The sequence below is a fragment of the Enterobacter sp. MGH85 genome, from assembly GCF_001037655.1.
GTDB classification, from domain to species: Bacteria; Pseudomonadota; Gammaproteobacteria; order Enterobacterales; family Enterobacteriaceae; genus Enterobacter; species Enterobacter intestinihominis.
Genome location: NZ_KQ089925.1, coordinates 3,142,924 through 3,258,266 on the forward strand (window position 1 = coordinate 3,142,924; position 115,343 = coordinate 3,258,266).

Genomic DNA, 115,343 nt, shown 5'->3' on the forward strand with positions numbered 1-115,343 from the left:
GGTTTGCGGCTACCGGTAAAAACCAGCATGCGAAAGTGTGTCGTGTATGGTACGGATTGCAGCGCCGAATGCCAGCACGATTTACAAATGAGCCCCTCAAAGAAGTTTGGTTAAGACTAACGGGTTGTCTACACTTACAGCTTACGCAGTAAAAACGGAGGTGAAAATGTCTGACCGTCCCGTTAATGGTGACCATCCTGATTATAATCCCAGCCCGGATAACCCGGAAAAGGATGGAAGAAAACCGAAAGATGATCCTGGCTCAGCGCCTGAATCAGGCGATAAAGATCCAGAGTAATGACCAGCCGCCTTTACGAAGGCGGTTTTAAAACCCATTACGGCCTCGCTATGCGCAACGCTATTCACGATATTCCGATACCCGCTCAGAACCCCCTGTTTTGCCGGACGAGAAGGTGAGATAAAGCACCGATCTCATCCCCGCGTTCCAGCACGTTTTACAGTTCTCCTGCTACGCTTTTGAGGGGGACAAGGGAGCGCTTCTATGAAAAATAAAGACGAACAGACAGGATTAGTTGGGCTGGCGATTGGTGCCGCCGTTATCGGGCTGGTTTCAGCGCAGAAGATCATCAACCGTGAAAGTATTGTCGATGAGCTGGTGAGGCTCGGCAGGCAGAAGGGGGATGGTGTCGAAGATGAGGTCTTTTTAAAAGCGGCTGAGTTAGTGAGAAAAGGGGTATAAGCGATGGCTGAAATTCGTCATGCACAGTGTCATTGTGGGGCGGTGAAATTTACTGTTGAGCTGACGGACGGCCTGAATACCGCACGGCGATGTAGCTGCTCGTTTTGCAGGATGCGCGGGGCAGTAGTGGTTTCCGCGCCGTTGACGGGTATTAAGGTGACGCAGGGCGCGGACACGCTCACAGAGTACCGTTTCAACACCGGCACGGCGCGCCATTTCTTCTGCTCGGTTTGCGGTATTTACACGTTCCATCAACGACGTTCCAATCCCAATGAATATGGTGTGAATGTCGCCTGTCTGGAAAATGTTACGCCATTCGACTTCCCGGAAGTGGCGGTAATGGATGGGATAAATCACCCTATGGATGGCGACAGCGGGGTAATTGGCTATCTCTCTTTTCGCAAAGAACAGGCGAAACAGAGATAAAATTAGCCCGCAGATCGCTGCGGGCTAACGGGATTAGAACTGGTAAACCAGACCTAACGCTACGATGTCATCCGTACCGATGCCATTGTTTTTGTAGAATGAATCATCTTCATCCAGCAGGTTGATTTTATAATCAACATAGGTGGACATGTTTTTGTTGAAATAGTAGGTAGCACCGACGTCAGCGTATTTCACCAGGTCTTTATCGTCCTGTCCATTGCCCAGATCTTTACCTTTGGACTGTAAATAGGAAACAGCCGGACGAAGGCCGAAGTCAAACTGATATTGTGCGGTCACTTCAAAGTTCTGGGTTTTATTTGCAACCGCATCTGCATTGTCGCCGTACGGCGTCATATTGCGGGTTTCGGAATACATTGCAGCCAGGTAAATGTTGTTGGCATCGTATTTGAGGCCTGCGGTCCATGCATCCGCAGTATCACCGCCCGCAGTAGTGTAATTTACCTGATCGTTAGTAGGGTCAGATGAAGCATATGCCGCGCCTGCGCTGAAGCCCATGCCGAAATCGTAGGTTGCGGAGATACCGTAACCGTCACCATTTTCATGACGTGTATCACGACCGTTGTTGGTCCCTTCATTGGTAGAGCAGAAATTCTCATCGCAGTTATTACCTTCATTATTACCCTGATACTGCACCGCGAAGTTCAGACCCTGCACCAGACCAAAGAAGTCGGTGTTACGGTAGGTCGCCACGCCGTTTGCACGACCGGTCATAAAGTTATCGGCATAAGTATAAGAGTCGCCACCAAATTCTGGCAGCATATCGGTCCAGCCTTCTACGTCGTACAGGACGCCATAGTTACGGCCGTAATCGAAGGATCCGTAGTCGCCTACCTTCACACCCGCGAAGGCCAGACGCGTCCAGGACTGATTGTCAGAGCCTTCGGTGTTGTTTGCCTGAATGTTGTATTCCCACTGCGCGTAACCGGTCATCATGTCGTTGATTTGGGTTTCACCTTTGAAACCCAGACGCATATAGGTTTGGTCGCCATCTTTTGACGCATCGTCAGAGAAATAATGCAGACCATCTACTTTGCCATACAGATCCAGTTTATTGCCGTCTTTATTATAAATTTCAGCTGCGTGAGCGGCTCCAGCCATTAACAAAGCGGGGATCATCAGTGCCAGTACTTTTCTTTGCATTTTGATTATTCCTTTGCAGTTATTTTTTTATTGCTTAGTGAACTTTCCGGGATGGAAAGCTGTCCCATGCTAAATCACACAGAGGGTTGATGAATAAAATATAATTGTTACGGGTTGAGTAAAATCTAAAGCAAATGATGCGTTTGAAATAACAATTGATGCCGTGAATTAATCGTTATAATCGATACAAAATAAAAATTATTAATTAAGTGGTAAAGAAGGTATTCTCCATGGCGTTATATGCCTTTAAGATTTTTTCATCCATAATTCACGTGAATATTGTTCAGAACATTGAGGCAATTTTCACCGAACATTTGGATTAGCCCGGTGCACGTGCATCGGGCTTTTTTATGGCAAAAAAATGCCCGGGCAAGCCGGGCATAACGGTTATTCGCTGGTTGATTTTTCCGCTTTCCCCGCCAGCTGTGCAAGGAAGTCATAACGCTTCTGAAGATCCGCTGCCGCGTCCCTCCATAGCTGCTCTGCTACTTCTGGTTGTTGAGCGTTCAGCCTGCGGAAACGCTGCTCCTGAAGTAAGGTTTCGGCAAGGGCGTCTGAAGGCGGACGGGAATCCAGCGCCAGCGGTAATTTTCCTTCATCGGCACGGCGCGGGTCAAAGCGGTACAGCGGCCAGAAGCCGGTTGCGGTAAGCTGACGCATCTGGTCGTGGCTAAGCGCCAGATCGTAGCCATGCTCCTCACACGGGCTGTAGGCGATGATCAGCGACGGGCCAGGATACGCTTCCGCTTCCTGAATGGCTTTCACCGTCTGGTTAAGCTGCGCGCCCAGCGAAATCTGCGCGACGTAGACGTGTCCATACATCATCATGCTGACGCCCAAATCTTTACGCGCCTTACGTTTGCCATGCTCACCAAATTTCGTGACCGCACCCAGTGGCGTTGCTTTCGAGGCCTGTCCGCCGGTGTTGGAATAACACTGAGTATCAAGCACCAGAATGTTAACGTTTTCGGTGAGGCTCAGGACGTGATCAAGACCACCGAAACCAATATCGTAGGCCCATCCGTCGCCACCGATCAGCCAGATAGATTTTTCAACCAGCGCGTCAGCATCGGTCAGCAGTTGTTCAGCCCCTTCAACACCCTGAAGCGCGTGGCGCAGTTCAGCAACCTGTGCGCGACGAACGTCAGGCGTGGCCTCCGCATGCAGGGCGTCATTCAGCTCTGCCGGGATTTTATCGGCAAACTGTTCCAGCAGACGCATTACGCGGGCGCGGTGCTGATCGACCGTCAGGCGGAATCCCAGACCAAATTCTGCGTTATCCTCAAATAGCGAGTTTGCCCAAGCCGGGCCGCGGCCATACGCGTCGGTGGTATAAGGCGTGGACGGCAAGTTCCCCCCATAGATTGACGAGCAGCCTGTCGCGTTGGCAATCAGCATCCGGTCGCCGTAAAGCTGGGTAAGCAGTTTGATGTACGGCGTTTCACCGCATCCGGAACACGCCCCGGAGTACTCGAAGAGGGGGGTGATGAGCTGCGAGGTACGAATGTCAATGCGTTCCAGCTTGTTGCGATCGATTTCGGGCAGGTCGAGGAAGAAGTCATAATTCACTTTCTCTTCTTCAACATGTTCCAGACGCGACATCATATTAATGGCTTTGATTGAGGGATCCTGACGATCTTTCGCCGGGCACACCTCGACGCACAGGTTACAGCCGGTACAGTCCTCTGGTGCCACCTGAAGAACATATTTCTGGCCACGCATATCACGGGATTTTACATCCAGCGAGTGCAGACTTTCCGGTGCGTCCGCCATCGCTTCTGGCGACACCACTTTGGCGCGAATGGCCGAGTGCGGGCAGGCCGCCACGCAGTGGTTGCACTGGGTGCACAGCTCTTCTTTCCAGATAGGGATCGCTTCGGCAATGTTGCGTTTTTCCCAGCGGGTCGTGCCCATCGGCCAGGTGCCATCAGGCGGAAGCGCAGAGACGGGAAGAGTGTCGCCCAACCCGGCAAGCATCGCCGCCGTAACGGTTTTGACGAAATCCGGGGCAGCGTCAGACACCACTGGCGGCCGGTTCGGGCTGCTGGTATTGACCGGCTGCAACGGCACCTCGAACAGCGACTCGCGGGCCAGCGCCAGCGCCTGCCAGTTGCGCTCAACCAGCTCCTGACCTTTGCTGCTGTAGCTTTTGGCTATCGCCCCCTGGAGCTCCATCAGCGCGCTGTCGCCCGGCAGAATATTGGTCAGGTGGAAGAACGCCATCTGCATAACCGTATTGATACGCGCGGCCAGGCCGCACTCGCGGGCGATCTTCGCGGCGTTAATGACATACAGGCGCGCCTGTTTCTGGTTTAGCACCGCCTGGACTTCCTGGGGCAGTCGTGCCCAGACCTCATCGGCGCTATACGGGGTGTTGATCAGGAAAATACCGCCGGGCTTCAGGCGCTCGGCCATCTGGTATTTATCGATAAACTGGAGCTGATGACAGCCAACAAAATCCGCCTGAGAAATCAGGTATGCCGAGCGGATTGGATGTTCGCTGACGCGCAGGTGCGAGACGGTCAACCCGCCCGCTTTTTTGGAATCGTAGACGAAATACCCTTGCGCATACCACGGCGTGGAGTTACCGATAATTTTGATGTTGTTCTTGGTCGCCGAGACGCTGCCGTCGCTGCCCAGACCGTAGAACAGCGCTTCCAGTTTCGCATTCGAGGGCAGGGTGTTTTCCGGCAAAGGGAGAGAAAGGTTAGTCACGTCATCATAAATGCCGACCGTAAAGCGCGGCTTCGGTTTTGCCTCGCGCAGTTCAGCAAATACGGCCAGGACGCACTCCGGCCCGAACTCTTTGGAAGACAAACCATAACGCCCGCCAATGACGCGCGGCAGCGTTTCGCGCTCACCGTGATTAAATGCCTCAGCCAGAGCGGTCATTACATCAAGGTAAAGGGGTTCAGCCTGCGCGCCAGGCTCTTTGGTGCGGTCAAGTACCGCCACGGCACGCGCGCTTTCCGGCAGGGCTGCGAGCAGATGTTTCGCAGAGAATGGACGGTAGAGGCGAACTTTTAGCACGCCAACTTTTTCACCACGCGTAAGAAGCTCATCGACCACCTCTTCGCAGGTGCCGATGGCGGAGCCCATCAGGACGATTACGCGCTCGGCCTGCGGATGACCGTAATATTCAAATGGCTTATATGCGCGACCCGTCGCAGCGGCAAAATCGTCCATCGCCTGTTCGACGTGCTCATATACCGCGTTGTACCACGGGTTTGTCGCCTCGCGGGACTGGAAATAGGTATCCGGGTTGGCAGAGGTACCCCGGATCACCGGATGTTCCGGATTGAGGGCCCGAGCGCGATGGGCATCAATGTCAGCCTGCGGCAGCAGGTTCAGTATGGTGTCATCCGGCAGCGGAACGATTTTATTGATCTCGTGAGAGGTGCGAAAACCATCGAAGAAATGAATAAATGGCACTCGACTTTTCAGCGTGGCGATATGCGAAATCAGCGCGAAGTCCTGTGCTTCCTGCACGCTGCTGGCGCAGAGCATAGCGCAGCCGGTCTGACGCACGGCCATCACGTCTGAGTGGTCGCCAAAAATAGAGAGCGCGTGTGTGGCTACAGTACGTGCGGCGACGTGCAGGACAAACGGCGTTAATTGTCCTGCCAGCTTGTAAAGCGTGGGGATCATCAACAGCAGCCCCTGAGACGAGGTGAACGAGGTCGACAGGGCACCGGTCTGCAACGCACCATGCACGGTGGCAATGGCGCCGGCTTCGGACTGCATCTCAACAACCCGCGGGACATCGCCCCAGACGTTTTTAACCCCATTACCAGCCCAGGCGTCAGCCTGTTCAGCCATCGTGGAGCTTGGGGTGATGGGGTAGATGGCGATAACTTCGCTGGTGCGAAACGCAACAGACGCGACTGCACCATTGCCGTCAATAGTTTGCATAGGACAACACCCTTACATTGCGCAAAAATGAAGGGCCTGTAAAACGATGACAGACCCTGAATATTATCTGTGTATTTTAGCAAAGCTCAGGTTTTACGATTTTCGCTTTTGTGTCCTTGGGATGCGCTGTATCAATGACTGGATGGCTATTCGCGATAAAAAATTGCGAGAAATTGTTACCAGAGCGCATAAATACGCACATCCACTCTCGACGATGCGGCGCGTGATGCCTATTATGCATAGGTTTCGCTTTAACTATGGGGAGGAAGGTATGCGTTCTGCATTTTGGGTCGGATGTGCCGCGTTACTGTTGTCGGCATGCAGCAATGAACCTGTACAGCAGGCGACAGCGGCACACGTTACGCCAGGTATGCGAGCGGCTATGTCCAGTTCAGGCCAGGCCAACTGCGCAATGATCGGAGGGTCACTCTCCGTTGCCCGTCAGCTCGACGGCTCCGCTATCGGCATGTGCGCGTTGCCAAACGGCAAACGCTGTAGTGAGCAGTCGCTTGCCGTAGGATCGTGCGGAAGTTACTGAGTTATTCAACTCGCTTAAACATTAAAGACTTATTGGCTGTCGCCAGCGTTAACTGGTCTTCGGTCAGGTCTACCTGAGCGCCTGTGCGTAGCATATCGGCGAGGGTCTGATCCAGTTCATTAAGCTGCGGCTCGGTGCAGAGTTTCCGCGTCATTGCCAGCGTTTTGACCGTCAACTCTCCTTCGGACAATTTTCCCTGGCCGTTGAAGCCGTTGCACATTGTGCCGGAGACGGCAATGTTGTTAATCAGGCTGATACTGGGCTGCGCGCTGAACCGAATTTCAGGCTGCGTTTTCAGGCCCTTAACCGCTTTGCCATCAACGTTTTCCAGCACGAAACGGTGATTCTCTAACTGATCGGTCTGAACGGAGGCTTTACCGGGATTAACGCATCCAGCCAGTGCGAGGCTGATTAAACTTACTGCCGCGAGCTTTTTCATTTTTCTTCTCAAACTATCAATGCTGTAAATATTTTTTCAGTGTAACCATACCCTCCAGGGTGTTAATGGGGTTTATCTGAAAGTGCGAGATAAGGACCGGGCGGCAACGCACCCGGTGAGTGTATTAGTGCGATTTAAATCCGGCTGCGGCCATCAGCATTTTAAAGAGCATACTTACGCAGGCCAGTGCCAGGACGCTGCCGCCCCAGATGATGGCAAGCCACATCAAACGTTTCCATACTGGTTGTTGCATCAGTGATAACCCTCCCCATGCTGTACTTTTCCGCGAAAAACGTAATAACTCCAGAAGGTGTAGACCAGAATCACAGGAATGATCAACAGTGCGCCCACCAGCATGAAGCCCTGGCTTTGGGCTGGCGCAGCGGCCTGCCAGAGGGTAATGTCCGGCGGGATGATATGCGGCCAGATGCTGATCCCAAGCCCGCTAAAGCCAAGAAAAACCAGCCCTAACGTCATGATAAACGGCAGAGTATGGCTCGCAGGATCGTTCAGGCAGCGCCACTGGCACAGACTCAGGATCGCAACCAGCGCAGGAACGGGCAGCAGATAAAACAGATTCGGCAGCGTAAACCAGCGCGCAGCAATGGCTGGTTGGGCGAGAGGGGTCCATATACTGATTACCGCAATGAATACCTGAAGCAGGAGCAGAAGCACTTTCGATACCTGACGCATCCGCTGTTGCAGGGCATTTTCACTTTTCATTACCAGCCACGTTGATCCTAACAGTGCGTAAGCCACCACAAGACCCGCACCGCAGAAAAGATTGAACGCGGTAAACCAGTCAAACGGACCACCGCTGTAAGCGCGACCGGTGACGCTGAATCCGTGGATGACCGCGCCGACGGTGATGCCCTGGCTGAAGGCCGCCACAATTGACCCGCCAATAAAAGCCTTATCCCAGAACGGGCGGTGCGCCGGAGTCGCTTTGAAGCGAAATTCGAAGGCGACGCCACGAAATATAAGCCCGATCAGCATTATTGTCAGTGGAATGGTTAGCGCGTCGATGATCACCGCATAGGCGAGAGGAAAGGCGCCAAACAGGGCCGCACCGCCAAGCACCAGCCAGGTTTCGTTGCCGTCCCAGACGGGAGCCACGCTGTTGACCATTACGTCGCGATCGTCCGCATTCGGCGTTACCGGAAACAGTATGCCTATCCCCAGATCAAAACCGTCCATCACGATATACATCAACGTGGCGAAAACGATAATCACGAACCAGATAATGGAAAGATCGATACCCATTACGGTTACTCCTTGAATTCAGTGGTGACGGCAGAAAGCGGACGAGCAGGGCGGCCATCGGATTCAGACGCGAAGGATTCATAAGGCTGCGGCCCTTTTTTAATCAGACGCACCATATAGCTGTAACCCACGCCGAACACCGCGGTATAAACCATGAAGAAGGCCAGCAAGCTGATGCTCATGTGCAGATCGCCATGTGCGGAAACCGCATCCTTCGTACGCTGTAGCCCATAGACGACCCAGGGCTGGCGGCCGACCTCCGTTGTTACCCATCCGGCGAGGATCGCGATCAGCCCGGACGGCCCCATCAGCAGGGCAAACCACAGGAAGGAACGTGAGGTGTAGAGGCGCTGTTTGTAACGCAGCCAGACCGCCACCATGCCCAGGAAGAGCATCAACATCCCTAAACCGGCCATGATTCGGAAAGACCAAAAGACAATGGTGGCGTTCGGGCGATCGTCTTTTGGGAACTCCTTCAATGCCGGAACCTGTTTATCGAAACTGTGGGTCAGGATAAGGCTGCCGAGAGCGGGAATTTCAAGGCTAAAACGGGTCCGTTCCTGATCCATATCCGGCCAGCCAAACAGCAGCAGTGGAGTAGGCTCACCCGGCGAATTCTCCCAGTGGCCTTCAATGGCGGCTATTTTCGCGGGCTGGTGTTTTAAGGTATTAAGCCCGTGCATATCACCCACCAGTGCCTGAACAGGGGCTACGATCAACGTCATCCACAACGCCATGGAGAACATGGTGCGAATGGCAGGCGTGTTGTTTCCGCGCAGCAAATGCCAGGCCGCGGAGGCTCCGACAAACAGTGCACTGCTGAGAAATGCCGCTATCGACATGTGCAGCAGGCGGTAAGGGAAGGAGGGGTTAATCACCACGGCAAACCAGTCCACCGGAACGACCTGACCGTTGATGATTTCATACCCTTGCGGTGTATGCATCCAGCTGTTTGACGAGAGGATCCAGAACGTAGACATGAGGGTCCCCAGTGCCACCATGCAGGTCGAAAAGAAGTGCAGCCCCGGCCCGACCTTATTCCAGCCAAACAACATTACCCCGAGGAACCCCGCCTCGAGGAAGAACGCGGTGAGCACTTCATAGGTCAGCAGAGGGCCGGTAATGCTGCCCGCAAACTGCGAAAACCCGCTCCAGTTGGTGCCAAACTGATAAGCCATCACCAGGCCGGAGACCACTCCCATCCCAAAGTTGACGGCGAAGATCTTCGACCAGAAATGGTACAGCGAACGCCAGACGGGGTTTTTTGTTTTCAGCCACAGCCCTTCCAGCACGGCGAGATAGCTCGCCAGGCCAATGGTTATTGCCGGAAAAATAATATGAAAGGATACGGTAAAGGCGAACTGTATTCGCGCAAGATGAAACGCATCTGGACCAAACATGCACTGCCTCAATGTTAAACGGTGTGCTGTTATGATAAAGAGGGGGAAAATGAGATATCAGAAGCAGAAATTGATAATTTATCTATAACAGTTGTGGGAAAAGGTGAACTTTATCTGGCTGATATAGCTAACAAGGAAGAATAAAAAATTTCTTTTTATGATTTTTACGCATTAAACAGCTTGCTTTGTCGCCAGCAACATGCGTTAATGGATTTCTGGTTTTGAATCCAAATAAATATCTGACGTAGTTTTATAAAGCAGTTCTCATCAAGTTGTGCCTCTCCGCAGCCTCTCTTGGGTCTTTATCTACATTCCGATTAGTTTTGTATCGAACCAACTTTTGCCTGATCGGCTCATGAGTAATTTACGTTTTTACGTTTACAGGAGAATCCTATGACTTCTTATATCCATTTCCGCTGCCCATGCTGTCATGGCTCGCAGTACCGCACCTCAGCTTTTGATGTGTCTGACAAAAATCCGTTCGGCGCAAAATGCATTTTCTGCAAATCGTCGATGATCACGCTCGACCACCTGGCCGCAGCGCGTTCTGCTCAGAATCACATTACTGAGTATCGCAAGTAATCTGCCACGTTTCCCATAACAGTTAGCAAATTCTTCTCTTTTTCTCCTGCTGATATACACTGTCAGCAATAAGGAGAATCTGATGAAAAAATACCAGCGTCTGGCGCAACAAATTATCTCGCAGATTGAGCTTGGCGTATGGTTGCCGGGCGATAAGCTGCCTTCTCTGCGAGAGCAGGTGGCAAGCAGCGGCATGAGTTTCATGACCGTGGGCCACGCGTATCAGATGCTGGAAAGTCAGGGGCGCATTGTTGCCAGACCGCAGTCAGGCTATTACGTTGCCGCCCGTCCGACCACACACCAGCCAGCACCGCCCGCGCAGGTGATGCGCGATGAAGTAGTTGACATCAACACCTATATCTTCGACGTGCTACAGGCCAGCCGCGACCCCTCCGTTGTCCCTTTTGCCTCGGCATTTCCCGATCCGCGCCTATTCCCGCTTCAGCAACTCAACCGCTCGCTGGCTAATGTCAGTAAAACGGCCACGGCCATGAGCGTGATTGAAAACCTGCCGCCGGGTAACGTCGACTTACGTCATGCCATTGCCCGTCGCTACGCTCAGCAGGGGATGAATATCTCCCCGGATGAAATTGTGATCACCGCGGGCGCGCTTGAGGCGCTCAACCTCAGTTTGCAGGCTGTGACTGAACCAGGGGACTGGGTTATCGTTGAAAATCCCTGTTTTTATGGCGCACTCCAGGCGCTTGAACGTCTGAAACTGAAAGCGCTGTCGGTTGCCACTGACGTGCGTGAGGGCATCGATCTCAGTGCCCTTGAGCAGGCGTTAAAAGATTATCCGGTGAAAGCCTGCTGGCTGATGACCAACAGTCAGAACCCGCTCGGCTTCACGCTGAGTGCAGAGAAGAAAGCTCAGCTGGTGGCCTTACTCACCCGGCATAACGTCACGCTGATTGAAGACGATGTTTACAGCGAACTCTACTTTGGCCGCGAAAAGCCGCTCCCGGCAAAGGCCTGGGATAAGCAGGATATGACGTTGCACTGCTCCTCATTCTCCAAGTGTCTGGTGGCCGGTTTCCGTATTGGCTGGGTGGCGGCGGGAAAACATGCGCGCCGTATTCAGCAGTTGCAGCTGATGAGTACGTTATCCACCAGCTCTCCCATGCAGCTGGCGCTGGTGGATTACCTGGCGACCAAACGTTACGACGCCCACCTTCGTCGCCTGCGACGCACGCTTGCTGAACGCAAACAGCAGGCCTGGCAATCGCTTTTGCGCCATATGCCTGCTGGTGTCAAAATCCATCACAACGACAGCGGCTATTTTTTATGGCTGGAACTGCCTGAACAGCTGGATGCGGGGCGGTTGAGTGAGAAGGCATTAACCCATCAAATCAGCATTGCGCCCGGTAAGATGTTTTCCACCTCCAATATCTGGACACCGTTTTTCCGTTTCAATACCTCATGGGGCTGGGGCGAGCGGGAGGAGCAGGCGGTCGTCCAGCTGGCGGGGTTAATCCGCGAAATGATGCTGCACCCAGTCACACCTTGATGAAAATTCCTGAAGCGACATGATGCGCGGTCTACCTTTAGTAAGGGAGTGCGGATTGGTAACGTGACGTTGTCACGTATCGGCCCGCCAGAACGTGTGCTGACAGCGAAAACAATGTCGATTTCAACAGGACGATGCTATGCAAAATCAATTGCTGATTAATGGTGAACTGGTGACCGGCGAAGGTGAGAAGCAGGCGGTTTATAATCCTGCCACGGGTGAAGTGCTGCTGGAGATGGCTGAAGCGTCGGCAGCACAGGTGGACGCTGCCGTCCAGGCTGCCGATCGCGCGTTCACAGAGTGGGGACAAACGACGCCGAAAACGCGCGCCGAATGTCTGTTGAAACTGGCTGATGTGATAGAAGCCAACGCTGACGCGTTCGCAAAACTGGAGTCCCTTAACTGCGGGAAACCGCTGCACTGCGTCCAGGGGGATGAGATCCCGGCCGTGGTCGATGTGTTTCGCTTCTTTGCAGGAGCCGCTCGCTGCCTGAACGGGCTGGCTGCCGGAGAATATCTCGAAGGACATACCTCGATGATCCGCCGCGACCCGGTTGGCGTTGTCGCCTCTATTGCCCCCTGGAACTATCCTCTGATGATGGCGGCGTGGAAGCTGGCGCCCGCGCTGGCGGCGGGAAACTGTGTCGTCATCAAGCCATCTGAAATTACCCCGTTGACGGCGCTGAAGCTGGCGGAACTGGCGAAAGATATCTTCCCGCCAGGCGTGCTGAACGTGCTGTTTGGTCGCGGCAAAACCGTAGGAGATCCGCTGACCGGTCACGAAAAAGTCCGTATGGTTTCTCTCACTGGCTCTATTGCCACCGGAGAACATATTATCGGGCATACCGCATCTTCAGTGAAACGTACCCATATGGAATTGGGCGGAAAAGCCCCGGTCATTGTCTTTGACGATGCAGATTTGGATGCCGTGGTTGAAGGCGTGCGCACGTTTGGTTTCTACAATGCCGGTCAGGATTGCACCGCAGCCTGTCGTATCTATGCCCAGAAGGGGATTTACCCCGCGCTGGTCGAAAAGCTGGGCGCAGCCGTTGCCAGCCTGAAAATGGGCGCGCCGGACGATGCGTCAACGGAGCTGGGACCGCTCAGCTCCGCAGCGCATCTTTCCCGCGTTAGTGCTGCCGTGGATGAAGCCAAAGCCCTCGGACATATCCGCGTCGTCACCGGTGGCAGTAAAAAAGAGGGGGCAGGATATTACTTCCAGCCAACGCTGCTGGCCGGGGCGAAGCAGGAAGATGCGATCGTCCAGCGAGAAGTGTTTGGCCCGGTGGTCAGCGTGACAGAATTTGAGGATGAAGCGCAGGTGCTGAACTGGGCTAACGATTCGCAATACGGCCTGGCCTCGTCCGTCTGGACAAAAGACGTCGGACGCGCCCATCGCCTCAGCGCACGGTTACAGTATGGCTGCACCTGGGTCAATACCCATTTTATGCTGGTGAGCGAAATGCCGCACGGCGGGATGAAGTTATCCGGTTACGGAAAAGATATGTCGGTCTACGGACTTGAGGATTACACGGTAGTCCGACATGTCATGTTTAAACACTAAACCCTCATGCCCGGCGCAGTGCCGGGCGATTCAGCTTACCAGCCACATACCTCGTGTTCATTTTCCGTATCGTAGGCGCGAACGGTGTTCACCAGATCCTTCACGACATCTGCCGCGACGTCCGGGATCAACAGCTCCATTGGCGCTTCTGTTTCATAATCCACTGACACGCCATTGCTGTTGTTGGTGACGGTCACGGTATAGGTAGCCTTACCCATTATTTACTCCTTATGCGTGTTGACCACTTTACCGATGCCCGCACCGCTGAGCGTGACGGCAGGATCCGCGAAAAAGTCGATATTAAAATAGGTGTCGTCGGTCAGAAGCTCAATGCGGTGCCATTTTTGCGGTGGGGAGATGCCAAAAGAACCGGCCTCAATAACCACTTCCAGATCGGGCTCGGTGGCGTCGCCATCGGCAAAGCCAAAGTAACGCACCGCACCCTGCATGACGGATAGCCGACCGTACACGCCGGCTTTGGTGTTGTGATGGGTAAAAAGCGCTTTTGGGGCGGTCTCTTTATTCCAGAACGGCGTCGAGCGGGTATGAACAAAGTTTTCAGGAATACGTAACATCATAGTTTCCTTCATGTTGGCGGGTGCTTAAAGGGATTTAAGCACCTCAGGTTCAACAAAGAATTCAATATTGAACAGGGTGTCGTCGGTCATCACCTCAATGTGGTGCCATCTCTCTGGCGGGAAAACGCCGAAACGACCCGCTTCAATGACGAGCTCGCTGTCAGGCTCAGGTATAAATTCATCAGCATAGCCCAGATAACGCACTGCGCCACGCATCACCGACAGGCGAGGGTAAACGCCCGGACGCGTGCCCGTATCAAGGTGACGTTTAAAAATGCCAGCTGGGGCCGTTTCTTTGTTCCAGAAAGGCGTGGAACGGGTGTGAATGCAACTCTGCGGAATGCGTAGCATGTTTCCTCCCTTAAAAGCCTGCTGTTATTAAACTGCTTTCTGAGGGGATGGATTTATCAAAAAGTGCATTTCATATGCATCTTATCAATAATAACCGTTTTGCTTTACCCGGCGTTGTTACACAAGGTACTCAGTTGTTATTATCCTTAGTATTTAAGTGGTTATGATGTAACGAAAAAACTTGATCTGTGTCAACATATGACGCATATTGCGTGCGGTTATTTTTCGGCTCAGGTAAACAGAATGACGTTGTATCAAAAGATGTTGGTGTTCTACGCAATCATGGCCTCCATCTGCGCATTAATCACCTGGTTCCTGTCTAAAGATCGTAAACGTATTCGCCTGTTGAGCGCATTCCTGGTGGGTTCCACCTGGCCGATGAGCTTTCCTGTTGCCCTGTTGATCTCTCTTTTCTGAAGCACGCTTCCAGAATCGGCATCCAGCCATAGCATTCCATACATTGAGGCTGTATAAATATACAGTCCGTTATACATGGAGTGCTTATGAACAGTTTCTATTCGCAGCAAGCAGGCTGCACTGTGCGCTGGCAGGATCTTCCCGGTTTCGGTGACCCGGTTGTGTTTATCCACGGGTTGGGCTGTGCATCGTCGTATGAATATCCTCGTATTGTCTGTGATACCCGTTTCGGGGGGCGCAGAGCCATTCTGATCGATCTCCCCGGTAGCGGTTACAGTGACAAACCTGACAACTACCGTTATCGCACAAGTGAACAGGCGCAGGTGGTGGTTGAACTGTTAGACCATCTCGGCCTGGATAGTCTTTGGCTCTATGGTCATAGCATGGGGGGGAGTATCGCGATCGAAACGGCAACGCTGCTAAAGTCACGCGTTAAAGGCCTGATAGTGTCTGAACCCAATTTTCATGCGGGTGGCGGGATGTTCAGCCGGGCAATTGCGGCCCAAACGGAACAACATTTTCTGGAACAGGGCTATGATGACATGCTGCGGGCGGAAACGACGGCGTGGTCTGGAAGCCTTCAAAGCAATGCCCCCTGGGCCGTCTGGCGCGGCGCAACGAGCTTGGTCAAGGGCGTTAAACCCGACTGGGAACACCTGTTTTTGTCATTGAGCTGCCCGGTCATGTTAGTTTTTGGTGAGTGGTCCCTGCCTGATGAAGATTTTAATCGCCTGCAACAAAAAGGCGTTGCTGTAAAAATTATCCCTGATGCGGGCCATTCAATGTCCTGGGAAAACCCGTCAGCGTTGGCTCAGGCTTTGTCTGGCTTCATAAACGGATCATGAAGGGGTAGCCCGCATTGCTGCGGGCTGCAATGATTAAGACAGCAAGGCAGACAAGGCTTTCCGCGCAGCAGGCTTAATGTCATACGGGCACTGATAATCCACATTCTCAATCGCGCGGGTGTAGAGCGCAACCAGCCAGTCATAAACATAGGCTGTCGCCGCGTGAACAGGCTGCTCGCCAAGTCGGGTAAGCCGGGGTGAAGCGCAGCTCACAACTGGCGTCACAAAAATTGGCTGACCTTTGCGGATCCGGCTTGCAGGCCGTTCAGAAACGGGCGTCAGTTCATAGCCAAGCCAGCTAACGAAATTGCCTGTCGCGGCATGCAGCTGCGCAGCACTGCTTTTATCTGTTTCTGCAATACGTTGCAGTTGCAGCGGCAGATCCAGCCGGTAGCTGGTAACGATCAGCACATCCGCAATTTGCTGCAATACCTCTGGGTCCAGGCCCAGACGGGCGGCGGCCGCGTCGTTGCGACTCCACTGACGAAGATGGTTAACCCACACGTTATGGGCCAGTCGCGCCTTGTCTTTGGTCTGCAACGTGCCTGGATATTCCGGCGTCTCTTCCGCAAACAGATCGATAACGTCGTTAAACAGGCCGTTGACCTGTTCCTCACGGGGCTGGTGAACCGTCAGCAGCGTCTCAAACGCATTTAACGGCGGGAGAAGTCCTTCAAGCAGTTCACCATGACGAGCGGCGCTGCCTTGCAGCGTTCGGACCATTTTTTCGGCCTCTGCCCGCCCTGCGCCTGGCTCCTGAGTGAGTGGGGCGACGTATGCGCGCATCAGCGTCGAAAGAGACTGTTGCAACAGCCTTTTCAGCGCGTGGAGACGCTTCTGGCGCTGTGCTGGAAGGGTAGCCTGCGACAGCCATTCAATTACCCGCTGCATGCTGTGGGTATCGAGCGCCTGGAGCGTGCCCCAGCGCAGACCCGGCTGGCCCAGCAACTGTTGCACCGCTTCGTCCAGATTCTGCTTTGTGGTAAACCGCGCATCGTGAGGGGTAATGGCCCAGACCAGGCCCGGCAACGCGGACTCTTCCACCGGCTGCGTCTCTTTGACCCAGTTTTGCAGGAGCCTGGCCGTTTTTGCCGTCTGCTGGTGGTGGGCCGTCGCATTGCAGATAACCAGGACATCCGGCTGTATGTGCTGACGATAATGCTCCAGCAGCCACAGGCATTTTGCCTGCGTCATCAGCGACGTGTTTTCCTCAGAAATGGCCGGAATATCAATAATATCTACGTTATCCAGAACGCAGTTTTCAACGGGCAGCACCACTTCGCGGGTCAGGCAGGCCAGCACATCGACGGGCAGGCTAATGGCATTAAGCAACTCGCCGTTATTTACCGGATGAAGCAATGTTTCCTGCGTTTCCGGCACGGTAAAGGCCCCGTGAGTAAGGAAACCTTCACACGGCAGACCAAAACTGTCCACAAGCAGACTCAACGGCGCCGCAAGCGCGCTGGCATGGCTGGTTTGATGCAGCACCTGGGCGAGTTTAAGCCACTGCTGGGTTAACTCCTGCTGCTCACCCCACAGCAGAGACCAGACGCTGGCGCGGGTGCTGAGATCAAGCGACGGAACCAGCAGGGCAAACTGGTGCCACAGGGCATCATCAATATGCTGCTTAGCGCCGGGTACTACGGTTTGCCAGAACCGGGCAACGGTCGCGACTTCCTGCGCCGTTATTCCCGGCACGCTGTGCGGCTGACGCAGCGTACGCCACTTCTCAAGCCGGGCTTCAATCACCGATTTATCCACCGCACGGATCTGCGGATCCAACGTGGTGCGGGCGATAAACAGCTGTACCAGCTCGGCCTCCGTTACCAGGCTCAGGCGCAGGGGAAACGCGTCGTCTGCGACCTCGCTGGTCGCTCTGGTGAAACGCACGGCCATATTGGTCGGCGCATGCCCGGGGTTAATATGCGAGAAGTAATCAAACGTGCGTTGACCCGGCGTAACGTTCAGCCGTTCGTCGTCGCTGCCGCACAGGGAGGCCAGCAGATGCGCTTTCGCGGCCTGCGAGTGGCCGTATAAGCCGATGCTGCCCTGGCAGACAAGGGCACGTTCGAGGGCCTCTTCACGCGCGCGCGCGGCGTTAAGGCGGGCAAGCAGGGCGTCGGCTTCGTTATCCAGCATCGGGGCGTGCTGTCGCGTCTCGTTGATCCACCCGATTAAGGCCTGAGTGGTGGCAGTCGTCGCAGTCATTTAAGGTATACGCTCCCGCTGTCGATCCAGTAGTGGCTGCCGCTGTGTCGGCGATCGGCCAGAGTATTCAGTTTAAAGGTCAGGGCGTCCGGCGGCACTGGCGTGCCGTCCTGTAGCCAGGCATCACTCAGCTCGAAAGATTCCGGGCCCTCCTGCTTATTGCCGCCACGCAGCTTCAGGCGCACGTTCAGTACGCCGTCGCCCGCAATGGCTTTCGCCAGCTCGGCAGAGTTGATGCTCAGGGTATAGAGCGGCGTCGCGGGCCAGCGGGCATTGGCCAGTTGCCGGAAGCCCAGCGTAACGTTGCCGCGCAGCGGGAAGTGCAGACGGGCGTCCAGTTTCGCGCCGGGCTTATCGAGGTCGATATCGTGATACCAGACGTTCTCGTCCCGCAGGGTATTGATAGTGTTATCCAGCACGCCCAGATAGCGCACCGTAGAGTACGCGCCAATATCTGCTGCTTTAAAGTTAAAGCGCGGCAGACGAAGATCCAGCGCCAGGCTACAGAGCATCGCTCCCACGGCGGCGGTGGATTTCGGGTTGCCGATTCGTCCCTGCTGGCTGAAAGGATACCATTCATGAACCTGGTATTTATCCAGCCAGACGATGCGGTTGACGGGCACCGGTTGCAGGTGGCGAATCAAGGCCTGAACGCCGGGCAGACAGCCTGGCCGTCCCGTGATCAGCAGAATATCGCAGCTGTAGTGAGAGATCGCCTCACATACTGCATGCAGCGGGGCGGCAAGCGTGAACTGACCCGCCAGCATCGCGTCCTGCATCTCGCGGAAACTGACGTGCAGCGGGACGCTGAACAGATCAAAGTGTTCTGAGCTGGCAGGCAACGCATGGTCGATCGCCTGCCGGAGATAGTTCATCACGTTGCGGGTCGGTTTTTGCGCAAGCAGATCGCCAAAGGTGGCATGCAGCCCGGCCAGCGGATCGTCAACATCGCTCGATTCCCACGCCGCCAGGATCGCGTGGCCGATCGGCATAAAAAGCTGAAGTGCCGTCTGCTGGCGCAGGACCGCCTGGGTATCGATCCGCCCGGAGTCGCCGAACAGGGATGCCATCAGCTGGGAAGCATCGGCTATGCCGGATTTCTGAAGCTGGGTTTGCAGTGCGGGCAGAACGTAGCGCTGGATCACGTCCAGCAGCGTGTCGTCGCCAGCGACCTTGAACCCTTCGCGAAACAGCAGTTGCGGGGTGATTTTGACATTATTACCGGTACCATCGTCTAGCTGATAGTGCGTGATGGCCATATCCGTCGTGCCGCCGCCGATATCAATCGAGGCCACGCGCAGAGCGCGCCCCGGCTGGACGCCAGGCTCAGGCGCGCGATCCGGACGGGCAAGGGAGGCGAAAAAGGCCTCGGTCTGGCCACCGAAGTGGGAAATGGCTTCGTTATACAGCCACACCAGCTGGCCGCAGCTGGCCTCGTCCCACTCCATCTGGATCTCAGGGACCGGCACCACGCTTTTTTCCTGCTGTTTACGGCTGGCAAAATCTTCATCCTGCGGATGCCAGCCCATCGCTTTCCAGACGATGGCGATGGCTTCGAACATGCGGCGCCGGAAAATCTCGCGCTCCTGTTTCGGCATCGCCGAAGGCAGGGTGAGGATCAGCGTTCGCAGCTGGCGGGGAGAGGCCGGGAAGCCGAGCCGCAATCGGGTGGCTACGCTGTTAATCTGGCCAAGCGCCTGAGCCAGCAGCTCGCAGAGCATGTGCGTCATCAGGGTGCTGCGGCTGTACTGCGGCGAGAACACCGGCAGGCGCTCATCCTGCGGCAGCGTAAAGAGCGGTTCCCCGTCGTCGTTCATCAGGTTCATCAGCGGAAACGCGGTTGCCAGCGGTTCGCGCTGAGTTTTGCTGTTCATCTGGCTAAAGCGCCAGTCCTGCACCACCGGCGTCTCGTCCCACAGATAGCGACGCGGGCTGGAGATACCGCTGTTGCCTTCCGTGCCCAGACGCTGCATCGCCAGCTTACGCGCTTCATCACCCACGCGGACAATGGATGGCCAGACGAACGCATCCTCCCGGCCGCTTTCCACCGAGAAGTGCTGCTTGCCAAAACGCGCTTCGGAAAATTCAAGACGGCTGGTAAACAGCGGCTCATTCAGAAACTGCGGCTCACTCAGGGAACGCACCTGGAGTTCAGCCGTCTGGCGCAGGCCGTCGTTGGCATCACCATGATCTTCAATAATCACGCCGCAGGTGTGGGTGTTGCCTACGTCAAGGATCAGATCGACAGGAATGGCAGGGGTGCTCAGGGTATGGGTGACAAACTTCACTTCCGGCACGGTGAGTTGTTCACCGAGCATGGAGAGCAGGTTGAGCCAGTGCGCCTGATATTCAAAGCTGCGCATGGCCTGATGCAGCTCGCGCTCGGCGCGTTTTTCAACCCCGTCAGCATATTGTGTGAAGGCTTCACGCAGCCAGCCGTCAATCCAGGTCTGGTCGAGGAAACTCTCAACCTCACTGTCGCGCCAGGCGAGGGCGAAACGCGTGCCGTTAAGAATGTCGTTTTCAACCGGCGACAGGGCAGACGTCGCATGCTCCGCAATCTGGCTGTCGAGCGCGACGGTGACCCGGTGCGTATTGCCAGCCGCGTCGGGCGTGGAAAGCTTCCGTACCTGGACGCGCGCCCAGTTATCCGGGCCATCAACAAACGTCCGCGGCGGGTTAAAGCGCAGGAAAGGAAGCGGCAGCCAGACACCGTCCAGCACGGTCAGGGAGTCATGCAGTGGAATGGTGCTTTCAGGCTTGACCACTTCCGGCTTCCCGCCATCGGTGGCAGGCAGCGTGTACCGGCCGTTGACCAGGTCAAAATCCAGGCGCAGCAGCGGGCCATTTGCCGTTTTACGCACGAAACGCCCGTTGCTGGCGGTGTCCTGCGGAGTCAGGCCAAAATCGAGAAACTGTACGCCGCTGTTAGCAATCAGCGTCACGCTCTGTTTATAGTCGCAAAGATTAACCAGCATAGGATCAGACACCTGCTTTCTTGAACGTCAGAGGAACGACGGTGTTGGCATCGTAACGTGCGGTGCATTCCGCCACGTCGCTGGCACCTGCCTTACAGGTCACTTCCGGCATCGGATAGCGTGAACCGTCGGTGCAACGAGCGTTTCCGCGCGTTTTGATCAACAGCTCGCCGTTGCTGTGTAATCCGGAAAAGACGTCTACCCGGCAGACAATGTTGTCGCCATGCACGACCCGGGCGAAACCTTTATTGTTCTGGATCTGGTAGCGCAGAGACGGCGGTTTGCCGGTGAGCGGATCCTGCACATCGAGAAACGCGCGCCAGGTGCCGTTCAGGAAGCGCGTTAACCCCGCTTTGACCTGGTTTGCCTCCATCACCATCGCATCTTTCGGTATCGCGGTAATGACCACCGGTTCGGCTGCCGGGGCAGGCGTCTTCACCTTAGGCTCTACCACTTCTGCCTGATGCAGTGGGAGTTTCAGCTCAAGCGGCTCAACCGTCTTCACGGGGGCCGGAGCAATGGCGACAGGTGCTGGCGCTGGTGAGGTAACTGGCGCTGCGGTCGGGGCCTGTTTTGGCCAGAGCAGCGGCGTGGCAATGGCTGCAATAATGACGGCGGCAACCGGCAGCAACCACAGGGGGGAACGACGTTTTTTCTGCACCACCGCTGGTGCGGGCTCTGACGGCACGGTGTTCATGCGCACCGGCTCTGGCTTATACAGCTCATCTTCGGTGATACGGACGGTAGCCACAGGCGTGATAAGCGGCGCGTCGGCCTGCTCGAAGGTCACCACCGGGGCCGGTTCTGGCTCAGGTTCAGGTTCAGGTTCGTTAATCATCACGGGTTCAGGTTCAGGGACCAACGATTCGCGCAGGCAGTCCAGCACGTCGTCGCGCGCGTTTTCGTTAAGACTGACGAAACCCCAGAAGCAGATCACCGGTTTGCCATCCACCAGGAAAACAAAGTTTTCACCGGGAAACTGGAAAGCTTTAGAGAGCAGAGATCCAAACAGTTGCTGCGCCGTTTTCGGTGACTGAAGGCATTTTTTACTCAGCGACTCCATGCTGGCGAGCGTGTTTTCCAGATAGCGCAGGGCGCGAAAACGCTCGTCTTCATCCGCCGCCTTCCAGCTGGAGACGGTTCCCTCAACCGGGGAGTACCAGTCAACGCGATCGCCGCCGTCATTGACCTGGGGAATGGCCAGGCAATCGACGATAGCCTGCTGTTTGCGCAACCGAAGCGCTTCGCGGATTTGCAGCGCTGATTCAAAAACGGCCTGTCCGCCGCCGCCAACGGCCTGAAAATCATCCAGATTACCGCTGCGTAAAAGTGTTTTTGCCACGATTTGGTCCTGTAGACTTCTTCACGCCATTACTTTAGCGAATCAGGTAAGCAAGCAAACGGCGGAGGAGACGACAAAAGGGACGATTTCTTGCGGCATTGATCGTGACGGTTGTGCTTGACGAATAATGGACCTTAAGGCAAATCGGTTTCTGCGGGCTGATGTTAAAACCAGCGAAATGTACGGCTTTAGAATAACCTGATAGTGATTCGTTATTTGTCAGGCCAAAACGTCTGTGCTGTTATTACTGTTCACTATAATAAAACCGAAAGGGTCATAACCATGTTTACAGGGAAAACCGTGCTCGCCCTCGCGCTGAGCGCGCTGCTACCGGCAAGCGCCGCATGGGCGGCAAACAAAGACACCATTATCTACTGCTCCGAGGCGTCGCCGGAGTCGTTTAACCCGCAGATCGCCAGCTCTGGCCCCTCGTTTGTTGCCAGCTCGCAAACGCTGTATAACCGTCTGATTAACTTCGACCCGGTAAAAAACACGCCGGTGCCTTCTCTTGCGGAGTCGTGGACCATTTCGCCAGACGGCAAAACATACACGTTTACCCTGCGTAAAGGGGTGAAATTCAACAGCAATAAATACTTCAAACCGACCCGTGATTTTAACGCTGATGACGTTATTTTCTCCGTTATGCGTCAGAAAGACCCTAAGCATCCCTATCACAATGTTTCCCAGGGTAATTACGAATACTTTAATGACGTGGGCCTCGACAAGCTCATTCAGGATGTGAAAAAGATCGACGATTATCACGTTCAGTTCACGCTGAGCGAACCCAACGCGGCTTTCCTGGCCGACTGGGGAATGGACTTCGCCTCGATCCTCTCTGCCGAGTACGCGGACGCGATGCTGAAAAAGGGCACGCCTGAAAATGTGGACACCTGGCCAATCGGCACCGGGCCGTATGTGCTTCAGCAGTACAAGGTGGATTCGCTTATCCGCTACGTCGCCAACCCGAACTACTGGGAGGGAGAGGTGCCGACCAAACACCTGATCTTCTCCATCACGCCAAACGTTGAGACGCGTCTGGCGAAGCTGCAAACGAACGAGTGTCAGATCATTCCTGCGCCGTCGCCGGTGCAGTTTGAAGCGATCAAGAAAAACAAAGACCTGACGCTGCACTCGGTGGATGCGCTGAATGTGGGGTACCTGGCGTTCAACACGGAGAAAAAACCGTTTGATAACGTGCTGGTGCGCCAGGCTCTGAATTACGCGACGGACAAAAAGGCCATTGTGAACGCGGTCTTTATGGGGTCTGGTACGGTCGCTAAATCGCCGATCCCGCCAAACATGCTCGGCTTTAATAAAGACCTGAAGGATTACGGCTACGATCCGGAAAAAGCAAAAGCGCTGCTGAAGCAGGCGGGTCTGGAGAAAGGCGCGGAAGTGACCCTCTGGTCCATGCCGGTTCAGCGTCCGTACAACCCGAACTCCCGACGCATTGCAGAGATGATCCAGGCTGACTGGGCGAAAGTGGGCGTGAAGGCGAAAATCGTCTCATATGAGTGGGGGGAATATCTCTCCGGCATGCGCAAAGGCGAGCATGATTCCGCGCTGTTCGGCTGGATGTCTGATAACGGCGATCCGGACAACTTCGCCGATGTGCTGCTGGGTTGTAACAGCATCAAAACCGGATCTAACGCCGCGCGCTGGTGTGATAAGGGGTATGATGAGCTGGTGCAAAAGGCCAAACTGACCAGCAACCCGGACGAACGTGCGAAGCTGTATGGCCAGGCACAGGAGATTTTCTACCAGCAGGCACCGTGGATTGCGTTAGCTAACGGTAAAACGTTCTACGCGACCCGCAGCAATGTGACCGGGTACAGCGTAAGCCTGATGGGCAGCGATTTCTCGAAAGCGAAGCTGAACTGATCGTATTTTGCCGGGTGGCGGCTATGCCTTACCCGGCCTACGGGTGTCAAATGTAGGCCCGGTAAGCGTAGCGCCACCGGGCACGTGAAAAGGAGTGACAATGTCACATTTAAATGATGTTATCGCCCGCGTCGATGCCACCATCGAAGAGAGCGTAATTACTCACATGAACGAACTGCTGATCGAATTAAGCGATGATGCAGAGCTCAGCCGTGAAGATCGCTATACCCAGCAGCAGCGCCTGCGCACCGCGATTGCGCATCATGGTAAGCAGCATAAAGAAGAGGCGGAGGCACGCCATGCCCACCTCACCCAAGGCGGGACTATCCTGTAAGGGTTAAAACTGGCGCCGCGCCACCAGCCAGGCACCGACCACCAGCATCACTGCGCCGCAGACCGGGCCAACCAGCGCGCGCAGGGGAACGCCGTTGCTCTTGAGGATGTCCATCACCAGGCCGCCAATCAGCTGGCTTGCCACCAGGACGGCAATGGTCGTTGCCGCGCCCACATTCTGATAGCCGCTAATACTGGCAAAGACAAAAAAAGACCCCAGCAGGCCGGGGATCAACGTCCACCAGCGCACCGTTGACGCCAGTTCGTTAAACCCCGCCAGGCCATTTTTCACCAGCAAAATGCTGACAAACAGCACAATCCCCACCAGCGAGTTCAGCAGCATGGCGATAAGAATGGTGGAGGAAGATTGCGTAATACGCACCATCAGGGTGTTTTGCACCACCAGCCCAATCCCGGCGGCTACCAGAAACGCTAACGTCAACGATTGATTCATGGCAGAGCATCCGGATCGCTGCGCTCATCAAGCTGGAGCTGCATAAAGGTTAAATCCAGCCAGCGACCGAATTTGGTTCCCACCTGCGGCATATTGCCGGTGGTAATAAAGCCCAGGGTTTCGTGCAGATGAATTGACGCCTGGTTCTGCGCCTCAATACCGGCAACCATCACGTGCTTACCGATCTGGCGGGCTTCCTTGATTAACTCCGTCATCAGCAGCCGGCCAATGCCTTTGCCCTGATGTTCGGGATGAACGTACACCGAGTGCTCCACCGTGTGGCGAAATCCGTCGAACGCTCTCCAGTCGCCAAATGAGGCGTATCCCGTCACCACTCCGTCTTCTTCACTGACCAGAACTGGATAACCCGACAGAGTACGCGCCTCAAACCATGCGATACGGTTATCGGTGTCGACAGTTTTATCATTCCAGATGGCGGCGGTGTGCAGCACCGCATGGTTATAAATTTCACCGATAGCGGCACAATCTTCTTTGCAGGCATGACGAACAATCATGGGTAACCTCTGGCTGTGTTGTTCACTATAGTAGTACGATTTACTCACAATATTACACAGTTCTTATATTGCATCGCTACGACAAAATCCCTATTTTTTTGTCACAAAACTGCCCCGAAAAACCATCCGTACACTATAGTATGACGTCATGAATACAATGACAGACAATATGAATCAACGCATTAGCGCCCGCATACGCCTTGAACGCGAGTCGCGGGGCTGGTCATTAAGCGAACTGGCCGAACGGGCAGGTATCTCACGCGCCATGATCCACAAGATTGAACGGGGAGACAGTAGCCCAACGGCGACGCTGCTTGCGCGGTTATCCGGTGCCTTCGGTATTAGCATGTCTACGCTTATTGCGCGCGCGGAAATGCAGGAGGGCAAACTGTTACGTCTGGCGAACCAGCCCGTCTGGCGCGATCCGCAAACCCACTATTTGCGTCGCCATGTGTCGCCGCGCAGCGATATGCCTATCGACCTCGTCCAGGTGGAGCTACCCGCAGGTAGCGATGTGCCGATGCCCGCCTCCTCTTATGCGCTGGCACGACAGCTGATTTGGTTGCAGGCAGGTGAACTGGTCTTTCTGGAGGGGGATACTCGCCATGAAATGAAGGCCGGAGATTGTCTGGAACTCGGGCCGCCGAACGACTGCCGGTTTATCAACGAAACGGATGAATCGTGCCTTTATCTGGTCGTGCGGCTTAATCAGTCCGGCTCATAATGCACAGGCGATCCGCAGGATAACGTGCCAGACTTGAATGACATTTTCAGCAGTAAGGAGCGATGAATGAGTCAATCTACTACGCAAAACCGACGCTGGGTACTGGCTTCCCGTCCACACGGCGCGCCGGTTGCCGATAATTTCCGCCTGGAAGAGCAGCCGATCCCCGCGCCCGCAGAGGGGCAGGTGTTATTACGCACCGTATGGCTCTCGCTTGATCCGTACATGCGAGGCCGTATGAGCGATGCGCCATCCTATTCACCTCCGGTCGAGATTGGCGCGGTGATGGTGGGCGGCACGGTAAGCCGCGTCGAGACCTCCCGTCATCCGGATTATAAAAAGGGTGAATGGGTTCTGGGTTACAGCGGCTGGCAGGAGTATGAACTATCCGACGGGCAGGGGCTGGTGAAGTTGGGTGAAAACCCGTCGCATCCTTCATGGGCACTCGGCGTGCTAGGGATGCCGGGCTTCACCGCGTATATGGGGCTGCTCGATATCGGCCAGCCTCAGGCAGGGGAAACCCTTGTCGTGGCGGCGGCCACGGGGCCGGTCGGCGCAACGGTGGGGCAGATCGGTAAAATCAAAGGATGCCGGGTCATCGGCGTGGCTGGCGGGGAGGAGAAATGCCGTCATGCGGTCGACGTGCTCGGTTTCGATGCCTGTCTGGATCACCATGCGGATGATTTTGACGAACAACTGGCTAAAGCCTGCCCGCAGGGCATTGATGTGTATTACGAAAACGTCGGCGGTAAAGTCTTTGACGCCGTGCTGCCGCTCTTGAATACCTCCGCGCGCGTGCCGGTTTGCGGACTGGTCAGCGGCTACAATGCGACCAACCTGCCGGAGGGTCCGGACCGCTTACCGCTACTGATGGGGACCATCCTGAAAAAACGCATCCGTATGCAGGGTTTTATTATCGCGCAGGACTATGGTCATCGTATTGACGAGTTCCAGCAGGAAATGGGCCGCTGGGTGCAGGAAGGCAAAATTCACTATCGCGAGCAGGTTACGGAAGGGCTGGACGCGGCGCCGGACGCCCTGATTGGCCTGCTTGAGGGGAAAAACTTCGGCAAGGTTGTGATCCGCGTGGCGGCCGACTAAACAGAGCATCGGTTATGGCGGGCAGTGTCCGCCATAATTATTTGTGAAGATACGATATATTGTCTTTAATTAATCCATAAGCTTTGCGCGCCTCGGCCCAGCTGAGCCAGAAGTGAAAAATGCAATATTATTTGAACGATTTTAATATTACGCGCGCCCCTCATACCAGGCATGACGATACAGGATATATCTAACCGGCGATGTTTTTTTAAACAGACGCTGAAAATGGCATTTTGTTTGGCTACGGGAATTAAACATGCTTGATTTGGAACATATGGAAAAAGCACAAAGAATCAGTCTGACTTTGCAAGTAGAGAACAGTTTAAAGGGAGCATTAATTACGGGCTCATTAAAACCTGGGGCTCGACTCGTTACAAAAGAGATTGCGGATAAATTGGGCACTAGTATCACACCGGTGCGCGAAGCCCTGCTGCGCCTGGTGTCGGCGGGGGCATTACAGGCCACGCCAGCGCAGGCGTTTTTGGTGCCAGAAGTGACGCTGGAACGCTATAACGAAATTAACGCCATCAGAAAGCAGCTTGAACCGATGGCCGTTGCGGCGGCGTGCCAGAATATGACCGAGACCAAACTGGATGCGTTACGCGCGCTGTCAGATAACTTCAGTGCCGCCATGCATCAGGGCGATGTACAGAAAGCGATCCATGCCAACCGCGTGTTCCGGTTCACGCTCTATCAGTATGCCGAGATGCCGACCCTTCACTCGCTGATTGAGCAGCTCTGGGTACGGATTGGTCCGTGCATTCACTATCTGCATGAAGAGTTAAGCGAGGTTCCCGCAGCGACCTATCATTATGACGATCTGCTTTCTGCGCTTGAGCAAAGGGATGTGACGGCCAGCCGGGAAGCGATCGACAAAGCCATTGATGAAGCCAATATTCTTCTGCAACGGCAATACTACAGTTAAGGATCCCTCTGGCGCACTTATTTGTTTATTTGTATCAAACGTCCTTGATTATATTCCCGGCGCATCAGGCAACCGGGAATGATGTTATTTTGCTTATTTTTTACCGGCAACGTGCGCTGCCGGAGAATGGTTTACTCAAAACGATAAGAGACCGACAGGCCCACGCCATAGTTACGACCAGGGGCAGGTTCGTAATAGCGGTTGTAGCCAGCGTTAACAATCTCTGAACCGGCGTACTCTTTATCGAACAGGTTATCGACGCGACCAAAGACGTCCATTCCCCATTTGCCGTAGTTGAGTTTATAGCCGGTATTCAGGCCCACAACGGTATAAGAGGGCGCTTTAGCGGTGTTGGTATCGTTGGCCATGACATCGCTCATGTAGCGGGCATCTGCCCCCGCGTACCAGCCTTCCTCAGGCTCCCAGCCAAACGACGCATAACCCATGTTACGGGCGATCCCCGGCATCCGGTTGCCGCTACAGTCTGCATTGCTACAGACGTTGGTGCGGTAGGTGGCATCAAGATAGGTCCACGCCATCTTCAGCTTCCAGTTCTCGGCAAACTGCTGGTCGAGCGCAATTTCCACACCCTGACGGCGCGTTTTTCCCGCGTTTTTATAAGTCGTGCGACCATCCTTGCTTTCGTCCACCACGATCTCGTTGTCGGTATCCGTGCGGAACAGCGCCGCCGTCAGGATGCCATTGCCGATGCGGGTTTTGCTGCCAATCTCATAGGTGTTGTTGGTGGACGGTTGCAGGTTCATATTGAGGCCACCTTTGCCATCAGAACGGTAGGAAAGTTCGTTGATGGTCGGCGTCTCAAATCCCCGTCCTGCCGCGACATACAGGTTCCATGCGTCGGTCACGGCGTATTTCACCGCACCTGCCGGGAGCCATTTGTGGTAGCTGGCGTCGCCGCTGTCATCACCGTTTTGCGGGGTAATGTAACGATCGTTGGAGTCAAACCAGACGGAGCTATAACGTACGCCCGCCTCTAAGGACAGTTTTTGCGTTAGCTGCCACTGGGTTTGCAGGTAGGGATCCAGGTTCCACATCAGATTGCGTTCGTCACGGCGTTTATTACCCTTCACGCCATAATCTGGCACGCCGTTGTCCATCACGAAGTTCTCATACCCGCGACGATTTTCGCTCATGTTTTCGTAGTTCAACCCGGTGGTAAATGTCACCGGAACCAGCAGCTCACCGCGGTGGGTCCAGCGCGTATCAATACCCTGATAGTGACGCTGCATATCAATCACACCGCCCGAATGCGCAGGATTCTCGCGCTGAGTGGACGCCGGAATGGACTGGTACTGAGTCATTTCACGCTCACCGGCATACATCATCACGCTGAGGTCGTCCTGTTCGCTCAGTTGACGGTCGTAGCGGATCCCGGCCTGGGTCTGCTTAATGGTCTTACGCGTGTTGTACTGATCGCCACGTGGTGACTGGCGCGGGTTATTCTGCCACTCCTGATAGCTCAGTCCGCCCGGATCGTTGGCTTTCATGTCCACGCTGTTAAAAATCAGCGTCAGCTTGCTGACATCATTAATGCGCACGCCCAGTTTCGCGTTGGCGAGGTTTTTGCGCGCGCCGCTGTGGTCGCGATAGCCATGTGTGGTAAAACGGGTAGTGGATACGGCGTAATCCACATCGCCCGCCTGAGTACCATCACCCACCGCCCCGGTGGCCTTCATGCCGTAACGCCAGGTGCCGTAGCTGCCGTAATAGCTGCTGGCTTCAATGGTGGCTGGCTGTTGTCCGGTCTGGGTGTTGATGTTGATCACGCCGCCGGAGGCATTACCGTACAGGGCAGAGAAGGGGCCGCGCAGCACGTCGACGCTCTCTATGCTGTTGAGGTCAATGTTTGATGTCTGCCCCTGGCCGTCGGGCATGGTTGCCGGAATGCCGTCCACGTACATACGGATCCCGCGTACGCCGAAGGTTGAGCGCGCGCCGAATCCGCGAACGGAAAGTTGCAGATCCTGAGCATAGTTCTGGCGGTTCTGGATTTGCAGGCCAGGTACGCTCCCAAGGGATTCAGAAAGGTTGATGCGCGGTGTGGCATGTCGCATATCCTCGCCGCTCACCACGCTGACTGCGGCCGGGGTGTCCAGTTCTGAGACGGTTTGCGGCGTGGCGCTGACGATCAGGGTCTGTTCATCCGCGGCCATCGCACTCAGCGGGCCAAAAATGACGGGAACGAACAACAGGGGTAGTGAGGCCTTATGGGCAGTAATAATTTTCATGGAGTAAGCCGGTTAAGAAAAAATTCGAACCAAATCAACTGGAACCTGTGTATATATGTTAAATCCTTTGTAAATGTTATGAAAACTATAACCGCACATTTCGTGAATGTAAGGTTTTGCAGGAAAGAAATACTCCACATTCAACTCATTAATGATTACTATTCTCATTAAAATAACGGCAAAGCGATGACTTTGCCCGCCGGAAGCGATGTCAGCGGTAAATCTCCTCATTTAAAAAGGAATTGTTATGTCTTTACGTCATCTGTGCTCGCCGCGCCTGCGTGGGTCTCTGCTGTTGGGCTCTTTACTGTTTGCCGGTACGTTCCAGGTTCATGCCGCTGAAGAGATGCTGCGCAAAGCGGTCGGCAAGGGCGCGTATGAAATGGCCGTCAGCCAGCAGGAAAACGCGCTGTGGGTTGCGACGTCACAAAGCCGCAAAACCGATAAGGGCGGCGTGGTCTATCGTCTGGATCCGGTCACGCTGGAAGTGACGCAGGCGATTCATAACGATCTCTAGCCGTTTGGCGCCACGATCGATAACGCCACCCAGACGCTGTGGTTCGGTAACACCGTCAACAGTGCCGTGACGGCGATTGACGCCAAAACGAGCGAGGTGAAAGGGCGCCTTGTGCTGGACGATCGCAAACGTAGCGACACGGTGAAGCCGTTTCAGCCGCGCCAGCTGGTGGCCGATGACACGACCAATACGGTATACATTACCGGCATCGGCAAGGAGAGCGTGATCTGGGTTGTTGATGGCGCAACGCTGAAGCTGAAGGACACCATCACGAACACCGGCACGTTCAGCACCGGACTGGCGCTGGATGCGAAGGCAAAACGCCTGTATACCACCAATGCGGACGGTGAGCTGGTGACCATTGATACCGCGACCAACAAAATCCTCAGCCGTAAGAAAGTACAGGAAGACGGAAAAGAGCACTTCTACCTGAACCTGAGCCTGGACACTGCCGGCCAGCGTGCGTTTGTGACGGATTCAAAACAGCCTGAAGTGCTGGTGGTGAATTTGAAAGATGGCAGCGTAATGCAGAAAATCGCCGCGCCAGAATCGCTGGCCGTACTGTTTAACCCGGCGCGTAACGAAGCCTATGTGACGCACCGCGAGGCGGGCAAGGTGAGCGTGATTGACGCCAAAACTTACAAAGTGACCAAAACCTTCGATACGCCGGTTTACCCGAACAGCCTGGCGCTGTCTGCGGACGGTAAAACGCTGTACGTGACGGTGAAACAGAAGTCTACCCGTCAGCAGGAAGCCACTCAGCCTGACGATGTGATTCGTATCGCGCTTTAAGGTGGGAATTGCCCGGTGGCGCTGCGCTTACCGGGCCTGGAAAACAATGAAATGCAGGCCGGGTAAGGCGTAGCCGCCACCCGGCTTTTTTATTAACGCGACGTCTTTTCCACCAGCGGACCATCCTGTTTATCATCTCCAGGATGAACCGGGGCGGTACTGTGGATTTCATTCACGCGTTTACGCACGCCAAACCAGCCAGCAATCAACAGCACCGCCAGCAGCGGGATTGTGGCGATGGTGTAAGTACCGTTCGGGTAGTCGAAGGCCATCAGCACCAGCACACTCAACAAGAACAGCAGGGTAAGCCAAGAGGTCACCGGCGCGCCCGGCAGCTTGAAGCTGACGTCAGCCGCTTTCCCTTCTTTAATTGCTTTGCGCAGACGCATCTGACACACCACGATAAAGGCCCAGGAGGCGATGATGCCCAGCGCAGCGACGTTCAGCACGATCTCAAACACCTGAGACGGCACGAGATAGTTCAGGAACACGCCAAAGATATACACCACCAGCGTAGCCAGAATACCCGCGTAAGGCACCTGCTGCTTGCTCATCTTCGACATAAACTTCGGCGCAGAGCCCCCCATCGACATGGAGCGCAGGATACGGCCCGTCGAATAGAGCCCGGAGTTCAGGCTGGAGAGCGCGGCAGTCAGTACCACGATGTTCATGATGCTGCCCACGTACGGCACGCCCAGCTTAGAGAAGAAGGTCACAAACGGACTTTGCCCCGCCTGGTATGCATTCCACGGCAGCAGCAGTACCAGCAATACCACGGAGCCCACATAGAACAGACCGATACGCCAGATCACGCTGTTGATGGCTTTTGGCACCATCGTCTGCGGATCTTTACATTCACCTGCCGCCGTACCGACCAGTTCGATGGAGGCAAAGGCGAATACCACGCCCTGGACCAGAACCAGCGCTGGCAGCAGGCCGTGCGGGAAGAAACCACCGTTATCGGTAATCAGGTGGAAGCCGGTGGCGTTGCCGTCCAGCGGTTTACCGGTGCCGAGGAATACGGTCCCGACCACCAGGAAGATCACAATGGCCAGCACCTTCACCAGCGCGAACCAGAACTCCATCTCGGCGAACCATTTCACGCCGATCATGTTCATGGTCCCGACGATTGCCAGCGCCCCGAGGGCGAACACCCACTGCGGCACATCGCCAAACGCGCCCCAGTAGTGCATGTACAGCGCAACGGCGGTGATATCGACGATACCGGTCATTGCCCAGTTAACGAAGTACATCCAGCCCGCGACATACGCGGCCTTTTCACCGAGAAATTCACGGGCGTAAGAGACAAAGCTGCCGCTGGAAGGGCGGTGGAGCACCAGCTCGCCGAGGGCGCGAAGAATGAAGAAAGAGAAGATACCGCACACCAGATAGACCAGGGCGAGAGCGGGTCCAGCCATTTGCAGACGTGCGCCTGCACCTAAAAAAAGACCTGTACCGATAGCGCCGCCGATGGCGATCATCTGAACCTGACGGTTGCCCATCGCCTTGTGATAGCCCTCTTCATGAGAGTTCAACCAGCGACGTTTAGCAGCATGATGATCGGCTGCGCTTTTATTGCTTGTTTTCATTGAGTTACCTGTTTGCCTGTCTGAACCATTAACGTGATAGTCCTGCCTGGCAGAAGCCGAAACAAACGATTGCTTCTGCGCAGACACATGCTGCCTTTCCAGTCATTCTGTGTATGGATAAGTCAAAACATGGCGAGGCATCCTACCCGCAATTGATAAGCGACGCAAAATATAACCGTGCCGAAAGTGATGCTCGTCGAAGGAAATCGTGTGGTCAGAGCAGACTGCGATCACAACGCGCTGAATCGTGACGATTTTTTAGGCAAAAAGGTCTGTGAATGCTGATTTAATCATCAGGTTTACTTAATAGTTACCTATAGGTAGAGCTTATGGATGCCGCAGAGCTGCGATAAGTAATGAAAACGCGGAAGTGTGCTGGCGGCGGCTCGGATAATAGAGATGATAACCGGCAAAAGCCGGACACCAGGCTTCAAGCACACGCACTAACCGGCCCTCAGCAAGGGCGTCCTGAACCGCATCTTCCGGGACGTACGCCAGCCCCAGACCGTTTTCGGCGGCATCAATGCGTTGCGGCAGGCTGTTGAGGATCAGTTGGCCCTCAACCCGCACACGCAGCTCACGTCCGTCCCGTTCAAATTCCCAGGCATATAATCCGCCGCGTGTGGGCAGGCGCATATTAATGCAGCGGTGCTGATCAAGCTGCTCCGGCGTTTCCGGTACCCCGAAACGATGCAAATAGTCTGCCGACCCGACGACCGCCATGAGCATGTCCGGGGCAATACGTATCGCAATCATATCTTTCGCCACCTGCTCACCCAGACGCACCCCCGCGTCAAAGCGGCCATCGACAATATCTGTCAGCCCATCGTCCACCGTGACTTCAACGTTGATGTCAGGATACTGCGCCATAAAGGGTTTAAGCACAGGCCACAGCACGGCAGACATGGCGTGCTCCCCGGCGGTTAGGCGAATATTCCCGGCAGGTCTGTCGCGGGTATCACGCAGCGCGGTAAGTTCCTGCTCGATCTCCAGCAGATGGGGGCTTAAGCGCATGAAGAGTTGCTCGCCGGCCTCGGTAGGGGCCACGCTGCGGGTGGTGCGGGTTAACAGACGGACTTCCAGCCTCGCTTCCAGATTGCGCATCGCGTGACTGAGCGCCGACTGAGATACCCCAAGCTGCGCCGCTGCGCGGGTAAAGCTGCGCTCCCGGGCGACAACCATAAAGGAGAGCAGATCGTTGAAGTTGTCTTTTAACATGGCGGCTTATCCTATTTATGAATTGAACTCATAGTTCCTTTCTGATTATGCAATCTAATGCTCCCCATGGCTTTACGCTACTGTTAACGCAATAGCAAACGAGGAGTAGATCATGAAAATTATCCGTAGCGGTTCGCTACCTTCCGTTCATGGGGCAGAGGCCTGGTTTACCGGCAGCGTGCGCATTGACGCACCTTTCCAGGCGACTGAACCGGCAAAAGTCGGCGGCGCGACCGTCACCTTTGAACCCGGCGCACGTACCGCCTGGCATACGCATCCTCTTGGACAAACGCTGATCGTGACGCAGGGGCGCGGCTGGTTACAGGAGTGGGGGAAAGAGGCGGAACCGCTGAATCAGGGTGATATCGCCTGGATCCCACCCGGCGTGAAGCACTGGCACGGTGCAAGCGTGCAGACGGCCATGACCCATATCGCCATCGCAGAAGCGGTCGACGGGAGTCCGGTGGCATGGCTGGAGAAGGTCAGCGACGAGCAGTATCCGAACGAGTAGCGGTAAGCTATAGCTGATTTCCGGCAATCCAAATGTAAATTAATTGTTTCTCAGAGGTGAAATCCGCCTTTAATAATGACGACATGTTAAGTCAAACGAGAACGCAACATGTCATGGCGAATCAGCATTCTGGATAAAAGCCCCGTCGCAGAACACGAAACAGCCGCCGATGCGCTGGCGCGAACCTTAGCACTGGCGCAACAGGCAGAAACGCTGGGTTATCACCGCTTCTGGATTGCCGAACACCACAATACCCCGCAGCTTGCCAGCCCCTCGCCGGAGCTGCTGATTGCCTGGATCCTCGGGCAAACAAAACGTATTCGCGTGGGCTCAGGCGGCGTCATGCTGCAACATTACAGCCCCTATAAAGTCGCCGAAAATTTTAACGTACTGGCCGCCATTGCGCCGGGCCGGGTTGATCTGGGCGTTGGCAAAGCGCCCGGCGGTCTGCCGCTTTCTACCCGCGCCTTGCAGTACGGCCTAAATCCGCAGGAAAAAGGCAGCTTTACTGAACAACTGACGCAGCTTGATCGCTGGATCCGCCCTGAAAATCAGTCAGCGGAGGAGGACGTTCGCGCCACGCCGCTGCCGCCGGTGCCTGCCCGGGGATTTCTGCTGGGCGCCAGTACCGAAAGCGCGCTACTGGCGGCCTCCCTCGACTGGCATTTTGTCTTTGCCGCCCATCTGAACGGTGATCCTGAGCTGCTGCGCGAGGTCGTCACAGCGTGGCGTCAACACAGCGTCCGGGAGGTGATTGTGGCCGTGCAGGTCATTGTTGCCCCAACCCAGGCTGAGGCCGATGCGCTGGCGCAGAAGGTTGAAGTGTGGGGCGTGGAGCTGGTAAACGGACAGCGCGTCACCGTGGCCAGCGAAGAACAGGCCTACGCCTTTGCGCGGCAGGCGGGGAGTGACCCGGTGCGCATCGCGCGTCGGGCGCAGTCTCTGCTGGCCGGAACGGCGGATTCGGTGCTTGAACAGCTCAACGCGCTGCATCAGCAGTGGGGAATTGACGAATTTATCATCGACACGCCGGTCGCTGATGGCGCAACGCGCGTGCAGTCACTGCGACTGCTGGCCGAGGCGCGATTTAACAGGGAGGTGACCGTATGAGCTTTAGCGAACAACTGATTGCCTGGCGCCGTGAGCTGCACCAGAACCCTGAACTCTCCGGTCAGGAGGTCGAAACAACGGCGCGTCTGCGCGAGTGGCTGACGGCGGCCGGGATTGCACCGCTGCCTTACGATCTCCAGACCGGGCTGGTTGCGGAGATCGGCACGGGCAACGCACTGGTTGCGCTGCGCGCCGATATCGACGCGTTACCCATCGACGAGCGCAGTGGGGTGCCGTTTAGCTCCCGGCGTGCGGGGGTGATGCATGCCTGTGGCCATGACATCCACACCAGCGTGATCCTCGGCGCTGCGTTAAAGCTAAAGGAGCGGGAAGCCTCGCTCAACGGTCGCGTGCGGATCCTGTTCCAGCCTGCGGAAGAGAATTTCGGCGGAGCAAAAAGTATGGTGCGGGCCGGGGCGTTACGTGACGTACGCGCGATTTTCGGAATGCATAACGAGCCTTCACTGCCGGTCGGCGAGTTTGCCACGCGCGGCGGCCCATTCTATGCGAACGTCGATCGCTTCGTTATTCATGTTACCGGCAAAGGCGCGCATGCCGCACGTCCCCATGAAGGCAACGACGCCATCGTGCTGGCAAGCCAGCTGGTGACCGCGCTGCAAAGCGTAGCCAGCCGTAACGTCAATACGCTGGATTCGGTCGTTCTGAGCGTGACGCGCATCGCCGGGGGGAATACCTGGAACGTGCTGCCGGAAAGCGTTGAGCTGGAGGGCACGCTGCGCACGCACCGCACGGAAGTGCAGCAGAACGTGAAAGCGCGCGTCGGTGAAATCGCCGCCGGATTTGCCAGCGCCTTTAGCGCGCAGATCAACATCACCTGGTACGCCGGGCCCACCGCGCTGGTGAACGATGAACACTGGGCCGGGTTTGCCACCTCGGTCGCGCGCGAAGCGGGATATGAAACCCGGCATGCGGAACTGCACATGGGCGGGGAGGATTTCGCGGTCTATCTGCAAAACATACCCGGCGCGTTTGTCAGCATTGGCAGCAACAGTCCGTTTGGGTTACATCACCCGGCATTTAACCCGGACGAAGCATTAATCGAACCCGCTGCCCGCTATTTTGCTCAGCTCGCGGAAAAAGCCCTGCAACACGTTTAATTAATTTGAGGTGAATATGTCTGCACATCGTCAATTGCGGCTGGGGACCATTTTGCATGGTGCATCCGGAAATATGTCTGCCTGGCGCCATCCTGCGGCGGTCGCGGATGCCAGCATTAATTTTGATTTCGTCAAAGAAACGGCTTTAAAAGCAGAAGAGGGCAAGCTCGACTTTATATTTGTGGCCGACGGTCTTTATATTAACGAGAAATCCATTCCGCATTTTTTAAACCGCTTTGAGCCTCTGACGGTGTTGTCCGCGCTGGCGAGTATCACCTCGCGCCTGGGGCTGGTCGGCACGTTATCCACCTCGTACAGCGAGCCTTTCACCGCTGCACGCCAGTTCGCCAGCCTCGATCACCTGAGCAACGGACGCGCGGGCTGGAACGTGGTGACGTCGCCGCTGGAAGGGTCAGCGAAGAACTTCTCCCGCGAAAAACACCCGGAGCATGCGCTGCGCTACCGCATTGCCGATGAGTATCTCGACGTGGTGAAAGGGCTGTGGGACTCCTGGGAAGGGGATGCCTTTATCCGCAATAAAGAGAGCGGACAGTTCTTTGATGCGTCGAAACTGCATACTCTGGATCACCACGGTGATTTCTTCCAGGTTTCCGGCCCGCTGAATATTGGCCGCACGCCGCAGGGACGTCCGATTGTCTTTCAGGCTGGTGCGTCCGACGACGGTAAAAAGCTGGCGGCAAAACACGCTGACGCCATCTTTACCCACCATGACACGCGGGAAGAAGCCCAGGCTTTTTACCGCGATGTTAAACAGCAGCTGGAAAGTCACGGCCGTCGCGCAGAGGATTTACATATATTCCAGGGCGTCAACGTGATTGTTGGAAACGACGCCGATGACGTAGAAAACCAGTATCAAACTACGGCGGCACTGGTCTCCATTAATGATGCGCTGAATTACCTCGGACGTTATTTCGAGCATCACGACTTCAGCCAGTATCCCCTCGACGCGCCGTTCCCGGATATTGGCGATTTGGGCAAAAACAGCTTCCGCAGCACCACCGATGAAATCAAGCGTAACGCCCGTGAGCGCAACTTAACTCTGCGTCAGGTCGCGCTGGAAGCCGCATCGCCGCGCCCGCGTTTTTCCGGCACACCGGAGCAGGTGGCCGATGGTTTACAGGCCTGGTTCGAAGAGAAGGCGGCGGATGGCTTCATCATTCAGGGCGGTACGCCGGACACCTTCCCGCGCTTTGTCGACCAGGTGGTCCCCCTTTTACAGGCGCGCGGCCTGTTCCGCACCGACTATCCCGGCACCACGCTGCGCGAAAGTCTGGGCTTAGACGAGCCCAAAAATCAGTTCACACAACAATAAAAGAGAAAAACGCTATGCAGAAATCATCGCTTATTCTGGCGCTTGCGCTGGCTTTTACCCCTGCCGTCTGGGCAGAGAACGTCAATATTAACGGCACCGGCGTGAGCATTGAGGCCAATAAAACGCCGATCAATACCGCCAAAAACAGCGATGCGATCGCGCAACTGCCGAAAGACTATCGCTTTGCCGTGCCGGGGAAATTTACCGTGGCGGTGGCGGGACTGAATCAACCGCCGCTGACGGTCTTTTCCGACGACAACAAGACCCTGCTGGGAAGTGAGGTCGACATTGCGCGTCTGGTGGCGGACAGCCTTGGGCTGGAGCTGAACGTGGTGCCCACCTCCTGGGAGGACTGGCCGCTGGGGGTGGCCTCCGGGAAATACGATGCGGCTATCAGCAACATCACCGTCACCAAAGCGCGCAAAGAGAAGTTCGACTTCGCCACCTATCGCAAGGATTCACTTGGCTTCTACGTGAAATCCACCAGTCCCATCAACTCGCTTGTGAAGGCAGAGGATATCGCCGGGCTGCGCATCATCGTGGGTTCCGGCACCAACCAGGAAGCCATTCTGCTGGCATGGAACGAAGAGAACCTCAAAAAAGGGCTTAAACCCTTTACGCCGATCTACACCAAAGACGACGCGGCCCAAACGCTGGCGCTTCAGTCCGGACGCGCGGACGCCTACTTTGGCCCGAACGTGATCGGCGCCTGGAAAGCGGCGCTCAACGGTAAAACCAAACTTGTCGGCAGCGTCGACGGCGGCTGGCCGAAGGCGGCGCATATCGCGGTGACGCTGAAAAAAGGCAGCGGCCTGGTCGAACCGGTACAAACCGCGCTGAACGGCGCGATCAAGAACGGAGATTACGACAAAGTGCTAAACCGCTGGGGGGAAGGCGTGGAGCGTATCTCCAGTTCCGAAGTTAACCCGGCGGGTCTGGGCGATTAAGGAGGCGCTATGCGCGAACAATTTCGTGACGTTTCGCCGGAAGATGTCGATCTTCAGCCCATTATCGCGGGGCTTTTCGGTGAGTACGCCGCTCGTTACGGCGACTACTTTTCAAAGGATGCGGAAGTCGAGCTGACAGAGTGGTACCTGGCGCCGCAGGGGCTGTTTATCGTCCTGGAGCGCGATGGCGAGATCATCGCCACCGGGGCGTACAAGCCCTTCGACGAACATACCGCAGAGATCAAACGTATCTGGACGAATAAAACGCTGCGCCAGCAGGGACTGGCCGCGCGCGTGGTACAGGAGCTGGAGCGCCGGGCGGTGCTGGCGGGTTACAGCCACATCTACCTGACTACGGGGTTTCGTCAGCCGGAGGCGGTGCGGCTCTATCTCAGTCAGGGGTATCAGCCGCAGTTCGATCTCAACCGCGACCCGGAAGAGTATAGCCAGCCGCCGTTCGACGGTCGGCTGCGTTTCACCAAGACGCTGATCCGCGAAGCGCTCAGCAAAACCGCATAAGGAGCGACGATGAGCAACGTTGAAACCATAAAAGTGGTCCCGGCACGTTATCCGCTGCGCGCTGCTGGCGCCGTGGTGGCGCTGTTTGTGCTGGCTGTCGTGATCCAGTCCGTGGCCTTTAATCCGCGCTGGGAGTGGGCGGTATTTGCCCGCTGGTTCTTTGACCCGGTGATCCTCGAAGGCGTCGGACAGACGCTGCTGCTGACGTTGATAAGTACCGTACTGAGCGTGGTGATTGGCGGCATGCTGGCGCTGGCTCGGCTCTCGTCATCATGGCTGTTGAACAGCCTGGCGTGGGGTTACATCTGGCTGTTCCGATCGCTGCCGCTGATCGTGGTACTGATTATCCTCTATAACTTCTCCTATCTCTACGACACGCTCTCTCTCGGCGTGCCTTTTACCGGCATTACCTGGGGCAGCTTTGAAACCATCAACGTTCTCGGGCAGTTTTCTACCGCCATCGTGGGGCTGACGCTGGTGCAGAGCGCCTATACGGCGGAGATCATTCGCGGGGGCTTCCTTGGGGTCGACCACGGTCAGTATGAGGCGGCCGCTGCGCTGGGTCTGCCGGCGTGGCGTCGCACCGTGCGCATAATTCTCCCCCAGGCGCTGCGCACCATCCTGCCGTCCGGGTTTAACGAAATCATCAGCCTCGCCAAAGGGACGGCGATGGTTTACGTGCTGGCGATGCCGGAACTGTTCTACACGATCCAGATGATCTACAACCGCACCCAGGAGGTGATCCCGCTGTTGATGGTGGGGGCCGTCTGGTATCTGGTGATCACCACCGTACTGTCTGCCATCCAGCATGTTATTGAGCGTGGACTCGCCCGCAGCGAGCGCCGCTCCGCCGTAAACCAGAGCCGGGCGACCAGCCGCGCGCGTTCCGTCACCACTTCGTCAGCACAGGAGCCCGTTCATGCAAGCCTCTCCTGAAGGACACATTTCCATAACCGGCGTCAGTAAGTTTTTTGGCCGACATAAAGCGCTCGATAACGTCACGCTTGAGATCCCACCGGGCTCCGTGACGGTGATCCTCGGACCCTCTGGATCGGGAAAATCGACGCTGCTGCGCACTATTAACCATCTGGAGCGCGTAGACGAAGGCTTTATCCAGATTGACGGGGATTACATCGGCTATCGCCGTCAGGGTGACAAACTTTACGAGCTCAAAGAGAAAGAGATCCTCAAACAGCGCGTCAACGTTGGGTACGTGTTTCAGAACTTCAATCTTTTTCCGCATCTCACGGTGCTGGAAAACCTGATTGAAGCACCCATCGCGCATAAAAAGTTCAGTAAAAAAGAGGCTGTTGAAAACGCCTACAGCCTTCTGGATGTGGTAGGTCTGCGCGATAAAGCCGATGCCTGGTCGCGTCACCTCTCCGGCGGCCAACAGCAGCGCATTGCCATTGCCCGCGCGCTGGCGCTGCGCCCGCGCGTGATGCTGTTTGATGAGCCAACTTCGGCGCTGGATCCGGAGCTGGTTGGCGAAGTGCTGGACGTGATTAAAAAGCTCGCCCGCTCCGGCACTACGCTGGTGGTGGTCACCCATGAGATCGGCTTTGCACGGGAAGTGGCGGACCAGGTGGTATTTATGGTCGACGGTAAAATTGTGGAGCAGGGCAGCAGCGACGACGTGTTAAACCGACCGTCGCATCCGCGAACGCGCCAGTTCCTCTCAAAAGTGCTGTAAGGAGCGCAGATGAAATATGGACTCCTGGCGGGGCTGGTCTTCACGACAGCGAGCCACGCCAGCATTGATTTAAAGGCCAACGAACAGCCGCTGCCAGTGACGGTTGATCAACAGGCAGTGGCGAAAATCCCGGCGAACTATAAATTTGTTGAGCCGGGTACCCTCACGGTGGCGATTTCAGCCCTGAATTCTCCGCCGCTGGCGCTGCTGGCCAGTGATAACCGCACCCGTATTGGCAGCGACCCGGATATCGCCCGGTTGCTGGCGGGCAGTCTGGGGCTGAAGCTGAAGCTGGTGCCAACGGCGTGGGAAGACTGGCCGCTGGGGATCACTTCCGGGCGCTATGACGTGGCGTTGGTGAATATCGCCGTCACCGAGCAACGTAAGGAGAAGTTCGATTTTGCAACCTATCGCGTCGATTCCCTGGCCTTCTCGGTGAAATCCACCAGCAACGTACAGTCGATCACCAGTGCGAAAGATCTGGCCGGTAAAAACGTGATTGTCGGGTCAGGCACCAATCAGGAACGTATTCTGCTGGGCTGGAACGAAGAGAATAAAAAGGCCGGACGCGAGCCTGCGTTGCCGGTTTATCTGACCGACGACGCCTCAGGCAATCTCTATATTCAGTCCGGCAGGGCGGATGTCTTCTTTGGACCGCAGTCCGTTTCGGCCTACAAAGCCGCGTTAACCGGCAAAACCCGCGTCGTGGGATTAGGCCCGAAGAAAGCCTATGTCGCCACCACAACCAAAAAAGGCAATGGGCTGGTGTATGCGTTGCAGGCTGCGCTGGACGGTGCGATTAAGCGCGGGGATTATCAAAAGGTGCTGGCGCGCTGGGGGGAAGCGGGCGAAGCGGTGACGTCTTCAGACGTTAATCCGCCCGGGATAACCTACTAATGGTGCTCTATACCCTAAATAATTCGAGTTGCAGGAAGGCGGCAAGGGAACGAATCCCCGGGAGCGTACATAAGTACATAAGTACGTGACTGGGGTGAGTGAATGCAGCCAACGCACCTGCAACTTGAAGTATGACGGGTATACACTTAGGGTTTTCATCCCTGAGGAGGCAACATGATCAAACTCTATGGCGTACCCGGCTGGGGATCGGCAATCAGTGAGGTGATGCTGACTCTGGCAGACATCCCGTATCAGTTCGTCAACGTGGATGGGTTTGACCAGCCCGGCCCGCAGCGCGAATTGCTGTTGAAACTGAACCCGCTGTGCCAGGTGCCGACGCTGGAGCTGGAAAATGGGGCGATCGTGACGGAAACCGCGGCGATCGCCCTGATGGTGCTCGACAGACGACCCGACCTCGCGCCGCCCGTTGGGCAGGCCGAGCGCCAGCAGTTTCAGCGCCTGCTCATCTGGTTTGTGGCGAACGTCTATCCCACCTTTACGTATGCAGATTACCCGGAACGCTGGGTGCCTGATGCCCCGGAACAGCTGAAGAAAAACTGTATTGAGTACCGGAAATCCCTCTATCTGTGGTTTGACAGCCAGCTCAGCGCCTCGCCTTATGCCTTTGGCCAACAGCTTACGCTGCTTGACGTCTATATTGCCGTCGTGCGTACCTGGGGGCCAGGTCATGAGTGGTTTACCACCAACGCACCTAATATCACCGCCATCGCGGATGCCGTCTGCGCGTTGCCAGAACTGCACAAGGTGCTAAAAGCTAACGACATAATCTGATAACGTGGAACGCTAACCTATAAAAGGAGCCCTGCCCATGCCTCACGTTGATATCAAATGTTTTCCACGCGATCTGACTGACGAACAAAAAACGGCCCTGGCGGCGGATATCGCCGAAACGATAGTCCGTCATCTGAACAGCAAAGATCGCTCAATCTCCGTGGCGCTTCACGAAGTCCAGGAAGCTGACTGGAAGGCGCAGGTCTGGGATACCGAGATTGGACCTAAACTGGATGAACTGATTAAGAAGCCCGGCTATTCGATGTAACTCGCCTGCCGGGTGGTGCAGTATCACCCGGCGATCCCCGCCTTTCATTCCTTTCGCAAAAATCGATAATAAACAGCACAACGTTTCCGCTACAATTCACTCCTCCGAACAATATTCGTTAAATCAGCAGGTAAGCACTACAACTGCACCAGATTAAGTACAGATAGTAAAAGGATAATTTTTTCATGACAAAATTACCTCGGTTTTCACTCGCCTTTATTCATCCTCGTTACTGGCTCAGTTGGGCAGGCATCGCCGCACTCTGGTGTACGGTCCAGCTCCCATATTCGCTTCTGTTAAAAGCAGGGCACGGACTCGGGCGTCTGGCCATGCGTCTGCTTCCACGCCGCGTGGAAATCGCCAGACGAAATCTTGAGCTTTGCTTTCCGGAGATGAAAGAGGGTGAGCGCGAGCGTTTGCTTGAGCGTAATTTTGAATCGGTTGGAATGGGCGTCATCGAAACGGGCATCGCGTGGTTCTGGCCTGACTGGCGCGTGCGCAAACACTTCAGCGTGACCGGCTACGAACATATGGAACAGGCACGGGCGCAAGGAAGGGGCGTGGTGCTCATTGGCATGCATTTTCTCACGCTGGAATTAGGCGCACGCATCTTTGGCATGCTCAACGCGGGTATTGGCGTCTATCGTCCCAACAACAATGCATTGCTCGACTGGCTACAGACGCGCGGTCGTCTGCGTTCCAATAAAACCATGCTCGACCGTTACGATTTGAAGGGCATGATCCGCGCGCTTAAGCAAAACGAGATCCTGTGGTATGCCCCGGATCACGACTATGGAAAAACGAATAGCGTGTTTGTGCCGTTTTTTGCCGTCCCGGACGCCGCGACAACTGCCGGGAGCTATATGCTGGTGAAAAGTGCCGGACCGGCCGTGATCCCGTTTGTACCACGCAGAAAAGCAGACGGCACAGGGTATGAGCTGATTATCCTGGACGATATTAGCGATACCTTGCAGGGAGGCGATAAAGTGGCCGTGGCTACGCAGATGAACAGGGCGATTGAGCGTGCGGTGATGATGGCACCCGAGCAATATATGTGGCTGCATCGTCGCTTCAAAACGCGTCCTGAAGGGCAACCGGACCGGTATGCGCGAAAAAAACAGGTCCAGTCCTCAGTCAGAACTTTCTCTGCCAGCGATATGTCGGATCGGTCGAGTATCCAGCAGTAGCACAGGGGGCGGATGCCGTTGCGCTCCGCCCTTTATAAAATCTGCGCCGCTGGATAGAATTACCGCATCCACCTTGTCGGGATGCAAAATATGACCGGAAGAGTCGACTATCACCTTGAAAAATATCTCCTCACCGAAGTCGCCGAGCCAGAACGTCTGACCCGCCAGTGGGCAGAAGTGATGCGCGAGTGTCGCGAGCAAAAATCCGGTGCGGAAGAGCGTTTGCGTCTCGCGCTGCTGAATGTGGATTATGTGACCAGCTTTGAGCTTCCCTTCCGGTTACTCCTCACCCGCGCCCCGCAGTTGATTGATGGGATCAGAAATGAGTTCCAGCTCAGTCAAAAAAATGTCCTGTTCAACGGCAAGCGGTTTGGCTGCGTTTACAGCCTTAAACAGGACCTGGAAGGCGTTCCTGATGAATTTACCTATCACCTGAAAACGCGGATCCAGCGAAGCGACAGCACTGGCGGAAGTGAAGTACCTTACCGGCAAATTGCACAGCAGGTGAAAGCGCCCAGGGAACGACTCAAACTGGCACTCGAAAATGGACTATCTGTAACGGCGCTCGACGGGCTTTTCTGGTTTGGCATTCAGCGCATCGCGGCCGATGTGCAGAGGCTAAGAAAAACGGGCACGAGGATTGTGACGTCAGAGACTGAGGTGTTTGATACGCTAACGATGACAACCCGGCGAATCCCCGTCTACAGCCTGACGCAGCCGGAATGAGCCTCGGTCGCTGAATCGTCGAGCGTCTCAGAGAAAACAAAAAAAGACGGTAAGCTCTTTCTCAGATATACCGTGCTTCAGCAACGCTTTCATTGACATTATGCCCCTTAGAAAGAGGGGCGTTTCACGCGATGGCATTGCTACTCAGCAAATGCCCGCAATGCCTCGCCATCAAGACGATAGCGTACCCATTCGGACTGCGGTACCGCGCCGATGCTCAGATAAAAATCAATTGCAGACTGGTTCCAGTCAAGCACGCTCCATTCCAGCCGGCCGCAGTGACGTTCCACTGCGCATTGCGCGATAGTTTTAAGCAGTGCTTTTCCCGCACCCTTGCTGCGGTATTCCGGGGAGACATACAAATCTTCCATATAGATGCCGTTGCGACCAAGCCAGGTGGAATAGCTGGTGAAAAAAACGGCATACCCCACAGCATGGCCTGCATATTCGGCAACCAGCGCTTCGGTTTTACTGTCTGCACCAAACAGCGTTTTACGGATTTCGTTTGGCGTGGTGACCACTTCTTCTGGCGCTTTTTCATAGACTGCGAGTTCGTAAATCATATCGTATATTGCCGCTGCATCTTCAGGTCGCGCCTGACGAATCGTAATGCTCATTCCTTTCCCTTTATCTTTGTTTGTAGTTGATGGGGATAAGCATAAAGGCTAATGTCAGAAGAATTAAGTGCAATGAAATCAATAAATGATGAATATTATGCATCCAGCCTTAAGGCGCCTTGATTTAAACCTTCTGCCGGTTTTTGACGCGATTTATCGCCACAGTTCCGTTCGACTTGCGGCAGATGAGCTGGCGATGAGCACCTCGGCGCTCAGCCATGCCCTGTCACGGCTGCGTGTTTCGCTCAACGACCCGCTGTTCTACCGGGAAGGACATCGAATGTGTCCCAGCGTCTATGCCACCCAGCTTGCGCCAGTTATTGCATCGGCCCTGAAATATCTCGACGAGGAGCTGTCGCCGCAGCCGGAATTTGATCCTGCTATTAGTACAGCGTGTTTGCAGATCGCGATAACGGACTTTACCGCGTTCTGCATATTCCCTGCGCTCATGAATACGCTTCAACATGCGGCGCCTGGCTTGCGTCTGGAATTACGATATTTGCCGCACAGCCCGGCGTTGACGGAATTACTGGCAGGCGAGGTGGATTTGGCCCTGGGATTCAGCACCATTGAGGATCGCCGGTACCCGGAGCTGGAAGAGATCAGCTGGTTCGAAGATGAATATGTGGTGATTAGCAATGCGAGCCGGAGCGCGCTCACGCTGGAGGATTATCTCGCCGCCCGGCATCTTGTGGTTACGCCGTGGAATGAGAAGCAGGGGGTGCTGGATTTGCAGCTGGAACGCATGGGTTATACCCGACACATTGCGATCAAAACCCCGTCTATGCTCAGCGCCCCGTTTGTTATTGCAGAAAGCGATCTGCTGATGGCGTTACCTCGATTCGCCGCTGAAAAGCTGCTGCCAGCTACCCGTATTAAAATTTTTGATTTACCGTTCCACATCAGTCCGTTTGAAGTAAAAATTTATTCGCACAAGCGCAGCGGGAAACGAGGCGTCACGAACTGGCTCAAAGCTACGCTGCGCGCGCTGGCCGAAAGGCAACAGTCAGTGCGCTTATGATTTCGACTGTAACAGGATCGCCATCAGCCCCGGAAAGCGGGCGTCCAGATCTTCTCTTCTCAGTGAAATCATATTCTCGCGCCCCTGCGGGCGCTGCCAGATCACGCCGCTGTCGCGCAGTACACGCCAGTGGTGAGTCATGGTTGATTTCACCACCTCGTCCGGGCGCAGCGCGTTGCAGCTCAGCTCACTGCCGTCGGCCAGCCGTCGAATAATCGCCAGCCGCAGCGGATTGCCGAGGGCGAACAGCACATTTTCCAGCAGTATTTGTTCAGGTTCCGGGTGGTTTGGGATCATCGTTTTCATGCGTCTCGCGTGAGATTGAGCTATATCAACAATAGGTCAACCGTTAAAAAATAGTTCGATAATACTCGTACAATAGGACTATTATAACAAACGAACAAACACGCGACTATCCTGGTCGTCACAAACCCGTCATGAAGACGTAAGGAAATATCATGCCCCGACCCATTCCACTCGAACGTTATCGCAACATCGGTATCTCCGCGCATATCGATGCGGGCAAAACAACCACCACTGAGCGCATCCTGTTTTACACCGGGATGAGCCACAAGCTGGGTGAAGTACACGATGGCGCGGCAACCACCGACTGGATGGCGCAGGAGCAGGAGCGCGGGATCACCATTACGTCGGCGGCGGTGAGCTGTTTTTGGCCCGGCATGGACAGAGGCTTTGAACCGCACCGCATCAATATTATCGACACCCCCGGGCATGTGGATTTCACCATTGAGGTGGAACGTTCCATGCGTGTGCTCGACGGCGCGGTGATGGTTTATGACTCCGTCGGCGGCGTGCAGCCGCAGTCGGAAACCGTCTGGCGTCAGGCGAATAAATATCACGTCCCGCGTCTGGCATTCGTCAACAAAATGGACCGCCCGGGTGCGGATTTCTTCCGCGTGGTGCGGATGATGCAGGAGCGGCTGAAAGCTAATCCGGTCCCGATTGTGATCCCCGTGGGCGCAGAGGAACACTTCACCGGCGTGGTTGATCTCATCAAGATGCGCACCATTCTTTGGGATGATGCGACCCAGGGCATGGCGTTCACCTACGCGCCGGTGCCCGACGATCTGCTGAGCACCGCGCAGACGTGGCGAGAAAAAATGGTCTCGTCTGCGGCAGAAGCCAGCGATGAGCTTATGGATAAGTACCTTGAGACGGGTGAACTGGATGAAGTGGAAATCATCAAAGGGTTACGGATCCGGACGATCTCCGGTGAAATACAGCCCATGCTGTGCGGCAGCGCTTTCAAGAACAAGGGTGTGCAGCGCATGCTCGACGCGGTGATTGAATTGATGCCGTCTCCACTGGACGTGCCCGCTATTGATGGGGTAGACGAAGATGGACAGCACGCCGAGCGCCACCCAAGCGATGATGAACCATTCTCTGCGCTGGCCTTCAAGCTGATGAGCGATCCGTACGTCGGACAGTTGACCTTTATTCGCGTCTATTCCGGCATACTGCGCAAAGGCGACGCGGTTTATAACCCGGTGAAGGGCAAAAAAGAGCGAATCGGGCGCATCGTGCTGATGCATGCCAACGACCGCCATGAGGTGGACGAGTTGCGCACAGGGGATATCGCAGCCTGTGTCGGGCTGAAAGACGTCACCACCGGTGACACGCTGACCGACCCGAATGCGGTGATCACCCTTGAACGGATGGAGTTCCCGGACCCGGTTATTTCGCTGGCGATTGAGCCGAAAACCAAGGCCGATCAGGAGAAAATGGGGATCGCCCTACAGCGCCTGGCGGCGGAGGATCCGTCTTTCCGTCTGCACACGGACGAAGAGTCCGGTCAGACCATTATCTCCGGGATGGGCGAACTGCATCTCGAAATCATCGTTGACCGCATGAAGCGTGAGTTTGGCGTTGAGGCAAACATTGGTCGTCCGCAGGTCACCTACCGTGAAACCCTGCGTAAAGCGGTGAAGGATATTGAAGGTAAATTTGTCCGACAGTCCGGCGGGAAAGGGCAGTACGGTCATGTGGTCCTGAGTCTGGAGCCGTTAGCAGCCGGAAGTGGTTTTGTGTTTGAAGATGCCACCAAAGGCGGGGTAGTGCCGCGGGAGTACATCCCGTCGGTGGAAAAAGGCTTGCGAGAAGCCATGAATACGGGTGTGCTGGCGGGCTATCCGGTTGTCGATGTGAAAGCGACCCTGACGTTTGGTTCCTACCATGACGTTGACTCCTCGGAGATGGCCTTCCGCATGGCGGCGATCCTCGGCTTCAAAGAGGGCGCGCGGCGGGCGGATCCGGTTATTCTTGAGCCGGTGATGCACGTTGAGGTGGAAACGCCGGAAGAGTATGCCGGGAACATTATGGGCGATCTCTCCTCCCGCCGCGGCATGGTGCAGGGGATGGCAGAGCAGTACGGCAGCCAGATTATTCGCGCTGACGTCCCGCTGGCTGAAATGTTTGGCTACGCCACCACGCTGCGCTCGATGTCCCAGGGGCGCGCGACGTATACGATGGAGTTCCATCATTTTGCGGAAGCTCCGCGGAATGTGGCGGATGAGATTATTGCGAAGCGCGTTAAGTAATAAAAAGCCCTCTTCCTCAGGAAGAGGGCTTTTCTTTTTTGAGATGCGTTAATCCAGCGCCTTCACCATCTTCCCACTCGTCACAAACGTCCCGGCCCCCAGATGATGCAGCGTATTCAGCTTATCCCCGTCAAACTGCCAGCGTCCGGCGACAAATGCGCGTTCATCTGCCGCGGCGGAAACCACTTCGCCAAACAGGGTGTCATATTTCTCGGCCGCAGAAGTGACAGGTAATAACCGACACTCCATCCACGCCAGACATTTCTCTTCTATAACCGGCAGACCAAGCTCAGGGCCATGAATAACCGGGATCCCGTAGCAGTTAAATTTATCCTCGTCGCGCCCGCTGACGCTGCCGACCGCCCAGGTCCAGTTGGCTGCCGCCACGCCGGGGATCACAATGCCGAATTTCCCGCTGCGTTCGATCAACTCCCGTGACCACGCGCTTTTGTCTACCACAATCGCGATACGCGGGGGTTCAAATTCCACCGGCATAGACCATGCGGCGGCCATGACGTTGCGACGATCGATGGTCTCATCCCGACTGGTGATGAGCACGGTTGGACCGTGATTCAGAAGACGGCTGGCATGACGTAATTCAACAGGACGAAAGTGGCTCATAGGATCTCCTCATGTACACGATGAGTATGCCGAAAAAGCACTTTTGCGCATATGCATAAGGGAAAATAGTTTATAAACAGGGGATATCACATCATGGAGCAAATCATGTCCCCATTTCTGAGTGCTTATTTTGCCCGCACGGGCTGGCAGCAGCCCGTACAGGTTAATATCGATACCCTGCGGGGGCTCCATTTACACCATAACTGCGCGATCCCTTTTGAAAATATTGACGTCGTTTTGCCGCGGGAAATTCATCTGGACGACGGGTGTCTGGTGGATAAACTGGTCACCGCGCGTCGGGGGGGATATTGCTTCGAGCAAAATGGCCTGTTTGAGCGGGTGTTGCGCGAAGTTGGGTTTACGGTACGCAGCGTGCTGGGGCGGGTTGTACTGGCGAATCCGTCGCAGATGCCGCCGCGCACGCACCGGTTGCTCCTGGTTGAGCTGAACGGCGAGCGCTGGATCGCCGATGTGGGATTTGGCGGACAAACGCTGACGGCGCCGATTCGTTTGATCGCCAACGAGGAGCAGAAAACCCCGCACGGGAGTTATCGTTTGCTGAGCGAGGGTAATGACTGGGTACTGCAATTCCGCCATCACGAGCACTGGCAGTCGATGTACCAATTTGACCTGGGGACGCAGTACTTCAACGATTACGTGATGGGTAACTTCTGGTCGGCGCACTGGCCTCAGTCCCATTTTCGTCATCACCTGCTGATGTGTCGCCACCTGCCGGACGGGGGCAAGCTGACGCTGACCAACTTTAATTTTACCCACTGGCAGAACGGTCATGTGGAGGAGCAGATCCATTTGCCGGATGCGGAGGCGCTATATAAGCTGATGCAGGAGCGGTTTGGCCTGGGCGTTGATGACCCGAAGCACGGCTTTACGCTGGCAGAGCTGACGGCCGTGATGGCGGGGTTTGATACGCATCCGCAGGCAGGGAAATAGCCCGGTGGCGGCTACGCCTTACCGGGCCTACGGGAGTGTACGTAGGTCGGGTAAGGCGTAGCCGCCACCCGACAAATCAACGGCGCGATCTCACCACCTGATACCGACGCGTGAAGTACTCAAACGGCGCGCTCCACACGTGCACCAGGCGGGTGAACGGGAAGATGAGGAAGATCGTCATCCCCAGCACCAGATGCACGCGGAAGATCGGCGCGACGCCGCTCAGCATTTCCGACGAGCCGCCCCTAAACGTGACGATCCCCTGCGCCCAGCCGACCAGCTTCATCATCTCGCTTCCGTCAGGGTACTGAGCGGAGAAAGGAATGGTCGACAGCCCAAGGATGCACTGAAGCAGCAGGATACTCATGATGATAATATCCGGCGTGGTGGACGTGGCGCGCACCCGCTGGTTGAACAGGCGTCGGATCAAAAGCATCGACCCACCGATCAGCGTCAGCACCCCGCAAATACCTCCCGCAATCATGGCTAACTGCTGTTTAACCGCGACGGGTAAAAACCAGGCGTACATCCAGTGCGGGGTTAACATGCCGAACAGGTGCCCGAAGAAGATCCCCAGAATCCCAATATGAAACAGGTTCGAAGCCCAGTTCATCCCGCGCTTGCTGAGCATCTGGCTTGATGACGCCCGCCAGGTGTACTGCCCATAGTCGTAGCGCAACCAACTGCCGAGGAAGAAGACGGTGGCGCAGATGTACGGATAAATGTCATAGAAAAACACGTTCAGGTAATGAGTCATTTTGGGCCTCCGGCGCTGACGTCCACGTACTGCGGCGCGACGTCCTGGCTAAAGCGTCGTTGATATTGCTGCATCGGCGAACTGTCGCACGATGTGGCGTTGTCTTCGATAAACTTGACCTGTTCCTCTTCCCACACGGCGTCCAGCGCCTGACGGGTATCATCACGTTTTTCACCGGATACCTGTTTCGCCACGCTGTCGCTGGAAAGCCGTGTTTCCGCCAGCGACAGCAGGGCGTCAAACAGCTTGTAATGCGCTACCTCGCGCTGTTTCAGGCGGCCTCCAATCAGCGCCAGTATAGGCGCGACGTTTTGCAGCCCTTCACGCGCCTCGTCGTCGCTGACGATACTGAGATATTCCAGATAGAGCGGCAGATAGTCCGGCAGCTCGCGGCAATCCAGCTCCAGCCCGGCTTTCTCATACTGGCTCATCAGGTCGACCATCGCCTGACCGCGATCGCGGGACTCGGCGTGAACGTGCTCGAACAGCAGTAGTGAAGTCGCGCGCCCCCGCTCGAAAACTTCACACCATTCGGCCTGCTTATCCAGCAGCGGGGCGCTCAGGTGCTGCTGCGCAAACGGCAGTAGCATGGGCGCATCCTGTTCCACCAGGGAAAGCGCTTCTTCACGGTTATCCCAAAGCAGCTCATCGGGATACTCAATCAGTAGCGCGATGATTTTAAGGATCTGCATTATTCTCCCTCCCCGTGATCGCGCACCTCGGTAATGTTGATCGCGTCGATGCGGCTGCTGTTGAAGAGGTTGAACCTGGTGTCGGAGCCGTGACAGCCGTCACCGAAGGTGAAGCCGCAGCCGTTTTTCTCCGGGAAGGCGTCGCGCGCCATTTCGCGGTGGCTGGTCGGGATCACGAAGCGGTCTTCGTAGTTAGCGATGGCCAGATAGCGGTACATCTCCTCAACCTGCGCTTCGGTCAGGCCCACTTCCTCAATGGCGCGGGTATCGGCCACGCCTTCCACGGTCTGGGAGCGTTTGTAGTGGCGCATCGCCATCATGCGCTTCAGAGCGCGCAGCACCGGGCCGGTATCGCCCGCGCTGAGCATATTTGCCAGGTATTGCACCGGGATGCGCAGGCTTTCGACCGCAGGCAGTACACCGTCGCTCTGCGGCAGGCCACCCGCGTCCGCGTAGGACTGAATCGGCGACAGCGGCGGCACATACCAGACCATCGGCAGGGTGCGGTATTCCGGATGCAGCGGCAGGGCGAGCTTCCAGTCCATCGCCATTTTGTAAACCAGGGAACGCTGCGCTGCGTCGATGACGTTCTGCGGGATGCCCTGCTTCAGGGCTTCTTCAATCACCGCCGGATCGTTCGGGTTAAGGAACACGTCGCACTGGCGCTCATACAGATCGGTTTCATGCTCGGTGCTGGCCGCCTCTTCAATACGGTCCGCGTCATACAACAGCACGCCAAGGTAGCGGATGCGTCCAACGCAGGTTTCTGAGCAGACGGTCGGCTGGCCGGACTCGATGCGCGGATAGCAGAAGATGCACTTCTCTGACTTGCCGCTTTTCCAGTTGAAGTAGATTTTCTTGTACGGACAGCCGCTGATACACAGACGCCAGCCGCGGCATTTGTCCTGGTCGATCAGCACAATGCCGTCCTCTTCGCGTTTGTAAATCGCACCGCTCGGGCAGGTGGCGACGCAGCTCGGGTTGAGGCAATGCTCGCACAGGCGCGGCAGGTACATCATGAAGGTGTTTTCGAACTGGCCGTACATCTCTTTCTGGATCTTCTGAAAGTTTCGATCGCGGGCGCGTTTTTCGAACTCGCCGCCCAGCAGCTCCTCCCAGTTTGGTCCCCAGACGATCTTATCCATCCGCTTACCGTCAATCAGCGAGCGGGGGCGGGCGGTAGGGAGGTGATCCCCCTCCGGGGCGCGGTGCAGATCCTGGTAATCGAAGGTGAAAGGTTCATAGTAATCGTCAATCTGCGGCAACACGGGGTTGGCGAAAATTTTCGACAGGACGCCCATTTTTCCGCCGAGGCGCGGGGTCAGCTTGCCGTGAATACTGCGGATCCATCCGCCTTGCCACTCATCCTGATCTTCCCAGTTTTTCGGATAGCCGATACCCGGTTTGGTTTCGACGTTATTAAACCACGCATACTCCATCCCTTCGCGCCCGGTCCAGACGTTCTTACAGGTGACCGAGCAGGTGTGGCAGCCAATGCATTTATCGAGATTCAGTACCATGCCAACCTGTGAGCGTATTTTCATTTTTTCGCCTCCTGAACCTGATCCCGACCTTCGCCGTCCAGCCAGTTAATGTTTTTCATTTTGCGGATCATAATGAACTCGTCGCGATTCGAGCCGACGGTGCCGTAATAGTTAAAGCTGTACGCCAGCTGCGCGTAGCCGCCAATCATGTGGGTCGGTTTCGGACAGACGCGGGTGACCGAGTTGTGGATCCCGCCGCGCCGTCCGGTCACTTCTGACCCCGGAATGTTCAGAATGCGCTCCTGAGCGTGGTACATCATGGTCATGCCCGGCGGCACGCGCTGGCTAACCACCGCGCGGGCGGTGAGGGCGCCGTTGGCGTTGAAGGCTTCGATCCAGTCGTTGTCCTCAATCCCCAGCTCGCGCGCGTCGGTTTCGCTGATCCAGACGATTGGCCCCCCGCGTGACAGGGTCTGCATCAGCAGGTTTTCGCTGTAGGTGGAGTGAATGCCCCATTTCTGGTGCGGCGTCAGGAAGTTAAGCGCTTTTTCCGGGAAGCCGTTCGGCGGGATCTCGCGCATATGGGTGACGCTGCGGGTATCAATCGGTGGACGATAGGCCACCAGACTTTCACCGAAGGCGCGCATCCAGGTGTGATCCTGATACAGCTGCTGGCGGCCGGAAATCGTGCGCCACGGGATCAGCTCGTGAACGTTGGTATAGCCTGCGTTATACGAGACATGCTCGCTCTCAAGGCCGGACCACGTTGGGCTGGAGATAATTTTGCGCGGCTGCGCCTGAATATCGCGGAAGCGAATTTTCTCGTCTTCTTTGTTCAGCGCCAGATGGGTGTGATCGCGCCCGGTCAGTTCGCCGAGGGCCTCCCAGGCTTTGACCGCGACCTGACCGTTGGTTTCCGGCGCAAGAGCGAGGATCACCTCTGAAGCATCAATGGCGGTTTCAATGCGTGGTCGGCCTTTGGCCGGTCCGTCGAGCTTGACGTAATTGAGCTTGCCGAGGAAATCGACTTCGTTTTGCGTGTTCCACGATATGCCTTTTCCGCCGTTGCCGAGTTTGTCCAGCAGCGGACCGAGAGAAGTGAAGCGCTCGTAGGTTTCCGGATAGTTGCGCTCGACGACCGCAATGTTTGGCGCGGTTTTACCGGGGATGAGATCGCACTCGCCTTTGCGCCAGTCCAGAATATCAAAAGGCTGCGACAGTTCCCCCGGGGAGTCATGCTGTAGCGGCTGTAGCACCACGTCAGTTTCGGTGCCGAGATGCCCGACGCACACTTCAGAGAAGACTTTGGCGATGCCTTTGTAGATCTCCCAGTCGCTGCGGGACTCCCACGCCGGGTCAACGGCGGCAGAGAGCGGGTGAATAAACGGATGCATGTCCGAGGTATTCATATCGTCTTTTTCATACCATGTGGCGGTCGGCAGGACGATATCGGAGAACAGGCAGGTGCTGGACATACGGAAATCGAGCGTCACCAGCAGATCCAGCTTGCCCTCAATGGCGGCGGTTTGCCATTCCACCTCTTCAGGTTTGACATCATCCGTTGAGCCTAAATCCTCGCCCTGGATCCCGCTCTCGGTGCCAAGCAGGTATTTGAGCATGTACTCATGGCCTTTTCCGGACGAGCCAAGCAGGTTAGAACGCCAGACAAACAGGTTGCGCGGGTGGTTCTTGCCGTTGTCCGGCTGTTCGCAGGCGAAGCGAATATCGCCCGATTTTAACGCCTGCACGGTGTAATCCTGCGGCGACATCCCGGCGGCGTCGGCGCGGGCCTTAACGTGCAGCGGGTTGAGGTTGAGCTGCGGCGCGGAAGGGAGCCAGCCCATGCGCTCGGCGCGGACGTTGAAATCAATCAGATGTCCGGTGAATTTCGACGCGTCTGCAAGAGGAGAAAGCAGCTCCTGTGCGGTGAGCTTCTCATAGCGCCACTGGCTGGCGTGGTTGTAGAAGTAAGAGGTGCTGTTCATCTGGCGCGGCGGACGGTTCCAGTCCAGCGCGAAGGCCAGCGGCAGCCAGCCGGTTTGCGGACGCAGTTTCTCCTGGCCGACATAGTGCGACCAGCCGCCGCCGCTTTGCCCGACGCAGCCGCAGAAGACCAGCATGTTGATCATCCCGCGGTAGTTCATGTCCATGTGGTACCAGTGGTTCACACCGGCCCCGAGGATGATCATCGAACGACCATGGGTTTTGTGCGCCGTGTCGGCAAATTCACGGGCGATTTTTTCTATCAGGTAAGCGGGGACGCCGGTAATTTGTTCGCCCCAGGCCGGGGTGTAGGCTTTGATCTCGGCGTAGTTTGCCGCCGCGTTACTGTCTTCCAGACCGCGATCGAGGCCGTAGTTTGCGAGCACCAGATCGTACACGCTGACCACGCGTCTCTGGCTGCCGTCGGCCAGCGTCAGGGTTTTACTCGGTACGCGGCGCGTCAGCACCGGCTCCTGCTTCACGCTGCGGAAATGCGGGTTCTCGTTGCCCCCGAAGTAAGGGAAGGCCACGTCTGCCACACTGTCGTGGGTGATGAGCAGGGAAAGCGTCAGCTCGGTCTCCTGTCCCGCGGCCAGCGACTCCAGGTTCCATTTGCCTTTTTCGCCCCAGCGGAAACCGATAGAGCCGTTCGGCGCCACCAGATTTCCGGCGACGTCAAAGGCGATGGTTTTCCACTCCGGATTATTGGTTTCACCCAGCCCGTCGGCCAGATCCGACGCGCGCAGCATGCGGCCCGGCACCACGCGACCGTCAGCCTGTTCATCCAGCAGGACCAGCATCGGCATGTCGGTGTAGCGGCGGCAATAGTTGAGGAAGTAATCGCTCGGGTTATCAAGGTGGAACTCTTTGAGGATCACATGCCCCATCGCCATGGCAAGGGCACTGTCAGTACCCTGTTTGGGGGCCAGCCACTGGTCGCTGAGCTTCGCCACCTCCGAGAAGTCCGGCGTAATGGCGACGGTCTTGGTGCCTTTGTAACGCACTTCGGTAAAGAAGTGGGCGTCCGGGGTACGCGTCTGCGGCACGTTCGAGCCCCAGGCAATGATATAGCTGGAGTTGTACCAGTCCGCCGATTCCGGCACGTCGGTCTGCTCGCCCCAGGTCATCGGCGATGCCGGAGGCAAATCGCAGTACCAGTCATAGAAGCTCAGGCAGGTGCCGCCGAGCAGGGAGAGATAGCGCGTACCGGCGGCATAAGAGACCATCGACATGGCCGGGATAGGCGAAAAACCGGCCACCCGATCCGGGCCGTAATTTTTGATGGTCCAGACGTTGGCGGCAGCAATCAGCTGGTTAAGCTCTTTCCAGTTTGAGCGGATAAACCCGCCTTTACCGCGCGCCTTTCTGTAGCTTTGCGCTTTCTGTGGATCGTTCTGAATGGCATCCCAGGCCAGCACTGGATCGGTATGCTGCGCCAGCGCCTCGCGCCAGAGTTCGATCAGCCTGCGGCGTACCAGCGGGTACTTGAGACGGTTGGCGCTGTAGAGATACCAGGAGTAGCTTGCGCCACGCGGGCAGCCGCGCGGTTCGTGGTTAGGCAGGTCGGGGCGGGTACGCGGGTAGTCGGTCTGCTGGGTTTCCCATGTCACCAGGCCATTTTTGACATAAATCTTCCAGCTACAGGAGCCGGTGCAGTTAACGCCGTGGGTGGATCGCACAATCTTGTCGAACTGCCAGCGCTGACGGTAGCTGTCCTCCCAGTCGCGGTTGGTGTGGTACACCTGGCCGTGCCCATCGGCGAAACTGTCGCCTTTTGTTTTGAAGTAACGGAAGCGGTCCAACAGTTTGCTCATGACATTTCTCCTGCTTCGATAACATGGCCGGAGGGTGAGGCATCACGCTCCGGCGAAGAGGTAGTTATTATTTTTGTGAGGATTTGCGGCCGTACACCAGCCAGGTGACGACCACGCAGACGATGTAAAACACGAGGAAGACTTTCATGGCGCCCACCGGGGAACCGGTCATCGCCAGGGAGGTGCCAAAGGCTTTGGGAATAAAGAACCCGCCCACCGCACCGATGGCAGAGATAAAGCCCAGCGCCGCAGCCGTTTCGGTCACCGCTTCATGCTGTGCCTGTTCATCGCTCCCGCCCTGTTTTTTCACGCGGTCGAGGGTGATTTGGCGAAAGATAATCGCGATCATCTGGAAGGTCGAGCCGCTACCCAGGCCTGCGGTCAGAAACAGGCCCATAAAGACCAGATAGAAGGCGATAAAGCTGCCTGAACCAGACCCGGGGAGCGTCAGGAAAATCAGGGCGCTAAAGATGGCCATAAAGACGAAGTTGATCAGCGTCACCCTTACGCCGCCCAGTCTGTCCGAAATCATTCCGCCAGCCGAACGCGCCAGGGCGCCGATCAGTGGGCCAAAGAAGGCGAGGTGGAGGATATTAACGTCCGGAAACTGGGTTTTCGACAGCATGGCAAAGCCTGCCGAGAAACCGATAAACGAGCCGAAGGTTGCCAGATAAAGCAGGCTCAGCAGCCAGAGATGAAAGCGCTTAAGCACCGGAAGCTGGCTGGCAATGGACGCTTTCGAGCTGGCGATGTCATTCATGCCAAAAAACGCCGCAATGGTGGCCAGAATCAGCAGCGGCGCCCAGATCCACGCCGCGTTCGCCAGCCACATCGTCGAGCCATCCTCCTGCGGTACGCCGTGCACGCCGAGGAAGGTAAACATCGGCAGGAAAATCACCAGCGGCGCAACCAGCTGCATCACACTCACGCCCAGGTTACCCAGCCCGCCGTTAATGCCCAGTGCGCTGCCCTGTCTGGCTTTCGGGAAGAAGAAGCTGATGTTTCCCATACTGGAAGCGAAGTTGGCACCGGCAAAACCGCAAAGCAGCGCGATGATGATGAAGATCCAATAGGGCGTGGCGGTATTCTGGATGGCGATCCCAAGCCAGACACAGGGTACGACCAGGATAACGGTGCTTAACACGGTCCAGTAACGCCCGCCAAATATCGGCACCATAAAAGAGTAGGGGACACGCAATATCGCGCCGGAGAGAGAAGGTAATGCCGTTAGCATAAAAAGCTGATCGGTGCTGAAATTAAATCCGACCTTATTAAGATTTACCGCAATAGCGCTAAACAACATCCAGACACAAAATGCGAGCAGCAAACACGCCACGGAAATCCACAGGTTTCTTCGTGCGATATGTTTCCCTTTATTCTCCCAAAATTGCGCGTTTTCCGGTTTCCAGTTACTCAACAGATGCTGATTACTCTTCTCGCTTTGATGTGACATATCACCCTCTTGCTTACCGAAGTGGAGAGAAAAAAGAAGGAAAAACAGAAAGATACCTGTCAGTGGCGTATGAAATTTATAGGATGTTATGGGATACATCTGAAAGGATAGATAAAAAAGCGAATCCCTGAGTTTGGAATGGGAATCAGGGTTCGCTTTATGTGTTACTAATTGTAACTATTTGCGGAAATTAATACTCCGATGGGAGTATTAAAACAATTCGAGGGAGATAAGTTTATCCAGATGCTTATTAAATGCCGCGTCGTCCATTTCAGGCATATTCAAGACGTATATGCCATCCAGGCCACATACCAGACCAATTAAACGCCAGGCGATATTTTCCGGCTGATCAGCAAGCGTAAAGGCGTTGGCCTCCGCCCCGGCGCGGATAATTGCGACCGTTTCCTGGTGCCACATCTCCATGGTCAAAACGTAGGCGCCTTTGATATCGCTATCCCGGCTGGCGAGAATTTGCGCCTCCCGCCACAGCCGAATGTAGGGCTCAAACCCACCGTCATCGCTGCCGAGCATGGCATGCAGGCGCTCGCGCCAGCCTGCGTTTTCGCCAACGATTTCAGCATCCAGCAAATCGCGAATCAGCCTGACAAACGCCAGCGATTTAAGCTCGCCCGCCGACGCAAAGTGGTGATGCACCTGCCCGGTGGCAACGCCCGCTTCGGTAGCGATTCGGCGCACGGTCATCGCAGCGAATCCTTCGGTCAGCGCCACGCGCATTGCGGCCTGTAGGATCTCTTCCCGCCGCTCGTCCTTGCTCAGATAACGCATAATTTCTCACTCTCAATGGCAACGAAACGAGTGTAACAAAGAGCTGGACAAGTGTTCAACTTTACGTAGGATCGCAATCTGGACATGTGTCCAGTTTTTAACTGAAAAGGAAATTTATGTTTCGTCAGTGGTTAGCGTTAGTGATTATCGTGCTGGTGTATATCCCGGTGGCGATTGACGCGACGGTGCTGCACGTGGCGGCGCCAACATTGAGCATGACGCTGGGTGCCAGCGGCAACGAATTGTTGTGGATTATTGATATTTACTCGCTGGTGATGGCGGGGATGGTGCTGCCGATGGGCGCGCTGGGCGATCGTATAGGTTTTAAGCGCCTGCTGATGATCGGCAGCGTGCTGTTTGGCCTGTCATCGTTAGCGGCGGCTTTTGCGCCGTCCGCGGGCTGGCTGATTGCCGCCCGCGCGTCGCTGGCGATTGGCGCGGCGATGATCATTCCGGCTACGCTTGCAGGGATCCGCACGCTGTTTATTGACGTGCGGCACCGTAACATCGCCCTTGGCGTCTGGGCTGCCGTTGGGTCGGGCGGCGCGGCGTTTGGCCCGCTGATTGGCGGCATGCTGCTGGAGCACTTTTACTGGGGTTCGGTCTTCCTGATTAACGTGCCGATCGTGCTGATCGTGGTTTCGCTTGCTGCGCGCTTTGTGCCTGCTCAGCAGGGTCGGCCCGAGCAGCCGCTCAATATCAGCCATGCCATTATGCTGATTGTCGCCATTTTACTGCTGGTCTACAGCGCCAAAACCGCCCTGAAAGGGGTGCTGTCGCCGTGGATGGTGGCCTCTACGCTGCTTACCGGGGCGGTGATGCTGTTTATTTTCGTCCGTATCCAGCTGCGCGCGCGCGTGCCAATGATCGACATGCGTCTGTTTTGCCATCGCATTATTTTAAGCGGCGTGGTCATGGCGATGACCGCCATGATTGCGCTGGTGGGCTTTGAACTGCTGATGGCGCAGGAGTTGCAGTTCGTGCATGGTTTTACGCCGTTTGAAGCAGGGATATTTATGCTGCCGGTGATGGTGGCGAGCGGATTTAGCGGGCCGATCGCGGGTGTGCTGGTCGGGCGTCTGGGGCTGCGCATTGTCGCGGCCGGAGGCATGGGGCTAAGCGCGATCAGTTTTATCGGCCTGTCGACGCTCGATTTCAGCACCCAACAGTGGCAGGCGTGGAGCCTGATGGTGCTGCTGGGCTTCAGTGCCGCCAGCGCACTGCTGGCATCGACGTCAGCGATCATGGCTGCCGCGCCCAAAGAGAAAGCGGCCGCGGCAGGCGCGATCGAAACCATGTCCTACGAGCTGGGCGCTGGTCTCGGGATCGCCATTTTCGGTCTGTTGTTAACCCGCAGCTTTTCGGCGTCAATTGTACTGCCGCAGGGGCTGAGCGCGTCGCTGACCGATAAAGCCTCGTCGTCCATCGGTGAAGCGATGAAGGTTGCGCAGGAACTGACGCCGTCACTGGCCGAGCCGGTGATGACGGCGGCGAAAACCGCGTTCATCACCTCGCACAGCGTGGCCCTGGGCAGTGCGGGTGCCATGCTGATGATTCTGGCGATCGGGATCTGGTTTAGTCTGGCGAAGGTCGGAGGGCAGCAGTAAAAAAAAGGCCAGCCGCGAGGGCTGGCCTTTTGAACTAACACCTCTTAGAACTGGTAGGTCAGACCTACAGCCACGATGTTGTCGGTAGCCACTTTGGCATCTTTGGTGAACTGGCTGTCATCCACGAGGTTGATTTTGTAATCAACGTAGGTGGACATGTTTTTGTTGAAGTAGTAGCTCGCGCCAACGTCAACGTATTCAACCAGGTCCTGGTCGCCATAAGAACCGATGTCTTTACCTTTGGATTTCAGGTAAGCGATGGATGGACGCAGACCGAAGTCAAACTGGTACTGAGCCACAACTTCGAAGTTCTGTGCTTTGTTGGCAACGTGACCGCTACCGAACGCCGTCATGTTGCGGGTTTCAGAGTAGGTGGTTGCCAGGTAGATGTTGTTCGCATCGTACTTCAGGCCAGCAGCCCAGACTTCTGCGTTTTCGCCACCGGCGTTCAGGTTGCTTGCAGCACGAACCTGACGGTCAGTACGGTCAGATTTCGCGTAGGTCGCACCCACACCGAAGCCGTCGAATTCATAGGTAGAAGACAGACCCCAGCCGTCACCGTTGGATTCGGTGATCTCTGAACGGTCGTTTTTACCCTGGTACTGGGCAGCCACGTTCAGGCCGTCAACCAGACCAAAGAAGTCGGTGTTACGGTAGGTGGCAACGCCAGTGGTACGACCGGTCATGAAGCCGTCAGTCTGCGTCCAGGTATCGCCACCGAACTCTGGCAGAACGTCAGTCCATGCGCCGATGTCATAAGCAACACCGTAGTTACGACCGTAGTCGAAGGAACCGAATTCATCGAATTTCAGACCAGCGAAGGCCAGACGGGTTTTGTTGCCGTCGGAACCCTGAGCTTCAGAGCGGTTGCCCTTGAACTCATATTCCCACTGGCCGTATCCGGTCAGTTGATCGTTGATCTGAGTTTCACCTTTGAAGCCCAGACGAACGTATGTTTTGTCGCCGTCGCTACCAGCATCATCAGAAAAATAGTGCAGACCAGTAACTTTGCCGTACAGATCCAGTTTGTTACCGTCTTTGTTAAAAACTTCAGCCGCGTTAACAACGCCAGCCGCCAACATGGAAGTCACTGCCACTGCAACTAATTTAAGTTTCATCTTAACTAACCCTTATAATTTTATTTAGGTATTTCCTAAGCCACCTGAGCGATTTTTAAACGAGGCTTATCGTCAATGGCAGACTATTTTTAAAATTCCGTAGACTGCTTTCAATAATAAGTTTCAAAATATTAAAGATAATTTCAATTAGTGTGATCCTGATCCGATAAATTTCCCTTAAATCGCTTAATAAGGTTAATTTATATACATAAATTGATTATTAACAAAACACGATAATAAGGATGGAAATAGTTGCCATGCGTTTTTGTTTTTAGAGGGAGATAAAAGGGCTTGGCAGATAATCTCAAGGAATGGGGCGCGTTATTGACTTTTAAAACAGTGGTTTGTGGATTTTTCCGGAAGCCAGCAACTGCTTTTTAAAAGAAACATCCAGAAATAAACTATTGCACTATGTGCTATATAGCGCGGGAATATTGGGGTTGAATTAATTACCTGCGTTGTCAGTTTATGTCAATTTCCACAACGGATCTGACTTTGTGTGAATACTCTATACAGAAATAGAAATACACACGAATGTTATAAATAATATTCTTTACTGTGATCACATATTAAAATAATGTTAATTTTTACCGGGCATAATTCGTGCCCGGTAAAAATAAAAATGCTATTTGCGGGTGGCATACCAGCAAAGTAATGATCCTGCGCAAACCATTAATGCCCCTTGCCAGAATGAGAATGAAAGCGGAGAGCTCAGCATAATAGCCGCCAGCGCGGCAGAGAGTACCGGGGTGAAGTAGGAGACGGCCGCAAGCACCGTGACGTTACCGTGGAGGATCCCAATGTTCCAGGCGGCGTAGCCAAAGCCAAGGGCAACACCACACATCAACAGTTTCACGACTACCGGCACGCTGAATACCATTTCGGGCTGATCGCTGACGGCATATTTGACCCACAGGCTCAGGGCGGTCAGCAGGACGAAAAGAGTAATGCCATTTTGCCCTCTGGCATACCTGCTGGTGACGGTGCAGTAGGCGGCCCAGATAAAGGCACCGGTAAATGCCAGCCCGTAGCTCAGCGGGCTGGAAACGATGTTTAGCATGATGTCGTGAACGTGCAGCCCGTTTTCGCCGCCTAAGACCCAGCCCACGCCCAGCAGGGAGATCGCTAAGCCGGGGATCACCCACAGGGTGGATTTTTGACCGTTGAACAAAATGGCGAACACAATCGTCAGGCTTGGCCAGAGATAATTGACCATGCCCACCTCAATTGCCTGCGAGCGCGTCGCGGCAAAGCCAAGCGACAGGGCAAGGCACATTTCATAGCTGACAAACAGGACGCTGCCCGCAGTGAGATAGCCTTTCGAAAACCGTTTAATATCAGGGAAACCTACCGTCGCCAGACACAATAATCCGCTGACGGTGTAGATCATCGCTGCGCCCCCCACCGGGCCAAGTCCCTCACTGACGCTGCGGATGAGACCCACCATGGTGCTCCACAGCAGTATGGCCACCAGGCCAATCAGCGTTGCTCTTTTTCTGTCCATTACCCTGCCAGTCTGATAAAAATCAAAGGGTAAACTTATAGCATCTAACCCATTCACCAGGCGAATTTTCTGTTTCGCGGTTAACCCGAAAGGAGTAATAAATCATACCGGCGGTGACTATTAAGGGGGCGAAGTTCGGCGACCTTGATTTGACGCAAAAAAAACAGGGGCTTTGCTGTTAGTTTGCGGCGCGAAGTCTTATCAGATAACGAGGACAGCAATGGACGTCAGCCGCAGACAATTTTTTAAAATCTGCGCGGGCGGTATGGCCGGAACAACAGCCGCAATGCTGGGATTCGCTCCCAAAATGGCGCTGGCTCAGGCACGCAACTATAAACTGCTGCGCGCGAAAGAGATCCGTAACACCTGCACATACTGCTCCGTGGGTTGTGGGCTATTAATGTATAGCCTGGGTGATGGCGCGAAGAACGCCAAAGAAGCGATTTATCATATTGAAGGGGACCCGGACCATCCGGTGAGCCGCGGGGCGCTTTGCCCGAAAGGGGCGGGGCTGCTGGACTACGTCCACAGTGAAAACCGTCTGCGCTATCCGGAATATCGTGCGCCGGGCTCTGATAAATGGCAGCGCATCTCCTGGGACGAGGCCTTCTCACGTATTGCAAAACTGATGAAAGCGGATCGCGACGCCAACTTTATTGAAAAGAACGAGCAGGGCGTTACGGTAAACCGCTGGACCTCCACCGGGATGCTGTGTGCGTCTGCGGCAAGTAATGAGACCGGCATGCTGACGCAAAAATTTGTGCGCTCCCTCGGCATGCTGGCGGTTGATAACCAGGCGCGCGTCTGACACGGACCAACGGTAGCAAGTCTTGCTCCAACATTTGGTCGCGGTGCGATGACCAACCACTGGGTTGATATCAAAAACGCAAACGTCGTGGTGGTGATGGGCGGAAACGCCGCTGAAGCCCATCCGGTGGGATTCCGCTGGGCGATGGAAGCGAAAAACAACAACGATGCGACGCTGATTGTCGTCGATCCACGCTTTACGCGTACGGCATCGGTGGCTGATATTTATGCGCCGATACGCTCCGGTACGGATATTACGTTCCTTTCCGGCGTGCTGTTGTACCTGATCGAAAACAATAAGATTAACGCGGAATACGTTAAGCATTACACCAATGCCGGCCTGCTGGTGCGGGAAGATTTCGCCTTCGAAGATGGCCTGTTCAGCGGCTATGACGCAGAGAAACGTCAGTACGATAAATCGTCCTGGAACTATCAATTCGACGAAAACGGCTACGCGAAACGCGATGAGACCCTGACCGATCCGCGCTGCGTGTGGAACTTGCTGAAACAGCATGTTTCCCGTTATACGCCAGACGTGGTGGAAAACATCTGCGGTACGCCGAAAGCAGACTTCCTGAAAGTATGTGAAGTGCTGGCCTCCACCAGTGCCGCCGACAGAACAACCACCTTCCTGTACGCGCTGGGCTGGACGCAGCATACCGTGGGCGCGCAGAACATCCGTACCATGGCGATGATCCAGCTGCTGCTCGGCAACATGGGGATGGCCGGTGGCGGCGTGAACGCCCTGCGCGGACACTCCAACATTCAGGGCTTAACCGATCTCGGCCTGCTGTCGACCAGCCTGCCGGGTTACCTGACCCTGCCGTCGGAGAAGCAGACCGACTGGCAAAGCTGGCTTGACGCCAATACGCCAAAAGCGACGCGTCCGGACCAGGTGAACTACTGGAGTAACTATCCGAAGTTTGCCGTCAGTCTGATGAAATCGTTCTACGGCGATGCGGCGCAGAAAGAGAATGACTGGGGCTTTGAGTGGTTGCCGAAATGGGATCAGGCTTACGATGTCATCAAGTATTTCAACATGATGGATAAGGGCGACGTCACGGGGTATATCTGCCAGGGCTTTAACCCGGTGGCGTCATTCCCGGATAAAAACAAAGTCGTTCGCAGCCTGAGCAAGCTGAAGTACATGGTGGTTATCGATCCGCTGGTCACCGAAACGTCTACGTTCTGGCAGAACCACGGCGAGTCTAACGATGTCGATCCGGCATCCATTCAGACTGAGGTGTTCCGCCTGCCATCGACCTGCTTTGCGGAAGAGGACGGTTCTATTGCCAACTCTGGCCGCTGGCTACAGTGGCACTGGAAAGGTCAGGATGCGCCGGGTGAAGCGCGTAATGACGGCGAAATTCTGGCCGGTATTTACCATCGTCTGCGCGAGATGTACCGCACCGAAGGCGGCAAAGGCGCAGAGCCGCTGCTGAAGATGAGCTGGAACTACAAGCAGCCGGATCATCCTGAGTCTGAAGAGGTGGCAAAAGAGAACAACGGCGTGGCGCTGGCCGATCTGTACGATGCCAACGGCAATCTGGTGGCGAAGAAAGGCCAGTTGCTCAATAGCTTCGCGCTGTTGCGTGACGACGGCACCACGGCCTCGTCATGCTGGATCTACACCGGCAGCTGGACGGAGCAGGGTAATCAGATGGCGAACCGTGATAACGCCGATCCGTCAGGCCTGGGCAACACGCTGGGCTGGGCATGGGCGTGGCCGTTGAACCGCCGCGTACTGTACAACCGTGCCTCCGCAGACGTGAACGGTAAGCCGTGGGATCCGAAACGCATGCTGATCGAGTGGAACGGCACGAAGTGGACGGGGAACGATATCCCGGACTTCAACACCGCCGCGCCGGATAGCAACACCGGGCCGTTTATCATGCAGCCGGAAGGGTTGGGGCGTCTGTTTGCCATCGACAAGCTGGCGGAAGGGCCGTTCCCGGAACATTACGAGCCGATGGAAACGCCGCTCGGCACTAACCCGCTGCACCCGAACGTGGTCTCCAGCCCGGTAGTGCGTATCTATGAAGATGACGTGATGCGTTTAGGTAAAAAGGACAAGTTCCCGTATGTCGGAACTACCTACCGCCTGACTGAGCATTTCCATACCTGGACCAAACATGCGCGGCTTAACGCCATCGCGCAGCCGGAACAGTTTGTGGAGATAAGCGAAACGCTGGCGAAGGCGAAAGGCATTGCCAATGGCGATCGCGTGACGGTGAGCAGCAAGCGCGGCTTTATTCGCGCGGTAGCGGTGGTCACCCGTCGTCTGCAAAGTCTGAACGTACACGGCCAGCAGGTAGAAACCGTCGGTATCCCGCTGCACTGGGGCTTTGAAGGGGTGGCGCAGAAAGGCTACATCGCCAATACCCTGACGCCAAACGTCGGCGATTCCAACTCGCAAACGCCGGAGTATAAAGCGTTTTTGGTCAACATCGAGAAAGCGTAAGGAGCGATTAAATGGCGATGGAAACACAAGACATTATTAAACGCTCCGCGACCAACCCGATAACGCCCGCGCCTCGCGCGCGGGACTACAAGGCAGAAGTCGCCAAGCTGATCGATGTCTCCTCCTGCGTGGGCTGTAAGGCCTGCCAGGTGGCCTGCTCGGAGTGGAACGATATCCGCGACGAGGTGGGGCACTGCGTTGGCGTTTACGATAACCCGGCTGATCTGAGCGCCAAGTCCTGGACGGTGATGCGCTTTAGCGAAACCGACCAGAACGGCAAGCTTGAGTGGCTAATCCGTAAAGACGGCTGTATGCACTGTGAAGATCCGGGCTGCCTGAAGGCATGCCCGTCTGCGGGTGCAATTATTCAGTACGCCAACGGGATCGTCGACTTCCAGCAGGATAACTGTATCGGCTGCGGCTACTGCATCGCAGGCTGTCCGTTTAATATCCCGCGCCTCAATAAAGAAGATAACCGGGTCTATAAATGCACGCTGTGTGTCGATCGCGTCAGCGTCGGACAGGAGCCTGCCTGCGTGAAGACCTGTCCTACCGGGGCTATCCACTTCGGCACCAAAAAAGAGATGCTGGAAGTGGCGCAGCAGCGGGTGGATAAGCTCAAAGCGCGCGGCTATGACAAGGCCGGGATTTATAACCCGCAGGGCGTGGGCGGTACGCACGTCATGTATGTTCTGCACCACAATGACCAGCCGGAGCTGTATCACAATCTGCCGAAGGATCCGGCGATCGATACCTCAATCAACCTCTGGAAAGGGGCGCTTAAGCCGCTCTCAGCGGCGGGCTTTATCGCCACCTTTGCCGGGCTGATTTATCACTACATCGGTATCGGGCCGAATAAAGAGGTGGATGACGACGAGGAGGAGCATCATGAGTAAGTCGAAAATGATAGTGCGCACAAAATTTGTCGATCGCGCCTGTCACTGGACGGTGGTCATCTGCTTCTTCCTGGTGGCGGTATCCGGCATTTCGTTCTTCTTCCCGACGCTACAGTGGCTAACGGAAACCTTCGGGACACCGCAGATGGGGCGCATTCTGCATCCGTTCTTCGGCGTACTGATTTTCGTGGTGCTGATGTTTATGTTTGTACGTTTCGTTCATCACAACATCCCTGACAAGCAGGATATTCCGTGGCTAAAAGGCATTGTTGAGGTTCTGAAAGGCAACGAGCATAAAGTCGCGAAGGTGGGCAAATATAACGCCGGGCAGAAGATGATGTTCTGGACCATCATGAGCATGATTTTTGTGCTGCTGGTGACCGGGGTGATCATCTGGCGTCCGTATTTTGCGCACTATTTCCCGATTCAGGTGGTGCGTTATGCGCTGCTGATCCACGCGACCTCGGCCATTATTCTGATCCACGCCATTCTGATCCATATGTATATGGCATTCTGGGTGAAAGGATCGATTAAAGGCATGATTGAAGGGAAGGTGAGCCGCCGCTGGGCGCAGAAGCACCATCCGCGCTGGTACCGCGACGTTGAGCGTCTTGAAGCGCAAAAAGAGAGTTCGGAAGGGTTGAAGTAAACCTCGCGCCGTCGGCATTGTCCGGCGGCGCTGCGCTTGTGCTGGTCTGCTTCCCTGTATCAAAACCGCTCTGCAATATACCGGAAGGGATATTTTGTTGGCTTCACTTTGCCGATCTTGCGTTTCGGTAAATCCGCCTTGTCAACGTGAATTTCTTTATAGGGGATCTGTGAAAGCAGATGCGAAATAATATTCAACCGAACCCGTTTTTTATCTTCTGAGCGCGCCACAAACCACGGCGCCCAGGCGGTGTCGGTCGCTTTAAACATCGCATCACGGGCGAGGGTATATTCATCCCACAGATTGAAAAATTTTATGTCCATTGGAGACAGCTTCCAGATCTTGCGACCATCATTAATGCGATCGCGCAGGCGGCGTTCCTGCTCTTTTGGCGTTACTTCAAGCCAGTATTTCAACAATATGATCCCGGCATCGACCATCGCTTTTTCCATCACCGGCGTTCCATCAAGAAATTTGTCGGCCTGCTCTTCGGTACAGAAACCCATTACTCTTTCCACGCCTGCGCGGTTGTACCAGCTCCGGTCAAAAATGACGATTTCACCGGCAGAGGGCAGATGGGGAACGTAACGCTGAAAATAGAGCTGACTTTTCTCTTTATCGGTGGGGGCCGGTAACGCAACAACGCGAAACACCCGGGGGCTGACGCGTTCGGTGATGGCTTTGATGGCGCCGCCTTTACCGGCGCCGTCTCGCCCTTCAAAAACAATACAGACCTTTAACCCTTTGGCGACCACCCATTGCTGGAGCTTAACCAGTTCAACATGGAGGCGGCGAAGCTCTTGCTCGTACGCTTTGGTTTTGAGCGGCGCGTTTTTAACGACATCATCAACAACACGGGTTTTCTTCTTACTGACCATGGCGGGTCTCCCTATGGGTCCGGTCGCGGGATCGAGGCCGTACTAAGCGTGTAATCGGCCTGAATGAATGGATTAATGTGTCAGAAAGCTGATTTGAACTGGTTCACCATACAAGTTTAATCAATAATGCACGCTGCGTATTTTTTAACAGTGGTCGCGGTATGAAAAAAACAATTTTTTCGTTAGCACTGGCTACCTTTGGCCTGGGGATGGCTGAATTTGGCATTATGGGCGTGCTGACAGAACTGGCTCATGATACGGGCATTTCGATTCCCTCCGCCGGAAATATGATTTCGTTTTACGCTTTTGGCGTAGTGATCGGCGCGCCGATTGTGGCGCTGTTCTCCAGTAAATTTTCGCTGAAAACAACGCTGCTGTTTCTGGTGGCGATGTGCGTCGTCGGTAACGCGCTCTTTACCTTCTCTGACACCTACATAGGGCTGGCGGCGTGGCGCTTAATCTCTGGTTTCCCGCATGGCGCGATTTTCGGTGTGGGGGCGATAATCCTGTCAAAAATTGCGCCACCGGGTAAGGTGACGGTTGCTGTAGCAGGGATGATTGCCGGGATGACCGTTGCCAATTTGCTTGGCGTCCCGCTCGGGACGTGGCTGGGACATGAATTTAACTGGCGCTACACCTTCTTTTTGATTGCCGTCTTTGATGCGCTGGTGATCCTCTCTGTTCTGCTGTGGGTGCCAGACATTCACGACACGACAACCACCCGGCTGACAGAACAATTCCACTTCTTGAAAAAACCGGAACCGTGGCTAATTTTTGCCGCAACGATGTTTGGCAATGCCGGGGTGTTTGCCTGGTTTAGCTTCGTGAAGCCGTTTATGGTCAACGTGTCAGGCTTTTCCGAGGGCGTCATGACCGCGATCATGATGCTGATGGGGCTGGGCATGGTGCTGGGTAATGTCTTCAGCGGCAAGCTGTCGTCGCGCTTTAGCCCGCTGCGCATTGCTGCCACCACCGACATGGTGATTGTGGCTTCGCTGCTGTTACTGTTCGCGTTTGGCGAGCTTAAAACAGCTTCACTGGTAATGGGATTTGTTTGCTGCGCCGGGCTGTTTGCGCTCTCTGCGCCGCTGCAAATACTGCTGCTGCAAAATGCGAAAGGCGGCGAAATGCTGGGGGCCGCAGGCGGGCAAATGGCGTTTAACCTCGGCAGCGCAATAGGCGCGTATTTCGGTGGAATGATGATTACGCTCGGCTTTAGCTGGAGCTATGTCACGCTTCCGGCAGCGATCTTATCCTTCTCAGCAATGACCTCTCTGTTGATGTACGGTTTTTTATGTGCCAAAAAGCGTCAGGCCAACGCAGGAGCGCTGGCCTGATTTCACGCTTTGCCCGCTGGTCGCGGGCACAGGAGAGGACTACACGAATTTCGCCAGCGGGTCAGCGGCGGCAAATGCGACAGCTTTGTCTGCTGCTGGCGGGTAAATCAGTTCGTTGGTGATGGCGACTTTGATCTTTTTGCCTTCCTCGCGCACGGATTTAACACGCTGTTCCCAGCCCTCGGTGTACACCGCGCCCCAGCCACCCAGATCCAGACAGGTGACGTAATTCACCTGACGGTAAGGGTACGGCTCCAGATTTAACAGGCTGGCAGCTGCGTTATGTCCGGCGAATTTCCCCAGCTGGATCGCGTGCTGGCAGGTCATCAGTGCCGTGTTGCCCGCATCGTCCGTTTTGGCGTGAGCCATATCACCCGTCGCGTAAACCTCCGGATGCGCAGGGACCTGCAACGTGTCGGTGACGATAAGGCGTCCCTGAGTGTCGCGTTCCCCGTCAATTTGCAGGCTGAGGGGGTTAGCTTCTACCCCTGCCGTCCACACTACAGTCGCGCTGGCAATGCGCTCTCCATTTTTCAGCGTCACGCCGCTGGCATCAATAGCTTCAATTTCACTGTTTAAACGCCATTCAACGTCCAGCGCGTTGCTTGCTTCTTCAATGGTGTTACGCAGCGCCTCGCTGTAACGCCCGCCAATGGTTGGACCTCTTTCAACTACGATCACTTTAGTCTTTGTATCGGTGCCGAAGCGGGTGCGAAGACGAGCAGGGAGTTCCGTTGCCAGCTCAATGCCGGTAAAACCGCCGCCACACACGACCACGGTATTGCGTTCTGGGGTGGAGGGGCGCGAAACCAGCGAATCAAGATGTTGCTCGAACAGCCTGGCGGAGTCGAGTTGGTCGATATCAAATGCGTATTCAGTCAGACCGGCAATCGGCGGACGTTTAGTCTGGCTACCGGTTGCGAGGATCAGACGTTCCCAGTTGACTTCGGCAATGGCGCCGTTTGAATCGCGATACAAAACGGTTTTAGATGAGGTATCAATATGTTGTGCTTCGCCCGAAATAAAGGCAATACCCAGCTCAGCAAACAGTTCGGTCAGTGGCGCGACCATCGTCGACACGTTCTCTTCATAAAAACGTGGACGAACGCGCAGTTCCGGCACCGGGGCCAGCACGGCAATGCTGAGGCTATTATTACCTTCCAGAGCAGAAAGACGCGCGGCGCTGACCGCAGCCCACATACCGGAAAACCCACTACCCACAATTAAAATCTGCTTTTTCATACTCGATCCTTTTGTTCGTCAGGCTGTGTGTCTGACATAACTGCCACTATACTTGTCGGAGTTAACTACGACAACTTCTTTCTGAGTTAAAATTCGTTATAATGCAGCGAACAATGACCCGGAGTGAGCCATGGCGTTTTACAGTTCTGGTGTGGAATATGGCATTCATAGCCTGATGTGTATGGTGGATGCAAAAGGCAATGAGCGTGAGATGAGCGTCCGGGAGATGGCGGCCTTGCAGGGCGTACCGTACGACTATCTTGGGAAGATTTTCACTCGTTTGTCACGCGCGGGGCTGGTTATCAGCACCGAAGGCAAGGGGGGTGGATTCCGGCTGGCGCGTCCGGCAGAGCTGATCAGCGTGCTGGACGTGGCGCACGCCATCGACGGCGATAAGAATATGTTCGAATGTCGGGAAGTGCGTCAGCGCCTGGCGGTATTTGATGAAACGCCACCGGCCTGGGTCTGTGACGGACCGTGCGGGGTGCGATCGGTTATGGACAGCGCGCAGCAGCGGATGGAAGAGGAGTTAGGACGCCATACCATCCTGGATCTGGCGCGGAAGATGTATCGAAAAGCGCCGGACACGTTCCAGATCGAGGTTCAGGAGTGGATTTCCGATCGCCGTTCGTCTACGTGACAGGCCGGGCAGGGCAAACCCGCTACCCGGCCACCGCGGTTAAGAACGTAAATCAATCACCATACGGCCACGGATCTGGCCCTGTTCCATCTCTTTAAAGATGGCGTTGATATCTTCCAGTGGGCGCATCGTGACTTTCGGAACCACCTTACCTTCAGCCGCAAACTGGAAGGCTTCGAGCAGATCCTGACGAGTACCCACCAGAGAGCCCACCACCTGAATCCCATCCAGGACCAGACGTGGAATATCCAGGCTCATCGCTTCCGGCGGCAGGCCAACAGCCACCACGCGGCCTCCGGCGCGAACCGCGTCAACAGCAGAGTTGAAGGCCGCTTTCGCTACCGCCGTCACCACTGCCGCATGTGCGCCGCCGGTTTTCTCCTGAATCACTTTTGCCGCATCTTCACTGCGGGAGTTCACGGTTAAGTCTGCGCCCATGCTGGCAGCGAGCTTCAACTGCTCGTCATTCACGTCAATGGCGATAACTTTCGCATTAAAGACATTTTTGGCGTATTGCAGTGCGAGGTTGCCCAGACCGCCAAGGCCATAGATCGCAATCCACTGGCCGGGTTTGATCTCAGAGACTTTTACCGCTTTGTAGGTGGTGACCCCAGCGCAGGTGATGCTGCTGGCCGCCGCAGAGTCCAGCCCCTCCGGGACTTTAACCGCGTAATCCGCGGTCACGATGCACTCTTCTGCCATGCCGCCGTCGACGGAGTAACCCGCGTTTTTTACGTCACGGCACAGAGTTTCGTTGCCGGTATTACAATATTCACAGTGGCCATAGCCTTCGAAGAACCACGCCACGCTTGCACGATCGCCAACTTTCAGTGACGTGACGCCCGGACCAATCTCTTTGACAATACCAATCCCTTCATGGCCGAGGATCACCCCGGTCTTGTCGCCAAAATCGCCATTTTTAACATGGAGATCGGTATGGCAAACGCCACAGCACTCCATCTTCAGCAGCGCTTCACCATGTTTGAGCGCGCGTAAGGTTTTCTCTGTAACGTTAACCTGATGATCCTGAGTGACAACAGCAGCCTTCATGTGTTTCTCCTTTTACTAATGAGTATCTGCATAGCAGGTGTAATACCCATTAAGGATTAATACTTTGGCGCTGTAATGCAAGGCAACCGCAACATAATGTCATCAATTAATTCAGTTTCAGATTAAGAATACGGTGATCCTCTAATAATCAGTAGGGGAAAACGCTAACGTAAAAAACCCGGCGTAATGACCGCCGGGTACAGATTTATAGTTGGGCTTCTATCTCCTCAATCTCTCTTCGCCATTGCGCCTGCAACTGCGGTTTTTGGTGTTTTGGCTTGCGCGCCAAATCCTCTTCCAGCAGCGTTTCCAGGGCAACCAGGCGTTCGAGCAGATCGTCAGACGCTGAAGGTGGTGCCTTCGATGCAGTCTTCGATGCCCCAGGCACCACCGGACCGGTGCCCGCACGCAGGCGCTCAAACACCGCCTCCGCATCGTGCCATTCGCTAAGCCTGCCGTCCTCAATCAGCCAGTAGCGGTTACAGCTCTGGCTAATTAACTGACGATCGTGGCTCACCAGCAGCACTCCGCCTTCAAACTGTTGCAGTGTTTCCGCCAGCGCCTCTTTGCCTTCCATGTCCAGGTGGTTGGTTGGCTCATCCAGCATCAGAAGGCTATAGCGAGCAAGCGTCAGGCCGATGAACAGCAGGCGCGAACGTTCCCCACCGCTCAGCGTACTGACTTTTTGCCCGTGACGCGCCCACGGGAACCCGGCACTGATGAGGGCCATTTTACGGGTCTGCGGATCTGGCGCGAAAGGCTCCAGCGCGTCAAAGATTGTTGCCTCCTCCGAAAGCTGATTCAGCGTCTGATCGTAATAGCCTGGCGACACGCGAGGATGAAGTTTCAGGCCAGCCTCTGAAGGTTCACCTGAAAAATGCCGCCAGATAAGCTTCATCAGTGATGATTTGCCGCAGCCATTACGCCCGACGATAGCCACGCGATCGCCACTTCTAAGCCGCGCAATGTCGACGTGAAACAGCTCAGACAGGCCAGGCTCAGGCGCTACGCTTAGGTTTTCCATCTCCAGTAGCCGGTCTGCCCGCAGGGCGTCACCGCGCAGGGTTAATGTCCACGGACTGCCTGCGGTGAGCTCTGTCTGACTCTCCTTAAGCCGTTCGACCTGCTTTTCCATCTGTTTGGCTTTGCGGGCCAGATCTTCGTTATCGTAGACCTTGCCCCAGGTGGCCAGCCGTCTGGCACTGGCGGTTACGCGGTCAATCTCCTTTTGCTCCGCCTTATGCCGCAGCGCATCACTTTCGTCTTTGGCTACCAGCGCCTGACGCGCGGCGGTGCAGGGAAGGGCGAAGTAGTGCAACATCTTATCGCGCAGGATCCAGCTGCCGTTGGTGACGGCATCCAATAGTTGCCTGTCGTGTGAGACCAGCACAAAGCTGCCGGACCAGTTCTGTAAAAACTGTTCCAGCCAGAGCAGGGTCGGCAAATCGAGGTGGTTACTCGGTTCGTCCAGCAGTAACAGATCTGGATCGCCGATCAGCGCCCGCGCCAGCAGGAGACGCGTATGCTGCCCGCCGCTCAGCGTTGCCGACGTTAAGGCCATGTCCTGCGGTGTAAAGCCCATACCCGCCAGCAGCGTTTCAGCTTTCCAGTGCAGACTCTCGCGTTCAGTCGCGGGCAGTTGCGCCAGCACGGCATCCAGCATGGTCAGGGGATAAATGGCTTCTGGCAGGTGTTGCTCAACGCGCGCCATCAGACAGTATCCGGCCAATGCGACGGTTCCGGCAGCAGGGGAGTCTGTGCCGTCCAACACCTTCAGCAACGTACTTTTGCCGCAGCCGTTGTCGCCCAGCAGGCCAATACGGTCGCCTTTTTTCAGCGTAAAGGAGAGGGAGTCGAACAGCGTGCCAAACGCCGTATCAACACGTAAAGATTGTGCAGTGAGTAAAGTGCTCATTGTTGCTTACCCAAGAGTTACAGGCATGTTTATGCCTCGTCAAACATCGCTGACGATAACTCAGTAAGCCCGAGAGAAGGGATTTCAGGGGTTGGTGTCTTCGCTCAAGCGGAAGTTATCGCAGCACGATACCGATAACGCTTGAGCTGGTGCGATCACCAAATGTATGTGAAACATTGAAAATTTCACAGTACAGCATAATTGGCCTCCTTATAAGTTAAGTGATTATTAGTAACCATCACTATACAACATTTTCATAGAATGAACATACTACTGCGGCAAAAAGCGATATCTTCGGTTGCGGATACAGAACTAAGCGCGTGATGTGATAAAAGGAAGGGCAGCTTCGCTGCCCAGAATCATCTTTTTCGTATAAGCAAATACAGGGATAGCGTGATTACAGACGCAATGAATATGGCCATGCCGAAGAAAACATACAAAACAAAATCCATTATCCTTTCGTCGCCATATATTCCAAAAAGCTCCACAAAATCGTACTGCGTTTCTGGTGGAACAATCTTGTAGAGTGTGAACATTGATAGAAACACGGCTATACACCACAACAACACAAGGAATGCCGCCTTCATTAATAGACCTGCACAACGCCATGTGCAATCATGTAGTTTCCCAATTGCTGCCCTCCAGTTCGAAGTAAGGCTGATGCCAGAATCTTAAAATCGCTCTGACTATAAAGTGTAATACAACCCTTACTTATGCCAGATGGCCCGATAGGGTGTAACCGGAATTCACCTCGCCTTACGCCTTTCACAAAAGTCTCATCATTTATCAATCCGTCATCGCGATATAATGCAAACCATTCGTTCCGATTCGAACCGGTGAAAAATGCGTTAACACTATCCTTAGTTTGAGTATACCAACCCCCTAATCCACGTAAAAGTATGTAATAGCGACCAGGTGGGAGTGGGCCGATATCAGGTATATTTGCGCTTTCTGCACGGTTCGTCGCGTCACCATTCCCTGAAAATGCAGGAAAAAAGCCAACTCCGGGCACAGACAAAGTAGCGTACGTACCTCCGTTGAGGTGGAAAAAGCACTGTATGAGATTCATGATCTGTCATTCCAGGAATCAGCAAAGATGATATTACCGTCACAGTGTCGCCATGTGATCTTCTCGTAACGGAGGGAAATATTTTCTAAATGATTATGTTTTTCCATTGCTGGATTTTTTACGTCATGCATCACCGGGCATATTGAGACCACTTTAACGTTCTCAAGGAACATGTTGAAGTATTCGACCTCTTGACCAGCATCATTGATTTTGTACCACTTAAACTCGGCACTTTTTAGCGTTTGGCCTTTTGCTACAGCCTTGTATAAGTTAGGGCTGGAACTGTCGAACTCCTTTTCAAAAACCAGAGCGCTATGCATGCGCGTACCCGTGATTTTTCCTGTCATATTATCTGTCGGTAGATGCAGTCCATGACCGAATCCTAATACTTCAATACTGCCCTCGCGATATTGCACATCAACCGCGCCTTTGATATCTGCGCCGCCGTCATCTTTCAGCCATAGATATGCTGGGATTGCCATTTCAAAACTCCTTTTTCAATAAATGAATTTAGTGATGCAAAACGTTACTAAACTCTTAAGAAAAACTATTTGTTAGGCAAGAAGTGTTATGTAAAATTTATATATTTTAAAAGGATATAGATTTTTGATTAGGTATGCATTTTTCAAATGATCGATCCTGCTGCATTTTTAAAGCCAAATTATCATGAGTGACTTTCAACAAAGCATTTATAGGCAGGATTAAGGGAATTAGAGGAAAAAGGGAGAAGGGACTTCACGTTCCCTCTCCCTTGTGAAGAGAGGGAACGTTCAAAACTCCGATTTAAATCGAAGTACGACGATAGCTACGGTATTCCGGCATCCAGAAGTTATCATCAATCGCCTGCTGCAACGCATCGGCAGAGGTTTTCACCGCGACGCCTTGCTGCTGCGCCATTTTGCCTACCGCGAAGGCAATTGCGCGGGACACTTTGTGAATGTCTTTCAGCTCCGGCAGTACCAGGCCTTCACCGTTATTCACCAGCGGAGAGTGACCTGCCAGCGTTTCGCTCGCGGACATCAGCATTTCGTCGGTGATGCGGGACGCGCCGGAGGCGATAACTCCCAGACCAATACCCGGGAAGATATAGGAGTTATTGCACTGCGCGATGGGGTAGAGTTTGTCCTTCCACACCACAGGATCAAACGGACTGCCGGTTGCGACCAGTGCCTTACCTTCGGTCCATGCGATGATGTCCTGCGGCGTTGCCTCCACGCGTGAAGTCGGGTTAGATAGCGGCATCACGATAGGGCGTTCGCAGTGCTTGTGCATCTCGCGAATAATCTCCTCCGTGAAGAGGCCGGTCTGCCCGGACACGCCGATCAGAATGTCCGGCTTCACGTTGCGCACCACGTCAAGAAGCGAGAGCACTTCGTTATCCGTATCCCAGTTTTTCAGGTTTTCGCGCTTCTGCACCAGTTTGGTCTGGAACGGGAGCAGGTTTGGCATGCCGTCGGTCAGCAGGCCAAAACGGTCCACCATAAAGACGCGGGAGCGGGCCAGCTCTTCGCTTAAGCCTTCGCGCTGGGTCTGGGCAATAATTTGCTCGGCGATGCCGCAGCCCGCGGAGCCTGCACCCAGGAAGACAATTTTCTGATAGCTGAGCTGGCTGCCCGCCGCACGGCTCGCAGCAATCAGCGTACCGACGGTCACTGCCGCAGTGCCCTGAATGTCATCGTTGAACGAGCAGATCTCATCGCGGTAGCGGTTCAGCAGCGGCATGGCGTTTTTCTGTGCGAAGTCTTCGAACTGCAACAGCACGTCAGGCCAGCGGTGCTTCACGGCCTGGATGAAATCATCCACAAACTGATAGTACTCGTCGTCGGTAATGCGCGGGTGACGCCAGCCCATGTACAGCGGATCGTTCAACAGTTGCTGGTTATTGGTCCCCACGTCAAGTACCACCGGCAGGGTGTAGGCCGGGCTGATCCCGCCGCAGGCGGTATACAGCGAGAGCTTACCGATGGGGATCCCCATCCCGCCAATGCCCTGGTCACCGAGGCCCAGAATACGTTCGCCATCGGTCACCACGATCACCTTGATGTTGTGGTTAGGCACGTTTTGCAGAATGTCATCCATGTTGTGACGGTTCTGATAAGAGATGAACACACCGCGGGAACGACGGTAGATCTCTGAGAAGCGTTCACACGCCGCGCCGACGGTGGGGGTGTAAATGACGGGCATCATCTCTTCAAGATGGTTCTGCACGAGGCGGTAGAAGAGGGTTTCGTTGGTGTCCTGAATATTACGCAGGTAGATGTGTTTATCGATTTCGGTTTTAAAGCCCTGATACTGGATCCAGGCACGTTCTGCCTGTTCTTCAATGGTTTCAACCACTTCAGGCAGCAGGCCCAGCAGGTTAAAGCTGCTGCGCTCTTCCATGCTAAAGGCGCTGCCTTTGTTCAGAAGGGGGAACTCCAGTAAAACCGGACCGGCGTAAGGAATATAAAGGGAACGATGTTTTTTCAGTTTGTTGTCCATGTCACTCACTCTTTTTAAGAAGATCCGTCCCTGACACTGCTGTTTGTCATCTTTCTGGCCTGTGCTACGGGGTGCGGTCGGTTGGTATTATAAAGGAGCTGAATATTAATTACCGCAACACATAAACAAAAACACCATCGGGATTACCGATGGTGTTGTGAATTCCGTGCCGGAACTTACTTGCCGGAAGGGCGTTTCCTGCCGGTGGCGTGGGTAACTTGCGTTTCGCTACCCTCCTCAATAACCACTTTACGCTGGTTAGAAAGCTTGTAGTTCAGTCCCAGAATATGGCGTGCCTGACGGTTCGATTTCATGTTAACTCCTCAATCCTGTTGATAGTTTTAAGGACAAGCTTGCTTACGCAAACGAAATGTAACCCCTTAGGTTGCAGATCCAGCTTAGCAGGTTTTTACAGAGGTGCGTTTCGCCCACTAACCACATAGTTGATGGTTTGCTGGTAGATGTCACTGAGGATGTCATTGTCCGTGGCTTCCACCCACTTGGTCAGTTCCATCAAAATGTCATCTTCAGTAACAACACCGTGCTCGGCGTGAAGACCTTGTGCGATCGCGTTAACAAGTTCCGGTTGTGCTGCTGTGGTATGTGCCGGGTAATAAGTAAACATGCTGCCTCCGTGTCGTTGTCTGTTTAATGTTACGGCGTGCAAAATCGTAATTCACATTCAGATTGGCAAATATTTTTGCCGTTGTGGTTCAGATTCGTCCTGGAATTAAAAATAACATCCCCCGTAGCACAGAAATAAAACTCAGGGTTTCCAGCGGCGTAAATTCGTGGTTTTTTCATAAGGCATGGGCGTCGGCCAGGAGATCAATTCCACAATGCTGCCCCAGGGGGTTTGACCATAGCAGAAAGCATTACCTTCACCTTGCTCATCCGGAAAGCTAAGCGGCTTCGGTGCGGTGAACATCTCGCCGCCGGCGGCGGTGAAAGCCGCGATGGCACTATCAAAATCATCAACATAAACAGCAAAATGCTGAAGTCCAAAGTCGCTGGCGCGAGCGGGCATTCCCTGTTCAGGGCCATGCATTTCGAAAAGTTCTATGCCGGGTCCGTGCGGCATAACAAGCATGCGAATGGCATGAATTTTAGTGCCGGGAAATAATTTTAAGGTGTGTTGCTGGGCGGGCTGATCGATATTATCGGTTTCTGCATCGACAGAATGATATAAAACCTGTGCGCCGAAAGCGCGTTCAAAAAATAGGGTGGCTTTTTCAATGTCGGGCACCGTAATACCGATATGGTCAATACCCCTTACTGACGATGTCATAGTAAACTCCTGCTATAAAAAATTTAAATATAGCAGGAGATAGTCAGCTTATTACCACTTCATTTCGCCGGTATTCACTTTGGCACTCAGTTCCAGCGAACTTTCTTCCGCAAGGTTCGGCCACTGTTTTTTCATCGCGATGATGACGTCGGTAGACGCTTTATGCGTCCTGAGGGCCTTTTCAAACTGCTGTAGATAGCGACGGGTAAAGTCGATAGCGCCGGTACCCGCTGGCGGTGTCCCAAGGTAGTGGCCCGGAATAACGCGTTCGGGCTTAAGGGCAGCCATGCTATCCAGCGTCTGCTGCCACTGTTTACGGCTTTCCGGCGTTTGGGTATCCGCCGTCCAGACGTGAATGCCCCATGAGACGCCCGTGCCGCCGAGGATGGTTTTGGCGGATGGGATCCAGACGTACGCCGCATAGCTTTCAGGCTCTTCAATGCTTACTCTCTCACCGTCAATCATAAAGGTGGTTGAGGCAAGCACTTGCGGCACGTAGAGCTGCGTCGGCGCGCCATCTTTCATCTGTGGCCCCCAGAAGGCGAGCTTCGCGTCTTTTGTGGCCCTGATATGGTCCACCACCTGTTGCGTGGCGACAACTTTGGCATTAGGGAAGGCTTTCATCAGCGGTTGCAGGCCGAAATAGAAATCCGGATCGCCGGAAGTGATCACGATTTTGTTCAGCGTTTTACCGCTGTGGCGAATTTTTTCTACCAGCGCTTCGCCATCTTTCACGCTGAACTGGGCGTCAAACAGTACCGCCTCTTTCGGGCCAGATACCAGCGTGGAAGAAACGGCAAAAATGCCTTTTTCCTGCGGGTTATACGTATCAACGGTCAACGGCGCGGCAAAGACGGCCGGAGTGAAAAGGGTTGTCAGCAAAGCAAGGCGGGCGATTGTCATGGTCATGTCTCTGTTCTTCAGGAAAGTCTCTATTGTACGGATCTCTTCATTTGCCAGAATTCCTGAAACAGGAGATGCTTAGTTTCGTAGATCGAGCAAATGGAGGTCGAAATGGATCGCGTTATTGCCGCCCAGGTGTACAACCGCATCTGTGAGCTGGGGAGTTTAAGCGCGGCGGCGCGGGCGCTGGGGATCTCCCGTCCGATGGTGAGCCGTTATCTGGAGCAGATGGAGAAGTGGGCTGGGGCGCGGCTGGTTAACCGCTCCACCCGCAAGCTGACGCTGACGGCAGCGGGGGAGAAGGTCCTGCAAAAGACGCGCACGCTATCGCAAATTTCTCAGGAAATTGAAGATCAGTCAGTGAAGGATTTACCCTCAGGCACGCTTCGTGTCGCCTGCGCGCATTTTACCGCGATGCAGATTATCGCTCCGGTGCTGCCCGATCTGTTGCAGCGTTACCCTCAACTGCGCATTGAGCTGGATGTTAACAACCATCCGGTGAGCCTGGTGGGCGAGCGAATTGACGTGGCGATCCGCATTACTGATAACCCCGAACCGGGTATGATCGCTCGCCGGTTGGGAGAGTGTCGGTCCGTGCTTTGCGCCTCGCCGCACTACCTTGCAAGCCGGGGCGTTCCAGAGGAGCTGGAAGACTTAGCCCGGCACAACTGCCTGCATTACAGCTTTTTTGCCGGTCAGTCGTGGCGTTTTTTAACGCCGGCAGGGGAGCCGGTCACGACGGCGGTCAGCGGCAATCTCAGCGCCAGCATCTCATCTCTGCTGATGGAGGCGGCGATAAATCACTGTGGTATTGCCATGCTGCCCGAGCGCGAGGCCGACGCGGCGCTACGGCAGGGAAGCCTGGTGCCGGTGCTCAGCGCCTATACGCCAAAACCGATCGGCATTTTTGGTATTTATCAGTCGCGAGACTATCAGCCTGCGGCGCAGCGTGTGTTCCTCGACGCGCTGGCAAACCACCTTGCCACGCGATCGGACTAGTCTGTCTTCCCTGCAAAATAGATTATGCGTCCTATACTTATCCCTTTGTAAGCCAAAAGGAGAGCAAGAATGACGATTCATAAGCACGGTTCAGCACACTGGTCTGGCGACATCAAACGCGGCAAAGGGACGGTATCGACCGAAAGTGGCGTCCTTAACCAGCAACCTTACGGCTTTAACACCCGCTTCGAGGGCGAGAAAGGGACTAACCCGGAAGAGCTGATTGGCGCAGCGCACGCGGCATGTTTCTCTATGGCCCTGTCGCTAATGCTGGGCGAAGCGGGTTATACTGCCGATTCCATCGATACCACGGCGGATGTCTCGCTGGATAAAACCGACAGCGGTTTTGCCATCAGCAAAGTCGCGCTGCAAAGCAAGGTGACGGTACCGGGTATCGATCCGCAGCAGTTCGACGGCATTATCCAGAAAGCCAAGGCCGGTTGCCCGGTCTCGCAGCTGTTGAAAGCGGAAATCACGCTGGATTACAAACTGAACTGATATCGGGCCGGGCGCATGCCCGGCTCATTTTTAACGGTTACGCCAGCAGCGTACGCTTCGGCTTGCGGAAGAGGGCTGGAGCTGTTGCGGCTGTTCACATCCCTGCGTCGCCAGCGAACAGCGGTCGCGGAAATAGCACCCAACGGGCAGGTGGCGATTACCCGGAAGATCGGTTTTTCGCAACGCAAGATCCTCATCCAGCGGTTCTCCGGTCCGGGGAACGGAGTCAAGTAGCAGCTGCGTATAAGGATGGCGCGGCTGACCCAGCACCTGGTTCGCCGGACCCAGTTCCACGATTTGCCCCAGATACATTACCGCCACCCGGTCGCTCATGTGCCGGACCACCGAGACGTTGTGCGAGATAAGCACGTAGGTCAGATTTCGCTGCTGTTGCAGGGCAACCAGCAAATTGAGGATCTGTGCCTGGACGGAAATATCCAGCGCGCTGGTGGGTTCATCCAGCACGATGATGTCCGGATCCGAAGAGAGCGCCCGGGCGATAGCGATGCGCTGGCGCTGTCCGCCCGAAAACGCATGCGGCAGGCGGTCAAGATATTCCGCTCGAATCCCAACCTGCTGCGCCAGCGTTTCAGCCAACTGACGACGCTCCCGTTCGCTGCGACGTTGCTGTATCCACACCGGCTCGGTGATGGTGCGCCAGACGGGTAAACGCGGATCGAGGGACGAGAGCGGGTCCTGAAATACCATCTGCATACCACCCGCCGCATTCGCGCGCTGACAGGCACCGGTACTCGGTTTGAGCATGCCCATCAGCAGCTGCGCCAGCGTGCTCTTTCCACAGCCGGATTCCCCCACAACGCCCAGCGTTTCGCCGCGATGGATCCGGAGATCCATGCCGTTAAGGGCGTGTACCTGTTCCGTCACGCGCCCCAGCCAGTTTTTGCGCGCAGGAAAATTCACATGCACGCTATCCAGTTCCAGCAGTACCTCAGACATGGCGTCTCTCCTGTTGTGGGTACCAGCAGGCAGCCTGCTGGCCTTCTGCGCCCGTGGAAATTAAGCGCGGCGTTTCGCTGCATTTCGCCCCGGCAGCAAAACAGCGTTCGCGAAAAGCACATCCGCGCGGGAGGTGGCTGAGGTTAGGTACCGTGCCGGGAATGGCCGGTAGGATCTCGCGCGGTTCACCATTTTCCGGGGCACACCGCAGCAGGCCAATCGAATAGGGGTGCACAGGATGGTGGATCAAGGTCTGCGTGCTGCCGCTTTCGATCACGCTGCCCGCGTACATAACGTACATCCGGTCACAAAGCTGCGACACCACCGCCATATCGTGACTGATAAACAGCACCGACGTTCCGCTGGCGCGCGCTTTATGTTTCAGCAGACGCAGCACCTGAAGCTGGACGGTCACATCCAGCGCGGTAGTGGGTTCATCAGCGATGATCAGCTCCGGCTCGCAGGAGAAGGCAAGGGCGATCATGACCCGCTGGCGCATACCGCCGGAAAGCTCAAACGGATAGCGATCCATTACCTGCGCCGCATCCGGGATTTGCATCTCGCCCAGCAGGGAGATCGCCTTCTGCTGCGCGTCGCGGCGGGAAAGCGACTGATGCTGGCGGATCACCTCCACCATCTGCCTGCCAATCCGGCGCGTGGGGTTAAGCGCCGTCATCGGCTCCTGAAAAATCATCGCCACCCTGGCGCCGCGCCACTGACGAAGCTGTTTTTCCGACGCGTTCAGCACATCTTCCCCGAGCAGCGTGACCCGGCCATGGTGAACATGGTAACTGCCTTCCGGCAGCAGGCGCATCGCCAGCATCGCGGTGACCGATTTTCCCGAGCCGGATTCGCCCACCACGCCGACAATTTCACCCCGGCCAATCTCCAGCGAGACGTGGTTAAGCGCGTGGATGTCACCGCGAAAAATGGGGAAGCTCAGGTGCAAATCTTCAATCGATAATACGGAATCACTCATGACTGCTTCCCTCCTGATTTGGGATCCAGCAGGTCGCGAAGACCATCGCCAAACAGATTAAAGCCAACCGCCGTGATCAGAATTGCCGCCCCCGGAAACGCGCAGTACCACCACTGGTCAAGCACGTAGTTACGCCCCACGGCCACCATTGCCCCCCATTCGGCGGTCGGCTGCTGCGCGCCTAATCCAATAAAGCCCAGCGTGGCGGCCATCAGAATGGCGCTGCCGATATCCAGCGACGCTTGTACGATCAGCGGCGGCAGGGCGTTACGCAGGATATGCCAGCTGATCAGGTGCCAGCGCGATGCGCCAAAGGTGCGGGCGGCCAGCACGTAGGTGAACTGGCGCACCACCAGCGTTTGCCCGCGTGCCAGCCGCACGTAAAACGGAATGCGTACAATCGCAATCGCCAGCATCGCGTTAAACAGGCTTGGGCCGAGCGCGGCGGCCAGGGCCATCGTCAGCACCAGCGAGGGGATGGAGAGCATAATGTCCATGATGCGCATAATGATGGCGTCGCCGCGCCCGCCAAGTACGCCGGACAAACAGCCGAGCAGCGAACCGATGCCGCCCGCAATCACCACCACCGCCAGCCCCGCTGTGATGGACTGCTGGCTGCCCACCAGCACGCGGCTGAACAGATCCCGGCCCACCTCATCGGTGCCAAACCAGTGCTGGGCTGACGGTGCCTGTAAGCGCGCGGTCAGATCCAGCGCGTTCGGATCGTGCGGGACTATCCACGGCGAGACCACCATCATCAGCAGCATCACGATCATAATGACCCCGCCGATCAGCGTGAGCGGGCTTTTGCGTAACATCCAGAACAGCTTTGCCCAGTTGATGCGCTGTTTAGCGGTGCTGACAGGGACGGGCGTTTCCTGAGTTAACATCATTCGGCACCTCCGCGCCCGATTCGCGGGTCGATCCACAGATACAGCAGATCCACCACCAGATTAACGAAGACATAGGCCAGCGATACCACGACCGCGAAGCCCATGACGGCAGGGAAATCCAGCGCCTGAATGGAGGTCACCACCCAGGCTCCCATTCCCGGCCAGGCAAACACGGTTTCGGTAAGGACGGCCCCGTACAGCAGATCGCCCAGCGCCAGCCCGAGCACGGTAATGGAGGGGATCATGGCGTTGGGTAAGGCGTAGCGCAGGACGATGTACCAGCCCGGCAACCCGCTCGCGCGGGCGGTACGAATATAATCCTCGCTCAGTTGCTCAAGCATCGCGGAACGTACCTGACGCGCCACAATACCAAGATGCACAAAGGCCAGGGTCAGGGAGGGTAAAATCAGGTGCTGCAGGGCGTTGAAAAACACCTCGCCGTTGCCTTCCAGCAGAGCGTCCAGCAGATAAAAACCGGTAACGTGGGCGGGCGGATCGAGCCAGTCGTCCAGCCTGCCGCCGCCGGGCAGAATTTGCAGTTGACCGTAGAACAGAACGATAACTCCCAGTCCCAGCCAGAAGGCAGGCGTCGAGATGCCCGTCATCGCCATCAGTCGCACCAGGTGATCCAGCCAGCGGTTACGGTACACCGCCGATAAAATGCCCAGCGGCACGCCAATCACCAGCGCCAGCAGCAGGGAGCAAAAGGCAAGCTCCAGCGTGGCGGGGAAAAAAGCTTTCAAATCTTCCGCAACGGGGCGACCGGTGCGAATAGACGTGCCCAGATCGCCATGTGCCAGCGCCTCAACGTAGCGGCCAAACTGAATATAGAGTGGTTGATCCAGCCCCAGCTGCTGGCGGATGCCCTGCACGATTTCATCGCTGGCGCGATCACCGGCCAGCAGGCGGGCCGGATCGCCGGGGATCAGGTGTGAAATAATAAAAGTAATAATACAGACACCGGCCACCACCAGGATTAACCCCCAGCAGCGCTGGCGCACAATGCTCCAGAACGTCATACACTTCCCCCCGGCGTGGGCCGTTACTTACTCATGGTGGCGATGTTAAAGACCTGCTCAAGCATCGGATTAAAGGTGAAGCCTTTGACCTCTTTGTTCATCGCCAGCTGGTAGTTCTTCTGGAACAGATAAACGTAAGCCGCCTCGTCAATCACCACTTTCTGCGCCTGCTGGTAATCTTTGGTGCGTTCCGCCTGATCGGTGGTTTTCAGTGCCGCCTGCAACAGCGCATCGACCTCTTTGTTCTCATAGAATGAGCGGTTCCCCGGCAGCCCTTTTTTGTCCGATTCGAACCAGTAGTTCATGAACATGTACGGGTCAGCGAAGTCCGGGCTCCAGTTACCAATCGCAATGTCATAATCACCTTTGCCGACGCGGTCGCGCATGGTGGCGTTCGCCAGTTTCTCGAGCTTGACGTTAATCCCCAGCTTGCCCAGGCTCGCCTGCGTGGAGAGGGCGATAGGCTCCCAGTTCGGGTCGTTATCGGAATAGAGGAACGTCAGGCTGGCAGGTTTATCTTTGACTTTCTCCAGCGCCGCTTTGGCTTTGGCCTCGTCAAAGCTGTACTGCATGGCGTTCGCATCGAAGCCCCACATGCCCTCCGGGATCGGGCCGCGCATCTGCTTGCCGTTCCCGCTGAGAATGCCTTTCACCATCCCCTGGTAATCGGTCGCCCAGGAGACCGCGCGGCGCAAATCCACCTGATTCATCGGAGGCTTACTGTTGTTCAGATAGAGGTAGGTCACCCGCAGGGACGGGTATTCCGCCACGGCCACTTTGCCTTCCTGCTTCAGAGCAGCAAGCTGATCCACCGGCAGGGCGTCGGCGATATCCAGATCGCCACGGGAAAGTTGCAGGCGACGCGAGGCGCTTTCACCGATAATCTTCACCGAGACGCGCTTAAAGTGCGGCTTTTCACCTGGCCAGTGTGGGTTGGGCACCATCACCAGCTGTTGACCTTTCCGCCAGCTTTTCAGCATAAACGGTCCGGAACCCGCGGTGTTTTGCGCCAGGAAACCGCGTGCGTCGTCGGCGGCATTGGCCTTCAGCACCGCCGGGTTGACGATCGACGCGCCGTCATTGGCCAGCGTGTAGAGGAACGGGGCAAACGGCTGGCTGAGGGTGAATTTCACCGTATGCTCATCCACCACGTCCACTTTCAAATCTTTCGGGAACGCTTCGGAAGGTCCCTGGTTGATTTTAAGCAGACGTTCAAACGACAGCTTGACCGCTTCGGCGGTCACCGGCGTGCCGTCGGAGAATTTTGCATTATCTGCCAGGGTGAACGTCCACACTTTCTGGTCGTCTGACGCCTTCCAGCCCGTCGACAGATCACCTTCCACCTCCGTGGTGCCAGGCTTGTATTTCACCAGACGCTGGTACGAGGGGTAGGTCACCGTCCAGTCGTTGTTATCGATAGTGACCGCCGGATCCAGCGTTTGCGGATCGGCAGCTTTCCCTATCACCAGCATATCTTTTGGCACCGCCGCCAGAGCGGGAAGGGTGCTCAGGGCGAGCGTAGCGGCAATCAGGGTAGTAAGCAGCGTTGTTTTCATGGCCGGGCTCCAGAATTACAGTGAGTGTGTGATCGGATAACAGGCGAACTGGTCATCTAACAGCGGATAGCTGGCGGCGTTCGGCAGCTCGAAATGCCACCACTCGCTGCTGATGCCCACAAAACCGCCGCCGTACATAACGGCGTTCAGGAGCAGACGATTTCGCTGCGCCTCGGGCGGAACGGAAGGGTGCCAGGCATGAGAACGGTCGTGCATTTCGTCAAACCCGGCGCCCATATCCAGCACGTTGTCGTGTTCATCCATCAGCGTGACGTCAATGGCAGTGCCCCGGCTGTGGTTCGAGCCAATCGCGACATCCACCACGTATTCCGGATTGGGGCAGGCATCCCAGAGTTGCGCCTGTGCCTGCTGGGGGCGGTAGGCGTCGTAGACCACCAGCTTCAGACCGGCCAGCGCGGCGATACTGATCGATTTCGCCAGCGCGGTGGCGGCATCCGTGTGCAGCAGGCACGCGGCGTGCTGGTAGATCGGGCGGCCGGTAATGTTATCGGCGGTCGCGTATTTCAGATCGATATGCAGCGTGGGAAAAGTTTTCGCCACATCAATCAGTTGACTCTCTTCAGGCATAGCTCCGCTCCTTTAGCGTTCAAATTGACCAAATTCTTGTTGTAGTTGTCGGTTGATTGCCAGACGTTCCGGCAGCGCTTCCCCCAGCGCCTCCACAACGCCCGACAGCAGCAGGTTGAACAGACAGCTCACCGGCGCCAGCGAGTCCCAGAAATGGCCGGTATCGGTCTTCACCTGGAGTAAATCAATCGGGTAATCCCGCGCCCACGGGCACCAGATATCGGTGATCAGCGCCATCGCCAGGCCTTTTTCGCTCGCCACGCGGCAGTACTGGCGGGCAATGGCGGAGTAGGCGCGGGTATCGGTCAGCACGATATACGGGTTAGCAAAGCCGGAGTTAAGCGACTCCACCCAGCTACCAGAGAGCCCTTCGGAATAGCTTACCCGCGGGCGCAGATACTCCAGATGGCTGAAGAACGCATTGGCGATCCCGCGCGTGGACTGGATCCCCAGCACGAAGACGGCGTCGGCATGGGTAAGTTGCTGGACCACCTGCCTGAACGTTTCGCTTTGCGCCAGCTGGTAGACATGGGCAATGGCGTCCACCTCCAGCGACAGGGAGTGCTGAAGGCGATCCGACAGCGGCTGTTGCTGCTTCCAGGAGTCGAGACGCTCGTTAATGCCCCAGGGCTGGTGGGGATCGCGCAGGCTTTTTTTGGCGTCATCAAGGTTGCGATAGCCCAGCTTGCGCAGAAAGCGTCCGACGGTGATCCCGCTGGTGGCCGTGGCCAGCGCCACGCTCTCAGCCGTTTCAAAAGGGATCTGCCCGGCGTGCGCCAGCATCCAGCTTGCCACCCGCTTTTCGCTCGGGGTGAGCTGGCTAAAGGTCGCTTCGATACGGCTCAACACCTCAGGTTTGGTCGTCATACCGCCTCGCTGTTAACTGGCTGTCAAAGGCCGGGTTTCTGTTATCAGATTAACAATGCAGGACGCGTGCCATGTTCACATTGCGGCGAAAACGCGCTGTGCAGCAAAGTTAATGCAATATTTGTTTAACAGATGCTCAACATTTGTGCAGCGTAGTTCACTTTTGGTGCAGTGTCCGGCCTGAGCGGTATCTATTTGGTGAATACGACAGCCTCTTCACATTTTTTGGTAAGATGAAAGCTCTGTGGATAAGAGAGGGAGCCTTACATGGCGAATTTGCCCTGGCGGGTCAGCGTGCGCCTGATGGCTCTCGCAAAAAAAATAGCGATGGTCATCGGGATCATCGTGCTCGTTCTGCTGGCGGTGCGGGTTTATCTTTCGCAGCAGGGGCCGGCTCTGCATCACTGGCATACCTGGCGGGCTGACGAAATGTCCGTGCAGGAGATGGATAACGCGACCTTCGCAGCCTATGTCGCGCGGGAAAACGCCATCTTCACCGCTCTTGATGCTGAGGTGACGGCGAAAGTCACCCCCGCAGAGCGCACGCCGCTGAACCGCTATTACCGTCAGAGCCTGGTGTGGCCAGGACACTTTACTCCGGATGCAAACCGGTCGTTTGTGCTGATGCCTGCCGGAAAGCCGCGCGGGGCGGTAGTGTTGTTGCACGGTCTGACGGATTCGCCCTACAGCGTCAGGCGTCTGGCTGTGAATTATCAAAAGCACGGCTTTGTGGCCGTAGTGCCTCGTTTGCCCGGACATGGCACGGCGCCGGGCGCGTTGACAGACGTTGACTGGGAGGCGTGGCTGGCAGCTACGCGCCTTGCGGTTCGTGAAGCAACACGCCTGACGGGGAACGATCTTCCCCTGCACCTGGTGGGCTATTCCAACGGCGGGGCGCTGGCGATGAAATACGCCCTCGACGCCCTTGATGCGCCTGAACTGCGTAAACCTCAGCAGATCGTTTTGCTCTCACCGATGATTGGCGTCACGGCGTTTGCGCGCTTTGCCGGATTCGCCGGGCTACCGGCTATGTTACCGGCGTTTGCCAAAGCCGCGTGGCTCAACATTTCTCCGGAATATAATCCTTATAAATACAATTCGTTCCCGGTGAATGCGGCACGTCAGTCCTGGCTGCTTACCCGGGCGCTGCATGAGCAGATAAACCGCGATGTTCATGATCACAAACTAACGCAGCTTCCGCCGGTACTGGCGTTTCAGTCGGTCATGGATTCAACGGTCAGTACCCGCGCCGTAGTCAGCGGGCTGTTTGACCAGCTTCCGGCAAATGGCAGCGAACTGGTGGTATTTGACATCAATCAGGCCGGGAGTTTCCGTCCACTGTTCAGGCCATCATCCTGGACGGCGGTGGCTGACCTGCTGCCCGAGGCGAAAAGACGTTACAGTGTCACAATCGTGACCAATGCCAGCCCTGACAGGTTTGATATGGTGGCAAAGACAACGCCTGCGGGCAGCACCCGGGAAACGGTGACGCCGCTGTCGGTCTCGTATCCGCAGGAGGTTTATTCCCTGTCGCATATTGCCATTCCGTTCCCGCCTGAAGACGATCTGTATGGCCGCCATCCTGAGGTGAAAAACCGCTATGGAATCAGTCTCGGGACGATAGCCCTGTGGGGAGAAACCTCAGTTCTGAGCGTCGGCAAAGATGCGCTGATGCGCGTGACGTCGAATCCGTTCTACGACTATATGCAGACGCGGATCGACAGCCGTATCGGGGAGAATTAAGCCCGACGTGGAATAGATTAGGTCACACCGGGGAACTGTGTTAAACAATACCGTTCAGGCGTATACCCCATACCGGACCCCGTTTCTGTGCTGACAACTCTCATTTATCGAAGCCAGCTGAGCTTAACCTGCACCTCCGCAGCGTTAAGCGCGCTGGTTGAACAGGCCAGGATCCGTAATACGGAGCAGGGCATCTCAGGCATTCTTCTCTCCCGTGGACGTGACGTTCTGCAAATTCTCGAAGGCACGGAACAGAGCGTCGTCGCGCTTTTTAACACCATCCGTGCGGATGACCGGCATACCGGCGTGGTGGAGCTGATGCGCGATTACGGCCCGCGCAGACGTTTCGAAGACGTGGGAATGCTGCTGTTTGACCTGGATGTTCAGACCCCGAAAGCGGTTCTGGCGTCAGTTATGCATTACAGCAAGCTGGAAAGCTATCTGACTTCTGAGGATCGGGTCTTCAAATTTATTCAGACCTTTATCACCGGTAAAACCGCTATCCCACCCGCTTCGGACTATGAGCCTGATAAATGGACGCTTTCGCGAGAGCGCGCGCCGTTTGGTAAAGGGTTAGGTCTGCTGGCGGGACAGCCCTGCCAGTTTGCGCTGCAACCCATTGTCGAGCCGTCCGAAGGCAAAATCAGTTCTCTCGAAGCGCTTATACGCGGAAACGACGGCGGCAGCCCGGAGCATTTCTTCCATAGTCTCGATCGTGAACAGATTTACGAAGTCGACCTGCAAACCAAAGCCTGGACCTTTGCGCTGGCGCAAAAGCTCGGCATCGGCAGCCACAAACTGGCGGTGAACCTGCTGCCAATGTCGCTGGTTAACGTGCCGGGCGCGGTAGAGTTCCTGGTAACGCAGATCAAAAAGCACAATCTACAGCCAGAGCAGGTGATCATTGAAGTCACTGAGAACGAGATGATCTCTGGCTTCAACCAGTTTAACAGCGCCATTAAACAGCTGCGCGCGGAAGGAGTTGGGCTGGCGATAGATGATTTTGGTTCCGGCTATGCTGGTCTTTCACTGCTCACGCGGTTCCAGCCGGATAAGCTCAAAATCGACAGAGAGATCGTCAGCGATATCCATCTGAGCGGGCCCAAGCAGGCGATTGTGAAGTCGATAATCAGCTGCTGCACCGATCTGGAGATTACGCTGGTCGCAGAAGGCATTGAGAAGATAGAAGAGTGGTGCTGGCTTGAATCCGCCGGTATTCGCCGCTTCCAGGGCTTTTTGTTCGCCCGCCCGCAGCTCAATGGCGTGGGTGATATCCACTGGCCCCAACGGGTAGGTTAAGCAAATTTTCCCTCGCCATATTTCCCCGACACCCTGCCTGTGCTTAAATAGCTAAACCGGTTTAACATTATTTAGCTAAGAAGGTTATATGGAGACGATCTGGGTACTTGGCGATGCAGTGGTGGATCTGTTGCCCGACGGAGAGGGCAAACTGCTGCAATGTCCGGGCGGCGCACCGGCCAACGTCGCGGTTGGGATTGCGCGTCTGGGCGGCAGAAGCGCCTTTATAGGCCTGGTGGGCGACGACCCCTTCGGGCGCTTTATGCAAAAAACGCTTGCGGATGAGCAGGTTAATACAGAATGGCTGAGACGGGATCCGCGGCATCGCACCTCCACGGTGGTGGTGGATCTCGATGACGACGGGGAACGTTCATTTACCTTTATGGTTCGCCCGAGTGCTGATCTGTTCCTCGACGCCGCCGATCTCCCGCCATTCCGCGCCGGGGAGTGGCTGCACGTCTGCTCTATCGCGCTTAGTGCCGAACCCAGCCGTTCCGCGACGTTTCAGGCGATGTCCGCTATCAGACTGGCGGGGGGATTCGTCAGCTTTGACCCCAATATCCGCGCCGATCTCTGGCACGATGAAGTCGAGCTGCGTCAGTGTCTTGAGCGGGCATTAGCCTGTGCAGATGTGGTGAAAATCTCGGTGGAAGAACTGGCGTTCTTAACCGGAAATGCGCAGGTCCATGAGGGGCTGGCGGCGCTGATGCGCACCTGTCCGGCCAGGCTGGTGCTGGTGACGCAGGGAAAAGAGGGCGTGACCGCCTGGCAGGGAGGCGCGTTGACGCACTATCCTGCATCACCCGTGGAATGCATTGATACCACCGGCGCGGGGGATGCTTTCGTCGCCGGGCTGCTGTTCGGTCTGGCTCGTGATGGCCAGGCCCGTCTCTCAGAGGTCATCACGCTGGCGCAGCGCTGTGGGGCGCTGGCGACAACCGCAAAAGGGGCAATGACCGCGCTGCCTTATCATCACGAACTGTAATTCACCTCTCCAGGCCTCCGGTCGGCGGCCTGAATTGTCGCCTCGATCACACTTACTAAAACGGTTTAGCAAAAAACGTTGCCGATTCAAAATTCAACGGTTTAGTATCATCAGCCTAAACCGGTTTAGCAATTTAGCACTTTCACCGATAGTTATTAGGGATGCGACAAAATGTATAAAAAACGCAGACTTGCCGTGATGATAGGCATGCTGGCCGGGAGTACCTCTGTTTTTGCCCAGACGGATATGACACGTATCGAAGCGCGCCTGGCGGCGCTGGAGCAGCGTTTGCAGGAGGCGGAAACCCGCGCGCAGGTTGCTGAAAAGCGCGCCACGGCAGCGGAACAGAAAACACAGCAGCTGGTGGCTGCGCAGCAGGAAGCGCAGACCTCCACACAGGCGGTGGCGCAACGTACTACGGTGCTGGAAGAAAAAGCCGACCGGACAGGCGGTTTTGAATTTCACGGTTACGCCCGTTCCGGCCTGCTGATGAACGACGCGGCCTCCAGCAGCAAAAGCGGCCCTTATCTGACGCCCGCCGGGGAAACGGGCGGGGCCATTGGGCGTCTGGGGAACGAAGCGGATACCTACGTTGAGCTGAATGTTGAGCACAAACAGACGCTGGAGAATGGCGCGACGACGCGCTTTAAGGCGATGCTGGCCGACGGTCAGAAAACCTATAACGACTGGTCGGCAGACAGCAGCGACCTGAACATTCGTCAGGCCTTTGCCGAGCTGGGCAATTTGCCGGACGTTACCGGTGCGCTGAAAGGCAGCACCTTCTGGGCGGGTAAGCGTTTTGACCGCGACAACTTCGACATTCACTGGCTGGATTCCGACGTGGTATTTCTCGCCGGGACCGGCGGCGGCGTCTACGACGTGAAGTGGAACGATACGCTGCGCAGTAACTTCTCCCTTTATGGCCGTAATTTCGGCAGCGAAGAGGAGATCGACAACAACGTCCAGAACTACATCTTAAGCATGAACCACTTCGCCGGGCCGGTGCAGTTGATGGTCAGCGGCTTACGGGCAAAAGATAATGACGACCGTAAGGACAGCAACGGCGATCCGATTAAAACCGATGCGGCGAATAACGGGGTGCATGCGTTGGTGGGTCTGCATAACGAGAGCTTCTACGGCCTGCGGGAAGGTTCCGCCAAAACGGCGCTGCTTTACGGCCACGGTCTGGGGGCCGAGGTGAAAAGCATTGGTGCAGACGGCGCATTGCTGTCAGAAGCCGATACCTGGCGTTTTGCAAGTTACGGTGTCACGCCGCTGGGCGGTGGCTGGCACATTGCGCCCGCCGTACTCGCGCAAAGCAGTAAGGACCGCTACGTGAAGGGCGACAGCTATGAGTGGGTCACGCTCAATACGCGTCTGATCAAAGAGGTGACCCAGAATTTCGCCCTCGCGTTCGAGGGCAGCTATCAGTACATGGATTTAAACCCGGAAGGCTACAAGGATCGCAATGCGGTTAACGGTAGCTTCTACAAGCTGACCTTTGCCCCGACGTTAAAGGCGGGCAAGATTGGCGATTTCTTCAGCCGTCCGGAGCTGCGCCTGTTCGCCACCTGGATGGACTGGAGCAGCAAGCTGGATAACTACGCCAGCGATGACGCCTTTGGCAGTAGCGGCTTCAACGCGGGCGGGGAATGGAACTTTGGGGTGCAGATGGAAACCTGGTTTTAACCCTTCACGCTCCCGCATCGCGGGGGCGTTTCAAACATCATAAAAAGAGGTCAGGAAGAGGTATCTATGGATTTTAATCATATTGCGCGCGAGCTGATTCCGCTGCTCGGTGGCAAAGAGAACATTGCCAGCGCGGCACATTGCGCCACGCGCCTTCGTCTGGTGCTGGTCGATGATGCGCTTGCCGACCAGCAGGCTATCGGCAAGGTTGAAGGCGTGAAAGGCTGTTTTCGAAATGCCGGGCAGATGCAGGTGATCTTCGGCACAGGGGTGGTGAATAAGGTTTACACCGCGTTTATTCAGGTGGCAGGGATTAGCGAGTCCAGTAAATCGGAAGCGGCGGATATTGCAGCCCGCAAGCTGAACCCGTTTCAGCGCATCGCGCGTCTGCTCTCCAACATCTTCGTGCCGATTATTCCGGCGATCGTGGCCTCGGGTCTGCTGATGGGCCTGCTCGGGATGGTTAAAACCTACGGCTGGGTTAATCCGGATAACGCGCTCTATATCATGCTGGATATGTGCAGCTCGGCGGCGTTTATTATTCTGCCGATCCTGATTGGCTTCACCGCAGCGCGGGAGTTTGGCGGCAACCCGTATCTGGGCGCAACGCTCGGCGGCATCCTGACTCATCCGGCGCTGACCAACGCCTGGGGCGTAGCGTCCGGCTTCCACACCATGAACTTCTTCGGTCTTGAAATCGCCATGATTGGCTATCAGGGAACCGTCTTCCCGGTACTGCTGGCGGTGTGGTTTATGAGCATTGTGGAAAAACAGCTTCGCCGGGCGATCCCGGATGCGTTAGATCTGATCCTGACGCCGTTCCTGACCATCATTATCTCCGGCTTTATCGCGCTGTTGATTATTGGCCCGGCGGGACGCGCGCTGGGCGACGGGATCTCCTTTATTCTTAGCACCCTGATTGCCCACGCGGGCTGGCTGGCCGGGCTGTTGTTTGGTGGGCTCTATTCGGTGATTGTCATTACCGGCATTCACCACAGCTTCCACGCTATTGAGGCCGGACTGCTGGGTAACCCGTCGATTGGCGTGAACTTCCTGCTGCCGATCTGGGCGATGGCGAACGTGGCGCAGGGCGGGGCATGTCTGGCGGTGTGGTTCAAAACCCGTGATGCCAAAATCAAAGCCATTACCTTACCGTCGGCGTTTTCCGCGATGCTGGGCATCACCGAAGCGGCAATTTTTGGCATCAACCTGCGTTTCGTGAAACCGTTTATCGCGGCGCTGATCGGTGGTGCGGCGGGCGGTGCCTGGGTGGTGTCGGTGCATGTCTACATGACCGCCGTTGGCCTGACGGCGCTTCCCGGTATGGCGATCGTTCAGGCCAGCTCGCTGCTCAACTATATTATCGGCATGGTGATTGCCTTTGGCGTGGCGTTCACCGTCTCTCTGCTGCTGAAATATAAAACGGACTCTGAATAATGACCTTACCTTCCCGCTGGCCTGCCGTGTTGCAGGCCGTTATGCAAGGCCAGCCGCGTGCGCAAGCGGACAGCCACTATCCGCAGTGGCATCCCGCACCGGTGACAGGGCTGATGAACGATCCGAACGGCTTTATCTGGTTTGCCGGACGTTACCATCTGTTTTATCAGTGGAACCCGCTGGGCTGCGATCATCGCTACAAGTGCTGGGGGCACTGGAGCTCAGCAGATCTGGTGCACTGGCAGCACGAGCCAATGGCGCTGATGCCTGACGAAGAGTATGACCGCAATGGCTGTTACTCCGGCAGCGCCGTGGATAACAACAGCGTGCTGACCCTGTGCTATACCGGCAACGTTAAGTTTGACGATGGCGGCCGCACCGCCTGGCAGTGTCTGGCGGTGCAAAATGACGACGGCACGTTTGCCAAACTGGGACCGGTGTTGCCCCTGCCGGACGGGTATACCGGGCACGTCCGCGACCCGAAAGTGTGGCGCCATGACGGGCAGTGGTACATGGTGCTCGGGGCGCAGGATCAGCATAAGCGCGGCAAGGTGCTGCTGTTTACGTCAGCCGATTTGCACACCTGGGCGTCCTGCGGCGAAATCGCCGGTCACGGCGTCAATGGACTCACGGACGCGGGCTATATGTGGGAGTGCCCGGATCTGTTTGCGCTTGATGGCACACACGTCTTGATCTGCTGCCCACAGGGGCTGGCGCGCGAACCGCATCGCTATCTCAACACCTATCCGGCCGTCTGGATGAGTGGGGCATTTGATTATCAAACGCCTGCATTTGCGCACGACGAATTGCATGAGCTTGATGCCGGTTTCGAATTTTACGCGCCGCAAACCACGGTGGCAGAAGAGGGCCGCCGCATCCTCATCGGCTGGATGGGCGTGCCGGACGGCGAAGAGATGCTCCAGCCTACACGGGTGCACGGCTGGATCCACCAGATGACCTGTCCGCGCGAGCTGCGCTACCGCGACGGTAAGCTCTGGCAAACGCCGGTCCGTGAGCTGGAAACGCTGCGCGAGGATGAACATCACTGGCAGGGACGCGCCAGCGATGCCCCGGTGCTGGAGGGAACGCGTCTTGAGTTCGAACTGAGCGCCTCGCGCGTTAATGTGGATTTTGCCGGCGCGTTGCGGCTGATTATGGATGATGCGGGGATCCGTCTGGAACGCGCCAGCCTGGAAACCGGAGAGACGTTGACCCGCTACTGGCAGGGCTCTGTTCATCATTTACGCGTGCTGTGTGACCGTTCCAGCGTCGAAATTTTCATCAATCACGGTGAAGGCGTCATGAGCAGCCGCTATTTTCCTGACCATCCGGCCCAGGTTCGCTTCGAAGGTGCGTCCGACATCACATTACGCTACTGGTCGCTGCGCAGCTGCATGATAGAATAGGGGTTTTGGCAGCCGGATCTAAGTCGTTGTGAGAAAAACAAAACGCGTCACCATTAAAGATATCGCGGAGCTGGCGGGGGTATCAAAAGCCACCGCCAGTCTGGTTCTGAACGGCCGCAGCAAAGAGCTTCGGGTGGCGGAGGAGACACGCGAGCGTGTGCTGGCGATTGCCAAAGAACATCATTATCAGCCCAGTATTCACGCCCGTTCGCTGCGGGACAACCGCAGCCACACCATTGGTCTGGTGGTGCCGGAAATCACCAACTACGGGTTTGCCGTTTTTTCTCATGAGCTGGAGACCCTCTGCCGCGAGGCGGGTGTTCAGCTGCTGATCTCCTGTAGCGATGAAAATCCGGGCCAGGAGACGGTGGTGGTCAATAACATGGTGGCCCGCCAGGTGGACGGGCTGATTGTCGCCTCCAGCATGCTCAACGACGCGGATTATCAAAAGCTGAGCGAGCAGTTGCCCGTTGTGCTCTTTGACCGTCATATGAACGACAGTTCTCTGCCGCTGGTCCTCACCGATTCAATTACCCCAACCGCCACGCTGGTGGCCGACATTGCGCGCCAGCATCCGGATGAGTTCTACTTCCTCGGCGGCCAGCCGCGGCTTTCCCCGACGCGTGACCGTCTGGAAGGGTTTAAGCAGGGGCTGCGTGACGCTGGCGTCGAGCTACGTCCGGAGTGGATTATTCATGGTAATTACCATCCGAGTTCCGGCTACGAAATGTTTGCCGAACTTTGCGCGCGCCTGGGCCGCCCGCCAAAAGCCCTTTTTACCGCCGCCTGCGGTCTGCTGGAAGGGGTGTTGCGCTATATGGGGCAACATAATCTGCTGCAAAGCGATATGCGTCTGGCCAGCTTTGACGATCACTATCTCTATGATTCTCTGACCATTCCTGTCGATACCGTTCGTCAGGATAACCGCCAGCTCGCCTGGCACTGTTTTGATCTGATTGGCAAACTGATTGAAGGGGAAACGCCGGAGCCAATCCAGCGTAAACTGGATGCCACACTGCAACGGCGATACAAGGCCCGGGAGTGACAGGGTAACGTCTGACGGATATATCAATAACTTTAATTAATTAAAGATCGGATTCAGCCGATAACCAAAGGGAAATTATATCCCTGAGGTGTGTTATGTCGTTGAAAAAATCATCCCTGATTATCCTGTTTTCTCTGCTTTTCTTCTTTGTGGCCAGCACCATCACCAGCGTTGGGCTCATCATTAAAAGTAATACTTCGCTGGATAATGTGAACAAAGAAATTCAGGTTGTCCTGTCCATTATTGATCCCATTAACCATAGCCGAACCCTGCGCGTCAGGGTTATGGAGTATGTAAAAATGGTGGAAGCGGGGGACGCCACCGACTCGTCTGCGAAACTGGCCTCGGTTAAAGAGGCGCTGACCAAAGCCGATAGTGCATTTTCGGCGTTTATGGCCTCGCCGCGTTTGCAGGACGAAGCCCCGCTTGTCACTGCCTACCAGCAGGCGTGGCAAAACTACCGTAACCAGGGACTGGCACCGCTGATTGCCGCTGCCGCCGCTCACGATGTGTCGCGGTTCAACGCTCTTATTCCCGTGGTGTCTCAACTCGATCGCCAATATGAAATTGTGCTCGATCAGGTTCTCTCCGTTCACCAGAAGTACGCCAAAACGCTGAACGAGGATGCGAGCCATAATTTTGTGTCGGGTCTGGTTATTATCGCCTGCATTGCGGTGCTGTTCGTAGTGGTGATCTTCGTCGTCAGCCTGCTGATGAAACGCGTGGTCTTTGCGCCAGTGAACCTGGCGCGCGAGCACTGTCGACAGATTGCGGCCGGGAAGCTGGACGTACCGGTACCGACCAAGCGTGATTCCGGGAATGAAATCGATCACCTGATGTCCTCGATGGAGCAGATGCGCCAGGCGCTGCTCTCCACCATTTCTCAGGTGCGCGATGCCAGCCACACCGTAACGCATGCGGCGCAGGAAATTGCTTCCGGCAATATCGACCTGGCCTCCCGTACCGAGCAACAGGCTTCTGCCCTGACCCAGACGGCCGCCAGCATGGAAGAGCTGAGCGCGACGGTGGCGAATAACACCGATAACGTGTTCCAGGCCGGTAAGCTGGTGCAGGATGCCGTGAAAAATGCCCATACCGGTGAAGCGGTAACCCGTGAAGTCATCGAAACGATGAATTCTATCGCGTCCAACTCGAAGCGTATTGAGGACATCACCAGTGTCATCAACAGTATTGCTTTCCAGACTAATATTCTGGCGCTGAACGCGGCCGTTGAAGCGGCGCGTGCCGGTACGCAGGGGCGAGGATTTGCCGTGGTGGCAAGTGAAGTGCGCACCCTGGCCCAGAAAAGCGCGGTGGCGGCGAAGGATATCGAAAGCCTTATCGCCCAGTCTGTTTCCAGCGTGAAAAACGGTGCGGAACTGGTGAATCGTTCGGGAGAGGTGATTGATTCTATTATCAGCTCTGTGAATAAAGTGCATACGCTGATGGAACAGATTTCGGTTGCCTCAGAAGAGCAGAGCCGTGGAATTGGTCAGGTTGGGCAGGCCGTAACGGAGATGGACGGTGTGACCCAGCAGAACGCGGCGCTGGTGCAGCAATCCGCCGCAGCCGCGGCCTCGCTGGAGGAGCAGGCGCAGCAGCTGTCGCAGAGTATTTCGAGTTTTCGTCTGCCGGCAATTGCGTGATTAAATGAGGAAGGCTCCTGTTGGAGCCTTTTTTTAATGTCTGCATGCAGCCGCTGCACAATCTCCTTCAGCCATTACTGTTATCCGTACAAAGCCGCTATCACATAAATTTTATCTTTCCCCGGCAATATTTCTGTTCCTCATCCGTCTACCTCATCAGAGACCATAATCATTCAACATAAACGAGGTACATATGAGAAATTTCGATATGCACGGAAAAGGTCACGGGCGTGGTTTGGGCCGCCATCGTATGTACAAGGGCATCGTGATAGGCGCAGTCCTGTTCGCGGTGCTTGGCCTGCTGGTCATGTCCCTGTGGAACGCGTTGCTCCCGGCCATCCTGGGGGTTAAAGCCATTGGCTTCTGGCAGGCGCTGGGGATCCTGCTGCTGAGCCGCATTCTTTTCGGTGGGCTGGGTTTTCGTCCAGGCATGTTCGGTGCACACCGCCGTATGCACGCACAATGGATGAATATGACCCCCGAACAACGGGAGGCCTTCATTCAGCAGCGTCGGGCAGGGTCTGGGCGTCATGGTCATTGCCGGTGGCACGATGACCGGGATGAGAAGCGAGATGATAACGCTGCGAAAGCGCCGGAAGCCGAGTGAGCGATATGAAAGCCGGTGAGGCGGGGGAATCATTACTGATCTCGGCACTCAATGCCTGCCGCGCACGGCTAAAAGCCTTCATTCGCGGACGGACTGCGGTTCGTGATGATGTCGATGATATTCTTCAGGAAGTGACCTGGCAGTTGATGAAAGTGGAACAACCGGTGGAGAACGTCGCCGCCTGGCTGTTTCGCGCCGCGCGGAATGAGATGATCGACCGGGCGCGAAAAAAGCATGAGGTTTCACTGCCGGGGTACCTGACGGCAGATGACGAGGACTTTCCGGAGCAGGAGATTGCAGAAACGTTATTCGGCGTACCGCAAACGCCGGAGGAGGAGTATCTCAACATGCTGCTGTGGGAAGAGTTGGGGCAAGCCCTGTCGGAACTGCCGCCACCACAGCGCGAGGTGTTTGAAAAAACGGAATTTGAGGGATACACCATGAAGGCGCTGGCGGAGGAAACGGGCGACAGCGTGCAGGCGTTATTATCCCGCAAACACAAAGCCGTGCGATTTTTGCGTAATCGCCTCAAGGATATTTATGAAGCGTTGACAGGGCAATAAAGTTCGACCACTCTGAAAAACAATATCTTAGAGGGGTCGTTATGCTTCAACTGTTAGCAAAGAAAAAGATGCTGTTACTCTCTGCTCTGCTGTTTTCAGGGCTGGTCAGGGCAGAGGAGTCGCTTCCGGATGTGGTGAAGCACTTCAGTGAGCAGCAGGATATCAAAATCATTAAGAAAATTGATGCCCCCGGCGGCGCGCCAGCGTGGCTGGGGCAGTATCAGGACATGGGCGTGACGCTCTTTCTGACCCCTGACGGAAAGCACGTGGTGTCTGGCTATCTGTATGATGAGAAGGGAACCAACCTCAGCGAGGCCTTTTTCCAGAAAGAGATCTACGCCCCGATGGGCCGCGAGATGTGGAAAAAGCTCAATGCGGCGCATCCGCTGAAAGAGGGCGCGGAGAGCGCCCCGCGCAAAGTCTTTGTTTTTGCCGACCCGTTCTGCCCGTACTGCAAGCAGTTCTGGGCTGAAGCGCAGCCGTGGGTGAAGGCCGGCAAGGTCCAGCTCAACACGCTGCTGGTTGCGTTTCTTAACCCGAACAGCGGGCGTAACGCCTCTGCGATCCTGAATGCCAAAGATCCGGTGTCGGCCTGGAAAGAGTACGAGCTGTCCGGCGGTAAAAAGCTTCCTAAACCTGAAGGGGCGGCTTCACGGGAAACCGTTGAGATCCTGCAAAATCACCAGACGCTTATGGACGGTCTCGGCGCAAATGCCACACCAGCTATTTATTACCTGAATGAGCAAAACGAACTGCAGCAGGTCGTGGGCATGCCAGACGCAAAACAGCTTGAGGCGATGTTCGGGCCGAAGCCGTAAAAAGAAAGGCAGAAACAAGGCGTTTCTGCCTTTTTACAGTCAACTACCCCAGCGCCCCCGGAGGTAATTTACGGCTTCCTGCGTCTGCGGCTGGTTAAGATAGTCTTCACGGAACAGGATGGTGCCTTTTACGTCTGGCAGTGAATCGTTGAGGTCGAGCTGTTTTTTCAGCTCCGGTACGCCGCCGTTCACCGTCCAGTCCGGTTCGTTTCTGGAAGGCGCGCCCACTTTGTAGAATGCGATCCCGATATACAGGCGGGTATGGGTCGGTTTCACCACGTCAGCCCACCATTTTGTCAGCACATCGTATCGTGCCGCGTCGCGGGCGAAGGGCCAGTAGATCTGCGGCGCAATGTAATCCAGTAAACCCTGCTGTACCCACTTACGCGTGTCAGCGTAGGATTCATCGTAGGCTGCGGCACCGCGCGTGTCCGATCCTGCCGGGTCGAAGGAGCGGTTGCGCCATACACCCGCTGGGCTGACGCCAAATTCAACCTCAGGCTTTGCCTGCTTGATCGCCCTTGATACCTGCACAATCAGCTGCTGCGTATTGTGCCGACGCCAGTCAGCTTTCGCCGCAAATCCCTCGCCGTAGCGCCTGAAGGTCCAGGCATCGTTCAGGGTTGAGCCCGGCGTCTCGGTGTAAAAATAGTCATCGAACTGAACGCCGTCGACAGGGTAGCGATTCACCACTTCCATCACCACCTGGGTTATCCAGTCCCGCACCTCGGGAATGCCCGGGTCGAGAACAAAACGATCCCCCGAGGTGCGGATCCACTCCGGATGCTGGACATAGACGCTGGAGGGATGAAGCGACGAGGTACGGTTAAGCGCGGCGATGGTCGAGGGCTTCGTGTTGGTGGAGACGCGGTAAGGGTTGAACCAGGCGTGAACCTTCATCCCGCGCTTGTGCGCTTCATCCAGCATAAACTGGAGCGGATCGTAACCGGGGTCTTCCCCCATAGTCCCGGTCAGGGTATCTGACCACGGCAGTATTTCAGAGGCCCACAGCGCCGTACTGTCCGGTTTTACCTGAAAGAAGACGGTGTTGATCCCAAGCTTTTTCAGCTTATCGAGCTTGTCCGTCAGCGCCTTCTGTTGCTGGGCGATACGCTGGTCCGCGCTGCGGCCATTCACCGATGACACGGGGGGCCAGTCGAGACGGGAGACGGTCGCCAGCCAGATCCCGCGCATGGGTTCGTTAGTCTGCTGTACAGGTTTCGCCTGCGGCAGCGGGGTAACGAGTGATTTGGGTGGTTTGGAAGTGCAACTTACCAGTAAAAGCGCGCAGCCAAGCAGCGCGCCAGTCCGTTTTACGTGTCGCATCATTTGCGTGTTAGCTCCTGGGTGTCCGGCCATCCGTCCAGGGATTAAACGCCGGTTCGTCCTGTTCCTCGTTACCGTCATCGTGAAGGGAGTCGAGGTAGAGGGCTTCAACTTCCGCCCGCGCCCATGGGGTCCGGCGCAGGAACTTCAGACTCGATTTAACACTCGGGTCCTTGCGAAAACAGTTGATTTTGATTCGGTTGCCCAGTTCATTCCAGCCATATCGCGCAACCAGCGCGTTAACCTGCATTTCAAGCGTTACGCCATGCAAAGGATCGTTGGAAATATGTGCTGTCATAGGCGTCCGGTAGTCTCATTTTTTATGGGGATGTGATAAACGCTCAAAGGTTACAAGAAAGCAGGGGACGCGGCAATTTCAGCGTGAGGTTCTTCACCCGTAAAGGGTGAAGAGGATTTCCGGTTAATACTATTTTTTAAACAGTTCAGGTGCCCACGGCGTCGGGTCTACCTCCATAAAGGGCGCACGCTCAAAGCGGGACTTCAGCGCCCAGGGCACCGTACAGTCGAAAATCGTTTTGCAGGTGATCCCGTTGCCACGAATTGAGGGACTGTAGTCCGGCGCCTGAGACGGATCGAGCTGGTGACCGCGGATCCCCGGCAGATGGGTGATACTGACATCGCCCTGCATACGGGTCGTCATCGCCCACAAAATGTCGTCGCTGTCGAAAATATCCACGTCTTCGTCGACGAGAATAATGTTCTTAAGCTCGGAATAGGTGGCTAACGCGATGAGGGCCGCCTGACCCTGACGCCCTTCGTCAGAAGGCTGCCGTTTTTTAACCTGCAATACCCCAAGGAATTTGCCCCCGCCAGCGGTATGCGCATAGACGTTTTGCAGGAAACCGGGGATGGCTTCTTCCACCGCATTCCGGATGCTGGCCTCCGTTGGCAAACCGGCCAGCGTGGTGTGCTCTTCGCCCGGTCCTACCAGGGTTTGCAGGATCGCCTGATGACGCATCGTGACGGCCTTCACTTTGATTACCGGCAAGGAGGGGTTAGCCTCCCCGCAGTAGCCGGGAAATTCCGGCATCGCGTGCCCGGTGTGGGTATGCTGATCTTCTTCTACGCGCACGCCCGGCAGCAGTTCGCCTTCGATAATAATTTCCGCACGCGCAATCGCTTTTTCATTTACGGCCACACCCTGCACCAGCTCGACGGGAGCCTGACGTAACGCACCGGCGACACCCAGCTCGTTGTAGCCGAAGGGCGTGGTAGGGGCTTCGAAACAGGCGCCAATATAGATAGCGGGATCGAGACCCATATTGATCGTGACCGGCAAGGGTTTGCCCGCCTCTTCGGCTTTCTTACGGAACACTTCAATATGGCGGCCCGCGGCAAGGAACATGGAGAGCTCATCGCGCTCTTGAACGCAAAGACGGTGAATAGTGACATCGGTCAGCGAGGCGTCTTCCGGATCGCTTGCCAGCACCAGCCCCAGACAGAAGAACGGACCGGCATCTATCGGCGTGTTGGTCGGTGCCGGAAGCAATTTACGCAGATCGAAGTCCGGATCGTCGGCATAAAACACCTGCTCCTGACACGGCGCCTGGGCCGCCGGGACGACAACGGGAGCAATCGGGTTTTTCACCGCCTGGCCGACATGTTTTGCCAGTTCAGAGGGCTCGCAGCCCAACAGGAGCGCCGCCCGCTCGCGGCTGGCGTGCATACCGACCAGAATACGGGAGTCGGGATACCCCTTAATAGCGTTAAACATCATGGCCGGGCCGATGCGCGTCGGACGTTTTACCGTGCCGCCAGCACCAATGTGCCGGTACACACCCGCCAGCTCCGCGTCAGGATCGACCGGATGGCTGGTTTCAAGGTATTGACCTTCATGGCGTTTAAGCAGTTCGATAGCACTTCTGAGATCGTTGATGTGGTTTTCCATATTTTCCCCCTCGGATGATTGCATCCATTCTTAACCGGACGAAGAAGGCTATCAATTGCATCATTCATGCTATTTTAATATGAATTTTATTATCAATAATGAAGGCACAGTATGCAGTTTCGACTGATGCGCAATTTTATCGTGGTGGCGGAAGAGCTTCACATGCATCGTGCGGCGGAGCGCCTTAACATGGCGCAACCGGCACTAAGCCAGCAAATCAAAACGCTTGAAGATCGTCTGGGGGTAGTGCTCTTTAGCCGGGCGAATCGTCGCCTGACGCTGACGCCAGCCGGTGAGGCGTTTCTCAGTAAAGCCAGAGTGGCGATTTTTATGACCGATCAGGCGATTCTGGATGCCAGACAGACGGCCAGAGGGGAACAGGGCGTGCTGAATCTCGGATGCGTTTCAAGTGCGATATTCGACAGTAAGCTGCCCGACGCGCTGCGGCTTTTACATGAGAAATGGCCAGCCATCAGCCTTTCCATGATGACGGGAAACGTGCAAACCCTTTATACCGGCGTGCAAAGCAACCAGCTGGATGTGGCCATTATTCGTGCCCCGTTACCGCTGCTGCCTGACGATCTTCAAAGCCGTCCTTTCACAACGGAAAAAGCCGTGCTGGCCTTACCTCGTCAACACAGTCTGGCGGGCTCCGCCGCGCTGACGCTTGCGTCGGTGAAAGAGGAGAAGTGGATCGCCCTGCGCGACCCGGAGGGGATGGGGCTGGAGCAATATTTCTATGATGCCTGCCACAGCGCTGGCATACAGCCTGACGTTGTGCAAAATGCCACCGATGTCCCCACGGTGATAAGCCTTGTCTCGGCAGGGTTTGGTATCGCCATGCTGCCAGCTTCAGCGAAGGCGATATGCGTACAAAACGTCGTCTTTGTAGATATTCTTGACCGACTCCGGGAGAGCGAGCTGACGCTGGTTTGCCACCGGATTATTCGCTCTGAGGTGCTGAAAAAATTGATGAGTATCCTCGATCATACCTGACGTCCGGCGGCCTGAAGAAGCTGTTCACGTAGCCAGCGGTTAGCCGGATCCTGACTGTTTTTCGGATGCCAGTACATACCAATGACGATCGGCGGGAGATCCAGCGGCGGCGGAAAAATATCAAGCGTTTGCGTAAAGCGTAGCAACATGCGCCTGGGTAGGGTGCAGAGTAAATCGGTACCGGCAACAATCGCAGGCGCCATCGCATAGCTTTGCGTCGACATCACCACGTTACGCTGGTGGCCAAGCCCCGCCAGATGCTGATCGACAAAGCCCGCGAACGGGTCGCCCTCGGATGAAACCACCAGGTGTGAAAGACTACAATAGCTTTCCAGATCCACCGGCCCCGTACCGCGCGGATGGCCTTTCCGCTGGGCTGTGGCATATTCATCGTCAAACAGTTTGCGTCTGACCCATGCATCGTGCGCCCCCGCATTAACGCCAACATAAATATCCACATCGCCATTTTCCATCTGCGCTGACAGCAGCTGGGTTTCCGGGAGCGCAAAACGCAGGCGGATACCTGGTGCCGCACTGCTAATCTGATTCTGCAACTCAGCCCCCAGCATTAGCGCCGGGTTTTCGTGCAGGGCAATAACAAAGGTGCGGTTGCTGTTCTGCGCGTTGAACGTGGTGGGTTCAAGCATCGCCGCTATGCCCTGCAAAACCGTCGCGACCTGCGGCCTTAACGCTTCGGCGCGCGGCGTCGGTAACACCCCACGTCCGTGTGGGGAAGGGACAAACAGCGGCTCACCAAACAACACGCGCAGGCGTGCCAGGCGGGCAGACATTGCTGGCTGGCTGATGCCCAGCCGCGCGGCCGCATGGGTGATATTCTGGTCCCTGAGTAACGCATCCAGCGTCAGGATCAGGTCCATATCCATATCGGAGGGGGACATCTTATTTTGCGTCACGGTTGGTATAGGTCACCGGGACCCACGCGTAGCCTTCCCGCTCACCTTTCGTCACATAGCCGATCCCGGGGAAAGGCAGATGTGGCGCCGCAATCAGATCTTTGTTTTTCACAAACTCAGCGAAAGCTACGTTGCGCACCCGGGCGGCGCCGTCCTGATCCTCATCGTAAGCAATCGTCACGTTGGGCTGCGGGAACTGAACTGCGGCGACGTGGATGATGTCGCCGACAAAGGTAATTTTTTCACCTTTGCTCTCCAGCGTGTAAAACGCGGAACCTGGGGTGTGGCCCGGGTGAACCGTACCGCTGATGCCCGGCAGAAGCTGTTCGGTGCCTGAGAAAGTATTCACTTTTCCGGCATCCAGATAAGGCTTTAATGTCTTGTGCGCGACATCGAAGTAGTTCTGGTCATAGCCAGACTTTTTCTGGTTCGCGTCGTTAAAGAAGAAATCGATATCCGGTTTGCCGACATAGACCTGCGCGTGGGTAAACACGCGCTGACCGTCTTTGACCAGACCACCGGCGTGATCGGAGTGCGCATGGGTGATTAGAACATCGGTAATATCTTCGGGTTTGATGCCCTGGGTCGCCAGGCTTTCAATCAGCCGCCCGCCTTTGCCGGGGCCAAAGAGCTGACCGGAACCGGTATCCACCAGGATTTTGTGCCCGGGCAAGGCGATATAAAACGCGTTAATCGATGCTTCCACCGGATTGGCCTGGAAGTTTTTGGCCAGTAACTCATCGGTATTTTCCGCCGTCGTCCGGCGCAGTAAGGCGTGAAGATCCTGCGGCACGCTGCCGTCCGTAAAGGCGGTGATAATCCTGTCGCCAACCTGAACGCTGTAGCCGCCAGCCTGCTGTTTCACCACATGCTGCGGAACGCTGGCCACCGCGTGGATCGCTGGAAAGAATAAAACTGAACCGGTCAACAGGGTTGATATCGCAAGTTTTTTCACAGTAAACATGATGGGCTCCTCAATAGTAAGTTCATCATAGTTCAACTGCGATTTTTGAGAATAGCAGGGGAGTGAATGTGACCTATCCATGAAATGGATAGGTCTGAGAGGATGCTTTACAGCACGCCGGTACCGCCATCAGAGCACCACACTTGCCCGGAAGCGTATGAGCAGGAATCGGAGGCAAACAGCACATACAGCGGTGCGATTTCAACCGGCTGACCCGGTCTCCCCAGGGGCGTATCTTCCCCGAACTTCTGAACTTTGGACTGCGGCTGGCCGCCGCTGGACTGAAGAGGCGTCCAGTATGGACCTGGCGCGACGGCATTCACCCGAATGCCACGCGGCCCAAGCTGCTGGGCCAGAGACTTGGTAAAGGCCACGTTACAGGCTTTGGTCTGCGCATAGTCCACCAGGATCGCGCTCGGTTTAAACGCCTGAACGGAAGTGGTGTTGATGATCACGGCACCTTCCTGCAAATGGCGCAGCGCAGCTTTGGTGATCCAGAAGGGGGCATAGACGTTGGTCTTAAACGTCGCGTCAAAATCTGCCGTGGTGAGATCGTCGATAGATTCACAGTACTGCTGGCGTCCGGCGTTATTCACCAGGATATCCAGGCCGCCCAGTTCGGCAACGGCTTTTTCCACCAGCGTGTCACAGAAGGACTCCACGCGAATGTCGCCGGGAATGGCGACCGCTTTACGGCCTTCGGCCTGGATCAGCGCAATGACCGATGCTGCATCGGACTCCTCTTCCGGCAGATAGCCAATAGCGACATCTGCACCTTCACGGGCATAGGCGATGGCTACCGCGCGACCAATGCCGGAATCACCGCCGGTAATCAGCGCTTTTTTTCCTGCCAGTTTTCCTGACCCGATATAACTTGTTTCACCATGATCCGGTATTGGCTTCATTTCCGATGCCAGCCCGGGAGCCCTTTGCGGTTGTTCTGCAAACGGTGGACGAGGGTAATGCAGCGTGTGATTATTTCCTGTAGACATACCGGCCTCCTTAATAGTGAATTCCAAGATTAGTCGTTAATTAAACGTAAGCGGGCAAAATTGACAAATTCAGACAAATCTATATTCCAGTGGCGGATATAAAATATTTTCTCAAGCCAGCATGTAATACCAGAAAAGGGCGACCTCATCTTTTTCCGGCAGGGCGTTGTAAAGGTAACGATCGTAACCGCCCAGAATAAACCCATAGTGACGATAGAAAAGGCAGGCAGAAACATTAACGTTCTGCGTCTCCAGCCGTAAGCCGGGCGCATTGAGGCTTCGCGCCCAAACGTGGGTGGCAGACATCAGCTTGTGCGCCGCGCCCGTTCGGCGTTTTGAACGCTCCACGGCAATGTAATCCACCGAAATAAATTTATTCCAGTTGCAGGACGCGGTAATAAAACCGGCGATTTCACCGTCATCCGTTTCGGCGATAAGAAATATTGAATCGGGATTAACGCAATGATTTTCCAGCGTCTGGAGATCCAGTTCATAGGTTTTATGATAAGGATCGGTTAGCGCCTCGATATGCAAATCACCATTGAGAAAAGGTTCTCTGGCAATCTCATCGACCGTAAAAGAAAAATCACAACATTCAAGACGGGCGAGGTCGGTGCTTAATCCTTTTCGAATATGCATAGTATTCCTTAAGTGGGAGTTATAAATAGATAATAGACGAAGCGGCATACCCTGCTGGCATAACACTCTGTTCATCCTGGTCTAAGCTTGTATTTCGTTCCGCGTAAAATGTGGTCATTCGAGGACAATGAATGGAATTCAGAACATGTCGCAGGCACTGGGGTGCTGAGTTTATTTCCGATGACGTTGTACGTTTTCGCGTCTGGGCAGAAGGGCAGAAAGATCTCACGTTGCGTTTAACAGATACCGACATTCCGATGGCGGCGGTGGGCGACGGCTGGTTTCAGGTTGACGTGCCCGGCGTCAGACACGGTACGCCGTATCAGTTTGTTTTACAGGATGGAATGGCGGTGCCGGATCCGGCCTCGCGCGCGCAACAGGCTGACGTCAACGGCCCGTCGGTGGTAATCGAACCGCGTCACAACCTGCCCGCACAGCGGGAATGGCAAGGGCGGCCATGGGAAGAGACGGTGATCTACGAGATGCATATCGGCACCTTCACCGGGGAAGGAACCTTCAGGGCGGCCATCGATAAATTGCCTTATCTGGCCGAACTGGGTATTACGCAACTGGAAGTGATGCCCGTGTCCCAGTTCGGGGGCGCGCGCGGATGGGGGTATGATGGCGTACTGCTGTATGCCCCGCACTCAGCTTATGGCACACCGGATGATTTTCATGCCTTCATCGATGCCGCCCACGCGCTCGGGCTTTCCGTGGTGCTGGATATTGTACTCAACCACTTTGGCCCGGAAGGGAACTACCTGCCGTTGCTCTCGCCGGCGTTTTTCCATCAGGATCGTATGACCCCGTGGGGCAACGGTATAGCCTATGAGGTTGAAGCCGTCCGGCAATACATCGCTGAGGCGCCGTTATTCTGGCTCTCGGAGTATCATCTTGACGGTCTGCGCTTCGACGCCATCGACCAGATCCATGACGACGCTGAGACCCATATTCTTCCCGAGATAGCGCAACGGATCCGCGACGCCTTTCCGGATCGGCATATCCATCTGACCACCGAAGACAGTCGCAACGTGATTTTCCTGCATCCGCGCGATGAGCATGGTCAGACGCCGCTTTTCACCGCCGAATGGAATGATGATTTTCACAACGCCGCGCATGTCTTCGCGACCGGGGAATCACACGCCTATTATCAGGATTTTGCCTTTGAGCCGGAGAAAAAGCTGGCGCGGGCGCTGGCAGAGGGCTTTGTCTACCAGGGGGAAATCTCGCTTCAGACCGGGAAATCGCGCGGGGTAGAGTGTCGCGAGCAACCACCGCAGTTTTTTGTCGATTTTATTCAGAATCACGACCAGGTCGGCAACCGTGCCCAGGGGGAGAGGCTTATCTCTCTGGCTGGGGCGGAGAAAACGCGCGTGCTATTCGCGGCGCTGCTCCTGTCGCCACATATCCCGCTGCTGTTTATGGGTGAGGAGTATGGCGAAACGCATCCGTTCCTCTTTTTCACCGACTTCCACGGCGACCTGGCGAAAGCCGTGCGGGAGGGGCGCGCGAAAGAGTTTACCGGCCATGCCGGGCACGATGAAACCGTACCGGATCCCAATGACGTAAATACCTTTATGCGGTCGAAGCTTGACTGGAACAAGGCAGACACGGAGGAAGGCAGGGCGTGGCTGCACGTTACGCGCGAACTGATTGCGCTGCGTCAACGCTTTATCGTCCCGTTACTGAAACAGCGGGGCGCCGTGGAGGGTAACGTCCTGCAAACGGCGCTCGGCATGGTTGCCGTGAGCTGGCGTTTTCCGTCCGGTACGCTGTCGCTGGCGCTGAATATCGGCAAAAAGCCCCTCGCCTTAGCGGACCTGCCCGGAAAAACGATCTTTAGCTGGCCGGAGGCAGTCGAAAACCTGCCGCCGAACAGCATTGTTGTTCGCTTTGCTGATGGAGAAGCAGCGCTATGATCCCTTCCTCTACTTACCGAATTCAGTTTCGCAACGGCATGACCTTCGATCGCGTGGTAGACCTGATTCCGTATATGAAAGACCTCGGAATTAGCCATCTTTACGCGTCGCCTGTTTTCACCGCAACCACGGATTCCACCCACGGCTATGACGTGACCGACCCCAACGAAATCGACCCGGCGATTGGCGGGCGGGAAGGGTTTGACCGCATGGCGGCAGCATTAAAGCATGCGGGAATGGGCCTGATTCTGGATATCGTTCCTAACCATATGTCGACCTCGCTGGAAAACCGCTGGTGGCGCGATGTTATCGAGCATGGTCGGCAGAGCCGCTATGCGGCATATTTTGATATCGACTGGTCCCGACCGCTGACGTTGCCGTTTCTTGGCGACACCTTTGAAGCCGAGCTGGAGCGGGGGGCTATCACCCTGAAACGTGACAGTGTCACTGACAGCGCGGCGTTGGTTTACTATGATACCGCCTATCCGCTTAATCCCGGCACGTATGCCGAAGGCAAGAGCATCGCTGAGATCCACGAGGCGCAAAGCTGGCGGCTGATGTCCTGGCGGGAAGCGCCGAAACAGCTTTCATGGCGGCGCTTTTTTGAAATCACCGGGCTGGTCGGCGTGCGGGTAGAGGATGAGGCGGTATTCGCAGACACGCACCGCCTCATCCTTGAGCTTGTCCACGCCGGGGTTGTCGACGGCCTGCGCATTGACCATGTGGACGGGCTTGCCGATCCGCTGGGCTATTTGCAGCGACTACGTGCGGCGACCGGACCGGATTGCTACATCACGGTAGAGAAGATCCTCGCCAAAGGGGAACAGCTTCCTCCGGAGTGGCCCATCTCAGGTACTACGGGCTATGAGTTTATCGCCTCCCTGGCGGAAGTGCTGGTGGATGATACCAACCTCTCGCGGCTGGAGACGCTCTACGACGAGACACTGGGTACGACCGTTGACAGGCAGGCGGAACTTCGCAACGCCAAAGGCCTGATGACCGATCGTAATTTTGAAGGTGAATTTACCACGCTGCTCAAAATAGCCAGCGAGCTGGCCGGGCATAACGGTGCCGAAGTGGAGCATGAGGATATCCGCCATGCCTTGCGCGAGCTGCTTATCGCGTTTCCGGTGTATCGCACCTACGGCACCGCTGAGGGGCTGACGCCACCGGATGTGGCGCTGCTCAGCCGCGTGGTCGCCAGCGTCAACACCTCTGAACCCGCTCTGAGCCTTATCGTGCGTATTCTTACCGGCGATCTGCCGGCGCATGACCACGCACTGGCCTCGCTTTTCCGCACCCGTTTTCAGCAGCTGACCGGGCCGCTGATGGCGAAATCGGTAGAGGATACGCTGTTCTTCCGCCATAACCTGGAGCTGGCCCTGAACGAAGTCGGCGCCGACCCGACGCCGCGCGCGTTTTCACTTTCCCGTTTTCATCAGGAGATGCGCATTCGACTTACCCGTCAGCCCGATGCGCTGCTGGGAACTTCCACCCACGACACCAAACGCGGCGAGGATGCACGAGCTCGTCTGTATACGCTGACGGAAGCGCCAGATCTGTGGGGAGAAAATCTGGCGCGCTGGCGGCAGATGAACCAGACGCAGGTCCGATTCCTCAACGATGGCACCGCGCCGAACGCCGCCGACACCTGGATGATCTTCCAGGCGCTGGCGGGCGTCTGGCCAGCAACCCTGTCGCCTGAGGATCGTGATGGCCTTAAGTCACTGGAAGAGCGTTTCCTCGGCTTTATCGAGAAAGCCCTGCGCGAGGCCAAGCAGCGTACCGACTGGATCGACAGCAACGAAGGTTACGAGAGCGTGGTCCTGGACTACGTGCGCCATCTGCTTTCCCCGGATAACACCCTGTTCCTGCGTGATTTCAGTGCCGCACTCCAG

Annotated in this window: 103 protein-coding genes and 3 pseudogenes (2 of these 106 only partly in view); 52 read left to right on the top strand and 54 right to left on the bottom strand. The window is 55.7% G+C overall.

The features are described 5' to 3' along the window. Positions 1-85 (bottom strand): annotated as a pseudogene (locus tag SK51_RS25300) (tyrosine-type recombinase/integrase) (its annotated part extends 101 nt beyond the left edge of the window); the annotation flags it as partial. A gap of 81 nt (positions 86-166) precedes the next feature. On the opposite strand from SK51_RS25300, the gene SK51_RS25745 reads away from it, so the two are divergent. From SK51_RS25745 to SK51_RS14800, 3 genes are all read left to right on the top strand, one after another. Continuing rightward, positions 167-298, top strand: a complete 132-nt coding sequence (locus SK51_RS25745) for a hypothetical protein (RefSeq protein WP_255248590.1) — start codon at positions 167-169, stop codon at positions 296-298. Positions 299-502: 204 nt separating this feature from the next. Beyond that, positions 503-700, top strand: coding sequence for a hypothetical protein (locus SK51_RS14795; protein ID WP_022648260.1), 198 nt, complete (start codon positions 503-505; stop codon positions 698-700). Positions 701-703: 3 nt separating this feature from the next. Continuing rightward, positions 704-1,126 (top strand): GFA family protein, encoded by a 423-nt coding sequence (locus SK51_RS14800; protein WP_023300213.1) that lies wholly within the window; start codon positions 704-706, stop codon positions 1,124-1,126. Positions 1,127-1,159: 33 nt separating this feature from the next. On the opposite strand, the gene ompC (SK51_RS14805) is transcribed toward SK51_RS14800, so the two are convergent. Next, complete coding sequence (gene ompC / locus SK51_RS14805; protein WP_048206784.1) at positions 1,160-2,287, bottom strand: porin OmpC; 1,128 nt, start codon at positions 2,285-2,287, stop codon at positions 1,160-1,162. A gap of 387 nt (positions 2,288-2,674) precedes the next feature. Then, a complete protein-coding gene (nifJ, locus tag SK51_RS14810; protein WP_048206785.1) occupies positions 2,675-6,199 on the bottom strand; it encodes a pyruvate:ferredoxin (flavodoxin) oxidoreductase in 3,525 nt (1,174 codons plus the stop codon). A 271-nt stretch (positions 6,200-6,470) separates the two neighbouring features. Between nifJ and SK51_RS14815 the strand changes: the two genes are divergently transcribed. Further along, a complete protein-coding gene (locus SK51_RS14815; RefSeq protein ID WP_003856935.1) occupies positions 6,471-6,737 on the top strand; it encodes a putative hemolysin in 267 nt (88 codons plus the stop codon). A 1-nt stretch (position 6,738) separates the two neighbouring features. Here SK51_RS14815 and hslJ read toward each other — a convergent pair whose 3' ends face one another. From hslJ to SK51_RS14835, 4 genes are all read right to left on the bottom strand, one after another. Further along, complete coding sequence (gene hslJ / locus SK51_RS14820; RefSeq protein WP_023300211.1) at positions 6,739-7,176, bottom strand: heat shock protein HslJ; 438 nt, start codon at positions 7,174-7,176, stop codon at positions 6,739-6,741. A gap of 124 nt (positions 7,177-7,300) precedes the next feature. Continuing rightward, a complete protein-coding gene (locus SK51_RS14825; RefSeq protein ID WP_017693358.1) occupies positions 7,301-7,429 on the bottom strand; it encodes a DUF2474 domain-containing protein in 129 nt (42 codons plus the stop codon). Further along, the gene (gene cydB, locus SK51_RS14830) at positions 7,429-8,439 is read right to left on the bottom strand and encodes a cytochrome d ubiquinol oxidase subunit II (protein WP_023306358.1); all 1,011 of its coding nucleotides are present in this window, start codon (positions 8,437-8,439) and stop codon (positions 7,429-7,431) included. The genes SK51_RS14825 and cydB overlap by 1 nt, the downstream gene beginning before the upstream one ends. 5 nt (positions 8,440-8,444) lie before the next feature. Next, complete coding sequence (locus tag SK51_RS14835; RefSeq protein ID WP_023306357.1) at positions 8,445-9,839, bottom strand: cytochrome ubiquinol oxidase subunit I; 1,395 nt, start codon at positions 9,837-9,839, stop codon at positions 8,445-8,447. 393 nt (positions 9,840-10,232) lie between these two features. Between SK51_RS14835 and ymcF the strand changes: the two genes are divergently transcribed. The 3 genes from ymcF to patD all read left to right on the top strand — a co-directional run bounded on the left by ymcF (position 10,233) and on the right by patD (position 13,492). Continuing rightward, positions 10,233-10,421 carry a cold shock small protein YmcF gene (ymcF, locus tag SK51_RS14840; RefSeq protein WP_017693360.1) on the top strand — a complete coding sequence of 63 codons (189 nt, stop codon included), beginning with the start codon at positions 10,233-10,235 and terminating at the stop codon, positions 10,419-10,421. An 82-nt stretch (positions 10,422-10,503) separates the two neighbouring features. Then, on the top strand, positions 10,504-11,928 hold the full coding sequence (locus SK51_RS14845) for an aminotransferase-like domain-containing protein (protein WP_023306356.1): 1,425 nt from the start codon (positions 10,504-10,506) through the stop codon (positions 11,926-11,928). 139 nt (positions 11,929-12,067) lie between these two features. Further along, the gene (gene patD, locus SK51_RS14850; protein ID WP_032676213.1) at positions 12,068-13,492 is read left to right on the top strand and encodes an aminobutyraldehyde dehydrogenase; all 1,425 of its coding nucleotides are present in this window, start codon (positions 12,068-12,070) and stop codon (positions 13,490-13,492) included. 35 nt (positions 13,493-13,527) lie between these two features. On the opposite strand, the gene SK51_RS14855 is transcribed toward patD, so the two are convergent. From SK51_RS14855 to SK51_RS14865, 3 genes are read right to left on the bottom strand one after another with little or no spacing between them, the layout of a single operon-like run. Next, complete coding sequence (locus SK51_RS14855; RefSeq protein ID WP_003856955.1) at positions 13,528-13,710, bottom strand: DUF1869 domain-containing protein; 183 nt, start codon at positions 13,708-13,710, stop codon at positions 13,528-13,530. A 3-nt stretch (positions 13,711-13,713) separates the two neighbouring features. Next, complete coding sequence (locus tag SK51_RS14860; RefSeq protein WP_003856958.1) at positions 13,714-14,067, bottom strand: TehB family protein; 354 nt, start codon at positions 14,065-14,067, stop codon at positions 13,714-13,716. Positions 14,068-14,094: 27 nt separating this feature from the next. Then, positions 14,095-14,421 carry a TehB family protein gene (locus SK51_RS14865; protein ID WP_023306287.1) on the bottom strand — a complete coding sequence of 109 codons (327 nt, stop codon included), beginning with the start codon at positions 14,419-14,421 and terminating at the stop codon, positions 14,095-14,097. 243 nt (positions 14,422-14,664) lie between these two features. Here SK51_RS14865 and SK51_RS14870 point away from each other — a divergent pair, with 243 nt between their 5' ends. Next, on the top strand, positions 14,665-14,838 hold the full coding sequence (locus SK51_RS14870; RefSeq protein ID WP_003856960.1) for a GhoT/OrtT family toxin: 174 nt from the start codon (positions 14,665-14,667) through the stop codon (positions 14,836-14,838). Between the two features lie 86 nt (positions 14,839-14,924). Beyond that, positions 14,925-15,683 carry an alpha/beta fold hydrolase gene (locus tag SK51_RS14875; protein ID WP_023306286.1) on the top strand — a complete coding sequence of 253 codons (759 nt, stop codon included), beginning with the start codon at positions 14,925-14,927 and terminating at the stop codon, positions 15,681-15,683. Positions 15,684-15,716: 33 nt separating this feature from the next. Here the strand turns inward: SK51_RS14875 and SK51_RS14880 are convergent, their stop codons facing one another. The 3 genes from SK51_RS14880 to SK51_RS14890 are packed head-to-tail and all read right to left on the bottom strand — an operon-like array spanning position 15,717 to position 22,211. Continuing rightward, the gene (locus SK51_RS14880) at positions 15,717-17,891 is read right to left on the bottom strand and encodes a virulence factor SrfC family protein (protein WP_032676214.1); all 2,175 of its coding nucleotides are present in this window, start codon (positions 17,889-17,891) and stop codon (positions 15,717-15,719) included. Further along, the gene (locus SK51_RS14885; protein WP_023300204.1) at positions 17,888-20,869 is read right to left on the bottom strand and encodes a virulence factor SrfB; all 2,982 of its coding nucleotides are present in this window, start codon (positions 20,867-20,869) and stop codon (positions 17,888-17,890) included. Before SK51_RS14885 ends, SK51_RS14880 begins: the two co-directional genes overlap by 4 nt. Positions 20,870-20,873: 4 nt before the next feature. Beyond that, positions 20,874-22,211, bottom strand: coding sequence for an SrfA family protein (locus SK51_RS14890; RefSeq protein ID WP_023306284.1), 1,338 nt, complete (start codon positions 22,209-22,211; stop codon positions 20,874-20,876). A gap of 282 nt (positions 22,212-22,493) precedes the next feature. Between SK51_RS14890 and SK51_RS14895 the strand changes: the two genes are divergently transcribed. Together SK51_RS14895 and SK51_RS14900 are read left to right on the top strand one after the other, a co-directional pair. Next, the gene (locus tag SK51_RS14895) at positions 22,494-24,092 is read left to right on the top strand and encodes an ABC transporter substrate-binding protein (RefSeq protein ID WP_023306283.1); all 1,599 of its coding nucleotides are present in this window, start codon (positions 22,494-22,496) and stop codon (positions 24,090-24,092) included. 100 nt (positions 24,093-24,192) lie between these two features. Continuing rightward, entirely contained in the window at positions 24,193-24,426 is a 234-nt protein-coding gene (locus tag SK51_RS14900; RefSeq protein ID WP_022648243.1) for a YdcY family protein, read from the top strand. Between the two features lie 3 nt (positions 24,427-24,429). On the opposite strand, the gene SK51_RS14905 is transcribed toward SK51_RS14900, so the two are convergent. Together SK51_RS14905 and SK51_RS14910 are read right to left on the bottom strand one after the other, a co-directional pair. After that, entirely contained in the window at positions 24,430-24,879 is a 450-nt protein-coding gene (locus SK51_RS14905) for a DMT family transporter (protein WP_022648242.1), read from the bottom strand. Next, positions 24,876-25,394, bottom strand: a complete 519-nt coding sequence (locus SK51_RS14910) for a GNAT family N-acetyltransferase (protein WP_023306282.1) — start codon at positions 25,392-25,394, stop codon at positions 24,876-24,878. Before SK51_RS14910 ends, SK51_RS14905 begins: the two co-directional genes overlap by 4 nt. A gap of 148 nt (positions 25,395-25,542) precedes the next feature. Between SK51_RS14910 and SK51_RS14915 the strand changes: the two genes are divergently transcribed. The 3 genes from SK51_RS14915 to SK51_RS14925 all read left to right on the top strand — a co-directional run bounded on the left by SK51_RS14915 (position 25,543) and on the right by SK51_RS14925 (position 28,144). After that, a complete protein-coding gene (locus SK51_RS14915) occupies positions 25,543-26,118 on the top strand; it encodes a helix-turn-helix domain-containing protein (RefSeq protein ID WP_017382277.1) in 576 nt (191 codons plus the stop codon). A gap of 66 nt (positions 26,119-26,184) precedes the next feature. Then, entirely contained in the window at positions 26,185-27,219 is a 1,035-nt protein-coding gene (locus SK51_RS14920; RefSeq protein ID WP_032676215.1) for an NADP-dependent oxidoreductase, read from the top strand. Positions 27,220-27,475: 256 nt separating this feature from the next. Next, positions 27,476-28,144: a GntR family transcriptional regulator gene (locus tag SK51_RS14925; RefSeq protein ID WP_022648238.1), complete on the top strand. Its 669-nt coding sequence runs from the start codon at positions 27,476-27,478 to the stop codon at positions 28,142-28,144. A 131-nt stretch (positions 28,145-28,275) separates the two neighbouring features. Here the strand turns inward: SK51_RS14925 and pqqU are convergent, their stop codons facing one another. After that, entirely contained in the window at positions 28,276-30,393 is a 2,118-nt protein-coding gene (pqqU, locus tag SK51_RS14930; RefSeq protein ID WP_032676216.1) for a TonB-dependent receptor PqqU, read from the bottom strand. A 247-nt stretch (positions 30,394-30,640) separates the two neighbouring features. Here pqqU and yncE point away from each other — a divergent pair. Further along, positions 30,641-31,702 (top strand): annotated as a pseudogene (gene yncE / locus SK51_RS14935) (7-bladed beta-propeller protein YncE). 92 nt (positions 31,703-31,794) lie between these two features. Here yncE and ansP read toward each other — a convergent pair. Next, entirely contained in the window at positions 31,795-33,291 is a 1,497-nt protein-coding gene (gene ansP, locus SK51_RS14940) for an L-asparagine permease (protein WP_023306278.1), read from the bottom strand. Between the two features lie 327 nt (positions 33,292-33,618). After that, complete coding sequence (locus tag SK51_RS14945) at positions 33,619-34,509, bottom strand: LysR family transcriptional regulator (protein ID WP_023306277.1); 891 nt, start codon at positions 34,507-34,509, stop codon at positions 33,619-33,621. Between the two features lie 112 nt (positions 34,510-34,621). On the opposite strand from SK51_RS14945, the gene SK51_RS14950 reads away from it, so the two are divergent. The 12 genes and pseudogenes from SK51_RS14950 to SK51_RS15010 all read left to right on the top strand — a co-directional run bounded on the left by SK51_RS14950 (position 34,622) and on the right by SK51_RS15010 (position 45,610). Then, a complete protein-coding gene (locus tag SK51_RS14950) occupies positions 34,622-35,020 on the top strand; it encodes a (R)-mandelonitrile lyase (protein WP_023306276.1) in 399 nt (132 codons plus the stop codon). Between the two features lie 108 nt (positions 35,021-35,128). Next, the gene (locus SK51_RS14955) at positions 35,129-36,130 is read left to right on the top strand and encodes an MsnO8 family LLM class oxidoreductase (protein ID WP_023306275.1); all 1,002 of its coding nucleotides are present in this window, start codon (positions 35,129-35,131) and stop codon (positions 36,128-36,130) included. Further along, entirely contained in the window at positions 36,127-37,248 is a 1,122-nt protein-coding gene (locus SK51_RS14960; RefSeq protein ID WP_017382285.1) for an amidohydrolase, read from the top strand. Before SK51_RS14955 ends, SK51_RS14960 begins: the two co-directional genes overlap by 4 nt. Positions 37,249-37,264: 16 nt before the next feature. Further along, a pseudogene (locus tag SK51_RS25650) lies at positions 37,265-39,528 on the top strand (NtaA/DmoA family FMN-dependent monooxygenase). A gap of 9 nt (positions 39,529-39,537) precedes the next feature. Next, positions 39,538-40,047: a GNAT family N-acetyltransferase gene (locus tag SK51_RS14975; protein WP_023306272.1), complete on the top strand. Its 510-nt coding sequence runs from the start codon at positions 39,538-39,540 to the stop codon at positions 40,045-40,047. 9 nt (positions 40,048-40,056) lie between these two features. After that, positions 40,057-40,983: an amino acid ABC transporter permease gene (locus SK51_RS14980; RefSeq protein WP_023300190.1), complete on the top strand. Its 927-nt coding sequence runs from the start codon at positions 40,057-40,059 to the stop codon at positions 40,981-40,983. Next, the gene (locus tag SK51_RS14985; protein WP_017693375.1) at positions 40,967-41,740 is read left to right on the top strand and encodes an amino acid ABC transporter ATP-binding protein; all 774 of its coding nucleotides are present in this window, start codon (positions 40,967-40,969) and stop codon (positions 41,738-41,740) included. The genes SK51_RS14980 and SK51_RS14985 overlap by 17 nt, the downstream gene beginning before the upstream one ends. A 9-nt stretch (positions 41,741-41,749) precedes the next feature. After that, positions 41,750-42,637, top strand: a complete 888-nt coding sequence (locus tag SK51_RS14990; protein WP_023306271.1) for a transporter substrate-binding domain-containing protein — start codon at positions 41,750-41,752, stop codon at positions 42,635-42,637. Positions 42,638-42,811: 174 nt separating this feature from the next. Then, complete coding sequence (locus SK51_RS14995; RefSeq protein ID WP_022648224.1) at positions 42,812-43,429, top strand: glutathione S-transferase family protein; 618 nt, start codon at positions 42,812-42,814, stop codon at positions 43,427-43,429. A 37-nt stretch (positions 43,430-43,466) separates the two neighbouring features. Then, positions 43,467-43,697 (top strand): tautomerase PptA, encoded by a 231-nt coding sequence (pptA, locus tag SK51_RS15000; protein ID WP_022648223.1) that lies wholly within the window; start codon positions 43,467-43,469, stop codon positions 43,695-43,697. A gap of 185 nt (positions 43,698-43,882) precedes the next feature. Beyond that, positions 43,883-44,884 carry a Kdo(2)-lipid IV(A) acyltransferase gene (locus SK51_RS15005; RefSeq protein ID WP_023306270.1) on the top strand — a complete coding sequence of 334 codons (1,002 nt, stop codon included), beginning with the start codon at positions 43,883-43,885 and terminating at the stop codon, positions 44,882-44,884. Between the two features lie 90 nt (positions 44,885-44,974). Further along, positions 44,975-45,610 carry an ECs1377 family protein gene (locus SK51_RS15010; RefSeq protein WP_022648221.1) on the top strand — a complete coding sequence of 212 codons (636 nt, stop codon included), beginning with the start codon at positions 44,975-44,977 and terminating at the stop codon, positions 45,608-45,610. A gap of 140 nt (positions 45,611-45,750) precedes the next feature. On the opposite strand, the gene SK51_RS15015 is transcribed toward SK51_RS15010, so the two are convergent. After that, positions 45,751-46,227, bottom strand: a complete 477-nt coding sequence (locus tag SK51_RS15015; RefSeq protein WP_048206786.1) for a GNAT family N-acetyltransferase — start codon at positions 46,225-46,227, stop codon at positions 45,751-45,753. 85 nt (positions 46,228-46,312) lie between these two features. Here SK51_RS15015 and SK51_RS15020 point away from each other — a divergent pair, with 85 nt between their 5' ends. Beyond that, entirely contained in the window at positions 46,313-47,248 is a 936-nt protein-coding gene (locus SK51_RS15020; protein ID WP_023306268.1) for a LysR family transcriptional regulator, read from the top strand. Here SK51_RS15020 and SK51_RS15025 read toward each other — a convergent pair. Further along, positions 47,243-47,545 (bottom strand): ArsR/SmtB family transcription factor, encoded by a 303-nt coding sequence (locus SK51_RS15025; RefSeq protein ID WP_022648218.1) that lies wholly within the window; start codon positions 47,543-47,545, stop codon positions 47,243-47,245. The genes SK51_RS15020 and SK51_RS15025 overlap by 6 nt on opposite strands. A 161-nt stretch (positions 47,546-47,706) precedes the next feature. Here SK51_RS15025 and fusA point away from each other — a divergent pair, with 161 nt between their 5' ends. Then, positions 47,707-49,806, top strand: a complete 2,100-nt coding sequence (gene fusA / locus SK51_RS15030; RefSeq protein WP_023306267.1) for an elongation factor G — start codon at positions 47,707-47,709, stop codon at positions 49,804-49,806. Between the two features lie 48 nt (positions 49,807-49,854). Here fusA and SK51_RS15035 read toward each other — a convergent pair whose 3' ends face one another. Continuing rightward, positions 49,855-50,427 carry a flavin reductase family protein gene (locus SK51_RS15035; protein ID WP_023300182.1) on the bottom strand — a complete coding sequence of 191 codons (573 nt, stop codon included), beginning with the start codon at positions 50,425-50,427 and terminating at the stop codon, positions 49,855-49,857. A gap of 105 nt (positions 50,428-50,532) precedes the next feature. Here SK51_RS15035 and nhoA point away from each other — a divergent pair, with 105 nt between their 5' ends. Next, entirely contained in the window at positions 50,533-51,378 is an 846-nt protein-coding gene (gene nhoA / locus SK51_RS15040) for an N-hydroxyarylamine O-acetyltransferase (protein WP_023300181.1), read from the top strand. A 76-nt stretch (positions 51,379-51,454) separates the two neighbouring features. On the opposite strand, the gene narI is transcribed toward nhoA, so the two are convergent. The 6 genes from narI to SK51_RS15070 all read right to left on the bottom strand — a co-directional run bounded on the left by narI (position 51,455) and on the right by SK51_RS15070 (position 60,347). Continuing rightward, complete coding sequence (narI, locus tag SK51_RS15045; protein ID WP_023306265.1) at positions 51,455-52,135, bottom strand: respiratory nitrate reductase subunit gamma; 681 nt, start codon at positions 52,133-52,135, stop codon at positions 51,455-51,457. Then, the gene (gene narW / locus SK51_RS15050) at positions 52,132-52,827 is read right to left on the bottom strand and encodes a nitrate reductase molybdenum cofactor assembly chaperone (RefSeq protein ID WP_023306264.1); all 696 of its coding nucleotides are present in this window, start codon (positions 52,825-52,827) and stop codon (positions 52,132-52,134) included. Before narW ends, narI begins: the two co-directional genes overlap by 4 nt. Beyond that, entirely contained in the window at positions 52,827-54,371 is a 1,545-nt protein-coding gene (gene narH / locus SK51_RS15055; protein WP_048206787.1) for a nitrate reductase subunit beta, read from the bottom strand. The genes narW and narH overlap by 1 nt, the downstream gene beginning before the upstream one ends. Continuing rightward, positions 54,368-58,108 carry a nitrate reductase subunit alpha gene (locus tag SK51_RS15060; protein ID WP_023306262.1) on the bottom strand — a complete coding sequence of 1,247 codons (3,741 nt, stop codon included), beginning with the start codon at positions 58,106-58,108 and terminating at the stop codon, positions 54,368-54,370. The genes narH and SK51_RS15060 overlap by 4 nt, the downstream gene beginning before the upstream one ends. 67 nt (positions 58,109-58,175) lie before the next feature. Then, positions 58,176-59,561 (bottom strand): NarK family nitrate/nitrite MFS transporter, encoded by a 1,386-nt coding sequence (locus tag SK51_RS15065; RefSeq protein ID WP_023306261.1) that lies wholly within the window; start codon positions 59,559-59,561, stop codon positions 58,176-58,178. A gap of 210 nt (positions 59,562-59,771) precedes the next feature. Further along, positions 59,772-60,347 carry a TetR family transcriptional regulator gene (locus SK51_RS15070; RefSeq protein WP_015570471.1) on the bottom strand — a complete coding sequence of 192 codons (576 nt, stop codon included), beginning with the start codon at positions 60,345-60,347 and terminating at the stop codon, positions 59,772-59,774. A 116-nt stretch (positions 60,348-60,463) separates the two neighbouring features. Between SK51_RS15070 and SK51_RS15075 the strand changes: the two genes are divergently transcribed. Continuing rightward, positions 60,464-61,954 carry an MFS transporter gene (locus SK51_RS15075; protein WP_023306260.1) on the top strand — a complete coding sequence of 497 codons (1,491 nt, stop codon included), beginning with the start codon at positions 60,464-60,466 and terminating at the stop codon, positions 61,952-61,954. A 44-nt stretch (positions 61,955-61,998) separates the two neighbouring features. On the opposite strand, the gene ompC (SK51_RS15080) is transcribed toward SK51_RS15075, so the two are convergent. Further along, a complete protein-coding gene (gene ompC / locus SK51_RS15080) occupies positions 61,999-63,072 on the bottom strand; it encodes a porin OmpC (protein WP_022648207.1) in 1,074 nt (357 codons plus the stop codon). Between the two features lie 625 nt (positions 63,073-63,697). Further along, positions 63,698-64,576, bottom strand: a complete 879-nt coding sequence (gene yddG / locus SK51_RS15085) for an aromatic amino acid DMT transporter YddG (RefSeq protein WP_023306259.1) — start codon at positions 64,574-64,576, stop codon at positions 63,698-63,700. A gap of 220 nt (positions 64,577-64,796) precedes the next feature. On the opposite strand from yddG, the gene fdnG reads away from it, so the two are divergent. Genes fdnG through fdnI form a run of 3 tightly spaced genes read left to right on the top strand, consistent with a single transcriptional unit; the run spans position 64,797 to position 69,389 of the window. Continuing rightward, a complete protein-coding gene (gene fdnG, locus SK51_RS15095; protein ID WP_105322756.1) occupies positions 64,797-67,844 on the top strand; it encodes a formate dehydrogenase-N subunit alpha in 3,048 nt (1,015 codons plus the stop codon). Positions 67,845-67,855: 11 nt separating this feature from the next. Next, entirely contained in the window at positions 67,856-68,740 is an 885-nt protein-coding gene (gene fdxH, locus SK51_RS15100) for a formate dehydrogenase subunit beta (RefSeq protein WP_003857048.1), read from the top strand. After that, entirely contained in the window at positions 68,733-69,389 is a 657-nt protein-coding gene (gene fdnI / locus SK51_RS15105) for a formate dehydrogenase-N subunit gamma (protein WP_003857050.1), read from the top strand. Before fdxH ends, fdnI begins: the two co-directional genes overlap by 8 nt. Before the next feature lie 59 nt (positions 69,390-69,448). On the opposite strand, the gene ppk2 is transcribed toward fdnI, so the two are convergent. Further along, complete coding sequence (gene ppk2, locus SK51_RS15110; RefSeq protein WP_048206788.1) at positions 69,449-70,267, bottom strand: polyphosphate kinase 2; 819 nt, start codon at positions 70,265-70,267, stop codon at positions 69,449-69,451. Positions 70,268-70,428: 161 nt separating this feature from the next. Between ppk2 and araJ the strand changes: the two genes are divergently transcribed. Beyond that, the gene (gene araJ / locus SK51_RS15115; protein ID WP_032676222.1) at positions 70,429-71,604 is read left to right on the top strand and encodes an MFS transporter AraJ; all 1,176 of its coding nucleotides are present in this window, start codon (positions 70,429-70,431) and stop codon (positions 71,602-71,604) included. A 39-nt stretch (positions 71,605-71,643) separates the two neighbouring features. Here the strand turns inward: araJ and SK51_RS15120 are convergent, their stop codons facing one another. After that, positions 71,644-72,846 (bottom strand): NAD(P)/FAD-dependent oxidoreductase, encoded by a 1,203-nt coding sequence (locus SK51_RS15120; RefSeq protein ID WP_023306255.1) that lies wholly within the window; start codon positions 72,844-72,846, stop codon positions 71,644-71,646. Between the two features lie 130 nt (positions 72,847-72,976). Between SK51_RS15120 and SK51_RS15125 the strand changes: the two genes are divergently transcribed. Beyond that, complete coding sequence (locus tag SK51_RS15125; RefSeq protein ID WP_022648200.1) at positions 72,977-73,486, top strand: RrF2 family transcriptional regulator; 510 nt, start codon at positions 72,977-72,979, stop codon at positions 73,484-73,486. Positions 73,487-73,525: 39 nt separating this feature from the next. On the opposite strand, the gene adhP is transcribed toward SK51_RS15125, so the two are convergent. The 9 genes from adhP to SK51_RS15175 all read right to left on the bottom strand — a co-directional run bounded on the left by adhP (position 73,526) and on the right by SK51_RS15175 (position 82,192). Then, the gene (gene adhP, locus SK51_RS15130; protein WP_032676223.1) at positions 73,526-74,536 is read right to left on the bottom strand and encodes an alcohol dehydrogenase AdhP; all 1,011 of its coding nucleotides are present in this window, start codon (positions 74,534-74,536) and stop codon (positions 73,526-73,528) included. Between the two features lie 205 nt (positions 74,537-74,741). Further along, positions 74,742-76,451, bottom strand: a complete 1,710-nt coding sequence (locus SK51_RS15135) for an ABC-F family ATP-binding cassette domain-containing protein (protein WP_023306253.1) — start codon at positions 76,449-76,451, stop codon at positions 74,742-74,744. Positions 76,452-77,037: 586 nt separating this feature from the next. Beyond that, on the bottom strand, positions 77,038-77,520 hold the full coding sequence (locus tag SK51_RS15145) for a DUF2778 domain-containing protein (protein ID WP_023306251.1): 483 nt from the start codon (positions 77,518-77,520) through the stop codon (positions 77,038-77,040). Next, positions 77,517-78,002: an Hcp family type VI secretion system effector gene (locus SK51_RS15150; RefSeq protein ID WP_048206789.1), complete on the bottom strand. Its 486-nt coding sequence runs from the start codon at positions 78,000-78,002 to the stop codon at positions 77,517-77,519. The genes SK51_RS15145 and SK51_RS15150 overlap by 4 nt, the downstream gene beginning before the upstream one ends. A 301-nt stretch (positions 78,003-78,303) precedes the next feature. Next, the gene (locus SK51_RS15155; protein ID WP_022648194.1) at positions 78,304-80,001 is read right to left on the bottom strand and encodes an NAD-dependent malic enzyme; all 1,698 of its coding nucleotides are present in this window, start codon (positions 79,999-80,001) and stop codon (positions 78,304-78,306) included. A gap of 176 nt (positions 80,002-80,177) precedes the next feature. Beyond that, the gene (gene sra / locus SK51_RS15160; RefSeq protein ID WP_023300167.1) at positions 80,178-80,315 is read right to left on the bottom strand and encodes a stationary-phase-induced ribosome-associated protein; all 138 of its coding nucleotides are present in this window, start codon (positions 80,313-80,315) and stop codon (positions 80,178-80,180) included. Positions 80,316-80,410: 95 nt separating this feature from the next. Then, positions 80,411-80,626 (bottom strand): biofilm-dependent modulation protein, encoded by a 216-nt coding sequence (gene bdm, locus SK51_RS15165; protein ID WP_022648192.1) that lies wholly within the window; start codon positions 80,624-80,626, stop codon positions 80,411-80,413. Positions 80,627-80,767: 141 nt separating this feature from the next. Further along, entirely contained in the window at positions 80,768-81,289 is a 522-nt protein-coding gene (locus tag SK51_RS15170) for a VOC family protein (protein WP_023306248.1), read from the bottom strand. Between the two features lie 51 nt (positions 81,290-81,340). Next, positions 81,341-82,192 carry a Vmh family MBL fold metallo-hydrolase gene (locus SK51_RS15175; protein WP_023306247.1) on the bottom strand — a complete coding sequence of 284 codons (852 nt, stop codon included), beginning with the start codon at positions 82,190-82,192 and terminating at the stop codon, positions 81,341-81,343. 111 nt (positions 82,193-82,303) lie between these two features. On the opposite strand from SK51_RS15175, the gene SK51_RS15180 reads away from it, so the two are divergent. Together SK51_RS15180 and SK51_RS15185 are read left to right on the top strand one after the other, a co-directional pair. Continuing rightward, positions 82,304-83,191, top strand: coding sequence for a LysR family transcriptional regulator (locus SK51_RS15180; RefSeq protein ID WP_023306246.1), 888 nt, complete (start codon positions 82,304-82,306; stop codon positions 83,189-83,191). A gap of 69 nt (positions 83,192-83,260) precedes the next feature. After that, positions 83,261-83,689 (top strand): OsmC family protein, encoded by a 429-nt coding sequence (locus SK51_RS15185; RefSeq protein ID WP_003857069.1) that lies wholly within the window; start codon positions 83,261-83,263, stop codon positions 83,687-83,689. Positions 83,690-83,719: 30 nt separating this feature from the next. Here SK51_RS15185 and SK51_RS15190 read toward each other — a convergent pair whose 3' ends face one another. From SK51_RS15190 to SK51_RS15220, 7 genes are read right to left on the bottom strand one after another with little or no spacing between them, the layout of a single operon-like run. Then, complete coding sequence (locus tag SK51_RS15190) at positions 83,720-84,646, bottom strand: oligopeptide/dipeptide ABC transporter ATP-binding protein (protein ID WP_023306245.1); 927 nt, start codon at positions 84,644-84,646, stop codon at positions 83,720-83,722. Further along, positions 84,639-85,625: an ABC transporter ATP-binding protein gene (locus SK51_RS15195; RefSeq protein WP_023306244.1), complete on the bottom strand. Its 987-nt coding sequence runs from the start codon at positions 85,623-85,625 to the stop codon at positions 84,639-84,641. The genes SK51_RS15190 and SK51_RS15195 overlap by 8 nt, the downstream gene beginning before the upstream one ends. After that, positions 85,622-86,518, bottom strand: coding sequence for a D,D-dipeptide ABC transporter permease (gene ddpC / locus SK51_RS15200; protein WP_022648185.1), 897 nt, complete (start codon positions 86,516-86,518; stop codon positions 85,622-85,624). Before ddpC ends, SK51_RS15195 begins: the two co-directional genes overlap by 4 nt. Further along, the gene (locus tag SK51_RS15205; protein WP_003857077.1) at positions 86,515-87,537 is read right to left on the bottom strand and encodes an ABC transporter permease; all 1,023 of its coding nucleotides are present in this window, start codon (positions 87,535-87,537) and stop codon (positions 86,515-86,517) included. Before SK51_RS15205 ends, ddpC begins: the two co-directional genes overlap by 4 nt. A 23-nt stretch (positions 87,538-87,560) precedes the next feature. Further along, complete coding sequence (locus SK51_RS15210; RefSeq protein ID WP_023306243.1) at positions 87,561-89,093, bottom strand: ABC transporter substrate-binding protein; 1,533 nt, start codon at positions 89,091-89,093, stop codon at positions 87,561-87,563. Between the two features lie 15 nt (positions 89,094-89,108). Beyond that, positions 89,109-89,681 carry a D-alanyl-D-alanine dipeptidase gene (gene ddpX / locus SK51_RS15215; RefSeq protein ID WP_023306242.1) on the bottom strand — a complete coding sequence of 191 codons (573 nt, stop codon included), beginning with the start codon at positions 89,679-89,681 and terminating at the stop codon, positions 89,109-89,111. A gap of 12 nt (positions 89,682-89,693) precedes the next feature. Further along, the gene (locus tag SK51_RS15220) at positions 89,694-90,548 is read right to left on the bottom strand and encodes a MurR/RpiR family transcriptional regulator (RefSeq protein WP_023306241.1); all 855 of its coding nucleotides are present in this window, start codon (positions 90,546-90,548) and stop codon (positions 89,694-89,696) included. Positions 90,549-90,815: 267 nt separating this feature from the next. Between SK51_RS15220 and SK51_RS15225 the strand changes: the two genes are divergently transcribed. From SK51_RS15225 to dsbG, 11 genes are all read left to right on the top strand, one after another. Then, positions 90,816-92,291 (top strand): alpha/beta hydrolase, encoded by a 1,476-nt coding sequence (locus SK51_RS15225; protein WP_032676226.1) that lies wholly within the window; start codon positions 90,816-90,818, stop codon positions 92,289-92,291. A gap of 87 nt (positions 92,292-92,378) precedes the next feature. Continuing rightward, positions 92,379-93,590, top strand: coding sequence for a diguanylate phosphodiesterase (locus tag SK51_RS15230; protein WP_023306239.1), 1,212 nt, complete (start codon positions 92,379-92,381; stop codon positions 93,588-93,590). A gap of 88 nt (positions 93,591-93,678) precedes the next feature. Next, the gene (locus SK51_RS15235) at positions 93,679-94,575 is read left to right on the top strand and encodes an aminoimidazole riboside kinase (protein ID WP_023306238.1); all 897 of its coding nucleotides are present in this window, start codon (positions 93,679-93,681) and stop codon (positions 94,573-94,575) included. A 171-nt stretch (positions 94,576-94,746) separates the two neighbouring features. Next, the gene (locus tag SK51_RS15240) at positions 94,747-96,264 is read left to right on the top strand and encodes a carbohydrate porin (RefSeq protein WP_023306237.1); all 1,518 of its coding nucleotides are present in this window, start codon (positions 94,747-94,749) and stop codon (positions 96,262-96,264) included. 66 nt (positions 96,265-96,330) lie between these two features. Then, on the top strand, positions 96,331-97,701 hold the full coding sequence (locus SK51_RS15245; RefSeq protein ID WP_032676228.1) for a sucrose-specific PTS transporter subunit IIBC: 1,371 nt from the start codon (positions 96,331-96,333) through the stop codon (positions 97,699-97,701). Beyond that, positions 97,701-99,107 carry a sucrose-6-phosphate hydrolase gene (locus tag SK51_RS15250; protein WP_023306235.1) on the top strand — a complete coding sequence of 469 codons (1,407 nt, stop codon included), beginning with the start codon at positions 97,701-97,703 and terminating at the stop codon, positions 99,105-99,107. The genes SK51_RS15245 and SK51_RS15250 overlap by 1 nt, the downstream gene beginning before the upstream one ends. 28 nt (positions 99,108-99,135) lie before the next feature. Further along, positions 99,136-100,152, top strand: coding sequence for a LacI family DNA-binding transcriptional regulator (locus SK51_RS15255; RefSeq protein ID WP_023306234.1), 1,017 nt, complete (start codon positions 99,136-99,138; stop codon positions 100,150-100,152). Positions 100,153-100,247: 95 nt separating this feature from the next. Further along, positions 100,248-101,798 carry a methyl-accepting chemotaxis protein gene (locus tag SK51_RS15260; RefSeq protein WP_048206790.1) on the top strand — a complete coding sequence of 517 codons (1,551 nt, stop codon included), beginning with the start codon at positions 100,248-100,250 and terminating at the stop codon, positions 101,796-101,798. 193 nt (positions 101,799-101,991) lie between these two features. Continuing rightward, on the top strand, positions 101,992-102,405 hold the full coding sequence (locus tag SK51_RS15265) for a hypothetical protein (RefSeq protein ID WP_023306232.1): 414 nt from the start codon (positions 101,992-101,994) through the stop codon (positions 102,403-102,405). Positions 102,406-102,410: 5 nt separating this feature from the next. Then, the gene (locus tag SK51_RS15270; protein ID WP_023306231.1) at positions 102,411-102,968 is read left to right on the top strand and encodes an RNA polymerase sigma factor; all 558 of its coding nucleotides are present in this window, start codon (positions 102,411-102,413) and stop codon (positions 102,966-102,968) included. 41 nt (positions 102,969-103,009) lie between these two features. Then, on the top strand, positions 103,010-103,786 hold the full coding sequence (gene dsbG, locus SK51_RS15275) for a thiol:disulfide interchange protein DsbG (protein ID WP_023306230.1): 777 nt from the start codon (positions 103,010-103,012) through the stop codon (positions 103,784-103,786). Positions 103,787-103,825: 39 nt separating this feature from the next. Here dsbG and SK51_RS15280 read toward each other — a convergent pair whose 3' ends face one another. The 3 genes from SK51_RS15280 to SK51_RS15290 form a co-directional block, all read right to left on the bottom strand. After that, positions 103,826-105,115: a glycoside hydrolase family 10-like protein gene (locus tag SK51_RS15280; protein WP_023306229.1), complete on the bottom strand. Its 1,290-nt coding sequence runs from the start codon at positions 105,113-105,115 to the stop codon at positions 103,826-103,828. A gap of 7 nt (positions 105,116-105,122) precedes the next feature. After that, entirely contained in the window at positions 105,123-105,410 is a 288-nt protein-coding gene (locus SK51_RS15285; RefSeq protein WP_023300148.1) for a VF530 family protein, read from the bottom strand. Positions 105,411-105,539: 129 nt separating this feature from the next. Beyond that, entirely contained in the window at positions 105,540-107,021 is a 1,482-nt protein-coding gene (locus tag SK51_RS15290) for a UbiD family decarboxylase (RefSeq protein WP_023300147.1), read from the bottom strand. A 111-nt stretch (positions 107,022-107,132) separates the two neighbouring features. Here SK51_RS15290 and SK51_RS15295 point away from each other — a divergent pair, with 111 nt between their 5' ends. Beyond that, the gene (locus SK51_RS15295) at positions 107,133-108,017 is read left to right on the top strand and encodes a LysR substrate-binding domain-containing protein (RefSeq protein WP_023306228.1); all 885 of its coding nucleotides are present in this window, start codon (positions 107,133-107,135) and stop codon (positions 108,015-108,017) included. Here SK51_RS15295 and SK51_RS15300 read toward each other — a convergent pair. From SK51_RS15300 to SK51_RS15315, 4 genes are all read right to left on the bottom strand, one after another. Continuing rightward, positions 108,008-108,916 carry a LysR family transcriptional regulator gene (locus SK51_RS15300; protein WP_023306227.1) on the bottom strand — a complete coding sequence of 303 codons (909 nt, stop codon included), beginning with the start codon at positions 108,914-108,916 and terminating at the stop codon, positions 108,008-108,010. The two genes, SK51_RS15295 and SK51_RS15300, sit on opposite strands and share 10 nt — an antisense overlap. A 1-nt stretch (position 108,917) precedes the next feature. Then, on the bottom strand, positions 108,918-109,895 hold the full coding sequence (locus tag SK51_RS15305; RefSeq protein WP_023306226.1) for an MBL fold metallo-hydrolase: 978 nt from the start codon (positions 109,893-109,895) through the stop codon (positions 108,918-108,920). 107 nt (positions 109,896-110,002) lie between these two features. Next, on the bottom strand, positions 110,003-110,887 hold the full coding sequence (locus tag SK51_RS15310) for an SDR family oxidoreductase (RefSeq protein WP_022648162.1): 885 nt from the start codon (positions 110,885-110,887) through the stop codon (positions 110,003-110,005). Between the two features lie 111 nt (positions 110,888-110,998). Then, positions 110,999-111,526, bottom strand: coding sequence for a GNAT family N-acetyltransferase (locus SK51_RS15315; protein WP_022648161.1), 528 nt, complete (start codon positions 111,524-111,526; stop codon positions 110,999-111,001). A gap of 131 nt (positions 111,527-111,657) precedes the next feature. On the opposite strand from SK51_RS15315, the gene treZ reads away from it, so the two are divergent. Then, the gene (gene treZ, locus SK51_RS15320) at positions 111,658-113,445 is read left to right on the top strand and encodes a malto-oligosyltrehalose trehalohydrolase (RefSeq protein ID WP_023306225.1); all 1,788 of its coding nucleotides are present in this window, start codon (positions 111,658-111,660) and stop codon (positions 113,443-113,445) included. After that, positions 113,442-115,343 carry the 5' portion of a malto-oligosyltrehalose synthase gene (treY, locus tag SK51_RS15325; RefSeq protein ID WP_023306224.1) on the top strand. 567 nt of this gene lie beyond the right edge of the window, so the window shows 1,902 of its 2,469 coding nt (coding positions 1-1,902); the start codon lies at positions 113,442-113,444; its stop codon lies off the right edge, out of view. Before treZ ends, treY begins: the two co-directional genes overlap by 4 nt.

What these genes read in the sequence shown, in the direction of transcription:
- SK51_RS25745 (WP_255248590.1), top strand. Translation starts at nt 167, where the DNA reads ATGTCTGACCGTCCCGTTAATGGTGACCATCCTGATTATAATCCCAGC.
- SK51_RS14795 (WP_022648260.1), top strand. Translation starts at nt 503, where the DNA reads ATGAAAAATAAAGACGAACAGACAGGATTAGTTGGGCTGGCGATTGGT.
- SK51_RS14800 (WP_023300213.1), top strand. Translation starts at nt 704, where the DNA reads ATGGCTGAAATTCGTCATGCACAGTGTCATTGTGGGGCGGTGAAATTT.
- ompC (WP_048206784.1), bottom strand. Translation starts at nt 2,287, where the DNA reads ATGCAAAGAAAAGTACTGGCACTGATGATCCCCGCTTTGTTAATGGCT.
- nifJ (WP_048206785.1), bottom strand. Translation starts at nt 6,199, where the DNA reads ATGCAAACTATTGACGGCAATGGTGCAGTCGCGTCTGTTGCGTTTCGC.
- SK51_RS14815 (WP_003856935.1), top strand. Translation starts at nt 6,471, where the DNA reads ATGCGTTCTGCATTTTGGGTCGGATGTGCCGCGTTACTGTTGTCGGCA.
- hslJ (WP_023300211.1), bottom strand. Translation starts at nt 7,176, where the DNA reads ATGAAAAAGCTCGCGGCAGTAAGTTTAATCAGCCTCGCACTGGCTGGA.
- SK51_RS14825 (WP_017693358.1), bottom strand. Translation starts at nt 7,429, where the DNA reads ATGCAACAACCAGTATGGAAACGTTTGATGTGGCTTGCCATCATCTGG.
- cydB (WP_023306358.1), bottom strand. Translation starts at nt 8,439, where the DNA reads ATGGGTATCGATCTTTCCATTATCTGGTTCGTGATTATCGTTTTCGCC.
- SK51_RS14835 (WP_023306357.1), bottom strand. Translation starts at nt 9,839, where the DNA reads ATGTTTGGTCCAGATGCGTTTCATCTTGCGCGAATACAGTTCGCCTTT.
- ymcF (WP_017693360.1), top strand. Translation starts at nt 10,233, where the DNA reads ATGACTTCTTATATCCATTTCCGCTGCCCATGCTGTCATGGCTCGCAG.
- SK51_RS14845 (WP_023306356.1), top strand. Translation starts at nt 10,504, where the DNA reads ATGAAAAAATACCAGCGTCTGGCGCAACAAATTATCTCGCAGATTGAG.
- patD (WP_032676213.1), top strand. Translation starts at nt 12,068, where the DNA reads ATGCAAAATCAATTGCTGATTAATGGTGAACTGGTGACCGGCGAAGGT.
- SK51_RS14855 (WP_003856955.1), bottom strand. Translation starts at nt 13,710, where the DNA reads ATGGGTAAGGCTACCTATACCGTGACCGTCACCAACAACAGCAATGGC.
- SK51_RS14860 (WP_003856958.1), bottom strand. Translation starts at nt 14,067, where the DNA reads ATGTTACGTATTCCTGAAAACTTTGTTCATACCCGCTCGACGCCGTTC.
- SK51_RS14865 (WP_023306287.1), bottom strand. Translation starts at nt 14,421, where the DNA reads ATGCTACGCATTCCGCAGAGTTGCATTCACACCCGTTCCACGCCTTTC.
- SK51_RS14870 (WP_003856960.1), top strand. Translation starts at nt 14,665, where the DNA reads ATGACGTTGTATCAAAAGATGTTGGTGTTCTACGCAATCATGGCCTCC.
- SK51_RS14875 (WP_023306286.1), top strand. Translation starts at nt 14,925, where the DNA reads ATGAACAGTTTCTATTCGCAGCAAGCAGGCTGCACTGTGCGCTGGCAG.
- SK51_RS14880 (WP_032676214.1), bottom strand. Translation starts at nt 17,891, where the DNA reads ATGACTGCGACGACTGCCACCACTCAGGCCTTAATCGGGTGGATCAAC.
- SK51_RS14885 (WP_023300204.1), bottom strand. Translation starts at nt 20,869, where the DNA reads ATGCTGGTTAATCTTTGCGACTATAAACAGAGCGTGACGCTGATTGCT.
- SK51_RS14895 (WP_023306283.1), top strand. Translation starts at nt 22,494, where the DNA reads ATGTTTACAGGGAAAACCGTGCTCGCCCTCGCGCTGAGCGCGCTGCTA.
- SK51_RS14900 (WP_022648243.1), top strand. Translation starts at nt 24,193, where the DNA reads ATGTCACATTTAAATGATGTTATCGCCCGCGTCGATGCCACCATCGAA.
- SK51_RS14905 (WP_022648242.1), bottom strand. Translation starts at nt 24,879, where the DNA reads ATGAATCAATCGTTGACGTTAGCGTTTCTGGTAGCCGCCGGGATTGGG.
- SK51_RS14910 (WP_023306282.1), bottom strand. Translation starts at nt 25,394, where the DNA reads ATGATTGTTCGTCATGCCTGCAAAGAAGATTGTGCCGCTATCGGTGAA.
- SK51_RS14915 (WP_017382277.1), top strand. Translation starts at nt 25,543, where the DNA reads ATGAATACAATGACAGACAATATGAATCAACGCATTAGCGCCCGCATA.
- SK51_RS14920 (WP_032676215.1), top strand. Translation starts at nt 26,185, where the DNA reads ATGAGTCAATCTACTACGCAAAACCGACGCTGGGTACTGGCTTCCCGT.
- SK51_RS14925 (WP_022648238.1), top strand. Translation starts at nt 27,476, where the DNA reads ATGCTTGATTTGGAACATATGGAAAAAGCACAAAGAATCAGTCTGACT.
- pqqU (WP_032676216.1), bottom strand. Translation starts at nt 30,393, where the DNA reads ATGAAAATTATTACTGCCCATAAGGCCTCACTACCCCTGTTGTTCGTT.
- ansP (WP_023306278.1), bottom strand. Translation starts at nt 33,291, where the DNA reads ATGAAAACAAGCAATAAAAGCGCAGCCGATCATCATGCTGCTAAACGT.
- SK51_RS14945 (WP_023306277.1), bottom strand. Translation starts at nt 34,509, where the DNA reads ATGTTAAAAGACAACTTCAACGATCTGCTCTCCTTTATGGTTGTCGCC.
- SK51_RS14950 (WP_023306276.1), top strand. Translation starts at nt 34,622, where the DNA reads ATGAAAATTATCCGTAGCGGTTCGCTACCTTCCGTTCATGGGGCAGAG.
- SK51_RS14955 (WP_023306275.1), top strand. Translation starts at nt 35,129, where the DNA reads ATGTCATGGCGAATCAGCATTCTGGATAAAAGCCCCGTCGCAGAACAC.
- SK51_RS14960 (WP_017382285.1), top strand. Translation starts at nt 36,127, where the DNA reads ATGAGCTTTAGCGAACAACTGATTGCCTGGCGCCGTGAGCTGCACCAG.
- SK51_RS14975 (WP_023306272.1), top strand. Translation starts at nt 39,538, where the DNA reads ATGCGCGAACAATTTCGTGACGTTTCGCCGGAAGATGTCGATCTTCAG.
- SK51_RS14980 (WP_023300190.1), top strand. Translation starts at nt 40,057, where the DNA reads ATGAGCAACGTTGAAACCATAAAAGTGGTCCCGGCACGTTATCCGCTG.
- SK51_RS14985 (WP_017693375.1), top strand. Translation starts at nt 40,967, where the DNA reads ATGCAAGCCTCTCCTGAAGGACACATTTCCATAACCGGCGTCAGTAAG.
- SK51_RS14990 (WP_023306271.1), top strand. Translation starts at nt 41,750, where the DNA reads ATGAAATATGGACTCCTGGCGGGGCTGGTCTTCACGACAGCGAGCCAC.
- SK51_RS14995 (WP_022648224.1), top strand. Translation starts at nt 42,812, where the DNA reads ATGATCAAACTCTATGGCGTACCCGGCTGGGGATCGGCAATCAGTGAG.
- pptA (WP_022648223.1), top strand. Translation starts at nt 43,467, where the DNA reads ATGCCTCACGTTGATATCAAATGTTTTCCACGCGATCTGACTGACGAA.
- SK51_RS15005 (WP_023306270.1), top strand. Translation starts at nt 43,883, where the DNA reads ATGACAAAATTACCTCGGTTTTCACTCGCCTTTATTCATCCTCGTTAC.
- SK51_RS15010 (WP_022648221.1), top strand. Translation starts at nt 44,975, where the DNA reads ATGACCGGAAGAGTCGACTATCACCTTGAAAAATATCTCCTCACCGAA.
- SK51_RS15015 (WP_048206786.1), bottom strand. Translation starts at nt 46,227, where the DNA reads ATGAGCATTACGATTCGTCAGGCGCGACCTGAAGATGCAGCGGCAATA.
- SK51_RS15020 (WP_023306268.1), top strand. Translation starts at nt 46,313, where the DNA reads ATGATGAATATTATGCATCCAGCCTTAAGGCGCCTTGATTTAAACCTT.
- SK51_RS15025 (WP_022648218.1), bottom strand. Translation starts at nt 47,545, where the DNA reads ATGATCCCAAACCACCCGGAACCTGAACAAATACTGCTGGAAAATGTG.
- fusA (WP_023306267.1), top strand. Translation starts at nt 47,707, where the DNA reads ATGCCCCGACCCATTCCACTCGAACGTTATCGCAACATCGGTATCTCC.
- SK51_RS15035 (WP_023300182.1), bottom strand. Translation starts at nt 50,427, where the DNA reads ATGAGCCACTTTCGTCCTGTTGAATTACGTCATGCCAGCCGTCTTCTG.
- nhoA (WP_023300181.1), top strand. Translation starts at nt 50,533, where the DNA reads ATGTCCCCATTTCTGAGTGCTTATTTTGCCCGCACGGGCTGGCAGCAG.
- narI (WP_023306265.1), bottom strand. Translation starts at nt 52,135, where the DNA reads ATGACTCATTACCTGAACGTGTTTTTCTATGACATTTATCCGTACATC.
- narW (WP_023306264.1), bottom strand. Translation starts at nt 52,827, where the DNA reads ATGCAGATCCTTAAAATCATCGCGCTACTGATTGAGTATCCCGATGAG.
- narH (WP_048206787.1), bottom strand. Translation starts at nt 54,371, where the DNA reads ATGAAAATACGCTCACAGGTTGGCATGGTACTGAATCTCGATAAATGC.
- SK51_RS15060 (WP_023306262.1), bottom strand. Translation starts at nt 58,108, where the DNA reads ATGAGCAAACTGTTGGACCGCTTCCGTTACTTCAAAACAAAAGGCGAC.
- SK51_RS15065 (WP_023306261.1), bottom strand. Translation starts at nt 59,561, where the DNA reads ATGTCACATCAAAGCGAGAAGAGTAATCAGCATCTGTTGAGTAACTGG.
- SK51_RS15070 (WP_015570471.1), bottom strand. Translation starts at nt 60,347, where the DNA reads ATGCGTTATCTGAGCAAGGACGAGCGGCGGGAAGAGATCCTACAGGCC.
- SK51_RS15075 (WP_023306260.1), top strand. Translation starts at nt 60,464, where the DNA reads ATGTTTCGTCAGTGGTTAGCGTTAGTGATTATCGTGCTGGTGTATATC.
- ompC (WP_022648207.1), bottom strand. Translation starts at nt 63,072, where the DNA reads ATGAAACTTAAATTAGTTGCAGTGGCAGTGACTTCCATGTTGGCGGCT.
- yddG (WP_023306259.1), bottom strand. Translation starts at nt 64,576, where the DNA reads ATGGACAGAAAAAGAGCAACGCTGATTGGCCTGGTGGCCATACTGCTG.
- fdxH (WP_003857048.1), top strand. Translation starts at nt 67,856, where the DNA reads ATGGCGATGGAAACACAAGACATTATTAAACGCTCCGCGACCAACCCG.
- fdnI (WP_003857050.1), top strand. Translation starts at nt 68,733, where the DNA reads ATGAGTAAGTCGAAAATGATAGTGCGCACAAAATTTGTCGATCGCGCC.
- ppk2 (WP_048206788.1), bottom strand. Translation starts at nt 70,267, where the DNA reads ATGGTCAGTAAGAAGAAAACCCGTGTTGTTGATGATGTCGTTAAAAAC.
- araJ (WP_032676222.1), top strand. Translation starts at nt 70,429, where the DNA reads ATGAAAAAAACAATTTTTTCGTTAGCACTGGCTACCTTTGGCCTGGGG.
- SK51_RS15120 (WP_023306255.1), bottom strand. Translation starts at nt 72,846, where the DNA reads ATGAAAAAGCAGATTTTAATTGTGGGTAGTGGGTTTTCCGGTATGTGG.
- SK51_RS15125 (WP_022648200.1), top strand. Translation starts at nt 72,977, where the DNA reads ATGGCGTTTTACAGTTCTGGTGTGGAATATGGCATTCATAGCCTGATG.
- adhP (WP_032676223.1), bottom strand. Translation starts at nt 74,536, where the DNA reads ATGAAGGCTGCTGTTGTCACTCAGGATCATCAGGTTAACGTTACAGAG.
- SK51_RS15135 (WP_023306253.1), bottom strand. Translation starts at nt 76,451, where the DNA reads ATGAGCACTTTACTCACTGCACAATCTTTACGTGTTGATACGGCGTTT.
- SK51_RS15145 (WP_023306251.1), bottom strand. Translation starts at nt 77,520, where the DNA reads ATGAATCTCATACAGTGCTTTTTCCACCTCAACGGAGGTACGTACGCT.
- SK51_RS15150 (WP_048206789.1), bottom strand. Translation starts at nt 78,002, where the DNA reads ATGGCAATCCCAGCATATCTATGGCTGAAAGATGACGGCGGCGCAGAT.
- SK51_RS15155 (WP_022648194.1), bottom strand. Translation starts at nt 80,001, where the DNA reads ATGGACAACAAACTGAAAAAACATCGTTCCCTTTATATTCCTTACGCC.
- sra (WP_023300167.1), bottom strand. Translation starts at nt 80,315, where the DNA reads ATGAAATCGAACCGTCAGGCACGCCATATTCTGGGACTGAACTACAAG.
- bdm (WP_022648192.1), bottom strand. Translation starts at nt 80,626, where the DNA reads ATGTTTACTTATTACCCGGCACATACCACAGCAGCACAACCGGAACTT.
- SK51_RS15170 (WP_023306248.1), bottom strand. Translation starts at nt 81,289, where the DNA reads ATGACATCGTCAGTAAGGGGTATTGACCATATCGGTATTACGGTGCCC.
- SK51_RS15175 (WP_023306247.1), bottom strand. Translation starts at nt 82,192, where the DNA reads ATGACAATCGCCCGCCTTGCTTTGCTGACAACCCTTTTCACTCCGGCC.
- SK51_RS15180 (WP_023306246.1), top strand. Translation starts at nt 82,304, where the DNA reads ATGGATCGCGTTATTGCCGCCCAGGTGTACAACCGCATCTGTGAGCTG.
- SK51_RS15185 (WP_003857069.1), top strand. Translation starts at nt 83,261, where the DNA reads ATGACGATTCATAAGCACGGTTCAGCACACTGGTCTGGCGACATCAAA.
- SK51_RS15190 (WP_023306245.1), bottom strand. Translation starts at nt 84,646, where the DNA reads ATGTCTGAGGTACTGCTGGAACTGGATAGCGTGCATGTGAATTTTCCT.
- SK51_RS15195 (WP_023306244.1), bottom strand. Translation starts at nt 85,625, where the DNA reads ATGAGTGATTCCGTATTATCGATTGAAGATTTGCACCTGAGCTTCCCC.
- ddpC (WP_022648185.1), bottom strand. Translation starts at nt 86,518, where the DNA reads ATGATGTTAACTCAGGAAACGCCCGTCCCTGTCAGCACCGCTAAACAG.
- SK51_RS15205 (WP_003857077.1), bottom strand. Translation starts at nt 87,537, where the DNA reads ATGACGTTCTGGAGCATTGTGCGCCAGCGCTGCTGGGGGTTAATCCTG.
- SK51_RS15210 (WP_023306243.1), bottom strand. Translation starts at nt 89,093, where the DNA reads ATGAAAACAACGCTGCTTACTACCCTGATTGCCGCTACGCTCGCCCTG.
- ddpX (WP_023306242.1), bottom strand. Translation starts at nt 89,681, where the DNA reads ATGCCTGAAGAGAGTCAACTGATTGATGTGGCGAAAACTTTTCCCACG.
- SK51_RS15220 (WP_023306241.1), bottom strand. Translation starts at nt 90,548, where the DNA reads ATGACGACCAAACCTGAGGTGTTGAGCCGTATCGAAGCGACCTTTAGC.
- SK51_RS15225 (WP_032676226.1), top strand. Translation starts at nt 90,816, where the DNA reads ATGGCGAATTTGCCCTGGCGGGTCAGCGTGCGCCTGATGGCTCTCGCA.
- SK51_RS15235 (WP_023306238.1), top strand. Translation starts at nt 93,679, where the DNA reads ATGGAGACGATCTGGGTACTTGGCGATGCAGTGGTGGATCTGTTGCCC.
- SK51_RS15240 (WP_023306237.1), top strand. Translation starts at nt 94,747, where the DNA reads ATGTATAAAAAACGCAGACTTGCCGTGATGATAGGCATGCTGGCCGGG.
- SK51_RS15245 (WP_032676228.1), top strand. Translation starts at nt 96,331, where the DNA reads ATGGATTTTAATCATATTGCGCGCGAGCTGATTCCGCTGCTCGGTGGC.
- SK51_RS15250 (WP_023306235.1), top strand. Translation starts at nt 97,701, where the DNA reads ATGACCTTACCTTCCCGCTGGCCTGCCGTGTTGCAGGCCGTTATGCAA.
- SK51_RS15260 (WP_048206790.1), top strand. Translation starts at nt 100,248, where the DNA reads ATGTCGTTGAAAAAATCATCCCTGATTATCCTGTTTTCTCTGCTTTTC.
- SK51_RS15265 (WP_023306232.1), top strand. Translation starts at nt 101,992, where the DNA reads ATGAGAAATTTCGATATGCACGGAAAAGGTCACGGGCGTGGTTTGGGC.
- SK51_RS15270 (WP_023306231.1), top strand. Translation starts at nt 102,411, where the DNA reads ATGAAAGCCGGTGAGGCGGGGGAATCATTACTGATCTCGGCACTCAAT.
- dsbG (WP_023306230.1), top strand. Translation starts at nt 103,010, where the DNA reads ATGCTTCAACTGTTAGCAAAGAAAAAGATGCTGTTACTCTCTGCTCTG.
- SK51_RS15280 (WP_023306229.1), bottom strand. Translation starts at nt 105,115, where the DNA reads ATGATGCGACACGTAAAACGGACTGGCGCGCTGCTTGGCTGCGCGCTT.
- SK51_RS15285 (WP_023300148.1), bottom strand. Translation starts at nt 105,410, where the DNA reads ATGACAGCACATATTTCCAACGATCCTTTGCATGGCGTAACGCTTGAA.
- SK51_RS15290 (WP_023300147.1), bottom strand. Translation starts at nt 107,021, where the DNA reads ATGGAAAACCACATCAACGATCTCAGAAGTGCTATCGAACTGCTTAAA.
- SK51_RS15295 (WP_023306228.1), top strand. Translation starts at nt 107,133, where the DNA reads ATGCAGTTTCGACTGATGCGCAATTTTATCGTGGTGGCGGAAGAGCTT.
- SK51_RS15300 (WP_023306227.1), bottom strand. Translation starts at nt 108,916, where the DNA reads ATGTCCCCCTCCGATATGGATATGGACCTGATCCTGACGCTGGATGCG.
- SK51_RS15305 (WP_023306226.1), bottom strand. Translation starts at nt 109,895, where the DNA reads ATGTTTACTGTGAAAAAACTTGCGATATCAACCCTGTTGACCGGTTCA.
- SK51_RS15310 (WP_022648162.1), bottom strand. Translation starts at nt 110,887, where the DNA reads ATGTCTACAGGAAATAATCACACGCTGCATTACCCTCGTCCACCGTTT.
- SK51_RS15315 (WP_022648161.1), bottom strand. Translation starts at nt 111,526, where the DNA reads ATGCATATTCGAAAAGGATTAAGCACCGACCTCGCCCGTCTTGAATGT.
- treZ (WP_023306225.1), top strand. Translation starts at nt 111,658, where the DNA reads ATGGAATTCAGAACATGTCGCAGGCACTGGGGTGCTGAGTTTATTTCC.